Annotated in this window: 113 protein-coding genes (2 of these 113 running past the window's edge); 20 read left to right on the top strand and 93 right to left on the bottom strand. The window is 56.8% G+C overall.

Annotated elements, in window-relative coordinates; genetic code table 11:
• Positions 1-1009, top strand: partial view of an SNF2-related protein gene (locus tag VGH19_06775; protein HEY1171060.1) — the final stretch only. 2711 nt of this gene lie to the left of the window's left edge; only the last 1009 of its 3720 coding nucleotides appear in the window; its start codon lies off the left edge, out of view; it ends in the stop codon at positions 1007-1009.
• Positions 1010-1065: 56 nt separating this feature from the next.
• Here the strand turns inward: VGH19_06775 and VGH19_06770 are convergent, their stop codons facing one another.
• The 64 genes from VGH19_06770 to VGH19_06455 form a co-directional block, all read right to left on the bottom strand.
• Positions 1066-1623, bottom strand: coding sequence for a hypothetical protein (locus VGH19_06770; GenBank protein HEY1171059.1), 558 nt, complete (start codon positions 1621-1623; stop codon positions 1066-1068).
• Positions 1624-1634: 11 nt separating this feature from the next.
• Entirely contained in the window at positions 1635-1781 is a 147-nt protein-coding gene (locus VGH19_06765) for a hypothetical protein (protein ID HEY1171058.1), read from the bottom strand.
• A gap of 399 nt (positions 1782-2180) precedes the next feature.
• Positions 2181-3224, bottom strand: a complete 1044-nt coding sequence (locus VGH19_06760; GenBank protein ID HEY1171057.1) for an agmatine deiminase family protein — start codon at positions 3222-3224, stop codon at positions 2181-2183.
• Between the two features lie 98 nt (positions 3225-3322).
• On the bottom strand, positions 3323-4612 hold the full coding sequence (locus VGH19_06755) for a hypothetical protein (GenBank protein HEY1171056.1): 1290 nt from the start codon (positions 4610-4612) through the stop codon (positions 3323-3325).
• Between the two features lie 6 nt (positions 4613-4618).
• Positions 4619-5326, bottom strand: coding sequence for a hypothetical protein (locus tag VGH19_06750; protein ID HEY1171055.1), 708 nt, complete (start codon positions 5324-5326; stop codon positions 4619-4621).
• Positions 5327-5338: 12 nt separating this feature from the next.
• Positions 5339-6652 carry a glycosyltransferase family 4 protein gene (locus VGH19_06745; protein ID HEY1171054.1) on the bottom strand — a complete coding sequence of 438 codons (1314 nt, stop codon included), beginning with the start codon at positions 6650-6652 and terminating at the stop codon, positions 5339-5341.
• A 152-nt stretch (positions 6653-6804) separates the two neighbouring features.
• Positions 6805-10968, bottom strand: a complete 4164-nt coding sequence (locus tag VGH19_06740; protein HEY1171053.1) for a hypothetical protein — start codon at positions 10966-10968, stop codon at positions 6805-6807.
• Positions 10969-11001: 33 nt separating this feature from the next.
• Positions 11002-15702 (bottom strand): phage tail tape measure protein, encoded by a 4701-nt coding sequence (locus tag VGH19_06735; protein ID HEY1171052.1) that lies wholly within the window; start codon positions 15700-15702, stop codon positions 11002-11004.
• A gap of 35 nt (positions 15703-15737) precedes the next feature.
• A complete protein-coding gene (locus VGH19_06730; protein ID HEY1171051.1) occupies positions 15738-15971 on the bottom strand; it encodes a hypothetical protein in 234 nt (77 codons plus the stop codon).
• 62 nt (positions 15972-16033) lie between these two features.
• Positions 16034-16504, bottom strand: a complete 471-nt coding sequence (locus tag VGH19_06725) for a hypothetical protein (protein ID HEY1171050.1) — start codon at positions 16502-16504, stop codon at positions 16034-16036.
• A gap of 29 nt (positions 16505-16533) precedes the next feature.
• Complete coding sequence (locus tag VGH19_06720) at positions 16534-17034, bottom strand: hypothetical protein (protein HEY1171049.1); 501 nt, start codon at positions 17032-17034, stop codon at positions 16534-16536.
• A 6-nt stretch (positions 17035-17040) separates the two neighbouring features.
• Positions 17041-17778, bottom strand: coding sequence for a hypothetical protein (locus tag VGH19_06715; protein ID HEY1171048.1), 738 nt, complete (start codon positions 17776-17778; stop codon positions 17041-17043).
• Entirely contained in the window at positions 17775-18182 is a 408-nt protein-coding gene (locus tag VGH19_06710; GenBank protein HEY1171047.1) for a hypothetical protein, read from the bottom strand. Before VGH19_06710 ends, VGH19_06715 begins: the two co-directional genes overlap by 4 nt.
• The gene (locus VGH19_06705; protein HEY1171046.1) at positions 18179-18523 is read right to left on the bottom strand and encodes a septal ring lytic transglycosylase RlpA family protein; all 345 of its coding nucleotides are present in this window, start codon (positions 18521-18523) and stop codon (positions 18179-18181) included. Before VGH19_06705 ends, VGH19_06710 begins: the two co-directional genes overlap by 4 nt.
• A 66-nt stretch (positions 18524-18589) precedes the next feature.
• A complete protein-coding gene (locus tag VGH19_06700) occupies positions 18590-19504 on the bottom strand; it encodes a hypothetical protein (protein HEY1171045.1) in 915 nt (304 codons plus the stop codon).
• A 4-nt stretch (positions 19505-19508) separates the two neighbouring features.
• The gene (locus tag VGH19_06695; protein ID HEY1171044.1) at positions 19509-20351 is read right to left on the bottom strand and encodes a hypothetical protein; all 843 of its coding nucleotides are present in this window, start codon (positions 20349-20351) and stop codon (positions 19509-19511) included.
• A gap of 31 nt (positions 20352-20382) precedes the next feature.
• Complete coding sequence (locus tag VGH19_06690) at positions 20383-21123, bottom strand: hypothetical protein (GenBank protein ID HEY1171043.1); 741 nt, start codon at positions 21121-21123, stop codon at positions 20383-20385.
• On the bottom strand, positions 21120-21644 hold the full coding sequence (locus VGH19_06685; GenBank protein HEY1171042.1) for a DUF4376 domain-containing protein: 525 nt from the start codon (positions 21642-21644) through the stop codon (positions 21120-21122). Before VGH19_06685 ends, VGH19_06690 begins: the two co-directional genes overlap by 4 nt.
• Positions 21641-22405: a hypothetical protein gene (locus VGH19_06680; GenBank protein ID HEY1171041.1), complete on the bottom strand. Its 765-nt coding sequence runs from the start codon at positions 22403-22405 to the stop codon at positions 21641-21643. The genes VGH19_06685 and VGH19_06680 overlap by 4 nt, the downstream gene beginning before the upstream one ends.
• Positions 22406-22485: 80 nt before the next feature.
• The gene (locus VGH19_06675) at positions 22486-23025 is read right to left on the bottom strand and encodes a hypothetical protein (GenBank protein HEY1171040.1); all 540 of its coding nucleotides are present in this window, start codon (positions 23023-23025) and stop codon (positions 22486-22488) included.
• A 111-nt stretch (positions 23026-23136) separates the two neighbouring features.
• On the bottom strand, positions 23137-23967 hold the full coding sequence (locus tag VGH19_06670; protein ID HEY1171039.1) for a hypothetical protein: 831 nt from the start codon (positions 23965-23967) through the stop codon (positions 23137-23139).
• 83 nt (positions 23968-24050) lie between these two features.
• Positions 24051-25172, bottom strand: a complete 1122-nt coding sequence (locus VGH19_06665) for a hypothetical protein (GenBank protein HEY1171038.1) — start codon at positions 25170-25172, stop codon at positions 24051-24053.
• A gap of 64 nt (positions 25173-25236) precedes the next feature.
• Positions 25237-25728, bottom strand: a complete 492-nt coding sequence (locus VGH19_06660) for a hypothetical protein (GenBank protein HEY1171037.1) — start codon at positions 25726-25728, stop codon at positions 25237-25239.
• 36 nt (positions 25729-25764) lie between these two features.
• Positions 25765-26460 (bottom strand): hypothetical protein, encoded by a 696-nt coding sequence (locus VGH19_06655; protein HEY1171036.1) that lies wholly within the window; start codon positions 26458-26460, stop codon positions 25765-25767.
• A gap of 93 nt (positions 26461-26553) precedes the next feature.
• Positions 26554-27399, bottom strand: a complete 846-nt coding sequence (locus VGH19_06650) for a hypothetical protein (GenBank protein ID HEY1171035.1) — start codon at positions 27397-27399, stop codon at positions 26554-26556.
• A 6-nt stretch (positions 27400-27405) separates the two neighbouring features.
• On the bottom strand, positions 27406-28110 hold the full coding sequence (locus tag VGH19_06645; protein HEY1171034.1) for a hypothetical protein: 705 nt from the start codon (positions 28108-28110) through the stop codon (positions 27406-27408).
• A gap of 82 nt (positions 28111-28192) precedes the next feature.
• Positions 28193-28588 (bottom strand): hypothetical protein, encoded by a 396-nt coding sequence (locus VGH19_06640; GenBank protein ID HEY1171033.1) that lies wholly within the window; start codon positions 28586-28588, stop codon positions 28193-28195.
• Entirely contained in the window at positions 28585-30066 is a 1482-nt protein-coding gene (locus VGH19_06635; protein ID HEY1171032.1) for a glycosyltransferase, read from the bottom strand. The genes VGH19_06640 and VGH19_06635 overlap by 4 nt, the downstream gene beginning before the upstream one ends.
• 1 nt (position 30067) lies before the next feature.
• The gene (locus tag VGH19_06630; protein ID HEY1171031.1) at positions 30068-34582 is read right to left on the bottom strand and encodes a hypothetical protein; all 4515 of its coding nucleotides are present in this window, start codon (positions 34580-34582) and stop codon (positions 30068-30070) included.
• Positions 34583-34624: 42 nt separating this feature from the next.
• Positions 34625-36019, bottom strand: a complete 1395-nt coding sequence (locus VGH19_06625) for a hypothetical protein (protein HEY1171030.1) — start codon at positions 36017-36019, stop codon at positions 34625-34627.
• A gap of 85 nt (positions 36020-36104) precedes the next feature.
• Positions 36105-37955: a hypothetical protein gene (locus tag VGH19_06620; protein HEY1171029.1), complete on the bottom strand. Its 1851-nt coding sequence runs from the start codon at positions 37953-37955 to the stop codon at positions 36105-36107.
• A 29-nt stretch (positions 37956-37984) separates the two neighbouring features.
• The gene (locus tag VGH19_06615) at positions 37985-39205 is read right to left on the bottom strand and encodes a hypothetical protein (GenBank protein HEY1171028.1); all 1221 of its coding nucleotides are present in this window, start codon (positions 39203-39205) and stop codon (positions 37985-37987) included.
• Between the two features lie 60 nt (positions 39206-39265).
• Complete coding sequence (locus tag VGH19_06610; protein ID HEY1171027.1) at positions 39266-39508, bottom strand: hypothetical protein; 243 nt, start codon at positions 39506-39508, stop codon at positions 39266-39268.
• Positions 39509-39556: 48 nt separating this feature from the next.
• Positions 39557-39832: a hypothetical protein gene (locus VGH19_06605; protein HEY1171026.1), complete on the bottom strand. Its 276-nt coding sequence runs from the start codon at positions 39830-39832 to the stop codon at positions 39557-39559.
• 63 nt (positions 39833-39895) lie between these two features.
• Positions 39896-40636, bottom strand: a complete 741-nt coding sequence (locus tag VGH19_06600) for a glycosyltransferase (protein ID HEY1171025.1) — start codon at positions 40634-40636, stop codon at positions 39896-39898.
• Positions 40637-40646: 10 nt separating this feature from the next.
• Complete coding sequence (locus tag VGH19_06595; GenBank protein ID HEY1171024.1) at positions 40647-41423, bottom strand: site-specific DNA-methyltransferase; 777 nt, start codon at positions 41421-41423, stop codon at positions 40647-40649.
• Positions 41424-41673: 250 nt separating this feature from the next.
• On the bottom strand, positions 41674-42144 hold the full coding sequence (locus VGH19_06590) for a hypothetical protein (GenBank protein ID HEY1171023.1): 471 nt from the start codon (positions 42142-42144) through the stop codon (positions 41674-41676).
• Positions 42141-42575, bottom strand: a complete 435-nt coding sequence (locus VGH19_06585) for a hypothetical protein (protein HEY1171022.1) — start codon at positions 42573-42575, stop codon at positions 42141-42143. The genes VGH19_06590 and VGH19_06585 overlap by 4 nt, the downstream gene beginning before the upstream one ends.
• A gap of 25 nt (positions 42576-42600) precedes the next feature.
• Positions 42601-42927: a hypothetical protein gene (locus VGH19_06580; GenBank protein ID HEY1171021.1), complete on the bottom strand. Its 327-nt coding sequence runs from the start codon at positions 42925-42927 to the stop codon at positions 42601-42603.
• 49 nt (positions 42928-42976) lie between these two features.
• Complete coding sequence (locus VGH19_06575) at positions 42977-43324, bottom strand: hypothetical protein (GenBank protein ID HEY1171020.1); 348 nt, start codon at positions 43322-43324, stop codon at positions 42977-42979.
• Between the two features lie 62 nt (positions 43325-43386).
• Complete coding sequence (locus tag VGH19_06570; protein HEY1171019.1) at positions 43387-44262, bottom strand: hypothetical protein; 876 nt, start codon at positions 44260-44262, stop codon at positions 43387-43389.
• A 52-nt stretch (positions 44263-44314) separates the two neighbouring features.
• The gene (locus tag VGH19_06565) at positions 44315-44491 is read right to left on the bottom strand and encodes a hypothetical protein (protein ID HEY1171018.1); all 177 of its coding nucleotides are present in this window, start codon (positions 44489-44491) and stop codon (positions 44315-44317) included.
• Positions 44492-44507: 16 nt separating this feature from the next.
• On the bottom strand, positions 44508-45356 hold the full coding sequence (locus tag VGH19_06560) for a hypothetical protein (GenBank protein ID HEY1171017.1): 849 nt from the start codon (positions 45354-45356) through the stop codon (positions 44508-44510).
• Positions 45353-45793, bottom strand: a complete 441-nt coding sequence (locus tag VGH19_06555) for a hypothetical protein (GenBank protein ID HEY1171016.1) — start codon at positions 45791-45793, stop codon at positions 45353-45355. The genes VGH19_06560 and VGH19_06555 overlap by 4 nt, the downstream gene beginning before the upstream one ends.
• Complete coding sequence (locus VGH19_06550) at positions 45790-46008, bottom strand: ImmA/IrrE family metallo-endopeptidase (GenBank protein ID HEY1171015.1); 219 nt, start codon at positions 46006-46008, stop codon at positions 45790-45792. Before VGH19_06550 ends, VGH19_06555 begins: the two co-directional genes overlap by 4 nt.
• Before the next feature lie 2 nt (positions 46009-46010).
• Positions 46011-46517: a hypothetical protein gene (locus tag VGH19_06545; GenBank protein HEY1171014.1), complete on the bottom strand. Its 507-nt coding sequence runs from the start codon at positions 46515-46517 to the stop codon at positions 46011-46013.
• A 56-nt stretch (positions 46518-46573) separates the two neighbouring features.
• The gene (locus VGH19_06540) at positions 46574-46852 is read right to left on the bottom strand and encodes a hypothetical protein (GenBank protein ID HEY1171013.1); all 279 of its coding nucleotides are present in this window, start codon (positions 46850-46852) and stop codon (positions 46574-46576) included.
• A gap of 22 nt (positions 46853-46874) precedes the next feature.
• Positions 46875-47570: a hypothetical protein gene (locus tag VGH19_06535; protein HEY1171012.1), complete on the bottom strand. Its 696-nt coding sequence runs from the start codon at positions 47568-47570 to the stop codon at positions 46875-46877.
• Positions 47571-47667: 97 nt separating this feature from the next.
• On the bottom strand, positions 47668-50709 hold the full coding sequence (locus VGH19_06530; protein HEY1171011.1) for a hypothetical protein: 3042 nt from the start codon (positions 50707-50709) through the stop codon (positions 47668-47670).
• 14 nt (positions 50710-50723) lie between these two features.
• Complete coding sequence (locus VGH19_06525; GenBank protein HEY1171010.1) at positions 50724-50942, bottom strand: hypothetical protein; 219 nt, start codon at positions 50940-50942, stop codon at positions 50724-50726.
• Between the two features lie 2 nt (positions 50943-50944).
• Positions 50945-51370 (bottom strand): hypothetical protein, encoded by a 426-nt coding sequence (locus VGH19_06520; protein ID HEY1171009.1) that lies wholly within the window; start codon positions 51368-51370, stop codon positions 50945-50947.
• Positions 51371-51401: 31 nt separating this feature from the next.
• Positions 51402-51812, bottom strand: a complete 411-nt coding sequence (locus tag VGH19_06515; GenBank protein ID HEY1171008.1) for a hypothetical protein — start codon at positions 51810-51812, stop codon at positions 51402-51404.
• 72 nt (positions 51813-51884) lie between these two features.
• Positions 51885-52958, bottom strand: a complete 1074-nt coding sequence (locus VGH19_06510; GenBank protein ID HEY1171007.1) for a DUF5131 family protein — start codon at positions 52956-52958, stop codon at positions 51885-51887.
• Positions 52959-53003: 45 nt separating this feature from the next.
• The gene (locus tag VGH19_06505; protein HEY1171006.1) at positions 53004-53243 is read right to left on the bottom strand and encodes a hypothetical protein; all 240 of its coding nucleotides are present in this window, start codon (positions 53241-53243) and stop codon (positions 53004-53006) included.
• Between the two features lie 2 nt (positions 53244-53245).
• Complete coding sequence (locus tag VGH19_06500) at positions 53246-53620, bottom strand: hypothetical protein (GenBank protein ID HEY1171005.1); 375 nt, start codon at positions 53618-53620, stop codon at positions 53246-53248.
• Between the two features lie 39 nt (positions 53621-53659).
• The gene (locus VGH19_06495; GenBank protein HEY1171004.1) at positions 53660-54103 is read right to left on the bottom strand and encodes an ASCH domain-containing protein; all 444 of its coding nucleotides are present in this window, start codon (positions 54101-54103) and stop codon (positions 53660-53662) included.
• Complete coding sequence (locus VGH19_06490; GenBank protein HEY1171003.1) at positions 54100-54354, bottom strand: hypothetical protein; 255 nt, start codon at positions 54352-54354, stop codon at positions 54100-54102. Before VGH19_06490 ends, VGH19_06495 begins: the two co-directional genes overlap by 4 nt.
• 69 nt (positions 54355-54423) lie before the next feature.
• A complete protein-coding gene (locus VGH19_06485; GenBank protein HEY1171002.1) occupies positions 54424-54870 on the bottom strand; it encodes a hypothetical protein in 447 nt (148 codons plus the stop codon).
• 44 nt (positions 54871-54914) lie between these two features.
• The gene (locus tag VGH19_06480; GenBank protein ID HEY1171001.1) at positions 54915-56681 is read right to left on the bottom strand and encodes a hypothetical protein; all 1767 of its coding nucleotides are present in this window, start codon (positions 56679-56681) and stop codon (positions 54915-54917) included.
• A 12-nt stretch (positions 56682-56693) separates the two neighbouring features.
• Positions 56694-56963, bottom strand: a complete 270-nt coding sequence (locus VGH19_06475) for a hypothetical protein (protein ID HEY1171000.1) — start codon at positions 56961-56963, stop codon at positions 56694-56696.
• Between the two features lie 6 nt (positions 56964-56969).
• Entirely contained in the window at positions 56970-57434 is a 465-nt protein-coding gene (locus VGH19_06470) for a DUF4031 domain-containing protein (protein ID HEY1170999.1), read from the bottom strand.
• A complete protein-coding gene (locus tag VGH19_06465; GenBank protein HEY1170998.1) occupies positions 57431-57637 on the bottom strand; it encodes a hypothetical protein in 207 nt (68 codons plus the stop codon). Before VGH19_06465 ends, VGH19_06470 begins: the two co-directional genes overlap by 4 nt.
• Positions 57638-57671: 34 nt before the next feature.
• Positions 57672-61556, bottom strand: a complete 3885-nt coding sequence (locus tag VGH19_06460) for a DNA translocase FtsK (GenBank protein ID HEY1170997.1) — start codon at positions 61554-61556, stop codon at positions 57672-57674.
• 274 nt (positions 61557-61830) lie between these two features.
• Positions 61831-64374 carry a c-type cytochrome gene (locus VGH19_06455; GenBank protein HEY1170996.1) on the bottom strand — a complete coding sequence of 848 codons (2544 nt, stop codon included), beginning with the start codon at positions 64372-64374 and terminating at the stop codon, positions 61831-61833.
• Between VGH19_06455 and VGH19_06450 the strand changes: the two genes are divergently transcribed.
• Positions 64373-64654 carry a hypothetical protein gene (locus tag VGH19_06450; protein ID HEY1170995.1) on the top strand — a complete coding sequence of 94 codons (282 nt, stop codon included), beginning with the start codon at positions 64373-64375 and terminating at the stop codon, positions 64652-64654. The genes VGH19_06455 and VGH19_06450 overlap by 2 nt on opposite strands.
• Before the next feature lie 16 nt (positions 64655-64670).
• The gene (locus tag VGH19_06445) at positions 64671-65213 is read left to right on the top strand and encodes a helix-turn-helix transcriptional regulator (protein ID HEY1170994.1); all 543 of its coding nucleotides are present in this window, start codon (positions 64671-64673) and stop codon (positions 65211-65213) included.
• A gap of 85 nt (positions 65214-65298) precedes the next feature.
• Here the strand turns inward: VGH19_06445 and VGH19_06440 are convergent, their stop codons facing one another.
• The 5 genes from VGH19_06440 to VGH19_06420 form a co-directional block, all read right to left on the bottom strand.
• The gene (locus VGH19_06440) at positions 65299-65652 is read right to left on the bottom strand and encodes a hypothetical protein (GenBank protein HEY1170993.1); all 354 of its coding nucleotides are present in this window, start codon (positions 65650-65652) and stop codon (positions 65299-65301) included.
• Positions 65653-65934: 282 nt separating this feature from the next.
• Positions 65935-66699: a nuclear transport factor 2 family protein gene (locus VGH19_06435; protein HEY1170992.1), complete on the bottom strand. Its 765-nt coding sequence runs from the start codon at positions 66697-66699 to the stop codon at positions 65935-65937.
• Positions 66700-66927: 228 nt separating this feature from the next.
• A complete protein-coding gene (locus tag VGH19_06430) occupies positions 66928-68025 on the bottom strand; it encodes a hypothetical protein (protein ID HEY1170991.1) in 1098 nt (365 codons plus the stop codon).
• A 294-nt stretch (positions 68026-68319) separates the two neighbouring features.
• Positions 68320-69267, bottom strand: a complete 948-nt coding sequence (locus VGH19_06425) for a hypothetical protein (protein ID HEY1170990.1) — start codon at positions 69265-69267, stop codon at positions 68320-68322.
• A 390-nt stretch (positions 69268-69657) separates the two neighbouring features.
• A complete protein-coding gene (locus VGH19_06420) occupies positions 69658-70641 on the bottom strand; it encodes an SMI1/KNR4 family protein (protein HEY1170989.1) in 984 nt (327 codons plus the stop codon).
• Between the two features lie 442 nt (positions 70642-71083).
• Here VGH19_06420 and VGH19_06415 point away from each other — a divergent pair, with 442 nt between their 5' ends.
• Together VGH19_06415 and VGH19_06410 are read left to right on the top strand one after the other, a co-directional pair.
• Positions 71084-72457 (top strand): Gfo/Idh/MocA family oxidoreductase, encoded by a 1374-nt coding sequence (locus VGH19_06415; GenBank protein HEY1170988.1) that lies wholly within the window; start codon positions 71084-71086, stop codon positions 72455-72457.
• Between the two features lie 150 nt (positions 72458-72607).
• Complete coding sequence (locus VGH19_06410) at positions 72608-73729, top strand: SGNH/GDSL hydrolase family protein (GenBank protein HEY1170987.1); 1122 nt, start codon at positions 72608-72610, stop codon at positions 73727-73729.
• On the opposite strand, the gene VGH19_06405 is transcribed toward VGH19_06410, so the two are convergent.
• Positions 73724-74092 carry a hypothetical protein gene (locus VGH19_06405; protein ID HEY1170986.1) on the bottom strand — a complete coding sequence of 123 codons (369 nt, stop codon included), beginning with the start codon at positions 74090-74092 and terminating at the stop codon, positions 73724-73726. The genes VGH19_06410 and VGH19_06405 overlap by 6 nt on opposite strands.
• A gap of 36 nt (positions 74093-74128) precedes the next feature.
• Here VGH19_06405 and VGH19_06400 point away from each other — a divergent pair, with 36 nt between their 5' ends.
• Complete coding sequence (locus VGH19_06400; GenBank protein ID HEY1170985.1) at positions 74129-74629, top strand: hypothetical protein; 501 nt, start codon at positions 74129-74131, stop codon at positions 74627-74629.
• 298 nt (positions 74630-74927) lie between these two features.
• Here the strand turns inward: VGH19_06400 and pgsA are convergent, their stop codons facing one another.
• The 4 genes from pgsA to rimO are packed head-to-tail and all read right to left on the bottom strand — an operon-like array spanning position 74928 to position 77810.
• The gene (gene pgsA / locus VGH19_06395; protein HEY1170984.1) at positions 74928-75518 is read right to left on the bottom strand and encodes a CDP-diacylglycerol--glycerol-3-phosphate 3-phosphatidyltransferase; all 591 of its coding nucleotides are present in this window, start codon (positions 75516-75518) and stop codon (positions 74928-74930) included.
• A gap of 45 nt (positions 75519-75563) precedes the next feature.
• On the bottom strand, positions 75564-75857 hold the full coding sequence (locus tag VGH19_06390) for a type II toxin-antitoxin system RelE/ParE family toxin (protein ID HEY1170983.1): 294 nt from the start codon (positions 75855-75857) through the stop codon (positions 75564-75566).
• Positions 75854-76075, bottom strand: coding sequence for a hypothetical protein (locus VGH19_06385; protein ID HEY1170982.1), 222 nt, complete (start codon positions 76073-76075; stop codon positions 75854-75856). Before VGH19_06385 ends, VGH19_06390 begins: the two co-directional genes overlap by 4 nt.
• 37 nt (positions 76076-76112) lie before the next feature.
• Positions 76113-77810 (bottom strand): 30S ribosomal protein S12 methylthiotransferase RimO, encoded by a 1698-nt coding sequence (gene rimO, locus VGH19_06380; GenBank protein HEY1170981.1) that lies wholly within the window; start codon positions 77808-77810, stop codon positions 76113-76115.
• A 347-nt stretch (positions 77811-78157) separates the two neighbouring features.
• Between rimO and dnaE the strand changes: the two genes are divergently transcribed.
• Positions 78158-81823, top strand: coding sequence for a DNA polymerase III subunit alpha (dnaE, locus tag VGH19_06375; GenBank protein ID HEY1170980.1), 3666 nt, complete (start codon positions 78158-78160; stop codon positions 81821-81823).
• A gap of 1 nt (position 81824) precedes the next feature.
• Positions 81825-82523, top strand: a complete 699-nt coding sequence (locus VGH19_06370) for a metallophosphoesterase (protein HEY1170979.1) — start codon at positions 81825-81827, stop codon at positions 82521-82523.
• A 239-nt stretch (positions 82524-82762) separates the two neighbouring features.
• Here the strand turns inward: VGH19_06370 and lepB are convergent, their stop codons facing one another.
• The gene (gene lepB / locus VGH19_06365) at positions 82763-83461 is read right to left on the bottom strand and encodes a signal peptidase I (GenBank protein HEY1170978.1); all 699 of its coding nucleotides are present in this window, start codon (positions 83459-83461) and stop codon (positions 82763-82765) included.
• Between the two features lie 89 nt (positions 83462-83550).
• Between lepB and VGH19_06360 the strand changes: the two genes are divergently transcribed.
• The 3 genes from VGH19_06360 (at position 83551) to VGH19_06350 (ending at position 86186) form a co-directional block, all read left to right on the top strand.
• Positions 83551-84093, top strand: coding sequence for a sigma-70 family RNA polymerase sigma factor (locus tag VGH19_06360; protein HEY1170977.1), 543 nt, complete (start codon positions 83551-83553; stop codon positions 84091-84093).
• Entirely contained in the window at positions 84074-85582 is a 1509-nt protein-coding gene (locus tag VGH19_06355; GenBank protein ID HEY1170976.1) for a DNRLRE domain-containing protein, read from the top strand. Before VGH19_06360 ends, VGH19_06355 begins: the two co-directional genes overlap by 20 nt.
• A gap of 88 nt (positions 85583-85670) precedes the next feature.
• Entirely contained in the window at positions 85671-86186 is a 516-nt protein-coding gene (locus VGH19_06350; protein ID HEY1170975.1) for an SRPBCC domain-containing protein, read from the top strand.
• Here VGH19_06350 and VGH19_06345 read toward each other — a convergent pair.
• From VGH19_06345 to VGH19_06335, 3 genes are read right to left on the bottom strand one after another with little or no spacing between them, the layout of a single operon-like run.
• Entirely contained in the window at positions 86163-87227 is a 1065-nt protein-coding gene (locus VGH19_06345) for a DUF3106 domain-containing protein (GenBank protein HEY1170974.1), read from the bottom strand. The genes VGH19_06350 and VGH19_06345 overlap by 24 nt on opposite strands.
• Before the next feature lie 22 nt (positions 87228-87249).
• Positions 87250-87789 carry a hypothetical protein gene (locus VGH19_06340; GenBank protein HEY1170973.1) on the bottom strand — a complete coding sequence of 180 codons (540 nt, stop codon included), beginning with the start codon at positions 87787-87789 and terminating at the stop codon, positions 87250-87252.
• A 48-nt stretch (positions 87790-87837) separates the two neighbouring features.
• A complete protein-coding gene (locus tag VGH19_06335; protein ID HEY1170972.1) occupies positions 87838-88728 on the bottom strand; it encodes a sigma-70 family RNA polymerase sigma factor in 891 nt (296 codons plus the stop codon).
• A 69-nt stretch (positions 88729-88797) separates the two neighbouring features.
• On the opposite strand from VGH19_06335, the gene VGH19_06330 reads away from it, so the two are divergent.
• The 7 genes from VGH19_06330 to argH all read left to right on the top strand — a co-directional run bounded on the left by VGH19_06330 (position 88798) and on the right by argH (position 93696).
• Positions 88798-89172: a nuclear transport factor 2 family protein gene (locus tag VGH19_06330; GenBank protein ID HEY1170971.1), complete on the top strand. Its 375-nt coding sequence runs from the start codon at positions 88798-88800 to the stop codon at positions 89170-89172.
• Positions 89173-89415: 243 nt separating this feature from the next.
• Positions 89416-89613, top strand: coding sequence for a hypothetical protein (locus tag VGH19_06325; protein ID HEY1170970.1), 198 nt, complete (start codon positions 89416-89418; stop codon positions 89611-89613).
• On the top strand, positions 89586-89894 hold the full coding sequence (locus VGH19_06320) for a type II toxin-antitoxin system RelE/ParE family toxin (GenBank protein ID HEY1170969.1): 309 nt from the start codon (positions 89586-89588) through the stop codon (positions 89892-89894). Before VGH19_06325 ends, VGH19_06320 begins: the two co-directional genes overlap by 28 nt.
• 3 nt (positions 89895-89897) lie before the next feature.
• Positions 89898-90500, top strand: a complete 603-nt coding sequence (locus tag VGH19_06315; protein HEY1170968.1) for an ACP phosphodiesterase — start codon at positions 89898-89900, stop codon at positions 90498-90500.
• 156 nt (positions 90501-90656) lie between these two features.
• A complete protein-coding gene (locus tag VGH19_06310) occupies positions 90657-91004 on the top strand; it encodes a DUF805 domain-containing protein (protein ID HEY1170967.1) in 348 nt (115 codons plus the stop codon).
• Between the two features lie 73 nt (positions 91005-91077).
• Positions 91078-92109 (top strand): DNA polymerase III subunit, encoded by a 1032-nt coding sequence (locus VGH19_06305; protein ID HEY1170966.1) that lies wholly within the window; start codon positions 91078-91080, stop codon positions 92107-92109.
• Between the two features lie 183 nt (positions 92110-92292).
• The gene (gene argH / locus VGH19_06300; protein ID HEY1170965.1) at positions 92293-93696 is read left to right on the top strand and encodes an argininosuccinate lyase; all 1404 of its coding nucleotides are present in this window, start codon (positions 92293-92295) and stop codon (positions 93694-93696) included.
• 154 nt (positions 93697-93850) lie between these two features.
• On the opposite strand, the gene VGH19_06295 is transcribed toward argH, so the two are convergent.
• The 4 genes from VGH19_06295 to VGH19_06280 all read right to left on the bottom strand — a co-directional run bounded on the left by VGH19_06295 (position 93851) and on the right by VGH19_06280 (position 99354).
• Positions 93851-94945: an alpha/beta hydrolase gene (locus tag VGH19_06295; protein HEY1170964.1), complete on the bottom strand. Its 1095-nt coding sequence runs from the start codon at positions 94943-94945 to the stop codon at positions 93851-93853.
• 16 nt (positions 94946-94961) lie between these two features.
• A complete protein-coding gene (locus VGH19_06290; GenBank protein ID HEY1170963.1) occupies positions 94962-95591 on the bottom strand; it encodes a hypothetical protein in 630 nt (209 codons plus the stop codon).
• 17 nt (positions 95592-95608) lie between these two features.
• Positions 95609-97588 carry a sulfatase gene (locus VGH19_06285; protein ID HEY1170962.1) on the bottom strand — a complete coding sequence of 660 codons (1980 nt, stop codon included), beginning with the start codon at positions 97586-97588 and terminating at the stop codon, positions 95609-95611.
• A 215-nt stretch (positions 97589-97803) separates the two neighbouring features.
• Entirely contained in the window at positions 97804-99354 is a 1551-nt protein-coding gene (locus VGH19_06280) for a sulfatase (GenBank protein ID HEY1170961.1), read from the bottom strand.
• Between the two features lie 1081 nt (positions 99355-100435).
• On the opposite strand from VGH19_06280, the gene VGH19_06275 reads away from it, so the two are divergent.
• Complete coding sequence (locus tag VGH19_06275; protein ID HEY1170960.1) at positions 100436-101860, top strand: neutral/alkaline non-lysosomal ceramidase N-terminal domain-containing protein; 1425 nt, start codon at positions 100436-100438, stop codon at positions 101858-101860.
• A 243-nt stretch (positions 101861-102103) separates the two neighbouring features.
• Here VGH19_06275 and VGH19_06270 read toward each other — a convergent pair whose 3' ends face one another.
• Positions 102104-102853, bottom strand: a complete 750-nt coding sequence (locus VGH19_06270) for a TerC family protein (GenBank protein HEY1170959.1) — start codon at positions 102851-102853, stop codon at positions 102104-102106.
• A 120-nt stretch (positions 102854-102973) separates the two neighbouring features.
• On the opposite strand from VGH19_06270, the gene VGH19_06265 reads away from it, so the two are divergent.
• Entirely contained in the window at positions 102974-103411 is a 438-nt protein-coding gene (locus tag VGH19_06265) for a gamma-glutamylcyclotransferase family protein (protein ID HEY1170958.1), read from the top strand.
• A gap of 2 nt (positions 103412-103413) precedes the next feature.
• Here VGH19_06265 and VGH19_06260 read toward each other — a convergent pair whose 3' ends face one another.
• The 10 genes from VGH19_06260 to VGH19_06215 all read right to left on the bottom strand — a co-directional run.
• On the bottom strand, positions 103414-103890 hold the full coding sequence (locus VGH19_06260; GenBank protein ID HEY1170957.1) for an ankyrin repeat domain-containing protein: 477 nt from the start codon (positions 103888-103890) through the stop codon (positions 103414-103416).
• A 121-nt stretch (positions 103891-104011) separates the two neighbouring features.
• Complete coding sequence (locus VGH19_06255) at positions 104012-105844, bottom strand: chloride channel protein (protein ID HEY1170956.1); 1833 nt, start codon at positions 105842-105844, stop codon at positions 104012-104014.
• A gap of 114 nt (positions 105845-105958) precedes the next feature.
• The gene (locus VGH19_06250) at positions 105959-106834 is read right to left on the bottom strand and encodes an alpha/beta hydrolase (protein HEY1170955.1); all 876 of its coding nucleotides are present in this window, start codon (positions 106832-106834) and stop codon (positions 105959-105961) included.
• A 14-nt stretch (positions 106835-106848) separates the two neighbouring features.
• Positions 106849-107628, bottom strand: coding sequence for a prolyl oligopeptidase family serine peptidase (locus VGH19_06245; GenBank protein ID HEY1170954.1), 780 nt, complete (start codon positions 107626-107628; stop codon positions 106849-106851).
• Positions 107629-107795: 167 nt separating this feature from the next.
• Entirely contained in the window at positions 107796-108767 is a 972-nt protein-coding gene (locus VGH19_06240) for a KpsF/GutQ family sugar-phosphate isomerase (GenBank protein ID HEY1170953.1), read from the bottom strand.
• Positions 108768-108954: 187 nt separating this feature from the next.
• A complete protein-coding gene (gene pseG, locus VGH19_06235; protein ID HEY1170952.1) occupies positions 108955-110532 on the bottom strand; it encodes a UDP-2,4-diacetamido-2,4,6-trideoxy-beta-L-altropyranose hydrolase in 1578 nt (525 codons plus the stop codon).
• 233 nt (positions 110533-110765) lie between these two features.
• Positions 110766-111929 carry a UDP-4-amino-4,6-dideoxy-N-acetyl-beta-L-altrosamine transaminase gene (gene pseC / locus VGH19_06230; GenBank protein HEY1170951.1) on the bottom strand — a complete coding sequence of 388 codons (1164 nt, stop codon included), beginning with the start codon at positions 111927-111929 and terminating at the stop codon, positions 110766-110768.
• Positions 111926-112915 carry a UDP-N-acetylglucosamine 4,6-dehydratase (inverting) gene (gene pseB / locus VGH19_06225; protein ID HEY1170950.1) on the bottom strand — a complete coding sequence of 330 codons (990 nt, stop codon included), beginning with the start codon at positions 112913-112915 and terminating at the stop codon, positions 111926-111928. The genes pseC and pseB overlap by 4 nt, the downstream gene beginning before the upstream one ends.
• A gap of 67 nt (positions 112916-112982) precedes the next feature.
• On the bottom strand, positions 112983-113972 hold the full coding sequence (locus tag VGH19_06220; protein ID HEY1170949.1) for an SGNH/GDSL hydrolase family protein: 990 nt from the start codon (positions 113970-113972) through the stop codon (positions 112983-112985).
• A gap of 4 nt (positions 113973-113976) precedes the next feature.
• Positions 113977-115343 carry the 3' portion of an MBOAT family O-acyltransferase gene (locus tag VGH19_06215; protein HEY1170948.1) on the bottom strand. The gene runs 208 nt beyond the window's last position, so the window shows 1367 of its 1575 coding nt (coding positions 209-1575); the start codon falls outside the window, past its right edge; it ends in the stop codon at positions 113977-113979.

The following is a 115343-nucleotide window of genomic DNA, read 5'->3' as shown; positions in this document are numbered from 1 at the left end:
CGGCGAGGACATGGTGAAGAAACACGAGAGCATCATCCGCGTTCCCTTCGGCTCCATGCAAAAGGAGGTTTACGAATACCACCTCGGCGCACGCTACCTGAATTCCAATGGCCGTGCCGATCCCGGTGGTCGCATGAGTGCCTTGCGAATGGCCGCAGCCGCTCCGACCAGCGAGAAACTTCGCTTCGTTGAAAACGACAAAGGTGGAAAACTCTATCGCTCCACCAATGAGTTCACTCCCAAGATTGGCTGCGCTCTCAATCTCATCCAGCAGATCATCTCCCGCGGCGAACAGGTGGTGGTGGCCAGCTTCTTCAAGGAACCCCTGCTCACTCTCGCCCGGTTGCTGAAAGAGGCAGGCGTGCCCTTCTGCCTCCTCGATGGCGACAAGTCACCAGCCAAACGCAAACCCATCAGCCAGCAGTTCAAGCAGGGTGTCTCGAGCGGCATCGCCGTGAATCTCTCCAGCTTTGCCTTGGCTGAAGGTCACAACTGGTTCCTTTGCCCGAACATGATCATCCTCACCTACACTTGGGAGTCGGACAAGATGAAGCAGATGCCCGATCGCATCTGGCGTCTGCCCTCACCGAAGGACGTGAACATCTGGAAGATCATCTGTGACGGCTCGATCGAACTGCGGGCGGATGAATTGTCCAATGAGAAGAACGATGCCTCCAGCTTGGTGCTGGACGGTCAACTGCTTCCCACCCATCCGCGGGAAGTCAGCCTTTGGGAGATCGCGCAGGAAGCGATCGAGAATTATGACCAGCATTCCCGCGCCATCCCCGAGGAATCCATTCAGGCCCAATGGCCACGGCTCAAGGCCGCGCTGGAAGAGGCTGCCAAGCTCTTCAAACAAGGCACCCCGCTCCTTGCACCGCTCACCTCGGAAACCATCGCAGCGTTGCCTTACGCCGCCAGCACCGAACGCGTGATGCCGCGCTTCCAACGCGGCGCTACCTCCCAGATCCCCGATTGGAAACGCAAACTCTGGACCGCCCAACGGTAGCAGCAAACAAAAAAGCCCGGCAGGGATTCCCTGCCGGGCTCTCGTTCCTTAAAATCTTAAATGATTTCCGGGTAGGCTGCCTGCGGATTAACCTTGTAACAGAGCTGTTCAAACAACAACGACACGACTTTGAAATGTTGCTGCGGGTTGGCCGCTGAAAAGGCTTCCACAAAATCACCAAAAAAGTGGCGCGATACCTTGATCTTGTTCGAGAGGGTGATCTCAACCTCTTCTCCGTTTTCCTTACGGTAAAGTTTTGCCCCATGCAGACAGTCGATGGCCATCTGATAGGCAAATATCACGTTCTGGTAATTGGAAATGCTCTTGATGTCAGCCCCTATCACATCATCAGGCAGTTCATCTACGATAGGCTTCTCAGCCACAAACCATACAAAGAAATTTGCAGCTTTCTTAAAGGGGCTGGCCTTGTCCAGACCATCCGCATGAGGAAAATCTGGACGGGTCAAAGCAGCAGCAACCGCATTCATCCCTCGAGGATCAATGCGAAGCTCCTTCATACCAAGCCCTTCCGCGAATGCATCAACGTAGACAGCGATGCTGACCAGATTGGACATAGCACCACCCTCCTCGTTGTAGAGGATCTTGAATGACATAGAGTTGCGTATCAGCCCCGGATATTAGCCTTGAAGCTGACAGCACTCGCACCGGCCATACGGCGGATATCGCCGACGTGGTCCACATCTTTCAGATCACCCTTCGCATTACTAAATCTGCAAGGCACCACCTCTAACGGCTTCGTCTGCCCAAGCACTTCGGTTGATGCAACCCTAAGCACCTTGAGCTCAATTCGTTCTGATGATGGCGACGGCATACGTGTCTCTCTATTCGTTCGTTTCGTTTCGTTTTATCGCAATCGCGTACGTAAAAATCGACTACAACTTACGCGAGCTGTAGTCATAATCCCTTTACGAACTCCCCCGACTGCGCTCGCACTTATGATACAGCATTGACAAATAGTCAAATGCAATCTTTCCACTGCATTTCGACCTTTTTCAGGTCATTTCGTTCATAATAAAGCATGAATCTCGCCAGTCTCAAATACTTGATAACTGGTATTTTTCAGCTCATCGGCAGCTTAGATTGCAAACTTGAGCAGTTTATTCATTGCATTACGCAAAAAGCAAAATTGATAGAAATACAGTCTAAAAAGTTAAACCGGCTCCTGCTGGCTGATGCAATGAAACGAACCCAATCCCCAGATCAACTCTGTCGAATCCACCCCGATCACTTTCCGGCCTGGGAAATTCTCCTGCAAAATCCTCAACGCCTTCCGGTCATTTGCCGAGCGATACGTCGGCACCAGCACAATGCCATTGGCGATATAGAAGTTCGCATAGCTGGCCGGCAGCCGCTGCCCTTCATGCTCAATCCGGCCCGGCATCGGCAGCTCTACCACCCGTAACAACTCTCCATCCTGATCCCGCATCGTGCGCAGGCGCTTCAGATTCTCCTGCAGCAGGTGATAGTTCTCATCCCGTGGATCTTCTTCCACGATCGTCACCACCGTGTTCGCATTCACGAAACGTGTCAGGTCATCCACATGCCCGTCCGTATCATCGCCCACGATCCCGTCACCCAGCCACAGGATGTTCGTCACCCCAAGATAATCTTTCAGGTATTGCTCTATCTGTTCCTTGGTCAGGTCAGGATTGCGATTCGGATTTAAAAGGCACGCTTCCGTCGTCAATAACGTCCCCTTGCCATTCACATCCAACGCGCCACCCTCCATCACGATACCCGGCGAGAAGAGCGGCAAACTGCGTAACTTCGCCACCTGCTGGGGCACGGCATCATCCAGATCAAACGGCGGATACTTGCCACCCCACGCATTATAAGCCCAGTCCACCACGGCACGCTCATGTTTGCCACCCTGCTCCCGCACAAGGAAGATCGGCCCATGATCCCGGCACCATGGCTCGTAGGCCGGGAAATGATGGAAGTGAACCCGCTCCAACGGCACCGCATTCTTGCCCAGCAACTCACGCACCCATCCCTCCATCTCGGCGTGCCACACATTGATATGCACATCTTCCACCAACACCAACTGCCGGATCAAAGCCGCATACACCGGCGGCACCGTATCATATTTGTCAGGAAAACTGATACCCTCTGGCCGCGGCCAGGTAAACCATGTCCCCGCGTGAGGTTCCCATTCCGCGGGCATGCGATAACCAAGTTGTGACGGTAACAACATATACCGCAGCCTACCCAGCTTCCACACTTTCGCACCATTTAAAAAGGAAACGGCAGGCGGTGTCTCTTCCGCCTGCCGCCCTTGGATAATCCAGATTCTTAGACCTTCGTGAACACGTAGAGGCTCTGCGCGAACCACTTCACCTGCGCGCCCGCCACCTTGCGCAGCTCCAACGCCTCGCCCCGCTGATACACGAAGCCATGCTTGCGCATCGTCGGCAGCACATGGTCCCAGTTCTGCTCGTTCACATGGCGACGGCCACCCTGTCCCTTCACCGCCCATGAGAGGACCAGCTTGCCGCCCGGGACACAGAACTCCGCCACGTTTTTCAAGAACACGTCCGCCCGTTCCGCCGGGATATGTTCCGCCACCTCAAGACACAGGACCGAACCGACCAGGTTGCCGTAGTTACCCGGATGCATCGGCGAAGAAAGCTCCGCCCAGTTCACCGGCACCACCGCATGCGCGCTGATACCCGGCGTGCCTTCATAACCATGCGCATCCAGCCCGCCCTCACGCAACGCCTTCACGTAATGGCCCAGCGAACACCCGAGATCATGCACCGGCTTGTCCTTCGGGAAAGATTGCACCAGTGCCTTCGCCAGCGCATCAGAGAACGGACGCGACTGTTGCTCCTCCACCGTGAACATCGAATTGCCCGCGGCTTCCCGCAGGAAACTCCAATCCTGCCCCGGCCATGATGGATAGTCATGGAAGCGGCCCAGATGCAGTGAGGACTGCTTGCCGATATGCTGGATGAAGTTCGGCGCTGCCGCCACAAACCGCGCCTTCTTGCCCGCCCATTCCTTGAGCAGCATATCGTGCCCCTTGTCTTTGCCCTTCCACTTCGGCTTCTTCGACAGGAACTCCGCTAGATCCACCGCCACGTCATGCCGCAACAGGTAGGCTTGCGTGCCGTAGAAATCCTTCACCGGATATTCCCACACCACCTGCGCCAGACGCACCCCCTCATAGGCGGCGCACAGCGAATACAGTTTGATGTCCGGATGCTCCACCCTGCGCCGCCACACATCCACGCTCTCCAAGAAATCAGCGCAGAAGTCCACGTCATCCTCGAGGAATAACACCCACTGGGCAGGTTGGATGGACGCATGATGCAGAGCCCATGCCGCATTCTGATTGGGCGTCAAGCGCTTGTCCGATTTCTCCACGGTGATCAGGTCGGGATATTTTAACCGCCAGTCGGCTAATTCTGCTTGAAATGCACCCCCCGCTTCCCTGTCAGAGAAAATCACGAGTTGGAATGGGATGCTGGACCGGAACAAGCCCGCACGCTCAAGGTTGGCAAGCGTTTTGAACAGATAGTTCTCTGCTTCCGGCGCACGATCCACCGTACGCAACACGATGATGTATTTGACTGGCTTCATAAAAAATCAAAAGGCCGTGATGTGCTTGTTACGGAACACCGCGTGATCGCGATGCGGGGAGGGAGCGGTCATCCGCGCTGTCAAATGATTCGTAGACTTCGGTGCAATCTCCACGATGCAATTGAAGCGCATACCGGCAGCAGCATGATCATCCACCACCGCTTTCCGGGACAACAAACGCACGACACTGCCATTGGCCAGCTTGTAGGTGACGGAAAACTTTTCTACCTTTGGCGGCGGAACAACTTTCTCCGCACCCACGAGCAGTTTATCCAGCACCTTCTCCCATTTCTTCCCTTGCCATCCTTTGACCGGAAGCACGATGCAAACTTGCTGCCCCTTGATCAGCGAAGCTCTCGCCGCTGCAAAGACTGCGAGCGGCTTGACCATCAAGGAAACTCCACGGAAAGACTCCATCCAGATATTCCCCAGTAAACCCACTTCATCCTTCGTCAGCTTCACCTTGGGCTTGGCCCATAATTCCGGGAACAGTAGATGCTCGGGATTTACCTGCACCACATCCTCATCGTTCACTTCGATATTGATCGCCCGCTGAAGCACACCGGGAGCATTCCTCGCATACTTCAACTCCTTGCCGTTCTCCCGCAGGTTTACCTGATGCCCGTAAGCCTGCAAAACTTCGGCCAATGCCATTTGCAGATGCGTGCGACCGGAACCTTTCGCCCCCGAAATCTTGACCACTAATTCACTCATAGTGTGCTTCGGTTATTTTGCCACTGGCTGTCCCCCATCAAGGGCCTCTTCTTTCTTCACCGGGGCGGGAACTGGAGCAGGCGGCGCGCTCATCAACAGATCACGGAACTCCGGCACCACCCGGTCCCAGCTCAACCAGGCAGCCGCCTTCTTGCTGAGACGCTGACGCTTCTTGTATTCCCCGCTTCGGATCATCTCTTGGATCACCAAGGCCGCACCCTTCACATCCGCTCGGCGGCGCATCCGCGCATTGTCCCATGGCAACATCACCGTATGTTCTTCCGTTGGGAACAGACACGCTTGCGCACTGGCCGGATCTTGGACCGTGCCCATTCCTGCCAGCGTATTCACGATCTCCGTGCAGGCCGTATGGTTCGGGAGTGCCACTGGCATCCCGGTCGCCAAGGCTTCGATCGTCGTCAGGCCAAACCCCTCACCCAGCGTGCTGCTGATAAGGATGTCGCCCATGTTGTAGATCTTGTTCAACTCCTCCTCCGTCCCGGTCCGCATCGTCCCCTTGAAAAGCATGTCCGTCACCAGCCAGTCCTCCCCGTAACGCAATCCGAGTTGCGCCCCGGCACACGGCAGGTCCAGCTCGTCATGCCCCACAGGTGGCATGTGCATCACCAGACGCACACGCTCACCCATGCGCAACAGTTCCGCCAAAATCTCCAGTGAACGCACCGGGTCTTTCCGGCGCTGGTTCGCGTTCACATTCATCAGCACCACATCCCCCTCCGGCAGGTTCGGCAGCACTTGCTTGCGGATCTTCTCCCGGTCCGGCAACGGGAAATAGATGGAGCGGTCCACACCATGCGGCAACACCTTCAACCGTTGCTCCAGTGTCTGATACTCCCACGGCTCCATCGCCATCGCCGCCGCCTTCAATATCTCCATGCGCCCGTAGTGCGTGTATGCCACCGGCCAGTCCACCACCCGTGCCAGCTCCAGCCAGTTCGGATCCAGCGAGGCATCCACCGGGATGTAATACAAGCTGCGGATCTTGCGGTGCCCACAGATTTGTGCGAAGGCATCGGCAAACCATTTGGGAAAAGCGAACGAATCCTGCACCACCAAGACGTGCGTGAAATCACCACCCGCCAGCACGTTCAGCAAACCCTTGAGGTTGGGTTCCGAATACCAGACCGGCCCGTTCAATGTCGCTGGCCAGATGCGATAAGGAAAATCGTGCGGAACCCCCTGATGATTGATGCCCCAGATGTCGATGCTTTTGGCGGTGACTTTTAAACGCTTGGCGATGTTCTCCACTACCCGGCTGAAACCTGTTTGCTTGGTCGGGGAATCTCCAACGATAAGTAACTTCATGGTCATAATCTCAGGGCAGAAAAACAATCAGAGGCCGGGAGGCGATGGGGAGGTTTCCGCCCCCCGGCACATCACTGATTAGTAACGCAAGTAGGTTATCTATCCATATTTTATGGTCAACTATTTTTTATAGAATATTTGCAATAATTTCGTTAATTGCCGGGATAATCGAAATCCGGCAGGGTTTCCGTGAAGGTGAAGCTCTTCGCCACCCAGCACCAGTTCTGCCCTTCGCCCGTCACCACTCCCGCCGATCCCGGCAGGAAGTCGTAGTCCGTCCCGATCTCCGGCGGATCTTCATACGCCCCGTTCAACAACACCCGCTGCTCTCCGATCCACGCATCTGCTGCCGCTTCGCTCGTGGCCACCACTTCACCCGTCACGGTGCGACGCCCCTCGGCGATGCCGCACTCTTGCATGATGGATCTCCCGTCCGGGATGCCATGCGCTATCCACCGCTTGCCCGAATGACGGTTGCGCACGCTCACCCGGCAGAACAGCACCTTGGCTTCCGCCGTCATCACCTTCTCATAGGTCGCCGAAAACGTGGTGCGGATGCTCTTTTCGATCACGCCGGAAGGGCTGGCCGGATTGCCGATGAATCGTTCCTTCTCTTCTTTCAGTTCAAGGCCCTGCCTGGTGCCCAGCATGGCTGCCATGGCATTGAGAAAATCATGGATGGCCTTCTCACCCGTCGTCTTCTTTCCATTCGCCCGCAACACTCCGCCCGCCGCACTGGTCTGCGTCCCCGGAGCGACCACCGATCCGCTCACCGTGTAGGTGCGTCGGTTGCGGTTGTCGTCATCGCGCACTTGGATCTCATATTTCATCGCCACCTCACCGATCGCTTTTTCGCGATGGACCGTGAAGGAAAAATCGAAACGTGTGAACTGGCTCTCGAACTCGTTCGGCACCAGTTCCTCACCGTTCTTCTTTTGCAGCTTCTCGTTCCGCTTGGACAGGCGTTCCGATTTGACGAGCTTGCCCTCGAAGGCCGCTTTCACATTGGCATTGTAACATTCAACCGCCGCCTCTTCCGTCTCGGCCACCACAAAACCATTCACGCTGTCCGTGTTCTCTCCGAAGGTGTCCAGTGAGGTTTCCGAAGTCAGCTCAAGATACATGCGGGCCAGCCGCACGCGGTAATCGAAGGAGAATTGCACCGTCACCAGCCGCTCGCCACCCGTGGTGGTGAGTTGGTCTTCCGGCGTCAGTTCCTCATCCAGTTTGAACGGATGTTTCTCATCACCCAACGCACGCGCCTTGCTGAAGGCCGCGGTCTTTGCCTTCTCGAAATCATCACCACGCGCCGTCACAGTGCCGGAGTAGCTGAGTCTCCGCATGCCCGAACCCAGTTCCTCCCGCGTGCGCAGGCTCATCCGCCAACGCACGATGTCTGACTGCCCCACCACATATTCTTCCGAGAACGTCAGTTCCGTGAAGGCTGCACCATCCGTATCCGCTTCGATCTGGCTGGGGGTGGCTTCCGATCGCAACAGCACATGATCCAGCTTCCCGTCCAGCACCGCCGTTCGCAACGTGTTCAGCTTGCCCTCGGCGGCTGCTTTCGTCTGCGCACCGATGCGGCCATTGAACACGAACACGGTCTGACCGCTCTCCTTTTCCTTCCGCGTCGTCAGCGTATATTCCACCAGGGCATAACCGGCTTCGTTCGGGAACAGGCTGAACTCGCCGTTGAGCGACCAGTTCAACGCCTTCACCGCATGATCGATCTGTGCATCAAAGTTTGTCACCCGCACCACTTGTGTCAGGCTTCCATGCACCAACGTCCCCTGCGCTTTGTTCACCTTGGCGATCCATGCCTTTTGCAGGTTGATCAACTGTTCGTTGCGGCTCTCGAGCGGCTGCGTCGCATCCGCCAGAAACACTCCGCTCAAGCGGATCACACCTCCGGCATACGAACGGTTCTTGCGCAGCTTGGAATATCTCTCCGACTGGTAGACGTAACTCATCCCCGTGACTTTTCCCAACACGATCTGGTCGGCTGTCTCGCCGCCTTCCGGCGTGAACTTCGCTTCATTGTCCAGTTGCTTCCGGTACTCACAGGTGAACGTCAGTTCAAGGAAGGTCGTCGCCTCACCGCTGCCCACCCCGAAGGACGGTTCCACTTCCTCCTGCACGATCCGGCTGCTTTCGTAACTGCGCGCCTGCAAGGTCGCCGTCTTCAACTCGCCGAAGCGCGTCCGCGCCTTCGCCTCATCGTTCGCCTCGATACGGCCACGCAATGTCAGCATCTTGTCCGCCCCGTCATCCCGCTCCGTGACGCGATACTCCACCGTCGTGAAGTTCGCTTCATTAGGAAATCGGCAATACTCGGCGTTCAAGCTCCACGTCAGCACCTTGTTCGCATGGTCTATCTCCGGACGGAAATCCAGACAGCGCACGATGCGGTCGAAGCTGCCGTTCACCAGCCTGCCGTTCTTCGCCTCGAATGCCGCCAGCCAGGCATCTTTCTTCGCCTGCAAATCCGCCCGCCGCACCGTCAGGGATTGTGTGGCATCCGTGAAGTATTGCCCCGTCACCTGCACCCCCACCATCACACTGCGCCGCTCGTCCTTGTGGCTGGCGAATCTCTCGGTCGTCAACCCCTCGCTCCAGCCCGTGATCTGCCCCAGCGTCACCGCCTGTCCGTTCAACGGTGTCCACGCCAGCGTATGCGCCAGCGGCTTGCGAAACTCTTGCGTGAAGTTCAGGTCGATGAAGTCTGTGCCCGTGGTGGAATTGCCAAAGGACACTTCATCCTCCTCGGTATCGACCAGTCCGGCACTGTAGGAACGCGAGGACAGCACACTGCTGCGGATCTGCGCGAGCCGCGTACGCGCTTTCGCTTCACTGTTCGCTTGGATGCGTCCCGTCAGGCTCAACAGCTTGTCTGCTCCGCCATCCCGTTCACGCACACGGTATTCCACCAGTGCGTAATCTGTCTCATCGGGGGCGAGGGCGAATTCAAAGCTCATCTCCCAGGTGAGAAAACGCGCCTCGGCTCCGATGTCCGCGGTGAAATCCAAGGGCCGAACTTCTCGCTCAAAGTCACCATGCTTCAATGTCACTTTGGGCCGGTTGAACTCCGTCTGCATGGAGGTCTTCACCGCCTGCAAGGCCGCCCGTCTGACTTCCAGCCCGTTGCCCGTGTCGGTATATCTCACACCCCGCGCTGACACTTTGATCATCGTGCGCTGGATGTTGTCCTTCTGCACCCCGAAGCGCTCATGCGCCATCACTTCCCGCCAGCCCGTCACGTCACCGAACGATACCGCATCCTGATCTGGCCGCTTCAAACTGAGCGTGTTTGCCAGTGGCAGGCGATACTCACGCATGAAACTGATTCCCGCGAACGTCTCCCCGTCCACATCGGCAAAGATTGTGGACGGTGCATCTTCCCGTCTCACCTCCCGTTGCAAAGAAAAACCATTCCCCGGTACCGCCGCATTCACGATCTGCGTGATTCTTGTCTGCGCCGCCTCGAGGGAATGCGACTGCACCTTGCCCGTCACCACCAGTATTTTGTCCGCCCCTTCGTCACGGATCATCAACTGATAATCAGCCAGCACGTAGTCCGCTTCATTCGGAAAGATCGTGCAATCCGCCGCTAGGCTCCACTCGATGTGGTTCACCGCCTGGTTCACATCCGCACTGAACTCCGTGACTCGCACCACCCGGTCGAATCCGCCATAGACCAACCGCCCTTCCTTGTTGTTGCACCGGGCGATCAAAGTATTCTTCAAGGCCAGCATCGCCGTCCTGCGTGCCTCCACTCCCAACGTCGTGTCACCCGCGATGAATCCCCGCACACGTACGCTGATGCTGGTTCTTTCCCGGGTGGAGCGCATGTTGTTGCGCCGCTCCGTCGTCAGTGCTTCTTGCCAGTCCGTGATCTTGCCGAGGGAGGAATTCAATTCACCCACCGTCAGCGTGGCCGTCATCACACTGCCCGCCACATCATGCCGGATGTAAAAGCAATCGAACTGCAACGTCTGCATCCGCACACCGTTCGCGTTCGGATCTTCCGGCAGGTTGTGCTTCGTCACCGTCACCGTCCGGTTCAACGTCTCTTTCCCGTTCTCATTCTTCCACAGGAAAACTGCGTTGGCCGTCCGCAATGCCTCACGCACCCGGCTGATCATCGCGTAATTGTCGGCATACGAAGCCTCCTGAATATTGATGCGCACCGTCAGGTCCACCCGCTCGCGTTGCGGCGCATCGTCTGGAGTATAGGCCGTGCGCTGCTCGAGCAAGGTCACCAGCCCCAGTTCGTGCAGCGCGATTCCGTTGTAATAAAACTCGTGGCTCGCCATGTATTTGCCTGTCCCGCTCCCCCGCTAAAAAATTTATCCGACCACTCCTCCCATTGCCTGACGCGGACGGTTCAACCCACCTCCGCCTCCCGGCTTCATGCCGGCGATGGCCGCGTCTATCTTCGCTACCGCGTTGCTCACCGTTTCCGCGAAAGCCGAGACGCCTTTGCCGAGGTTCCTGAATTCCAATGCCAGCCGGTTCGTTTCGTCCGGCAGGTTCGGTGCTGGATCTCCATCTTTGGGCTTCAGTCGCCCCAGCCAACGGCGGCGGTCTTTGTCGAGGGCGTCGATGTCTTTCTCCAGTTCACCCGCGGGCTTCGGTCCACCCAATGCCTGCCTCGCTTTGCGCATCTCCCGGAACTCGAACGAGAATTGCGGGAACATTTGCTGGATGGTTTCGCGCATCTTCGGATCCAGTGAGAACCACTTGCCCGCATCCATCCCGCCGCGCACCAGTTGCGATGCCCCCAACCGGCGCAACATGTCCTCCGGTCCCGCCATCGCCAAAGCCCTCTGCGCCTCTTTGTTCCGCTCCTTCAAAAACTGCGCTTCATCCCGGGTGAGCTGATGCTTCATCCGTTCTTTCTCGATGAGCAATTCCTGAAGGTCCAACTGGTGCTGCAACAATCCCGCGATGTTCCGTTCCTGCTCCTCGATCGGACGCATCGCCTCAAAAGTTTTTTCCTTTTGCTGGATCAGCCGCCGCAAGCCAGCCTCTCGCGCCCGCAACTTCTCCGCTTCATTGTCGCCCACATCGAACTGGGACGCCTCCGCCTTGGCTCCTTGCGTGGCGAGGTTCAGCCGCGTCCGCTGACGGGCCTGTTCTTCCTGCGCTTTCACTCCCTCCAGTTCCGTGCGCTTGGCTTTCAGGTCGTCTTCCACCTGCCGCTGCAGCTTCAAGAGTTGCTGATAACCCGCATTGCCCGCGATGCCACGATTCGTCGGGGCCTCGAGGTTGAATGCCTCACGTTCAAGCTGGCTGATTCTCTGCGACATGTAGGCGGGCATGCCGTACGGAACCCGCATGCCTTCTTCCCGGATGCGCATCGCCTCGTTGCGTTTCTCCTCGGCCTCCTTGTTGTTCTGCTCACGCCGCTTCCGTTGCAGATCCTCGATGAGCCCCGCCCGTTGGCTCTCCAGCTTCGGCGCCAGTCTCTCGAGATAGCCCACCTGCGACTCCAGGCTCTGGACATCGAGCATATGCTTGCCCATCGGCGTCATCGAACCGATCTCGCGATAGATCTCCGCGATGCCTTGCAAGATCATCTTGTGCCGTTCCAAGTTCGCCTGGCTCTGCGCATCGTTCGCGTGATACTGCTCGAGCGAATCATCCAGCCCGCGGCTGATGTCCAAAGCCGCCTTCACTCCCTTGTTGCGCATCTCCTCGAGACGCGATTCCCATTCTTTGATCAGGTTCGCATCCGGCAAAAAGCTGCCCCTTAAACGGTCCACTTCCTCTTCCGCCAACTGGATGTTCTTCTGGATGGCCTCATACTCTTTCTGCCTTTCTTCCACCGCCCGCTCGATCCATTCCACCCGTTCCTTCTCCAGCACGGCATTGGCCGCAGGCGTGTCACCCGAACGTAACGAATCCATGACTTTGATTTGGTCCGACTTGGATAAACCCACATCCCCGAGTTGCTTCACCAGCCGGATCTGTTCTTTCTCGGAACGCATCGCCGGCAGTGCCCGTTGCGCCGTGTCATAGAGTCGCGCCGCTTGTGCAGCCGCCGCGGCCGCACTGGCCGCCCGCTCTGCCTCGGCATTGAAGCCCGCCAGCTTGCGCTCTGCCGCCTCGCTGCTTCTGCCGATCGCATCCATCCCCCGGTTCCACGCCCACAATCCCGCCGCGAATACCGCCATCTGCGGCAGCATCGTGATGAATCCCACCAGTGCCACCTGCAATGATTTCCACATGAACAAAAACGCACCTTTGATCGCTCCGATCGCCGACAGTGCGGAGGCTTTCATCCGCCCCCACAACCCCGGCGAGGCGTGCAACCGGGCGATGGTCAGGTCCATCACGGCATTCAATTGCTGATACGCTCCCGCGAGTTGGCGCGCCGTGGTGGCCATATAACCCGTGGCCGTCCCTGCTCTCATCATGTTCACCGCCGTCAGGATCAAACGCGCCGTGATGACCGCCAGCAGCACGGCGATGGCCGTCAATGCCTTGCTGCCGAAATCACTGTTCAGAACGGAAAGCACATTGCTGAAGGCTTGCGCCATCTCGCTCATCATCCGCACCGCTCCGTTCTCGCCCTGCTTGGAGATGAGCCGGTCCCATTCCGTCGAGATGTTTTTCAACTGCGCCGCCAATGTGGATTTGATCTTGGCGTTTTCCTCCTCGGCGCTGTTCAGGTTCAACTGCGCGTTGATCGCCAGCGTCTGCGCCCGGATGTAGGAATCCAGCATGGACGCCATGCGGCTGGACTGGTGACGGCCCGCCACTTTTACCAGCAGCCATTGCCGCTCGATGTCCGTCATCTTCTGGTAGGACACGAACAGGTCGGCCAGCACCTTGCTCATGTTCTTCAGTTCCGACCCGCCGCTCTCCGTCGTCTCCAGTTTGAATTCATGACGCAGGAATTTCTGGATGTCCGGATTGGAGAGCTGGGTGATGATGGACTTCACCGCGTTACCGATGTTCGCACCGCTCTGCCCCGTGGAACCCGCCGTCGCACCCACGATGCCGATAAGTTCACTCAGTCCGAGTCCCGCCTGTTTCGCCACACCCACCGTCTTCGAGATACCATCGAGGAGATCACGGTTGGTGACGTTGAACGTATTGGAAACTTCGTTCAACTGGCCCAGCACACCGGCCAACTGTCCGACCGTCAGGCCATACGCCATGTAGATCGCCTGCAACCGGTTCGTCGCCTCCGCCGCATCCAGTTCCGCCACGTTCGCCGCGATCAGGGAAACACGCACCGCTTCATTCACCTGTGCCCGCGTCAATCCTAGACGGCTCCACGATATCGCGCTCTGGATGGCTTCTTCCGAAGATCTTCCCTCCGCTGCCGCCAGTCGCAGCACATCATCCCGCAACTGCCGGGCCGAACCACCCACGCCTTGGAACACCTGGTCGAGTCGCGCCGTCTGCAATCCGATATCGATCACACTGCTGAGGCTGGTCTTCAGCAGATTCAGTGAACCGTACAGCGTGGCCACGCTCGCCGCCCACAACGTCACGTTCGCTGTGTTCTGCACAAACCCACGGCCCGCCGCACTGGCCGAGTCGTGCACATCCTTCAACGCCTTCGTGGTGTCGGTGAGACTGGTCTTCAGCAGCTTGCCCGCTTGGTCGTATTCCTGCACCAGCGTCTTCGTCAGCTTCTTCCCGCCCTCCTCCTTCTCCATCACGGTGGAAACCACATTGATCGGATTTCCTTTGTTCGAAACCCGCGTCCTTTGTGTCTGCGATTTCTGCGTATATCCGTAAGTCAGCGCCCCATCCATCAACGCCTGCGACGTCGCCCCATGCAGCACCGTGTTCTGCTGGTTGCGCAAAGCTTCCTTCGCCTTCTCATCCGCGGCCTCGGTTTTCAGCCGGTCCTTTTCGATCTGCTTGCGCGTACGTTCACCTGCCCGGTAGACCGGAGCCATCGCCTTCGCTGCCGTGGTCGCCTCGGCCAATGCCGCTTGGGCCGACTGCTCTTGCGCCTTCGCCGCCTGCGCTTTCAAGCTGCCCACCCGGTTCTCTAGCTGCCGCACCACCCGCTTCTGCTTGATGGCCTCGAGATCTTTCTTGCTGTCATTGAGGATGGCTTCGACATCCGCCGCCGCCTTGGTCAGCAGATCCGCCCGCCTCTTGAGATCCGCCGAACGCCTGCCGGTGAAACCAGAATCCATTTCCTGCCCCATCCGCGATCGCGTTTCCGCCAGCCGGTCGTTCACGCCCTGCACCAGTTCCTTACCGCGTTGCTGCCGCCGGATGACTGTCTCTCCTCCCTTCGGATTTGTGACGACTGTTTCCGTATCAAACGGATTCAACGCCTTGGTGATGGCGGTCGTCGTGCCCTTCTTGTTCGTCGTGGTGAAGCGTTCGATCTCCGCAGCAGACGGGCTGTTGCTCTTGCCCGCTTTCGGAACCTTTCCGCCGGTCGCCGTCACACCTGCACCTGAAGCAGCCGCTCCTGCGGTGCCACCCTTCGCCACGCCCTGCACCGCACTGGCGGGAATGGTCAATGTCACCGCCCCTTCCAGCACCGCTTTGACCTGGCTGGCAGGCACGATCAACGGCACGATTCCGTTCACCTGCGCCGTCTTGATTTCAGCGACTGCCGCGACCGGTATCTGGCCCGCCACCCGCCCAGTGCCACCGTTCAAAAAACTGGCGAAGGCTTGGGCCGTGACATCCGCATTCTTGCTCGCTTCCTTGCTCAGCTTGGCGAACTCACCCGCCGCCGCCCGTGAATTCTTGAAGTAACCCGCCCGCGCCACCTCCGCCTTGCCAAAGAAATTCTTAAGGGTCTGATCATCGAAGCCCAGATACTTGCCGATGTCCTGCGGAGAAGATTTCGAGATCGTCTGCTGGAATGCCTTCAGTTCCTTTTCGATCTGACGGGCGCTCTTGCGGAAGAATCCCGGCTGGGACAGTCCGCTAAAACGCATCTGGAGACTTGCAAGGGCCGTGTCGATCGCCCGCAATTCTTCCAGTAAACCTTTGAACCCTCCCGTGGTCCTCGGTAACTCGACCTCAAATGTCAGCTTTTCCAGTAACTGCGCACCCACATATCCTCAGAATCCCCTCCCACCATCACCACACACTACCAGCCGAACCTCTCACGCATGGAGCGGTAACTGTCATTGTCCCCGTCCTTCTGCCCGTCCTGCTTCTCCTTCTGCTTCTCGTAACGATACCATTCTCGCTTGGATGCTTCGATCTCATGGGCCAGCATCCTCGCCCGGTCATGCACCGGCAGTGTTTTCCATTCCGTCCACGAAATGCCGAATGCCTTCGCCGTCTCCATCTCGGAGTATTCCCAGTCCGGCGCAGGCAATCCGTCCGACCACTCTTCTTTAGCAGGCTGCCAGTCCTTGAGTATTTTCGGCAGGCGGCCGTCTAAAAAAAATTCGCCATCCTCGGCACCAGTCCATTCTCCGAGGATACCGTGTTGGCGATAAGCCGCAGCACTTCTTCCGTCAGCAGGCTGTTCACCTTCTCCGCGATTTCCTGCGGCGATTTCAACCCCGGAAACTTTGCCTGATATAATGGGCACGCGAGATAGACCGTCAGCGCCCGCGCTTCGTTCTGCGCCTTTGCCTTCCTGTCCAGGTATTCAGGATCGGTGATGTCGTAGTGGCTCTTCCCATCGCCATCATCCACCAACGGCGGCAACGCTCCGTTCAAGATGCGCTCGATCTGCTGCGCTTCCACCGGCCTCAACCGGAAGCATTCGATGTCCACCAGCCCGCCGCCCAAAGGAAACTTCACATGGATCGGCTCGCGCAACATTTTGTCCAGATCATCGATGCTCGCGATGCTGATCACTTTTAACTCTGGCTCTTTTGTATTCGGCGCTTTCTTCTTCATAAAATCCCGCTCGCTTCTCCCCTGAAATTCTAGGTGCGGAACACCACCTCATACTGCAAACACATCTTCGCCTGCACCATGTATTGGTAATGATCCGTGCTGGCCAGCGGCTCTGCCTTCATCGGGTCGATATCGAAGATGCCCTTCTCCGCCAGATCCACCGTGGCCGAGGGGTTGTTCAACAACCAGTGCAGCAATTCCCCGACCTTCTGCGAACGCTCCCGCGCTTTTTCACCCGATGCTTTCGCCACGAAGATCATCCGCACATGATCATGCTTCACCCGCCCCTGCTCGCTGTCCATGGACTCATCCCACAGACTCACTGCCCGCACCCGGATCAATGTCTTGCTGCTCGGGGGCGATTGCGAAGGCCCTTGGTCGAACTCCACTTCCGCCAGCGGAAACTGGATTTCCTTGCCACTCAACACCTGGCTCTGCCCGGTGAACCAACGGCTCAACCATTCCGCCAGAATGGTTTTGCTCGAGCTTTCCACCTGCTCCGCACTGATGCTGTTCGCGTTTAATGACATGTCCGCTTATAAAAGTGTTTCGCCCGCATCTTTCCACAACTTCCGCAGTTCCTGCCGCAATCTCACCGGTAACGCATCCAGATAGAACTGCCGCCATACCAGTGCCACCGCCTGAAACAGCACCTTCGCCCGGTCCGGCGTCAACCCTTCCCCGCCATACTGCTCCATCATCCACCGCTCCACCGCCGCTTGCAGGCTGTCACCTGCCGATTCCATCTTGTCCGTCCGATGCTTTGCCTTCTGCCCCGGATGGATGCCCATGATCCATTCCAGCCGGTCGGCCAGTTCTTCATCCGTCAACCCCGCGTCGATCGCCTTGCGCCGTTTGCCGCCTTCACTCTCCGGCGCTGCCACAAACTCCCGCACCGCCAGCCGCACCCGTTCCACCTGCTGGCTTCTCCGTTGCATCTCCGCCGCCTGCGCCCGGTTGCCCTTGCGGAAATGCCCGCCCTTCACCAATGACCGTGCCTCTTCCAGATCCGGCACTGTCCCGCCCGCGGGATCTGGATTCGATAACTGCCAGACCACACCCTTCGCCACCGACTTGCCCACCAGCGTGCTTTCTATCCCCGGCAAAAATCGCATCTCATGCGGCAAAGCCACGGCTTCCATCGCCATCCTCGCATGCCGTCCCAGCGCCTGCTGCCACGCCTTCGGATTGATCGTCCGCTCCACCGCCGCCGGAAACCCGCTCTGAAAATTCTCCAGCCGGCGGATCACCGCTTTGACGTTGCTCTTGATCATGTCTCGCGCCTGAGCAAATAGGTGCGATACCCTTTCCCATCACCCCGCAACGTATCCCACATCGCCGCCGCTTTGTTCGAAAGCTCCTTCATCACCCAGATCTCGCCGTCGATCGTCAGCTTGATCTCTTGATGCCCCTCACACGCCAGCTTGCCCCAAGTATCCAAGATGATGTCTCCGCCTTGGATCTCTTCAAACTGCCGCAAGACCGAACGTGCCGTCACAAAATGGACCAACCCTTTCACATTCGCCCGCTTAGGCGCCCCTTCACCCGTGTATCCGCCCGTTCCCGGATTGTAACTCAACCCCGTGTTATCCGTCCACGTCACCACGATCTCCACACCCTTCTGCTCGACGTGCATAGGCTGACGCGCTTGGATGAATCCGATCCGGCTGGGTATCATGGCAGTCTCTCCACGTTCACTTGGGTCAAGCCTCGGCTCAACGGAGCCAGTCGGGCAAAGGACGCCCGGCTCAGATCGATGATGCGTTTCTTGAAACGCCTGTTCGGCCCGCGATCGGTCACCGTCACGATGACCTGTCGCGTTCCCGACCTCACTTTCAGTCGCGTTCCCAAAGGATAATGCCAGCTCGCACAGGTCATCGCATCCGGGTTGAACGGACGACCGTTCGCCATCAGCTTGCCGCGATGATCCTCACCATACCACGAGGCCAGACCCACAGACGGAACTGCCCCATTTAGGCAGCCAGCCAGCAACAGCATGATGGTGAAAATCAATTTCACTTTTATATAGGCTACTATTTTTTATGGAATCAACAAGAGGAAACCGTCTGCTAAAACGGCGGCGTGTCAGATTTCTGCGATGGAATTCGCCGTCAAGCCTTCCTCGCCCAGCGTCGCCGCCAGCGTCGAGCCTGCCGCAAGGAATTGGAACTTGCTCGCGCTGGCTGAAGGCGTCGCCTCCGTCAGCTCGAATACCCGCACCAAGCCCGCCTTGCCCACGGTCGCCAGTCTTCGCGTTCCACGCCAGAACTCCAGCCGTGGCTTCTCGCTGGGCGCGATACCCGCATCCTCCACCAGATCGTGACAGGTCAGCACCCCGTCTGCCACCCACCACGCTTGCGTGCTTTGGATCTGTACGTTGAACGGCGCATTGCCGATGCTCGCCCGGCCCGTCGCCAGTCCGGTCTGGCTTTCGCTGAATGTCTTCGTCGTCGGATTGTACTCGAACAGCCGCAGGCTCTCTGACCCATTGACCCACTGCACATACAATGGCGGCAGCGTCGGCTCGGGAAAATTGAAGATGCCTGCCCCACCGTTCGGCACCATGGATTCTGCCCGGAAATGAAAACCGTTGTCCGGCTTCAATGCACCCCGCTCTGCTCGTTGGTCTATCTCCCGGCGCTTCTCCGTCACCCCATAGTACGTCTTCGAGTGCCACACCGGTCGCTTGCCCTCCTCCGTCCAACCGATCACCAGCACGTAGCGGCCGTCCAGATCCAGCGGCAGATCCAATGGCTGGCTCCGGTTCAGTTCCCACACTCGCCCGATATCGATGTCATGCCGCATCCCCGTCAGACGCACATGCGGATTCTCCCGGCCGGTCGGCCACGTCTCGACCTCGATCGGCGTTTGCACCATCTGCAATCGTTCCGCAGAGGAAAGCCTCCAGACCGGATAGGCCAGTAACGGCTGGCCTTCCGCATCCAACCGGTAGAGCGCGACTTTCGCTTCCAGCAAGGTGAATACAACGCTGTTACTCATAGCTTTAGTTCCACAACCCGTCTCTCATGCAGCAGTGGCAGCAACTGGAGAATACTGTCGTCGTGGCCGGGATGCTCAGCTTCGGCATCTCCACCAACCCTGCGCTATATACATCCATGCCGCACACCGTCACCAGCCAGGTGCCGAGGTTCTGTTTGCTCCCGCCGAACATGGAGCCGTTTTCCATCTTGTGCAGGATCTCCTTCAGTTCCCGGATGAACGTGCGCCGACCGCCGAAACTTTCCGACATCGAGCGCATCCGGTAGGAGTAGGCATCAAACTCGGGATCCACAAAACTCTTCACCGTGTGGTAAAGCAACCGGCCCAGATGATCGCCATTCTCTATCTTCGGCGTGATGGCCGTGCGGTCAGCAGTCAGGGAATAACCTTTCAGTTTGTTGATGCTGATCATCGTTTGCACCGCCGTTCGCAAGGCGATGTCCTTATACATGAACGGCGGGAACAGGTCGCCTGCGAGGTGACGGATCATGTCATAGAGACTGTCGATCGGCGTCACATTCGCTTCCACCGCCACTCCTCTCAAGACGGCGAAACGGATGAATTGGTCGCCCTCTGGCCCGTTGCGGAACGTCATCACGCGATCATCATTGAACTTCACTTTCCACTCGCCCTGATATTCTCCCACACCGCCCGGCTCGTTCACCTTCCATTCATAACGCACCTTCAGCGGATTCTCCTGCAGCTTGTCCGCCGTCCCTTCCATCAGGGTTTCATGACCCTGACGCCGCCAGACGAATTTCACTTCCTGCACCATGCCGCCGTTCACCCCGCTCTCATTGATGGCGAGCTCGGCTTCGACTGCCGGCAGGCGGTCGCCAACCTTCATGGTAAAGTCTAGTGTGCTGTTTGAGTCCATATTAAATCGTTGCCTTTCCCGTCATGCCCGACACCCGGGCACTGGCTCTCCCGCCTGAAATCTTCACTCCACCACTCGCCTTCCCCATCACCACCACGGCGCGCACCGTGGCGGCACCAGCCTGGCTGCTCTGCCCTTTCTGGTTCCCGATCAGGATGACTACCGGCGGATCTCCCGCCATGACATCGCACAGGATCACCCGGTCGATCCCGACCAACTTTCTCACCGCCACCACGATCTCACGATTCAGCGTCACCGCGCCTCGCGTCATCACCAGCACCACCCGCTCTTGCTGCACCGTGGATCTCACCGCCACTAACACCTCACGTTCCACCGCGACTGCCGAGCGCACATCGCAGTGCACCGCCACGTCACGCCCCACCAAACTCCTCACTCCAACTAACAAATCTCGCTCCTGACTCACTAACGCCAGCACCGTACAAACGATCTCCCGCTCAATCGCCACAACCTGCCGCACACTGGTAACAATCTCTCGCTCCACTCCAACCTCTGCCCTCACCCCACAAACGATTTCCTTCTCCGCCGGTACCACCACCCGCACATCACTAACTATCTCCCGCTCCTGACTGATCAACGCACGCACTCCCGCCACCACCTCACGCTCCATCTCCACTGCCTGCCTCACCGCACAAACGATTTGCACATCCTTGCTGATGCGGACCTTCGCCCCAAGGACACCACCCAACGCCACACTCCCTAGACTGGACGCACCTAAGATCATTCTTCCTCCGCCTCCGGCCAGAACGCCTCGATCATTGCTTCAACCGCTTCCGTCTCTTCCCCCGCCGCCGCGATGGCCATCTGCAATTCGCCTTCACGCGCAAAACAGTTCTGCACGTAAGCGTGTGTCTGCTGGATGACTTGGCGGAACTCATCAAGGTTCATCAGCGCCCACCCATCCAGCATCTTCCAATACGTGGCCGCTTTCACCAGTTCATCCCGCGCCGCCGTGTAATGGCTCATCATGTTGCTCCGGTTCTCCCGCGAGGTATCCATCATCATCACCCTCGTATCTGCCAACGTGATGACACACCCCCGCGTCTCCTCCTCCCAGCGACGTTCCGCCAGCCGCTGAAAGAGATCTTCCATAGACTTCACCGGCGACCGCCACTCCCCGCCCTCTTCCAATGGCTGACGCCAGCCATCCATCACATGGTCCGGCGCGGTGATCGGACATTGCGTGTCTGGTTGGCTGCACCACAGATCCACCACCCCACCCGCAGTTAATCTCACATACTTCACGGCAACACCTCCCGCACAATGAATTGAAGTTTGTTACTTCCCCAAAGACCGGGATTGATGTTCAGCGTTCCGGAATTATCCGGACCTGCCCGCAACTTCCACACCTGGGCGCTTAACGATGTAACCGGCACTCTCCAAAAGATAGAAATTAGACTGATGTAGTTGGCGGAAGGATTTGAGTTTAAAGAACGCGCATCCGAAGCCCCCGCATCAGAATCTTTGAACAAGGAAAAACTTGGAGTTCCAATGGTTGTCATGGAGCAGTTTCCATTGACGGTAAACTCAAGAAAGTTAGACAGGCTTTTAGGCTGGAAAGATGGCGTGGCTGCAATTTGAACTCCTTCATTCGACTGAGGCTGAGACCCATCGGTTACGATTCTGTTTGCGGTCGTGGATCCCGCGATCGAGAAACTCGAAGTCGTACTTCCATCCACCGTCTGCACCACCTTGATATCCTCGTTCAACGATTTCGCCGTCAAAGGCGCGATGAGTTCATATGTCTTGCCCGACAAGTTTTTTGCACTCGCCAATGTCCCCTCTTGCGCTCGCGTGATCGTAAGCGTGTTTCCAACAATGGCCGTCACCCGCACAATTTCCTTATACGGATCAGTCCTCACTCCCGGAAAATCAGTCCGGTTATACCACACCGCGTTGAACGGCACCGCAGGCAAGTCCCACCCCGGCACCAGATCAATACTGGTATCAGATGCACCGTAACTAGATGCAACTTCACCCCAAGCAAAATTCTTAAACGCATCCATATCTTATCATGCGCTGGTAAGGACCGGTTCCACCCGGTCCCTAACTTTTCCCTTATCTGGACGATGTTTCCCAACCCTTATCATTCCGCCGTATCCCCAAGAAATCCCAGCGTCACCCCATCCGCATTCACCGGCGCCGAATCCGTCGCCGTCAACCGCACCCAGATCGCGCGACAATAGTTCGGCGCGAGATCCCCGATCGCCAGTCCGTTGGTGTCATCCGCTGGCACGCTGAAGGTCACCCCTGCCGGAGCATCGTTCTCCGTCGCGATCTGCGCCGCCTGCGCACTGCTCGCGCCATGCGCCACCACCCCCGCTGGATCCAGCCCGATGGCAAAGTCCACCCCGTTCGGCACTGCGTCTTTCAGATGCACCCGCAGATCCGTCAGTGTCAAAGTCGCGTGCGTGTTCTTCACAAAGATGCAGCGATACTTCACCACCTCCGCCGCATTCTGCCGCCCCGTCACCACCGGAAACAGATCATGCAGGACCGCACCCGCCCACTCCGACGTGGAGATATACTTGCCCCGTGAATTGTTGGGATTCGCTTGCGCCGTGGAATTGCCCGCACTCCCCGTTAATACCGAAAGAAATGTTTTGATGTCGCTGCTGCTGATCATATTTCAACCTTCCCTAATCTGTGTTCATCTTTGGCTAAACGAAAAAAACGGCGGCAAACTTCCGCTTGCCGCCGTTCCCATCCTCAGCGGCTCTAGCCGCAGCCCACTTCGTTATGACGCGAAGAATGCCAAAAACAGTTCATACTTGCCCGCCGCCTGCTTCGTGGCATGGTCGTTACCATCGCCCGCGCTCGGCTTCGTGGTCGGCACCCAGTTGCCGAAGACCAGACGCTCCGTGGTGACCTTGCCTTCCTTCTCCACCTCGAGCATCGCCGTCACCGAACGACCAGCGATGCGACCCAATCCATCGGCGTAGCTGACATACTTCTGGCTCACCGTCAGTTCACCTGGCTCGGAGCGACCGCGCTTCACATGCTTGGAACCATCCTCCTCACCAGGGATATGCTCTGAGCTGCGGGCCTTCGTAGTGAAATCACGTTCCGTGCAGGAACCCACCACCCGGAAGCTCTCCAAGTCCGGCAGCATTGCGATGGCAAGCTTGCTGCCCGTGTCACCGCCCGTCACGGAAGCGAAGCCCGTGATGGACTTCACCTTCTTGCCGTTGTTGGTGACGAAATCCACCGCATAACCTTCGGGGAAATCTTTGCTCTGGTCGTTCACCCAAGACGGCGGCGCAAAGGTCGCCGTGGCCGTGGTATTGCCGTTGTCGGCATCCACCACATTCAGCACTACCACCGTGTTCACCAGCGATTCAAGCTGGCCACGCACGAAGCACTGAAGGTCGGCAGGCGTTTCCGCCAGCGTCGCCACACCCGCGGCTTCTGTCTCCATCACGCCGCTGTTCGTCACCGGGAAGTGGATCTCGGCAACCTTCTGCACCGGCAGGGACGAAACCTTGACCCGGAATTCCAAGGCCAGCGTGGCCTTGGCGGCGATGCCACGGCGCTTGGCCGCGACCGCTGTTAAAGCATATTTACTCATGGCAGTTTATTTGGTTTGCCGGTATCAGGGGCTGCCGTTGCACCACGGCAGCCCCGTCACACCCGCAGTTGACTGACGACTCCTTAGCTCTTGTAGGTGACTCGCAAAGCGTGCAGACGGTTGACTTCCGGGATGTAGCTGCCATGCGGGAACCGCTCCCAGCGCTCTTCCCAGTTGTTCTCCAGATCCGTCTTCATGAACTCATGCTCCAAGGCGGGCTTGGAATAGATCTTGCCCACCTTCTTGTTCAATTCCGGGTAGCACTTGCCGCTCGGGATCGTGTTGTCCGGGATGAGCGTCCAGTCCACGTTACCGTGGGACACCTGCAAATAATTCTGACGGACCGATTCCGGCAGGCGGTTGTTCGCATTGCCCGTGTAGGACACCTGCTTGAGCAGATGCGTCGTATCCGTGGACGGCACTCGGATATTGCCGGTCGGGCGGAGATCACCGTCCTTGAACGCGCCCGCCAGGCGGTCGCAGTATTCAAGGATGGAATCGAACACTTCGAAGCGGAACTTCGTGCTGTTTGTGGTGTCGGGCACCGTGATGTCGTTCGATGTCGGCAAAGCACTTTGATGGATGCCGCTGTGCGCCAGATACGTGCGCAGCGACTTCTTGCCCGTCGTGACGAAGTCGCCGTAAACCTGCGTCAAGTTCGCGAACGCCAGCGAATCGATCTTGCGGCGGCGGTCATAGGCCACATCGAGCGTGGCCAGTGCGGCGTCGCGGATGATGCCGTTGTTGATGTCTTCGATCTGGTAGCCCACGCGCTCCGTTGTCAGGAAGCGCATCGGCACCGCGAATTCATCCTGCACCGGGATGACCTCGCTCTTGCGGGGCTTGCCACCATTTGCGATGTAGTAAACCGCCGTTTCCTGCTTGGTGTTGTTCTGGAAATAGGCCCGGTCAGAAGGTCCCAATTCCTCCAGCCCGTAGAACATGCTCGCCCAACCCAGCGTGGCATAGACGTAGTTCTGCGTTTGCTCGAGGCGGATGCCGCAAAGCTGCTCGCGGACAGTCTCGCTTTTCCACGCACCGCGGATCATTTCGAGCTGTTGTGCTTCCGTGACATTGGAAGCGAGCATGGCGGCGAACTTCGCATCCACAGAGGTATGCAAATCGCTGCCATCTACCCGTGTGCCGCAAAGCAAAATCGGGCGTTTCTGGAGACTGGTGAGGATGTTTTTCAGTTGAGCGTTCATACCCTTGCTTATTCAACCTCCCCAGATTGATTAAATTGGTGTGTCTAGTCGGAACAGGTTTGGCTTAGCGGATGGCGGTCGCCCGGATGCGGAAACTGTTTTCGGAATCCAGCGACGTCAGGACCGCCTGCACCACGAAGAACGGCACTTCGCCGCTTTGCGTCTCGCGCCATTTGCCCTGATAGGGCGTGATCTTCTTGCCCACAGCGCTGACCGCCGCGAGCGCACCAGTGCCGGATTCCACGATGTAGTCCTCGCCTTCCATCTCGACTTCATCGGCGAGCACCACTTGCGCCTCATGCCCCATGGTAAAAGGCAATGGCCCGCGGCCCGGAAACACGATGTCCGACAAGGCGGGCGCGCCATCCACCACGGGACGGGTGAGGAAGCCTTCGAAACGGCCGCTCGCCACGATACCCTTCGTCGGATCGGTGGCATCCGCCATCACCGCCTGGCCGATAATCGCCGCGATCTCCATACGCAGGGAGCGGGGATTACCGTGATACTCACGGGTGATTTGAAAACCTTGGGTCGCTTTATTTTCGTTCGCTGGCATAAAATCTCAGTATTGTTTTTTGCTCCCCTGAAATTTTTACATCGGCGGATAAGCACCCTTGTCGCCTTCGCCGGGCTTCGGTGCGGGGAAAGGATTCCCCGGTTTGCCCGCCGCACACTTGATGAGTTCGAACTGCGAACCCCATGCCTCCTCTGTGCCCCACAACAGACGGGACATCTGCGCCACCGGCAGCTCCACCTTCAGCGCCTTGATCTCGCCATGGCGCTTCTTGGCCGTATCCACCGCCGTCTGAAAACCTTCTTTCGGCAGGCCCAAGATCGCGAGGTCTTCGGTCCCGGCGATGCCCGCCAGCACGATGGCTTGGCGATTTTTGCCGTAGATCTCCTGCTTGCCCGCTTCCTCGGCAGCTCCCGATTTCTTCGCGGCTTCGATCAGGCTCTCGTGCGTGGCCTTCTCGATCAGTTCACCCTTGTCGATGCGACCGGCCAGCACTACCTTCACGCGGTTATCCACTTCACCGTCGAACCCGAGCAGCGTGGCGTTCTGTTGCTCCAGCAACTCCGCCATGCCGCCGCAGATCACCAAGGCGATTTCCCCGGTCATGCTTTCGGTTTTGTCATCCGCCGGCATGCCAGCCAGCACCGTGGCCATCTGGCCGCTCTGCTTGTTCAAAGCTTCCTTGAGCTTTGCGGAGATCGTGGTGGGAGCAGAAGCGATGAGGTCTTGCTGCTTCTTGAAAAACTTTTTAAGCCAGGAGATGTCGTGGTTCATAACCCTTTTCTTCCGAAGCCTCCCCTGCTTCTTTTGAACGTCGCTATGTTTGCTATATCTATTTTATATAGTCAACTATTTTTTATAGAATTTTTACGCAGCGAGATTTTCCTTCACCAGGTCCAGCATGGAATCCATCTGCGCTTCAAATATATCCGCCGGATCTGCCTCCTCGGAACCGGCCAGCATCGCCTTCACACAAGCCTCTTTTTCAAAGCCTTTGTCCACCAGTCCCAACCCGGCGAAATGCACCGAGTTGTCGATGCCACCGCACAGCAGGCGCACTTCCTGATTCTTCCAGCGCCCCTTGATGCGCTTGCCCGTCCACAGCTTCTGCAACTCTTCCGGCGCTTTCGCCCATGGGATATACACCATGTTCTGCGCCCAGATGTCCTGCGGTGTGTCCTGCCGCAAGTTGGCGGGCACGTCCACCCCCATCACCACAAAGCCGCTCTCCAGTTCATCGAACAGCATCTCGATGCTGACCGTACGTTCCTTCTTTCCGGTCTTGTGTTCCCCCACGATCTTGTCCACCCCATGCGCGATCAGGCTCATGCTCGCCACTCCGCGGATGCCTGGCGCTTCCTCCTTGGTCTTCGCAATCTTCCACCCGCCCTCCGGCATCGACGGAAAGTCCACCGCCACGATCGTGCCCAGCATCCGGTCGTTCGTGATGTTTTCCTTGTCCCAGAAACGCATCTGGTGGTTCAGATTGAACTGCTGGTGCAGCATGGTCTGATAAGACCGGGCGATCACCGCCGGATGCAGCATGCAGCCGAACTCATTCACGACCGGCATCGTGTGCGCACACGCGAACTCCACATACCCACGCGTGGCATTGGGCTCGAAGGTCTGGCCATTGAAATAGATGACCGACCACGAACCCGCCAATACGACCGAGCCGAATAAGAAGGCTGTTTTCCCTGTCTTCTTGTTCATGACAACTTAGGGTTTTAACTTGGTCTTTTCCGTCAGCAGCTTGCCGCGGGCCGATTCCATGTCCACCATCTCCGCGTTCAAACGGTTCATCTCCGCTGGATCTCCGGTAGTCTGTGCCCGCTCTCTCGCCTGTTTGATCCAGTTGCCGATGATTCCGTCCGAGGCCAGATACAACTGGTTGAACGCCGCACTCGTATTCCTCAACCGGTTGAACACAAACAGCAGCAGACAGGCACCGATACCAAGAAGGATGAGGTTCCAACCTAGGGGGATGCTCCACTTCTGATACTCGCTCGACTCCTTGTTGCTGGTGGCACCGGCACCTGAATTCGATTGGTAACTGACCTCCTCCCGGTACGTTCCCATCCCGGCGCTCTTGTATCGCTCGAACTCCTCGCGGATCCGCTTGCGCTCCAGAAACTCCTCATAGATCTCGTCCGTGCTTCTCTCCGGCGCACGATTCTCCGGCGCAAGGTAGATGTTGCCATCACCACGGAGCGTGACATTCGCCTGGGGCATCGGCACCACCGGACGCACCGGCGTCTTCTCCCCCGTGATGACCCGGTTCAATTTCTCCGCCGCCGTCGATTGCACATCCTCCACCGCCTTCTGGTTGGTCTGCTCGATCTTCTGCTTCGGTCCGAAAAGACTGCCCGCAAAAGCTGAAGACGCCACCACGGTCGAGAGGGATGCCACCAGAAGAACCCGCATGAATTTCATAACCTGTCTGCTCTCCTCCCCCGTCGCCACGATGCCACGCCATATTCTGTGGTCAACTATTTTGTATGGATTCTCATTCCCCTTCACCCTTACGGTGGCGGGTTTCGTAAAGCTGCTTCCGCATGAGGTCATTATACTCTCGGATCAGGATGTTAGATTCTGCTAACACGGTGGCACAGGTCTGCAACACTTGGTTGCTTTGCTCCTGCATCTTGAGTTGGGCTGTGATCTGGTTGGCCTGCTTCTCATTGATCGTAATCAGCGTCATCTCATATCGCTCCCGATCCTTCCGCATATCCGCGATCAGCCCCGCCCGGTCGCTGATGAAGTAGCGCACCATAAAAGAGATCAAAACTGCCAGCACGATGAACAGCATCACTGCCCCATAGATAAGCATATACTTCGTATCCTTATCCACCAGATGCTCCGCTGTTTTACCCGCTATCCCAACTGCTGCTGTCTCATTCATATCACGCCTATCTGCTTCCCCTTGTTCACCACCAGTTCGCCCCGCTCCAGCCGGGCGATGAAATACTTGTGCCACCGCTTGTTGTTCGCGTGCTTGTTCTTCACATCCATGTGCTTCAGCCGCTCCTCATCGTCATGATCGATGTAGCTGAGGACGTGCGGATCTAACAGGCGCAGTGCTCGGCGCGACATCCGTTGCGCCCTCTGCACCAGATCCCAGTCTTCCGCCCCCCACCCGCTGTGTTCCTCATCGTAACCGCCCACCGCCCGGAACAGATCGGCCCGGACCGCCACCCGGCCAAAGCCCCCACCCCACGCTCGGTCGTCACTCGGGAAGTGGATCACTTCTCCACCCGCCGCGATCTCCGATCGCAACGCCTGCACATACTCTGGCGTGAGGAAATTGTCTGCATCCACGTTCACCAGAAACATTCCCGTCCCTAGGACATGGGCCATGTTTTTCGCCACTCCCATCTTGAACTGCTTCGGCTTCATGGTATGCACATAACGCAGACGACCGCTCTTGAGCTGTTCGCCCAGTTCCGTCTTCACCCATGCATCCATGCCATCTTGGGAATTATAGTTCACCAGGCAGAACTCCACATCTGGCATATCACGGCACACTTCCATGTTGGCCAGCAGCGTCTGCTTGAGATGATGCAAACGCCCCATGCACGTCGTGCAAAAGCTGATCAGCTTCCTCTTTTCCAGTTGCGCTTTGAACCCCTCGAGCTTTTCCGCCCGGCGCGTGATCTGCGTTTCCGTCAGGTTGTTGCTGACCGAGAGCGGATGATAGACATGAATGTTGGTGATCAACCCGTCCACCAGCCGCGTAAAGATTCCCCGCGAACGCCACTCCGCCTGCTGTGCCCAATCCCCATGGTTGTGAAACGTCTCATCGAAGAGCGTTCCATCCCACGGCAGCAACGCCTCATGGAACAACGTCATCGGCGGTCCATAAGTCAGGGCCGCCGCCTTGTGCAAGATCCGCTCACCCCCTCGCTCGCGCAGGAAATCCCCGGCCAAGGAAAGACTGCCTTCCCTCAACGCGATCTCGAGCAAACCGCTGATCCGCTGCTCGCCCACCTCGTCGTCCGCATCACAGAGCGCGATGGCTGGATATTTTTCCCGGTACGGAAAGCCCATCCGCACGACACGATTCTTGGCCACGCTGACATTCGCCGCTTTTTTGAACCGCTGCAGCTTGTGTTCATCCGCCGTGCATTGCGTCTTCACATACGCTTTCAACACTGCGTACGTCTCATCCGCGCTTCCGTCATCTGCCGCCAGAAACACCCAGCGAAATCCCCGCATCGCCCGCTCGAGCGATTGCAAAAACCTCGGCAGCATCGGCGCACAGTTATACGCGGAGACGATGACCTGCACACCCGGGGGATTCTCGATCGTGTATGGCTCCCACAGCTTGCGGCTTGTGTTGGCCACCTTTTGCACCAGCCTCCCTTTTAGGACTTTCAACATCTCAATATCTCCAGTGCTTCAGGATCTGGATGACACCCGCCCACGAGATGTCCGTCGCTGCCGCACCCGTGACGGTGATTTCCAGTTCGCCCGTGGTGCCTTTGATCGTCAGCCCGACTTCCCAGTCTTCCGAACCGGCCTCCTCCACCATGGGCGTGACCGTCGGCGTGCCCAGCATCACGGTTCCCGCGATGCTCCCGGCGCATTTCATCGCGAACGACAGTTCCCATATCTTCACAATGTCCGCCGTGCGGGCGATGATCTCCCCTCTCATTTTCCAGACGCTGGCCGGACGGCGGAAGATGATGGCTTGGCGGGCACGATACTCATGCGGCCCGATCTGGGTCGGGGTGGCATCCGCGGTTTTCCCTGTTATCGTGATGCTGGAGTTCTGCGCACTGATTCCCTGCCACCACAAAGCCCCTTCGTTCAGCACATTGGCCGAGGTGATCTCGCCGAATTGGTCAGCCCATGCACCCACCCCGCCCAGCACCACACCGCATCTCGAGTCGCTGGAGAACGCAAAGTTGTAGATGCCACCGATGATCGCCCCTTGCGGGGCCGCTAGGGTGTTTCCAAGGCCACCCACCATGCCGCTGTTCTGGCCGTAATTCGCATTCCCGTTCCCGCCCAGCACCACGCAGTTGCTGCCCAGCGACTGGTTCGTGAATCCACCCAGCGCCACCGAGTTGATGCCCGAGGCGGTCAGGCTGCTGCCCGCTCCGGCAAAACTCCTTGCTCCAGTGGCCCCGTTCGCCGCCATATACAGGTTGGAACCGAACACGATCGACGCCTCACCCGTCGCCTGTCCATACGCACCTAACGCGACCGAGTTCGCCCCCAGCGCATACAGTTCAGCTCCCGCACCGTTTTCCTTGTAAAGGGCATAGGCGGCGGTGGAGAGGGCGAAGTTCTGCCAGACGCTGCCGTTCCAGACTTCCATCCGCCCGTTGGTCGAGTTCCAGATCGTGCAACCCACCGGCTTGACTGCCAGCGCATCCCGTTCCGCCAAGGTCAGGTTCACCAACGCGAGGCCGCCATGCGTGGTGCCGCTGAAGGTCAACGGACCGCTCAATGTCCCGCCGGTCAGCGCGAGTTTCAGATCGGCATACTGCTTCGGCACCGCATGCAATCCGCTCACCGGGTTGCCGCTCAACGTCAGATGCCCGGACATCGTGTCGCCGGCCTTCGCCACATAATCACCACCGGCGTCGGCCAGATAACCCAGGGACATCAGCCGCCAGGTCTTGGTATCGGGCTCGAAACGGATCTCACAGAACAACGGCACCGCTCCGGACTTGCCCGCGAAACTGAGCAACGGCAGACCGCTGATCACGTTGTCGTAGATCTCGATCGTCACCTCCGTGCTGCCGGGCATGTCGAACTGCATCAGCACGCTCTCCCCATCGCTGACATGGTCGCGGCTGACGACCACCTTGTGGATGTAGGGTGCATACACCGGCGCAGCCACGTCGAACTCGACCGCCAGAAACCGTTTGCCGCAGACCATCTCCAGTTCCGTGGGCGCACTGGCTGCCGTGATGCTCCGCTTCTCGAACTTCGTCGGCTTGCACACCGGGATGCAGGGCGTGGCCCGCCCATCCGCATCCATGAACAATACACGGGCTGCCGGCAGGATGCCGTATTGGGTGAAGGCACCCGCCACGACCAGATGATCATCGCCCACCAGCTTGGCGTCATGCACCTGCCCGTTGAATCCAGCGAACTCAACGAGGCCGCCACCGTTCGCATTCACGCGATACAACCGCCATGGCGTGACCGCAGTTCCATTGATGGACGTGATGTCGCCCGTGAAATACACCCTCCCATGGCTGTCCACTGCCAACGGACGCGGCCAGTCCGTCTGCACCACCATGTCTATGTTCCAGTCTGGAGCTTCACTGCCGTCCTTGCGGATCTTGTAAAGCCCCGTGTGCTTCGTCGGACTCCCGCCGTTCCACGCATAACTGCTGCCGCCGCCGTTCTCCGAGGTCAACGAGTTGGCGGCGATGAGGAAATCACCCTTGGGCGACAGGATCGCATAGGCCGCATTGGCTTCACCCCCCACACCCGCCCCCGTGGTCCAGCCGCTGAAGACCGCCCCGCTCCCGGCAGAATAATCCAGCTTCTTGATCGCCCGCGGATTGGTGACACTGTTGAACACGGAGGCCCGGCGGCTCATCAGATAGACGGCGGTACCGTCCGCGACCGCGTGATGCACGTTCGCCGTACCGTTCTTTGTCGTCATCGTGGCACCCATCGCCGTCATGTGCCGCACCGTTTCCCAGCTCTGGGCGATGATCGTGCCGTCACTCAAGGGCGCAAGGGAAAGCATCTGGTCGCCCCCGGAAAAGGCGATGGTCGGCGGTGAGGCAAACCCGCTCACCGGGTTCGCTTTGCGGTCCAACCGGTGCAACCATTGCGCCGAGCCGCCGCGATAGGAGATCTTTCCGGTCGCGCCACCCACCAAGATGTCGCCGCTGCTGTGCAGCTTGATATGGCCCGGTCGCGATCCGAAACTGTCTGCGGGCGCGAACAGCGGATCCAGCATGCCGTTGAATTTCACCGCCGCGATGCGCGTGATCCCCACATTCCCATACTTGGTGAAGTCACCGATGAAGTAGATCAGCTCCCGCTGGCAGTCGATCTCGATGCCGGTCACCGCTCCATTGAATCCGCCGATGTGGCTGAAATCCCAACGGCGTTTGTCTTCCATGTCTTGGAAGCCATGCGCCGCACTGGTGGCCAGTCCCGGCAGACCGGGTTTCGCATCGGCCCGCATCGCCCGCGTGGAAACTCCCACCGCGGGCACTTGGCCCACCACCAATGTCGGCGGGGCCGTATCCGCCAGTTGCAGATTGGACGACGTGATATAGGCCGGATTCACTTGCAACCCGCTCTCTCCGATCATCAGGCCCGCACCGAAGAGGATTTCTGCCTTCAGCTTGTTCGTCTGGTACCTCAACCTCACCGTGGAGGAATCTTCCAGTCCCGGCGACCACACCAGCCCCGCCTCGGTGATGTCCAGTCCTGCACCATGCCGCACCACCCCGTTCAACACCCCGCTCTCATAGACGAGCTGCAAAGAGGCCGTGTCCTGCACTTCCAGATTGCTGAGGCTGTCCAGTTTCGCCTTGTCGGCTGCCGACATGAAACCGCCCAGCACATCCGAAGCCGAACTGTGCGTATGGTCACCTCGCGCCGCCTGTGTGCCGCTCTCACCCAGCACCACTACCAAACCCGACGAGGTGGAACGTAGCAGCCCCTCACCCGGACTCGGTGAATTGCTGAGCCGCACAGCACCCGTCAACGCCTGCACATTCAGGCTCAAGGTCAGCGAGTTGCTGTTCGCCACCGTCACCGCCGCATGCAACCCTTCATGCGTGTGGTCGCCTCTGGCCGCCTCATCATGGCCCGTTCCGAAAATCACCCCGACACCGCTCTCACCCACCGCCAAGGCACCATCCGCCGCGATCTTCAATCCCGCCGTCAACTGCTGCCCCGTCAGGCTCATCGACAGAGACGCACTGGGAGCCAGCGTCAAGGCCGCGTGCAACTGCGCATGGGTATGATTTCCTCGCGCCACGGCATTCGCCCCGGTACCGAACAGCACGGACAGTCCGTAATTGTTCAGCGACAAGCCACTGCCTTCCGGCAGCATCACGCGCACCCCGCTTTCATTCGCACCCAGCCCACCACCTGAAGCAAGCCGCACACTCGCCGTCAGTTCCTGCCCTGCCAGGCTCATCGCCAGCGTCTGGCTCGCCGCCAGCGTCAACGGCGCATGAACTTGATCCAACCCCGCATGGGTATGATCACCTCGCGCCACCTGATAATGGCCCGTGCCAAAGGCGACACTCACACCGCTTTCAGCGATCAGCAATGCCCCGTTCGCAGCCACCCGCAAAGCGGCGGAAAGTTCCTGCCCGCTCAGACTCATCGTCAGCGATTGACTCGCCGTCAGCGTCAAGGCCGCATGCAGACCTTCATGCGTGTGGTCGCCTCGTGCCACTTCGTTGTGGCCACCACCAAAGACCAGCCGCACACCGCTGTCACTGACGCTCAAACCTTCCGCTACAAAACGCAGGTCGGCGGTCAGTTCCTGCCCGTTAAGGCTCATCGCCAGCGTCTGGCTCGCTGCCAAGGTGAGAGCCGCATGCAACTGCGCATGGGTATGATTCCCTCGCGCCACGTCATTGGCTCCCGTACCGAAAACGACCGCCAGCCCCGCTTCCGATACACTTAACCCGCCTTCATCCGCCACGCGCACGGACGCCCGCCGAACCCCCAAAGTTTCCGACCAGGTGACCGTTGCGGAATCTTGGACGTAATTAGGGAAGACATTCTTGATGCCCGATTCGAAATCATAGATGTCCAGATAGCTCCAGTCCTGTTCGGCTGAAGCTTTGCCCGCCAACAACTCATCCACCTCCACCCGCCTCATGAGGTCGTTTGGATTCTGCGCCGCCTGTGCAGAGGTGAACTTTGTTCCTGTTGTCGCTTTTAAACTGGCCATCTAACCCTGTCTCCTCCTCCCCCTTTTCCGCCTAAATCAAAATCACTTGCCGGAATTGCGATCCGCATCTGCTGTCCCCGCCGGACGTCCTTCCGGATCGCCATGTGCCGCATCATAGACCGGACGCCAGATGTCCTTCTCCTCATGGTCCTTCTTTTTGCGCAGACGTTCCTTGTCCGTATCCACGCCCATATACTCATGATAGGTCGGGATGGAAACCGCTCCGCTCGAGACACCGAACTTCATCAGCTCCGCCGCGATTCGCGCATCCCGGAAACACTGGCTGTTCCAAGTGATCTTGCACGGCGGCGCTTTGAACCCCTCCTGCAGCACGCGCATCAGGATCCACCGCAGTTTTTCCCGCTCGAGGACGGCCAGCGGTTCTGCCATCGCGATCATGTTCGAGGACAACGTATCCTTGAACATCGCCCAGCCTATCGGTCCGGCCCAGTCCAGCATGCGCCGGATGATGCCCTTCCACTTGTCCTCTTTGTAATACTCGGTCGGTGCCGTGATGAATTCGATCTTGTGATCATGGTTGCCGCTCGTCTCCACCACTCCGAACAGGTTTTTGAAAAATTTCTCGATGTCCTGCCACCGCTTCAGATCCCAATGCTGGTTGCTGGTACCGGCATACACACCATTGGTGATCTCATAACCCAGCCGGTGATGCCGTTGCACCAGGCGGTGCAGCAATCCCAACAGATTCTCCCCCTTCTCCAGACTGTCATAGGTCGCGCACGCATCGAACAGCCCGTGCAGACGCGGCTTGCCAAAGCCTTCACCCTTGCGCTGCCGTTTCCAGACTTCGAATCCCTCTTCGGCGGTGTTCCTCAGTTCCACCTTGCCACCCTCAAAACGCCGCTTGTCCGCCTTCAATTCGCGGATCTGTTTCTCGGACAGGCCATGCCGGAACTTCAGCTTGGGCTTGCCGAACGCATCCGAGTATTCGCACTGCTCCGCCCGCAACGTCAGCGGTCCCCAGTCTTCCTCCGTGTTCCAGAACATCACCCCCGTATCCACCCGCATCCAGTCCTCCCACACCTCGTCTTTGAACTCGCAGACGCGACGGCCATTCGCCCGCCACCATTTGTCCCAATCCTCACCCGGCGTCTCCGGCACCACCGCAAAACCATAATCCCAGAAGGAGATCTTCGTCTCCACGATCAGGTTGAGCAACGGCACGCGTTCACTCCAGTCACGCGCCAGCACGATGCTTTCCTCCACACTGTTCGGGGAAAACTTGCGGTCCAGCCCCTTGAAAGTGATCGTCTTGTCCCCCGCTCCTACCCCGCACAGCGTTCGGTTGCGGCCATGCGCGATCGGCATCACCGGCATCGGACGATTGCCCCCTGCTTGGATCAGGACCGAGATTGCATCCAACATCCGGCTCTCACTGAATGGAGATGGTTCGGGGCCGGTTTTCTTGGGAGCCATAAATGCGTTGCCGTCTCCCCTCTACCAAAGCACCACAAATCCCCCGCACCGTCAACCATTTCTAATGGAACTCCATATTTTATGGTCAAGTCCGCTTGGCTCCCCCAAATCCACCGCCCCGGCCACCGTTGTTTCCGTTGAATTGCAGACCGGCCAGCCAGATGGAAAACCCTCCCAGTGCCATGTAAAGCGCGCTGACAAAATCCTTCTTGTCCTTGGTGGAATACTGCTTGGCCCCGCGGGACGTGGTGATGTAATTGCCCTCCTCATCGGTCGCCACCACCACCAGCCCGAACTCGTCCAGCAGGATGCCCAGCGTCTCCAACAATTCCAATTGGGGTGGCGTCAGCTTCTTCAACTCCGACTCATCCCATTCCTTTTTTTCTGCGATTAAAGGCAGCTGTTCCAGCAGCATCGCGTCCCGCAATTGTCCATGCAGCACATCCACCAGATTATCGTCACCGGACAATTCCGGCCACTTGCGACGCAACTCCACATCCCCTCGATAGCACATCAACAGCACCAAGTCTGCGATGCTGCTTTGCACATCATGGTCATACACGGTCGCTATGGGACGGCATTCCACCTTCTGCCCGTCGATCAACTGGTCGATCGCCTTGAGATGCGGCCACACCCACTGGCCACCGCCGCCATAATCCATCATGATCTTTGTGAACCGCCATGATTTGTGTTCTTTGTGGATGATCCCGCTCCACTCATCCGCCCGCGCCGAACGCACTTTCTTCGCCCAGATCGGCGCGATATCCCAACCGCTGATTTCCCGAGGATAAACCACTTCTTCCCCTAGGCGTGTCGGCGGTGCCAGTCGCACCTGCTTTGGCCTGGCTCGCAAGATCATCATCGCCCCGTCATCGCTCTTCTGTCCCTGTGCCGGAGCTGGATCTACGCCGAGAAAATAAAACGTATGCGCTGAATCCCATGTATCGCTCGACCGGCTCACCACGGGCATCAACCCCAGTGCCGTCCCCGCTTTGATGCAGGGATTGATCACTTCATCGGAATACCAGCCGCGGCCGTCGATGTCCCGCACGCCCAGACCTTCACCCAAGAATTCCACCACCGGCAGATTGGCCTTCATGTGGTTGATGGCCTTCATGTCGCAGAACTCCTCCCGGAAACTCTTGCCCGTGTGGCAGGGCCGATGGCTCCAGTCCTTGTAGTTCATGCGCAACACGGCGTAATCCGTATTGCCCTGCTCGACCTTCTTCTCATGCACGCGCACGCGCTTGGTCGAGATGTGCGAGGATGGCTTGGCCGGAGCCGTGAACGTACGGTGATTGCACCAGATCGGATGCTCCTTGTTGTAATTCTCCCGCGTGCTGCGGCCAATGAGCTGTCGGTCGATACCATCGCTCATCGCGTCGATGTGTGGCCACTCTTCCACCAGCAAGGTATTGATGCGCAAGCTCGCCTGTCCTTTCGCATCACCCTTGAAATCAGGTGCCGGCAGCAACGCCTTCGCCCCGCACATATAGTAAGCGGTGAAACAGTCCGCCCCCTCGCTTGTCTTTTTCTCCCGCTTGTTGCTGCTCAATCCGTCATCCAGTTTGCCCAGTTGCGCCCGGAAGATCGGGGAAGTCGTGCTGGAGTAGTATTCCCAGAAAGACCGCTTGCCGGTACCGAAGTTGGGATAATAGATGGACGCCCAGTGCGTCTTGCCGCTGAAGTGCGTGATCAGGATGCAACGCAACTGGATGTAGATCCAGTCCACCAGCGTCTTGCCCGTGCTGAAGCCGGACTCGTCGATGACGTCCGCCACCCACCAGTAATAGCGTAGGCGCACGCGCTGGAATACATCCAGATCATATCCCAGCAGCACCTTGGCCGCCATCACCGGGTCACACAAAAAATCTTCCACCATTCCCTGCGTCAACTTCAGTCGCGCTGGAATGGCGGGCACATAAATATCAGGCACTCATCCTCTGGATCTCCTCCCCCTACCGGCTAGTCCTTCACTTCTTTCTTCGGCGCTTCACCCATGGCGAGGTCATGATACTCACCCGCCTTCGGATCATCGCTCAACAGGTCCGGAATCTCATCGCCCTTGGCGAGCATCTTGTAAGTTTCCCGCCAGGCTTCCTGCACCCGTTTCAACGAACGATGCGATATGGTCGATGTCCATTTCGGATTGAACAGTCCCGCCCGTGCCGAGTTCACCATCACCACGATGTCCGCCCGATAACGCGGATCTGGCATCTGCTGGCTCATGCGCAACAAACACTCGATCTCCATCCCCGTGTTCATGCCATCGAGGATCGTGTTTTCACCATCGGCATAGTATTGCTGGCAGCCCTGTATGATCAGGTTGAGGATGCTCCGCTGGTCCTGCGAGTGCGCCACCATCTTGGCGAACGGCATCAGGTTGTTCAGTGACTCCACCAATTTGTTATACTGCTCCAGCAAGCGGGTCTTTTCGTTCTTCGCCTTGTCGTATTCGAGCGTCAAAGGCTCCGCCTCATACATCTTCTCTTCCACCCGCTTTTGCAGGAGCAGGCACTGCAACGCCTCCCGGGCGATCTCACCCGCCACCGGATGCTCCAACATCGGTCGCCATGGCGAAACCTTTCCCGCAAACCAAATCTTCTCCGTCCTATTCTCCTCCGGCTTGCGGTCCTTCACCGTGAACATGCGGTCGGGAAAACCATGCCTCTCGAGCATCTGTTCTTCCGCCAGCAGCGTATTCACCGGCTGATCCGGCGGCTTGGCTTCCACCACCACCGGCGCGGTCGCCTGCACCTTGAACTTCTTCCAAAGCTGCACTCCCGCCAAAATTTCCTGCCTTAACTGGTCCTGTGAGATACCTAACTCCTCCCGCAATTCTGCCATGGTGGAGAGCTTGTAATCCCCCGCACTCGCATTCATCGGCAGCAACACCGGCTGCACGCCATAAAGACGGCGCACGATCAACCACGTACGCGCGAACGTGTGAATGACTTCGTGCCAGGACGGCACCTCCCCCTCCTCCAGTTCAAACTCAGCGGCCAGCAGATCAAACCGCTCCACCCGCCATGGCTCGCGCACACCCGGAGGAAAATACTCCGCCAGTCGCTTGTCGCCGACCGGCGCAGATGCAGCCACAACCGGCAGCGGCACCGCCGCTACTGGCTTCTTTACTTTCGCATCAAAAAGATTTTCTGTCCTGTCTCCATCATTCTTGCCCGCCACAATTCCTGCTCTCTCCTCCCGCCATCAATCTCGTCCTCGTCCTCGCTTCAGTCCATCTCGTCAATCCTGTCCATCCTGTCTCAACTTACCTATCACCACCTCACCCGTCCCGCTCACCACCATAAAACCGTCTTTCGGCATATAGGGATTTCTCTCGATCTTCAACCCGCCCACATCAACGACCGGCAACGCCTCCTCCAACGGCCCAAAATGCAGATCAAAAAACGTCTTCGTCTTACCCGAGGTAAACCCCGACGTATCCACCATATCCACCGAATCAAAAATCTTTTTTCCTCTGCCCATACTCGTTCGCGTAGTTAGTGTTGGCCTCTGGTGCAACCAGTTCGCGGTTCAACTCTCCGCTTTCATCTCCATCGGAAACCGATGGCTCTCATCATACACCCCGTCTTCAACTGACACACAGGCCCAGTCCTTATCTTTGTCCACACCCTCTTTTAATAACCGCTCCACTGACTCCCTGCAATCCATTGAATTATGCGTCACTAGCGGGCCTTTCTCATAAGGCATTCCATTCTCAGGATCGAGGTATTCAATCTTCGGATCACACCAGCAACTCACCGCCGAATGCTGCCGGTCATCGTTATTTGGCACCACATGCACACTCATCGCTTATCCTTATCCATTTCCATCCGTGTTTCTCTGTGTCCATCTGTGGTTAAATAAAAAAGGTTATCTCAGCGGCTGGATCTTATACTTCATCGCGAACCACTGCCGCACATCCATGCCTCGCGTCGTGCGACACCGCTCCTTTTCCTTCTGCTCCCGCTCCTCTTTGTGGATGCAGTAATAGCCTATGGGCACCGGGAACGATTGCACCACGCCCAATCCCCACGTCTGCCAGACCCGCAGCCACAGATCCCAGTCCTCTTCAAATTCGATTTCACCATCAAACCGCCCCACCTCCTCAAACGCATCACGACGGATGAACGTCGGGCACACCAGCAACGGATTGCGCCGCTCGATCACCGTCATATCAGACAGGCGCACTTCCATCGGCACGTTGTCCCTCACCATCACCTGCTGGCCATAGAACACCCGCGTCGCCTCCTGCAGCTTCACCGCCCTGAAAAAGTTCAACGCCAGCGGCGCAAGAAAATCGTCCGCATCCAAAAACTTCAACCATGGCGCCTTGGCCTCTCTCGCCCCCAAGTCGCGCATCAGGGAAACCCCCATCCGATACGGACTCTCCACCAGCTTGACCTTCGCCGGACTCAACTCACGGGCCGTCTCGAGCAACCGGTTCACCTTCTGCCGGTCTTCTGGATCTCCCAACGTCTCGTCCGCACTGTCGATGCAGAGAAACAGTTCATCCCCTTCCCCGAGCTGGGGAATCACGGAAGCAAGGCACCTTTTCAGATGATGCACTTGCTGATAACACGGGATGATCACCGCTACATTCTTTTCGTTCATATCAAATTCCTTACGCCGCCGGAGCCAGATTCAGTTCCTGTTCTTCCCGCAATCGCTTCACTGCTTTTTCGCACTGGCTCTCGCGCTTCTCGATGCCGATCGAGCGGATGCCCAGTTGCCTGGCTGCCACCAGATGCGAACCACTGCCGCTGAAGCAGTCGATCATCAGCCCCCCCACCGGACACGAATACTCGATGAGCGGACGCACCAACCCCACTGGCTTCTCCGTCTCATTGATGGCAGCGCCATGACAATTCTTCATGTACACCACCGACCGTGCTAGCCGGGTTCCATTGTCATCGCTCTGATACAAGGCCGGTCCATAGCCGTTGAAATGCTTGGGTTTGTGCTGGCGATAGATCCGCTTCCTCACTCCACCAGACTCTTTCAAAGACTTGTCGTTGTGGAACACTTCTTCCCACTTCACATTCCGATGCCGGAAATGGACCATGAACTCATGCACCCGACGAAAGCGGTCCGTCATGAACGAACTCCCGTTCTGCTTTTCCCACACCCGGTCCTGCACCTGGTCGAAAGCTTTCTCGAATTCCGCCCAGTGCGACGTGAACATGCGGAAAGAACCGAAACACCACATGCTCCCGGTACGCTTCAGGTTGCGCGCCACGATCGAGGGCCAATCATCCACCCACCTGTCCCATTCCAGTGCCGTCTCGCCGTACGTGCTGTCCGTCACGATGCAATCCGCCATCGGCAACTGCGGCAGCACCTCTTCCATGTTCCCATGGTAAAGCGTCACCTGCTCGTCACTGTAATACGGCCGCAACATTTATAATTTGTCCGCCGTGAATGGATTCACACAGGCGCAAGGAACTTGCTTATATCCGATCGCACCTCGGCGACCCGACTGCTTCACCAGTCGGCGCGTTGAACCGGTGCCAAGACACTTCTTGCATGTTGGATCCGGACGGTTCGCAATCTTAACCCATGGCCCTTTGGGTTCTTCGCCCGCCGGAAACTCTTTAATCTCTCCCGTTTCAACATTCATATTATCTGTGTTAATCTGCGGCCATCTGTGGTTAAACCTTCGGCTCATACACCGCCGCCAAAAATCCCGTCAGCAAAATCAACCCCGTCTCATCATGTTCCACCGGACGCACCTTCGGACACTGATGCGTGATTTGGGAATGCAATCCGTATGGACGATCACACAACCGGCACAACGGCCGACTGCTATCCACCGTCAGGTTTTTATAGGCGGTCGGCGTGAACGGCACCGGCTCGTTCAACTCGCAAGCCTTCATCCCTTCCAATTGCGGCGATGAGTCTTTGTCCAGCACCTGCACCTCATGCAGCGGAAAGCTGGTCCCCGTATGAAGCGAGATGGCGAGACGGCCCGAGCGCACCAGCCGCGAAAGCTCCGCCTCATTCAACCGGTAAACCACCGTGCAAACGAAGCGATTCGTGTGTGCCGGCACCTGCACCTCGAGGCCCCCATGCTCGACCGTCTTCAAAGTCAGATTCGCCTCCGCAAATTTCTCTGGCGTCATAACTCCACCTCCGCCGCCTCAAACGCCCGGGGTCCAAATCCCGTCAACGTCCCCTTGCCATAGATCGGACACTGCATCGTGGGCCGCAGATGAAACGCCCGGATCGAGCGGCAATGTTTGCACTGCACCGTCATGGACGGCGGCAAGGAATTCAGATCCTCCTGCGACATCTGCACTTGAGAATCTGGCTCCACGCTTATCTCCTCCAGCGGCGGCAGCCACGGCGACTCTGCCGCATCCAGCGCCTGCAAATGCACCGCTGGTTGGCTCACTCCGGAATACACTCCCAGTGCGATCCGACGCCCACGCACGATCTTCTCCACCTCTTCATCCGTCAGTTCCCACACCGAGATGCACGCTCGGAAATTCGTATAGACTGCCAGTGGCGAGCAATTATGCATCCCCTCCGGCGCACCCAACACATGATTCATTCCCTCAAACTTCACCGGCAACATACTATTCCCCCTCCTTCTTCTCTTGCGGCGGCAGATACGGCTTCAACTTCGCTTCCTGTGCCGCGATATAGTCCACCTGCTTCGCGACCATGGCCTTCATCTGCTCTATCCCTACCTGCATCAAAGTCACCGGATCACGGAAGATGATGGAATGATGGATAAACCCCACCGCGCCAGAATCCTTACAATACAGTTTGGAAGAACATCCACCACCGGCATCCACCACGATGGCCTCCGAATATTTCAGATCACAAAGCAACCCGCCCTCACCCGGGCGCACGCATCGCATCACATACACTTTCTCCCCAAGCTGAAAATTCTTCTCCATATTATCTGTGTAAATCTGTGTTCATCTGTGGCTAAAAAATTCCCAACTTCTACGCCTCCGCTATTGTCATCGGCTTGCCGCCATCCAAATACTCCCGCATTTTCTCCCGATCATAAAACGCCAGGCACTCCACTTCCTGCCCCCGCATCTCGTGGATCTCCATTCCCATTAACAAAGGCGCATCAACCCTCGCGCCACCCAATCGAAGCAACTCGATACTCGTCGGCTTCATCGCCTGAAAATCCTCAGTGATTTTCCGAAACCCCACCGGCGAACACACCACGCCCACAATCTGCGGTTCCACCGGCGCGAAACCTTTCACCGCCCCAATAATCTTCCCCAGTTCGAACTCCCTGAAGTTCGCCCCCTCCGTGCATCCGTGTGTTTCTGTGTTCATCTATGGCTAACCTTTCCCCTCTCTGGACGTTCGATGTTGGACGTTGGATGTTCGATGTTTCCCTATGCGATAAACCCACACGCCCGCTCATGCCCTCCCCCACCAAACGCCTCCGCGATCGGCAGACAATCAAACCCCTCCCGCGACCGCAGGCTCCACTTCGTCTTGCCATTCGCCCGCTGCTGATACACCCCCACGAACGGAGCCCACTCATACTGCCGGATCAGTTCTTCCGCCACCTCATCCACGTAGGCAGTCGCGTTCACCACCGGCACGAAATGAATCCCAAAACTCTTCGCCACCAGCGACGGGCAAGCCGGTGTGACCGCCATCAGCTCGATCTTTTTCTCACCCGGCGCAAACCTCGCCACATGCACAGAACTCTGTCCACACTGCCGCTTCACCGCCTGCTCGATCATCCGCCACGCAACTTCCCCCTCTCCTTCAAGCTTCCTGGAACTGAAATGCATACCAGTCAACAGGCTGTGCCACACGGGAAACTCCATCGGATAAGTCCCCAACACCGCATTGACCCCGCGACTGTTCGGCAGCTTCCACGCCCAAAGATCACGGTCCTCGATGTATTGGATCAGCAAAGGAATCGGATGATATTTATGGAAATGCCTCCACGCCATCACCGCTCCGCTGTTCTCTTTACTGAACCACGCAAAATCCAAACCCTGTAACGCCTCACGCGCCGTCTTATGATGATCCAACACCAGCAACGACTTCATCCGAAAAGCCAAATCCAGTAGCACCTGACGCGAGAAAGAAAAATCCAAGATATAAACCTCGCTCCCGTCCTCCATCTCCGGCAGCACCTTGTCATCATTACTGCACGGGATATACGTCGCCTCATCCCCGAACTTGAGCCAGGCACACAACGCCGCCCCAAACCCATCCATGCACCCCTTGTGATACAAAACGTATTTTTTCATATAATTCGTAGCAGCCGACGTGAGGAGGCTCTAACCCCTCCTCGGTGATCGTCTATTTGCTATTGGCTATCACTGCATAGAGGCATACCAATGGGGCGCCAACCAAAGCACCCAACAGCAGAAAAAAGGACACCGCCAGACATCCGCCCTTAATACCACCGGGCTCCAGCAACTTCTCATACTCTGGCACTTGGACGTCCTTGTCCGGCTTGATTTCCTCTTCATTCATAGCCTATTCACGTGGTTCACTCTCCCCACCGGGACAACTCCTCATCCGCAATGTCCTCCGGGCTTTCCTCCAGCGCAGACGGATCACTTTCCAGATTCGATTCAGCAATCCCCATCGCATCAGCAGCATTCAACGCAGCACGCTCCATCAATCTGGCCGCACACCGCTTTAACCACTCCTCTCTGCTGAGCTTCAACAGGGGCATAGCTGATAAAGCCAACGGAAAATCCACCTCGTAATTTAAAGCTTTCAACACAGCAACCGCTCGCTCCTCACTAAAGGAATCGTTCGCATCACGGAGTTTGGACTCCATATCCAACCAGCAACCTATACGGGCAAGGGGACGGATTTTAGCCCATTCATCACAGATATTTTCCGCGCCCAGACCACCCGCATATCCCGTCTTCTTATACGTCTCCAGCTTAGTCCATTCAGCCGGCCTGATTCCTCTTCCACCGCTGGCATCCACCAGAATGGAATGGTTAGGCAAAGGCACCTTTAACAACGCGTCATTACCCTTGTGCTGGGTGATGATCTCAGTGAGCGGATAAGCCGCACAGATCCGCTTCAACTCTTCCTCACTCACCTGGCCGTTGACCTGAATTCTCTGAAACCGCTGGAAGAGCATGGAACAGTTGTCCGGTGGATCCACCAGCATTTGGCGCGCTTCACGCCCGCAGACGTGCAAAGCCACCCATGTTGCGTTCATCGCATTTTCACGGATCCAGTCCAACGAGGGATACCGCTTGCGCCCTTCCGGATTGAGTGTGAACAGAAATCCAATCTCCGCATGCGCCGCTAACCGGAACAAGGTGTCCGCAGAGGTGCTCTCATCCACCCCCGTCAACGTGATTCTCGGTTTCATCGTTCATCCTCCAGCAGTTGCACCAACGTCTCGATCGGAGAAAGCCCCTGATCATAGGCCCATTGGAAATCCCGCACATCCGCTTCGTTCGCATCCCCAAACGGAATGCGAAACATCGGTTGCAATTCCTTCCACCACGCCTCCAAATCCAGCTTAACCTTTTCCGGCACCGAGATAATTTTAACCGATCCGATGCCGTAATAACCCACATGCACATCACGGCGTTTCTCAGTCTTTAAATTACGGATAATCACATCCGTCCCGTTGAACTGATAACCGATCACTTCACCTCGTACGGTAGCCCTGCCTAATTTCGCCTCAATCACAGAACCGCAAGGGAGCAGCATCTTGACAGTCGCTTCAAATAGCAGGTTGTCGTAATTCTTCCGCTCTGCCGCTTTGAACAGCTTGCCGTAATTTTCTTCTGCTTGGTTCATGGGAATTCAAATATCTGCGCAATCCGCAAGGCCATCATCGTTTCCGACACTTCAAAAATCTTCGCCAGCTTCTTCATCTTCCTGTCATCGTTCACATCGAACACACCAAGCTTGGCGATCTCTTCTTTCACCATCTCTTCCGGCATCAGCAGGCACATCGCGAACAGGTTCGCCTCATCATCTTCCCGCTCCTGCCTGCTCTTCTTTCGCCCCATCTCTATTCCTTCACCCCTAAGAATTTCTTCGCTCGCGACAACTCATCACCCACCGGCAGCCGCCACGCCTTCACCGGATGATTCCCCGGAAACAGATACGGCCAGCATCCATCTGGCTGGGGAAATTGCGCTGTGATCGCCAAGGTTGCGCGAGGTGGAGCGGTCAAAGGATTATCCTTCTCCAATCTCATTTGCTCCACCGAAGGCAAATCGTCTTTCAACTCCATCGCTTGCATCGGCATCCAGCCGATACCACCATCGATGTAACCCATCCAGATACCGCCCGCAGTCGGCCAAGGAAAAATCCCCTCAATCTCTTCTATTACATGACTGCCAGCCGGATCAATCATCTGGCTGACATCCGGCTTGTGCGCCTCGCAATAAGCCATCGGCTTCGGCTCGCCTTTAAAAACGTGCCCCCACTTCGGAGCGCCCGCACATACCTGCCCCGTCAGCTTGCCGAACTGACACTCCAACACCCGCCACATTTCATGTTTATCTGCACTCATTGCTCTCAGAAAAATACCGGCTTATACGCCGCCTTATCCCCTCTTGTTCCTTTGGTTCAGACAGCCCCCACGGGCGTTTCTTCAGGCCATTGCACTTCATGAAACAATGGAGCCGGTCCAAACCATTCCTCACGCTTGGTGGGTGTATGAAAAAGACGGAAGCAAATATCCTTCCGAGGCTTGGAAGACTTCTTACCAGCCGGATAAACCGGACGTCGCGCACCCGTCACCCACTTCCAACTTCCCTCATGAAGCACACGGCAACCCAACAGATCATGCGAAAGCAGTTCCCACTTTGCCCGACACGAGGCTGGTTTCTTAGTTACGCTCTTCATGTCTCCCCTTAATGATTCTTTATCAGAGTTTCTCGCTCAGGATCTTCGCCTCCGGCAAAAGCTGCTCCGCCGTCTTGGGCATCGCCGGATGGTCCCGGTGATTGAAGACCAGCATCACCAACTGGTTCAACTGATCGTCCGTCAGGTCGGCTTGCAGGTCATACGCATCCGCGATCATCCCTTCCGTGTATTCGTGGTTCAGCCGCTGCTGCACCCGGCCCAAGGCATTGTCCAGCGACCGCACCAACAACATGACCCGCTGGATCTCCTCCGGCGTCAGCGCCTGCCCATCCCGCCGCCGGAACATATCCGCCGGCATCAGCAGGCTCTGCATCGCCACCTCACCGCGGATCTGCCTCTGGCGCGAATGAAACGCCTTGCCGTGCCCACCCTTCGAATGCTGCGTCTTGAACCCCGGCTTGAGATGCGTGTTCAGCATACCGAAGCGCAGGCAGTTCCAACCACCCTGCCCCACCACCAGCCATTTAGACCCGAGCAACACCTTCACCAGATCTTCCGCCTGCACCCCCAGACTCTTCGCCAGCAAAGGAGCGGTTTCCTCCGGCATGAACCCCACGTTACCCGTGGTCGGTGCGCTATACCCCAGATGCACCCAGAGCCGCAGAAAGTAGCGGGCCGCCTTCTCCTCGCCCACCAGTGCCTCCAGCAACTGGTATTCATGCGTCCGCTCGACATCGGTTGGAAACCTCAGTTCCATATTTTATAGTGTTCTACGTGGAACAATTCTCAGACTGCTTGCACACTTGCAACCATATTTTATAGAAAACTATATTTTGTGGAATTTCCCAAAATAATTAGGAATTCACCACTTCTTCGTGGGAGAATTCCCAGCGCCGGTCGTGTGCGTTGGCATCCACCAGGTTCACCGGATGATATGTTCCACGTCCACCCACCCCTTCCAGTGATTTGTACCACCAGTCGTCGATGTCGTCGCCGTGATACCCTGCCGGAACCGCCTCCGAGTTGTTCACCTCATCGCGGCGTTGCACCAAGATCAGCGTCTGGATGAACACCCCTTCCTCGATGGTCAGATAGGGCGGATGGATGATCTGCTTCCGCTCCGCGCTCGCGGGCGGGAATGTCACCATGCGCGTCTGCTTGCCGGTATACTCGGCCAGCATGGTGTCCAGTGCTTCGGAATACGCCAGATTCGTTTCCGTGGTCCACAATGCGGGCGGTTTCATCACCACATATTCCTTGTTGTCCCACACCGCCTGCACCCGCATGAACACCTCGCCCAGTTCTACCAGCTTGGCCCAGAAGCACGGCACCTTTCTCGGCGCTTCCAGCCACACCCGCACCAGTTTGGTCTCGCCATACTCCGGCACCAGCGCCACGTCTTCCATCAGTCGACCGATGATCCAATCCTCCTGACTGATCGATCCCTGCTCCCAAAGCGTCACCATACCACCGCCGTCCACCGTCTCGCTCGGTGGCACATAATGCGCGAACACCGGAGCGCCGGAAGCGATCATCCGTCCCGGCTCTCCCTGCGGCACCATCAACCGCACCAATGCCTCGCCGCCGGTCTGCACCCGCAATTCCCGGTTCGTCTTTTCCCCTTCCCGCAAGACCACACCGAAAGGGATCTGCGTCTCCCGCACATCACGAATCGCCCCCGCCGTCGAGTTCGCCCGGTCCTCGGCCTTCTCCTCCACCCAGGCCAGTTCGCCCGCGGGCAGTGTCTCCTCATGGTTGCCCGCCACGTAGACCGAGGAGGTCGTGGTCGTCGTGCCCAGATTGCCCGGTGCATTCCCCGGATAACTCTTCTTCATCTCGCTCCGCATGAAGGGATCGAGCCGCAACGCCGCCGCGATCTTCTCATACTTGCGCGCCGTCTCCATGAGTTCACCTTGCCCCGGGAGCAGACTCTTCTCCATCGAGCGCCGGTCAAAGTCGCTTTCGAGTTCGTAGTTCTGCGGCTCGCGCTGGTTCGTGTAATCCACCGTCTCTTTCAGGCCGGACATATCCAGCGTGATCGTGATGCGGTCATACATCGGGTTCAGCGGCAAGGTCGTCACTCCCGTCACCAAGGGCCGTTCAAATCCGCCCGAGCGAAATATCGCATCCTGATTCAACAGGCTTTCCGCGATCAGGCTTGCTTTCTGGCTGGCCGTGCGACCATCGGCATACGCGAGTTCTGTCACCGCTCCATTCATCACCACACACTCCCGGAACAGGCCCGGCTCCGAATGGTTCACTTGCGCATCGCCATCCCCTTCCTCCCAGAAGAACCGTTCCGCTTCAAAGCACAAGGTCGCCCGGATCTCCGCCACCGTGATCGTCGGATTGGCCTTGTAAACGATATGCCCGTTCTTCGCCTGCACCAGGTCGACCGATCGGATGACCGGTGAATCGAGCAGGATGAAATCACCATCTTCACCCGACGAATCCACCTGCATCCCCACCGGCTGCCACACGTCCTGCGTCTCGCGCCAGCGCGTCAGGTCGAACCGTTCCGGCCTGACCGCCTCAAACAGATCCGCTCCCACTTGATACCCTCGGGCCAGCACATAGCCGTTGCCTTCAAGCGGCTTTTCATGATCCGGTTCCATTCGTCCCGTCGCCGGATCATACGCCACCGCTACCAGCATCTTGCCCGCCATGGTCAAGGATGTCAGCGGCCTCGAGATGCCACCCCACGTCATCGTCGCGGGGGGACGATACGCCCGGAACACGAGCTGCGAGACATACAGCGCCACCGGCATCGTCATACGCGAACGCCCGGAGAAAAGCCGGTAGTCACTGAAATCCACATCTTCGCGCAAGGCCGCATACTCCCCCACAGTCATCACCAGCGCACGCGCACGCGCCAACTGCCGACCAACCAGCCGTTGGTTCGTCGTCGGGCGGGACGGATCATCGAGGATGTCCCTATACCGCGTGCCCTTCCCCACAAAAGTCGCGCCCGCTCCGAAATCCGTTTCCGTCGCCAGTCGCAGATACACATCGTCCACGAAGTTATCAAAATCCGCGAACCCCTGCCATTGCACATTCCAGTCAGGTTGCATCGCCACGTTGAACACCTGGTAGATGTTCCTCCCGCCCACGATGCGCGCCAGTGTGGGATTGTCCGTCAACGCGAAACCATCACGCCGCGGCGAACTGTCCGGCGGATAGATCTTGCCATTGGGAAAAACCGGAAAAAGCCCTTCACCCTTCCTCACAAAGAAAAGCTGATACGGATTGAGGTCGGAACTCGTCACCGTGAACGTCATGCCCTGCTTGCGGCAGATCTCCGCCAGCACCGAACCCAAGGTCTTGCCGCTCTCGCAGTTGATCCCGAACACCGGTTGCGTGATCTGGTCCGTGTGATACACCACCGGCGAAACTCCATTATACCAAGGACTGTTCACCGTGGGCGCAGTGAGCAGCAGGTAGATGATTTGCGCCGCCGACTTCGGCTGTGTCGTGAAGGTCTTGATGCCGGTCTTGATGTCTGCCGGCAGGATATGCCAGTAGCGCTTCACGCGCACATCACCCACCATGCGGATGTCCGTCATGTTGAACATGCCGAACACCGTGTCCTTCTCCAAGAAATGGCGCATGTCCACGAACTGCACCGTGCGCTCGCGCCCATTCGTCCCCTCTACCGCATTGTCCGTGCGGCAGATGCCCCAGTAGATCCTCCCCGCCAACTGGATCCGCATCAACGCACCCGCTGTCACCGGCGCAGGCACACCGCTGGTTCCGACATACGTGATGCGGGCCTCGGCAGGATTCACCCCCCATGATGTCGTGAGGCTCATCGACTTCGCCGCGAAGGTCACCGCCGCCTGCACACCACTGCCCCGCGGGGGCGTGGACACCTGCACCAATACTGAAGAACTGCTCATATCTTTTTCCTTGGTTACATCCCCTGATAAAATGTGATCGAATAATCCCGCGTCGTCAGCGGCCTCCACTTCGCCAGCTCCATCTTCCATGCATCCGCCCGCATCTTCCTCATCCCCACCAGCTCCCGCTTCACCTTGTCGCGCCGGTACGCCTCGGCGAGCCGATGACAACGATGACACCTGCCCTGCCCCGGACGGTTCTCACCCCCACAAACTGGACAGAATCCGTTCATCCTCAAACTCCGGTAGGGCGAGAGTCCCCTCGAGCCGTTGCATTTTCCGTTGGTTTGATCTCCTCCCAAATCAATTCGCCACGATCATCCTTTACGATCTTCACCACGACACGCTCGGCTTTGTAATTTGCTTTGGGAAATTTTTTGCCTGCCAAGGCTTCACGAAATCTCCTCTTCAACACTGGCAGCTTAAAACCTCTCCATCCCCACGTCTCTTCGAAATTCTCATCCTTGATAGCTCCTTTCACGATTCCATTGATTAGAACTTCCTCGCGTATGGACTCATGATGCCGGCCATCTTCAAAACATCGGATCACCGGCGAGATCATCATCGAGGGACAGTCAAACTCCCACCCTTCATCCCACCGCAACGTGTCACACACCAACTCCATCCCTTCCTTAATTTCAAATGTCTTCAACTTCAACATATCATCCTCCTTCATCCGTGTGAATCTGTGGCTAAGCCTTTACCTCCAGCAACGAAGCTTCTTTGGTCATCGCCTCACAACATTCTTTACACACATCCCACTCTTGATCTTCCACCGGCACAGTCTCCAATTTGCTCTCCGGCAATTTCTCCGATTCGAACTTACCGCACTTGTCACAACTGTCCGACTCAAAGAGTTGCCATTCCAACTCGCGATAGATCCTCAAACCTGCCGCATCATTCCAATCCACCACACAATGCGGATACGTCGCTGCATACTTGTCCGCCTCGGGACAGCGGGTAGCGCGGATCTGTCCAAACTCACAATCAAAACCATCCGTCCGATGCACAGCACCTTTGGCTTTACCTCGACTCTCCACGAACACGATTGCCGCGTTTTCCTCGTAGCCTCCTTCATTCACTACCTTCCATGCTTTGATCATAATTTCTGTGTATTCTGTGGTTTAAAAAATCTGTGTTTATCTGTGTTTGCCACCGGTGCTACCGGTCTGTGGTTAAAAACCCGGCATCTCCTGCACCTGCAACTCCTCCGGCCACTCGTTGATATCGCCTCCCTTTGGATGCTTGTAACGCACCCGATGATTGCGCCGGTTGAACTCCCATCTCGCGATGTCCGCTGGATCCACCACATCCTCACTCGCCTCCGGTATAACAGCCGAATCATCGCGCACCGCGTAGCTCCCCATCTGCTTGACGAACACTTTCACGCACGCCGCAAATGCCCCCGCCACAGCCCAACGCAACCAATCCTCATGACACATACGCGGATCTTCATTCTCATCACCCGATTCTCCACCCAATATCAACAACTCCACCTGGTAGATTTTCTCTAGCCACTTCATCTGCTCATGCTCGATTTGTGCCGCACTCAACCCCTTGCGCGCCTCACCCATCGGTTCACCTAACGGCCCCAGCAAAGGCTCGGCGCTTACAAACCGCACCTTTGCCTTCACCGCCAGCAGATCATCAATCTCCGCCGGGAAATCCGGCTGCCAGCTCCACCCGATCCACAAGTGACCCGGCACCGGACCGCCTTCATAGCGATACGTCAGGTACTCGCGCATCACCTTCCCTCGCTTGGTCAGCAGCATGAACCGCAGGTGGGTGCATTTCTCCATCACCTCAAACCACGCGTCCCTTTCCTCGGTCGTATAGACCTCTTCCGCCCAATCGAACATCGAACCCACGAACACCCGACGCGGACTGCTATCGAGTGACGAGTGGCACTTGGGGCACACGTAGTCAAACTTCAGCGCATCATCTCCCGTGTAACCAAACATCTCATCCTTCTCCTCACTGCACCCCGAACAAGTCCACGGATGTGTCTCCGCATACGCATTCCACCGGTAAACTTCCTTCGTCGTCTGCGCGCTCACCACATGGCGTGGAGCATTCGCGCCCCAATGCGATATCGGTTTCTCCTTGCTGCAACCCGGCAACGTCTTGCTGAAGCGGCGACGGTCCATCAACGCCGCATAACACCTCGCGCAACAGATAGACTTCTTCGCGCAACCGATGCGGAAGTTCAACGTGTAGTGACACCACTGGATCTTCGTATATTTCGCCATAAAATTATTTCTCAATGTCCATCCCGTCCATCCCGTCTATTTCAGTTAAAGCCCGGCCATGACCCGCATTGAACGGAGGCGGAAAATATCATTGTTGAGACTCACTCTCTCCCTGTGTCCGGTCGGCAGGCTGTCATACATCGCCAACAGCTCCGCCTCCAACGCGTCCAATTCCCGGATGGCACGCTGCCGTTCCTGTTGACGCCGCACCGCCCGCAACGCCCTCAAGCGGACACGACGCCGTCCTACAAACCCATCCCACCATTTCTTGAGTTTTCGTTTCATTGTCACCACCTCGATAGCGCACACAAAAACATCGCGATACAGAAGCCCACCATCAGAGCGATCATCACCGCACACCCGCCCGTCGCCTCCAGTTTGATCGGCTCATCACCCATTCCCTCTTGCCACTGCTTGGATTCCTCCTCGGCAACTGCTGCCTCTACGGGTTGCGCCGCACTGGCCTCCATTATCCAATCCTCACCATACCCATCCGTCCGCATCCCATCGTCTTCCTCCACCGTGTAATCCAGATGCCCATGCCGGTCTGCATGCACCCCACAGATCACCGCCTCGAAGTAAGGCGGAAAACCCATCTCCACCTGCTTCACCCAAACCCTTTGCCCCACCTGATATTGCGCCTTCGGTATCGTCGTTTTCATCTGTGTTTATCAGTGTGAATCTGTGGTTAAAAAATCCAGTTACGCCGCCTTCTTCAAAAATTTCAGATCACTCGCCGTCACATAACTTCCGCCCTCATGACACGGACGGAAGAATCCCTTCTCCCCCTTGCACGGGATGAATTCACACGGCTGCTGGTCCTCCATCAAAAAACCGTAATCACCCACGAACCATTTTGAGTTCGATCGGGTGACACAATCAGTGATGCTGGCGATGCCCACGATCCCACCCAACGGCAGGTCCTGCGCCCGCGGCAGCCGGATATGCGGGAAGTGTTCTTCCAAGAAGAAATAGCAGTCGTTGTATTCCTCCTCCTTCATCACCTTCCCGGTGTGGATGAAACGCGGCCCGCGCATGAACGTCTGCCACAGCCGATTCTCGACATCCTTGAAACCGTTCACGATCAACCACGCCCAAGGCTGCCGCACGCTCAAAGCAAAACGTATTTCCAATATCTCGCTCATGGCGTCGCCTTCTTGTTCGATTTCCTCTCCGGACAACGCCCCGGACAGCTCGGCGGTTCCGCACTGATCCCCATCCACGCCACCTCCACATCAGGATGCAGGCATTCGTAGTTCCACTCCGCCTCCTCATCCTTGCGCGCCGGACGCTCCAGACGGATCTTCAAATGCACACATCCCGTGCAAACCATCTCCGTCTCCACCAAAGACGTCCGCGGCCCCACCTGCACCTTCTGTTCAATGGTCTTTTTCATCTGTGTGAATCTGTGTCCATCTGTGGTTGAAAAACTGCGCGTATCCCGTCGCGCCCCGGCCTGGTGCGCTCAGAACTTCGCGATGCGTTCCCCTAATGCCTTGGAATACGCCACCATTGTTTTCTTCTGCTTAAACAACAGCGACTTTTCCTCCTCACCCAACTTCTCAAACGCCGGACTGTCCATATACTTGTCCAGCGCCAGTCGGCGCTCATCCAATGCCAACTGCTCTTCAATCACCCGCTCCTGCCACTCCTCCAGCTTCTTGATGGCGGTGAAGTCCAGATAATATTCCTGGCCCTCTTTTACCCGGCCAAACAATGCGGGGTTCATCACCACCAAACGCAGATCACCCGACGGACTAAACTTCGCGTAAGTGTTGTTCTCATCGCTGCCATCAGGCGGATACGGCCCCTTCGGCCCAACCGGAATCATCTTCAGCTCTTCACTGACAGTTTCCTTCGCCTCGTTTTGTGTCACCACCACACTCGTCACCAGCAGTTTTGCTCTCATCATACCGTTCTTCCTTTTTGTTGTTAATTGGCCTTCATCGGCCAAATTCAAAACCCCTTGAAATCCGGCAGGTTTTCAAACACCTCACGGTGCATCTTCTCCGGCGTGATCGTCAGCGGCATTTCTCCCTCCTCCATCTTGGCGATCTCTTCCGCCTGGGACTTCGTGCCCACATAATGCGTCGGCACTCCCTCACCCGTGATCTTCCACACATCCATCAATGAGTCGAAGTAGCGCAGGCAGTTCGGATGATGCTTGGTGATATACTTCGGGTTCAGATCCATTCTCACCCACAGCGCACACTCACATGACTCCTGCACTGGCGACTTGGTCGCCACCGGATGAAACACCCCGTCCACAAGGCAGCCATTGCAGGCCGGGCAAACGTAGTGTGCCGGAGAGACACCGTCCGATAACTCCATATGAATCGCTTCACAGTGCGGGCAAGACGGCGTTACCGGTCCTTCATTGAGATTCAGATAAGGCCGCGTGGCCGTCCCATCCGGCGCTTGCTTGTTTTCGATCAACTCCACCCCGTGCGACTCTCCCTGTATCGCCACCAGCGGTTCTACCTTGTGTTCATGGCACCAGACCAATTTCGTCCGCTTGCCTTCAAACGTCGCCACCCACACCGCGGGCTTCGCGCAACGATGCTGTGAACCCAGGCCACTGCCGAAGCAGCAACGTGCCATCCGCGTTTCCTGTCGCGTCACCACCACGCCGTTCACCAGCCGCACAACCTCCTCCACGATCTCATCCTCCGCAGCCGTAGGCATACGAAGAAACCCTTCATCATTGGGCCGCTTCGGCGCGACCGGCGCGCAGATCTGACCACCCTTTTCCAAGAGGAAACAACAAGCCACCGTCACGTCATGAAACTCATCTTCGGTGATCACTTCACGATGCGCGTTCACCAGTTTGCGCACCGCCTTCTGGATCTCGAACACTCGCGACTTCTGGTACCACACCTCGCGACACGCCTCCTCTTCTGTCTGCAATGCCTTGAGAACGATGCGCGCCTGCTCACTCACTGCGTCACCCATCTCGACCTTCTCTGGTTCGATGATGTGCCCGATCGCATCCAGCAGCAGCCCGCAGTCCCTTGCCGTCGCCTCATACCAGTCGCCGTGCAATTGACGGGCATACGTCACCAACAACCGTTTCACCGCCACCTGCGCCCGATACCGCTCCACCTCCATCATCCGCACCACCGACTTCAACGCCTCATTTTCTTTCTCCACTTCATCCAACACCGTTGTCACGAAATCAGTCCCAGCAGGATTATCCACCGGCACAAGCAGTGCCCTCCCTAACTCAGCAAACCTCTGCTGCGTGATCTCCATTGCACCATCAATCTTCTTCAACTCCTCCAAAAGTTTCGCTTTAGTCCTTGGCGCTTCCTTCCCCAAGCGATACGTCGCCACCATCGCGCTCAACACGCGGCTAAACGGGATCTTCACACTCGTAGCCTCAGCGGCCATTTGAGCGGCGATCATGGAATCACGCACCGCCTCCTCCACTTGTTCGGGCGGCAGTATTTTCGCCCACGTCTCCCGCGCCAGTTTCTCCGCTTCCAAATCAATGGTTCTAATTTCTGGATCCAGCGTAATACTACTGCCCGTACTCACCTCAGCCAGCAGTCCGGCCAGTTCTCTTTCACCATTCTGAAAGGGTTCCACACGGGCATCGGGATCCAACTTCACCTCAACACCACTTTCTTCCTTCCGCCGCGGCCACATCCAAGTGGCCAGCGCAGTTCCAGAAACTAACAGCAGAATGCCTACAGTCAGTGCGATCTTATGTTCTTCACTCATAATTTTTGTGTGTTAACCGAGTTCCCCATCATCCCAACTTTGAAATCCTTTTAACGTCAGCCACTCCTTGCTCTGCTTCCTGAAATCGAGCGGCAAGGTCGTGTTCGCCGTGATGCCCTTATGCACCGCACCCCAGAACGCCGTCTGATGCTTCGGCATCTCCACCCCGTTCCACTTCCGCACCACGCCGCGGATCCTTTCCTCATCGAGCGACAACAGTGCCTCGTTCATCTCCAGCCTGAACGCCGCATCCTGCTCTAATCTGTGGTTGTCTGTGTTCATCTGTGGCTAATCTAAAAACCTCTTCCCATCATTCAGCGGCTCCATGTTCACGCGGATGATCTCCCCCTCCAGTCCCACTTCCACCGCCACGAACACCATGCCCGCTGGTGCTGTCGGCGCGCCCAACACTTCGCCGATGCGCCAGGCACGCCCTTTCCATTCCGTTGCGATCTGTCGGCGCAGGTTCGGAGCCATCACCGTGCGCACCCCGAGCTTCACCGCTGCCTCTCGACGCGGCGGCACCAGGTCGTAATGCGGGTGAAAAGGTTTGTTCTGGAACCACGCGGACTTCATGCCGATCGCCTGCGCGACTTCATGCAAGGCTTCCTCATGCCCCGGCAGACACCAGAGATGGCACCACATGTCTCCATGCTTCGCGCCCACTCTCGCGGTGTGCGGATCTCGGTAGTGGGGCCAGCGGAAAAGTTCATCCACGAAGACACCCGCTGCATTGATCTGGTTCGCTTTCATTCCTTTGCCTCCCTCGCTTCATCACGGATCATTTCACAAAAGCCCCGCCGCAGATTGGTCTTATACATGCGGCCGTCCGGGCGGCGCAGATGCGTCGGCGTGCCGCCGGGCAGTCCCACCCAGATCCAGCCACGCTCGCCGACCAGCTCGAAAACTTTGCCGACCTTCAGCTTCAACCATCTATGTCGGGGCTTTGAACTCATTTTACATAGTCTCTATATTTTATGGATAATCAGATCAGGCCAAAGTCTGCTGGTCGTTTGACAACTCCTCCACGATCGAGAAGAGCGAGCCCTTGCGTGGATCTACCCAGTCATCCGACACCACGCGCATAGGCCCGTGGGCCGAATCTCGCCAACGGCTGGCCTCCAGTTCCTCCTCATCGACAAACTTGTAACCCAGATCCGGGAACCGGTCTAAGTCGATCTCCCAGCACTTGGAGTTTTTCCCGGCAAACCGCTGGGTGGAAGGCCCCACCCAGAATTCATTCTGCGCGAGCTGGTCGCGCAAGTCGCTGATCTCCAGCGGCACTGTCCGGCCCGATCGGCGCAGATGCTCCGACAACGTATCCACCACCAGCAGATGATTCAGATACAGGTGATAGTTCATCCACGCCCCTTGTTTCGGTGCATTGGGCGGATGCGCCACCGGCGTCGTCTTCACCTTGAAGTAACGCTTCTTGTCATTCTCCGTTTCCCCGAACACCCCCCGCTGATAGGCACTGATGATATGCTGCATGAACACATTGATGTTCACCCGGCTCTGCACATCCTCGGTGGCCGTCACTGAATGGCCGAACAGGAAGTTGCGGAAGTCCATCATCTCATCCGGCGCATGGCTTTGGAACATGGCCACTGCTGCCCGGAATCCGGCATGCGCCACACCATGCACCAAGCGTGGACGGTCCTTTAGCGATTTCAGATCCGGCAACGCCATCCAGCTTTTCATCTCGCGCAAGACCGAGGCCGCAAACTCTTTCCGGTTTCGCAGGACCTCCCGGAAGAACAGCACCAGCCGGTCGCGGTTGCGTTCAAACCATTCGCGATGCTGGCCCTTGCGCCGCGGCTCACTCACGAACACATGCGCGTAACGATCACGCGTAGCCGCATCCGAGCAGGTGGATTCACCCGTCACCAGAAATGACGACCGGATCTGACGCTGCCGGCCGTCAGCCGTTTTCTTCGATTGCCGGTCGCGGTTGAATGACGCATGCAGCACACCTTCTCGCCCGCTGTCCACCGTTCCATTGCGAAATTCTTCAAACCACACGCCAAGGTTGGAGTATTGCTGGGCCGCGATGAGCATGCCCACTTGCGTACAAGCCGTGCGCAGGTTCAACCCTTCCTTGAGCGAGAAGCCATGCATGTCCATCAGCCAGCGCGTGATGCTCGTCTTGCCCTGCCCCATCTGGCCGTGAACCCACAAACCGGGGAACCCGCCATACTGCCGGAAGATTTCCGGTGCCGCCGCATACGCGAGCATCATGCCCACCGCCATGTAAGATTCATAACCACCCAGCGTCTCGCGCATCCGTTCCGTAAATTCCCGGAAGTAGCGGCCCAGCTTCTGTGTAGCTGGCCAGTCACCAAGGCTGTCTGGATCTTCTCCCGGAAACAGGCTCAATCCCGAGTATTCGAATTTCATCTCGGCGATGTTCAACTCCGGTCGCCATGTCGGAGCCTTCTGTCGGAAGGTTTCATTTTCCTCGTCCTTGTCCGGGACGAGATAACCCAGCCCGTCATACCAGAACACACCGTCATTATCAGGCCGCAGGAAATCACCTTCGGGCGTCACCGCACAATCACCCGCGAACCAGACACCGCTGGCCTCGTGGAACCCGTAGAACGGAACCTCATGCACTTCCAGATCCAACGCCGCATGGTTCAGATCACGTTGCAACGCCTGCAGCTCTCGTTCGCCCGCCATCCATGTCAGGTTCTTCGTGTTGCCCAGCCACTCGCGGAATTCCGAAGGACGCACCATGCTCCTCGCATCGAGCGCCGCCCGGCGCACTTTCTCCCCCTGCGCATTACGGATGTCCAAGATACGATCGCGCTTGCCGTTCGACCTCACCAACACATGCCGCAGGTCCATGCGGAAATCCGCCACTTGGGCCGGGATGCCCTCGAGCTGGAGATCCAGAAACCAAACCTCATCCCACCGCTCTTCCTTGCGTGCCTTGACCAGTTCCTTTTGCAACGAGATACGTCGCTTCTCCGGCACATCCTTGAGCGTGTAATACCAGCCCACCACTTCATGATACTTCTCCGCCAGCCACTCTACTCCCGGTGTGTATTTCAACGTGGTGTTCGCCAGCCGTTTCAGCTTTTGCGCCAGTCGTCTTTCCCGGTCGCCCGCATGAGGCAGCGCCGGTTTATACCAGAGCTGCATCAACCCGTTGCGGATGATGCGCTCATCTTCATTGTCGAACAGGCCACGCTGCCGGAAATCCGCCGCCCGTGGCGACACGCGCAAAAGACCGGACCACTCGTGGCGGATCTGTTCCAGCGGCTTCTCCTCTTTCAGCCAGCGGGCAAGCACACCGTCCCAGTCCGCCTTGCCCTTCTCATCGCGCCACTCTTTCGGCAGCAGACACACGCGCCCGTCCCAACCGTCACGCGCCAGCTTCTCCGCCAGATAACGCGCCCAGATGATCGCATCGTAACGCTTCTTCTTGTCCGGCTTGAAACTCGCCAGTGCCGGATCTCCCTTCTCTTCCGAGTCGAACCCCACGATGACATGCTTGGGATTCACCTCACGGATATACGCGATCAACGCACTCCACACCGCCGGGTTCTTCGACTGCGATATCCCCGGCAACGCACACCAACCCACCTTGCTCCCGCTGAAAACAAAATCACCGGCATCGGCCTTGAACTCACCCTCACAGATGACGAGCGTTTCAAACCGGCGGTTGTCCATCACACCGCCCGCTCGCGCCACATACAGGCGCGAACCAAAACCTTTGACGCCGCCCTTGTGCGGTCGCAGATAGATTAGACGACCACTGGCATCCCAATAAGGTATCAGGATTGGATTGTTCCATTCCCACACCTCATTGCCCTGCGCATCCTTGCCCGCCATTCCGTAACCGTAGAATTGCGAGTTGGGCTTGAGATCATACTGCCGTTCATCAGCAAGGAACAGCCCGCTCGCTATCAAAGCTTCTTCCGGGAACTCACCCCGCAAACCGTGCAGGATGTCCAGATTGCTCTGCCCGTTGCTGCGGAATCCGTAGGACACACACGCGCTCTCCGAGAGTCCGCGCTTGGCCATGATCGATTCCAGATCCTCTGGTCGCAATACAAGCTGGCTGTAGAACCGCCGCAACACCACCAAGCCCTGATCATCTCCCTCGCCGCCTTCCGCATCCGGCACCACATCCTCCGGCGGCACACTGCCCGCATCCACCACATCCAACGGACGCGGCATGCTGCTTTGCAACGGTGCCTTGTCCTCTTTTCTCACGCCAGATGAGGCAGCGTCGCCACTACCAGACGACGCTGCCTCTGGCGGAACCGGAGTAGGCGCAGGAACACCTTCCGGCAAATTGTCTTTGATGACTGGATTCTCGAGCAGGATGTCACGCGGCTCCGAACCCTTCGACGGGCCGACCACATGCCGCCGTTCCAGTTCATCCATGATCATCGCACAGAGCGTGTAACCTAGCTTCATCCTGCGCTGCAGCAACGACACGCTCGCCTTCTGCTCCGAACGGATGATCTCGAGCGCTTCCGTCACCTGCTCTTCGGTGAACTTCGCGGCACCTGGCTTGGCCGTCTTGGCCTTCGGCTCCTCCCATAACCCCGCCAGCTCAAGATAACGCTTGTAGGCCGGTGCGGCCTCGCCCTTCGCCGCCTCGGCACTGAGGCTTTCTTTGATCGCGACATAACCGATTTCAGAGACGGCATTGTTCTCACCCGCCGTACCGGAAGGACAATCCGTCTTGAAGCATTTGAAGAACTCCGTGCCCTTGGACTCAAAAACCCCGGCACTTCCCTTCTTCCCGCAGAAGGGACAACGCGGCATGGAAGCCCAGCTTCCATTCCCCGGAGCATCGCCATACTGCTCCATCAATTTGCGAAGTGGTAGCTTCGCTTTTGCCTGCTGATATTTGTTCATTTCCTGCGTCCCTGACCGGCCGGTGAACCGCCAAGATCACCGTCCCGCCTCAATTCCACATTTTATGGTCAACTATCTTTTATAACAATTTGAATGCAAAGGAGTTCCGTCCATGTGTCCAAATCAGCATGAAAAGGCACAACCCCTAGGCACAACCAAACCCGGAAAACTCACCCCAATAATCTGTCAACCAACCACTTAGAAAGCCATTCGATTTACTTCGGAAATAATTTTTATAATTATTTTTAAATATTATTATGATCTTATTGTCTGATCACTTCTGAAACGAGGGATAGTTCTGACTGCCAGCACTCTCGATGTAGGCAAGCAGATCGAGAATTTCTTCGCGCGTGAGGACGTTGATGAGTCCTTCCGGCATCGGTGAAAGTTTTGAGCGTTCCTGTTTCGTGATGTTCGTTTTGAGGATTTCAATTTTTCCCGGAGTGAGTGGATTCGGTTGCAACACGACTTTGTTCGCATCTTCAGAAAGAATACGGCCTGTGTGATCTTCACCATCGCGCGTGAATACGGTGACGTTCTGGAACATATCGGGAACTACTTTCGAAGGATTCACAATCGCTTCCAGCAGATCGTAGCGCGTGTAACGGCTGCCTGCCGCAGTGATGTCTGGTCCCACTGCCCCACCGATGCTTCCGAGGCGATGACACATGACGCATTGCGAGGCGAGATACGCGGCTTTCCCTTTTTCAAATGAGCGTCCACGCGAAACCGCATCGAGATGCGGTACGAGCTCTTCGAGCTTCCATTCTTTCACAAAATCTTTTGTGGGAATATTGACGGGAATTGAAGCAGTGACGAGTGGTGCTTCCACTAATGCTTTCAGGGAAACTTGTTCGACATCGCTCAAGGTCTTCACGGCATCGGTGCGGATGTCGGCGAGGAAGCTGAGGACTTTGCTGCTGCCGTGATAGTTCGCAGCGGCTTGCGGGAACCAGGCGAAGTATTGTTTGCGTAGCGCGTCATTCCAACCCGGCTTCATCAAGCGCAGCGCGAAGGCGTAGTGAATCTGTTCTTCTTGTGATTTAGAGGAGAGTAGCAGCTTCACGGTTTTCTCCACCACATCGGGTGCTTCGAGATAAACGAGCAGGCTGCAGAGTTCACGATTATAAGCATCGCTGGCGGAAGGATATTGGCGACCGAGTTTTTCGATGGCGAGATTGCGCAGTGCTTCAGCGGGTTTGCCCTGGCGGATGAAACTCACTTCGATGACGCGTAGTTTATCCAGCTTCTGTTCTTCGCTGAGCGTATCGAGCGGCCACTTGGCGAGGGCTTTCAGCAAATCGGGTTGAATGTCTTTCGTCGTAGTGCGGGCGAGTGCGAGCAAGGCGGCGAGACCGGCGTTCGCATTGGTTTCACTCAGCGCACGCGATTGCCATAGTTTCGGATCCTGCCATTCGAGGGCGATGCGGGCGGCGTAGCGGATGGTGCGATCACCGCTATCCAGATGCGGCCAGAGGGTCTCAATGCATTTCGGATCAGCCTTACCATGGAGGGCTTCGAGCTCGCGACGGAGCGCGCGTTGTTTGCTGCCATCTTGTTCGGGCATGCCCCACTTGGGCAGGACTTTCGGAACGGGCTCCGTATAAGTCACACGATAGAGACCGGATTGTGTGCCGCGTCCGCCAGTGATGAAATACATCGCGCCATCTTTGCCGAATTCCATATCCGTGACGTTCAGTGGACGGCCGGTGACGAAGGGTTCAGCTTTCGCCTTGTAGCTCGCGCCGCTCGGCGTGAATTGCACGGCGTAGATGGTGCCGAAGGCCCAATCGCAGAGATAGAGCGCCATGCGGTAATTGCGCGGGAAGGCGGCATCGTAGCCGAACTTCACGCCAGTGGGTGAACTGCGGCCGATGTCCAAGGTGGAGCGCACACTATCGGGATAATGATCGGGCCATTTGCCGGAGCCTTTGCGCCAGCCGTATTCGCCGCCGGAGACAAGATGATTCACGCGCGTGGGGCGATACCACGGCGCGCCATCGTCCCAATCCATGTCGCTATCAAAGGTGAACATCTCGCCATCGCGATTGAAGGCGAGGTCGTAGGCATTGCGTAAGCCACCGGCAATGAGTGTCCACTCTTTGCCGTCTTTATCCGTGCGCACCACATAGCCACCAGACGCTGGGCCATTCGCCCAGGTATAATTCGCGGGCCAGACCAACTGCGGTAACAATTGATCTTCATCATAGTTCTTATGCGGAGACGTGAGGCTAAGCGGTGATGGTGGTTTCACTTCGTTGCCATTGATGATGTAGAGGTGATTATCCAGGCCGAGCACGATGGCGTGCGGGCCATGTTCACCATTGGCATTGGGGCGGAAGGTGCCTTCGAAGCGTTTCAGGAATTCGACCTTGTCGTATTTATCATCCTGATTCGTATCGGTGAGACGATAGAGGCCGGTGCCGTCGGCGCCTTCACCGCTGACGTAGAGGCTATTGAAGGCGTAGAGCAGGCCCATCGCGCTGCCAACGGGGAGTTCGATGCGTTCGACGAGGGTGACGTTGCCATCGCTACCCAACGTCATGCGCAGCAGCCCGCCTTCCCCCACCTTCCCTGCTCCATCGCGGCGCAGAACGTCTTGCGGTGAGATGATGAGGCGGCTTTTGTCATCAATGGTCATGCAAACCCATGAGCCTTCCACGGGCAAGGCGGAGCGGACGAGTTCGGCTTTGAAGCCAGCAGGCACTGTTAGATTGGAAGCGGGCGTGGCGGCTTTGCCGGTGGCGACGTTGGCGCGGGTGGACAAGGCGCAGCACAAGAACGTCAGCGACAGGATGAGAGACTTAAGGATACGCATGGAAATGTCTGATGATTTTCAACCGTTTGAGGAAGGCGGCAAGGAGATTTGCTTAAATCCCAAATCCAAAGATCCAAGCTCCAGAGAAACTTCAATGAGTAAAACATCAAATTGGCTGCCGCTGATAATTGTTCGTTTTGAAGTTTGGCGATTATCTGGTGTTTGGAGCTTGGGATTTGAAGTTTATTTCCGCCAGTTCCGCCTCGTTATCCCGCATGCGGGACGGCTATGTTGGCTAGGACCATTTCCGGCATTGCATTTGCGAGGATATGACCGTTAGCTAATGTTTTATTCGTATGCCGTCAGTTGCTGAACAGTTACGCACCGCTCGCGAAGCCCGTGGCCTTTCCGTCACGGAAGTAGCCGATATCACCAAGCTCAAGGGCGATCATGTGCGCGCCTTGGAAGAGGGAAATTACGATTACTTCGCCGCGCCGGTGTATATCCGTGGATTTGTGCGGACATTGGGCAAGTTGCTGAAGCTGGATGAGACGGCTCTGATGAACCAGCTCAATGCGGAACTGGCAGGCACGCAGAATTTCAATGCGCCACCGAAGCTGACCGGTCAGGCGAATGGACCGGTGGACAAGGTGCTCTTCCTGCTCTCTCGTTTGCCGTGGAAGCTTATCTTGCCGATCGTGGTCCTCGCCGTGCTGGTGGGCGTAGGCATCTGGGCGATCCGGCGGAACGCGGAGAAGAAGCAGGACCCGCTGCAAGATCTGGGACCGGGATTGTATCAGGGGCCGAAGAAATCGCCAGGACCGACACTGCCGTTGCCGCCTCCGCCGACACATCAGCAGCAACCGCAACCGCCTACGCAGCAGCCGAAGAAGAAGTGACGGTTACAACAGGTGGAGGTTCAGACCAATAAGAAAGGTCAGCGCCGACTAATGTCGGCGGCTACGAAGCAACTTAAACCTCACCTCACGCCACGGGTCTTTGCTCAAAGCAGGTGTTGATGGATCGGCTTAGTTTTTCGTTGATCTGGGTGACGAGGCGTTCATCTAGCTGCACCTTGCTCCATTCACAGTGACGGCGCGGCGGGCGCGCGAGCCAGCGGTGATGGGCGGCGTGGCCGTGAAAATCTTCCCCGCTGCTTTCTGCCGTGATGATGATCTCGGGGAATTGATCAGGGTTACCAGATACGAGGTCCAGCCATGGAATGACATCCAAGCGGGCGTGTTGGCCGTTATTGAGAAACAGGTCCACGGCGAGGACCGAACCGTTCAAGGTCGGCTGGGCGAATAGCCAGTCTTCAGTCACGAGTCGCGCTGCCATACGAGTCCTTTCTTTTGACTGCGTTTACGGCTGCGTCTGGAGGAGACGGGAAGGAACTACAGGCACGTCATCCCATCCCAAGAGACGTTTTGACTTCGCCTTATCTGGTGGCGGAGCTAGTGAGTGAAACACCGCCGTGCAGCAAAGGTTTTGAAGCCATTTACAGAATAAGCCTTCCCGCCCAAAACGCGCAAGGGAAATGGACGCTGATAAATGTAGTCGCGGAACGTCAAGGAGCTGAGGCGGTTGCGGAGAAATGTAGAGGTGATGAAGCGTTTTGGATCAGGAATTGGGCTTCAGATCGACAGCGGCTTTGTAGCTGCCATCCATGTAAAAAGGAACAGATTCGTGCGCGTGGATGATGCGCCATTTGCCTTTGATTTTACGGAGGCAGAGGGTTTCGCGGAACCAGACATCTGGTTTTTGGCCATCGGTCTTGGTACCGGTGAGGTGATTGAGACTGTAGCAACACGCGAGGTCGCCACTGGTCACGATCTTGAGATCGCGGATCTCATAACCGATGGGGCCGGTAAAGGTGGCGAACCAGTCAGCGAGATTTTGGCGTATGGGTTCATCGGCTACTAAAGGTGGAGCAAGGTAGAAGGCGACGTGGTCAGGCGCGAAGTGGATCGCGACGGCTTCGACGTTTTTCTGGCGGATGCCTTCGGCCCAAGCTTCGACTACGGAACGGATTTCTTCCTCGGCAGCAGACTCCGCGGTCTCGGAACCGAAGTAGACGTCCACGTGTTTGATCTTATCGCCTTCGAGGGTGAAGAACTCGGTGTTCTGGAATTTGGGCTGACCTTTGGGCTGGCATTCGTAGCGGACGAACGCATACGGGCCTTGAGTGAAGAGCTGCAGAATGTGAAATTTGTCCAAGTGCTCGCTGTTCGGCCAACAGCGCTTGAAATAGGTCTGGCGATCAATGTTGTCATCGAGTGGGCTGCTGAAGGTAAAGTCATCGGTGAGGAGCGCTTCGATAGCGGCGCGGTCTTTGTTCTCGTAGGCGGCGTAGCAGGCGCGGATCTGTTCGTCAGCGGTTTTCATACGGATGAAGAAACCTAGAAGGCGCTAGAACGATTCGCAAATGGGGGGAAGGCTCTACTTCTTTACCGAGGGATTTATCAACCGAATGGGGCAGGCGAATGGAGGGGGGAAAGAAAGAGCACCGCTGGCAGTTGTGGCGTGTTAAATTATTTCCGCCAGCGGTGCTAAGGGGAGTTGCTGCGGCTCGGAGAGCCGCGCTCCAATGCCGGGCCGGAGGCCGGCGCTCCATCACATGTTATGGCCGTAGGTGCCGTTGCCGTGGGAGTTTTTGTAGAACTCGTTGAACCACTTATTCGGGAACGGGAAGACCTGGCGTGCGGGGAGTTTGGTCCAGTGGATGCCGTAGGCTTCAAGGACTTGATAGGTGTGGTCGAGGCAGTTGTTGGAGATGCCTTGGAAGCCTTTCATCTGGATCTCTTCGGTGCGGAGTTTGGCCTTGAGGACCGTAGGGTTATCCACCAGCAGCATCTTATACTGGGTATAGCCGAGGGATTTCATTTTCTTGTACATCTGGTCGTTGGTATCGAATTTCTCGGCCCAGAAATCATTGTCATCACCGGCGTTGACCCAGTAGGTGCGGAAGTCGCCCTTGGCGTAATTCTCGGTGGCACCGCCGTAGAAGGAGCCATCGGAGAGTTGGAATCCCCAGCCGATGTGACCAGCGGTGCCGAGGCCGAAGTTCACGTTCTCGGGTTTGATGAAGACATAGGCAACGCCTTTGTCACATGCGCCGGTGTATTTGTTGCGGATGAAGCTGGTGAGCTGGTCTTTGCTGGACCAGTTGCCGTTATTCCAGAGCTTGATGTTGCAGGCATCGTTCTGTCCCCCAGTGAGTGAAGCAGGCACGCCCCAGATCTTGTAATAGACTTCGCCCACCCAGGCATCGGCGCAGGGCGCGCAATCGCGAGAATAGTTTTTCTCGAAGTTGTCTTTGTGCGGTTTGTTCGCCTGCTGGGATTGCTTGGATTTAAGATCCCGCAGGGTTTTCTGCAGCTCGGCGCTGGTGGTGCCTTGGCGCACGGTGGCGAGGTGCATGGAAATCTCCGTGGGCGTGGCACTGCGATTGAAGACGTGGATGTAAGAGAACGTGATCGCTTCTTTCGCAGCGGCTTCATTGCTCTTCAGATATTGGCGGTGCATGTCCACGAGGACGGTCTTGTTCTGCCAGTCGGTGCGGCCAGTCCAGTATTTGCGTTCGCCATCAGAAGGGGCTTTGCCGAAGGCTTCGAGGTAAGAATCTATGACCATTTGATCACGCGGGGTGACCTGCTGGGCAAAAGCGGTGGAGACGGAGAACAGGACAACAAGGAGGAGTGAACGGAGCATAGTTTTGTGTCTTTGAAAAAAGGTGGCGATCAAACCTTCGGCACAACGGCGTTTTAGATACGCGTGATATCTCTAGAGGTCAAGTTGACGGGGTGGCACAAAGTGGAACAAAGGATGTTAGCCATAGATGGAACACGGAAAGACACGGATAGGGAAATTTTGAAGTGGGAAAAATAACAATCTAAAGCTCCAAACATCAGAAAAGCTTCAACTGTGGATGGGGAAGAAGATCGGTTAACCGCGAAATACGCGGAATACGCGAACGGGGAGACACAAAATCGTTACCTATTGAGGCTATGGATTTCGGGCATACCATGTTTCGTCTATCAATGGAAGGGGGTGCCATTTCGGGCCGATGATAACGCCGTTATATGTGCCTACGGCGAGACCATCGGAGAAGGCACAGACACAGCGAAGAGTGCACCGGTTTCCATCAATCTTGATGCGTTGAGATGTCCAGGCGGATTGTCCGGCAGGCAGATGGTGTAGCTGATTTGCATTAAGAGCATAGAGCCCTTCCTGGAGATCATCCGCCAGTTCGCTCACGCCTTCCAGCGGAGAGAGCGGTTGCAACTTGGCTTCCTTGGACCAGAGAGCTTTGGCGTTTGCGTGGAAGATTGGGCCTTTAGAAATAGAGACGTAGAGTTCTCCGTTGGAGTGGTTGAGCAGAATGTTGATACCGCCTTCACTCTTGGGGATGGAAATCTTCTTTTTGGTTTCGCCATCGAAGCCGATCAATAGCGGGCTTTCCGCTCCATCACCGATACGGGAGAACAAGGAGCGGCTGTTGCCACCTGCCCAAAAGCGGCCAGAATCATCTGCACTGAGGACGGTCAGGTCTCCGATGGAAGAGAGCGTGGTGGTAGATTGGGAATTGCCGTCGATGGTGAGAAGTTTGTTAGAGCTATGGAGTATGCTCCATGTGTCCCCTGCCCCTTCGGCCAGACCATCCGCACGGATGGGTTCACGCAAAGGGTAAGCGAGTTTCCGCCCGCCATCCGGTGTGTAGCAGATGAGTTCATCACCGTTGCAGATCCAAAGGCGGTTATCCCGATCAGCATGCATCTTGGCATGAAGAAATCCAGGCACGCGGGTGATGAAATGCCAACCGCCCTGATGCCAACGGGCAATGACGGTGGGCTCAGTGTTTTGCGCGGCATCGCGCGGGAAGGCGGCGTAGAAGTCATCAATGCTGCGACCGGCGATCTGTGTGCAGACGTGAGGAAATTGCGGGGCGAGCATGGGCTTTCTCCAATCGTTCGGATAATCAGGATCTTAAGAGAGGTTATTTAACGGCGCGATGATGGCCAGTTTGAAATGAGGTTTTCAACCGAATGGGGTCAGGCGAATGGAGACGGAGAAGCTTGGGACGTGAAGCGTTTTAGCGTGTTTATATCAACGGTGGTTAGGGGAGTTGCTGCGGGTCGGAGTTCCGCGCTCCGCAGTGTATTGGCGAATAGAAGGCCACTCTTGCTTTTGAACGTTCTGCCGACTGACAGCGGCGACATCACCGCAATCGCAGGACATGCGGCAGGTCGACGACCTGCGCGACGGGGAACGCGCTCCTTCGCCAAAGCTTTACCACAACCCAAAAAGCTTCGTTCCACACAGCTACATCATTTAAAAAACGCTCTAGTTTTCCTCTTGCACCAAAAGCGTCTGCCATTTCTTCATCAGATCAATCGAAGCGTGGGCCGCCAATCTTGCCAGCTCAGAGTTGCCAACTAACAGGCCGCTTTGAAGTCGATGCTGCCACCAGTCTTGCAAGAAGCCGGGAGCATAACCGTTCAGACCAAAGGATTCATCGTCCTCCTGCCACCAACTTTTGATGAGCGTGGCCATTTCAGTCCATTGAGTCGCCCGCTCTTCAGGGCGTGCATTTTCGTATAGCCAGAAGGCCAGATCGAGCAGGGCAAAGGAATGCTCGTCATCATGGATGGCAAAGTAACCTTTGGCATCGAATATTCGCAGAGTCAGAACCCTGATCCATGAACGGATCGCCGGGGCTTTGCGACTCACGGCAGCACATTGCTTTTCTAATTTGGCGGGAAACCTGCCTTCCGCCAACGCTAGACGTACCGCCAAGGCTTCCGCTTTTTTCAGAGCCTCTTCCTCCGCTACTGGCCTGATACGCAATAGCAGATCCAAAAAATTATCAGCCACAATTCGGTGATGCTCATAGGGCTCTTCCAAATGTTCATGGCAGACGAAACGGACACAGTAAGATTTCGGCCCAAGTTCCAAGACGAAGCAATTGCCTCCATCATCTTCTGCAATCGGCAAAGCATAAGGGGGAAGATTTAAGCAATCGCTCGCTTCGACTTTTAAATGATATTCAGGGACCGCTTCCCGAGAATTCGACAACTGAAGAAAGATGCTTACGGCATCTCCATAAGCATAGGGTGTATGGGGATCGTCATCCCGCCCATTCACCACACCAACGACAGGTTGACCACCATTGTAACGCAACAAAAATTCCCGATAGTCAGGCGGAAGCGTAAAGCGAAGCGCCGCCTCGAATTGAACGATATCGGTTTCCGACATGATTGGTCCGCGAGAAGAAAGAACGAGAGGCGTGTGATGACCAGCAATAGTGACTGAAATCTGGTCCTTCATTGGGATAGCTTGGCTGAATGAGATTGCTCAGCGTTGGTGGTGAGGAGCAACAGCAAAAGTGTTTACTATCAGGCTGTCGACCACCAGTCGGTAACACGACTGACTGCCAACCTGCACTTAGACGTTCATTTATTGGGGATTGAGCCCAAGAGGGCGGTGCATAACTATAATCCGGGAGTGTTTGCACCACAGATACATACGCATTTATTGCGCTTTAAATATCAAAAATTACATTTTTATTTCAAATATTTATTGACGACTTGAATAGATTGGAGTAAAAGAAAATCAATAGCGCGAAGTGCGCACTAAAGGAGATAAGGTTTTAATGAGGGAGTTGCGGGACATAAAAGAGGGCTTCGTGGAGGAATTTTCGCTTGGGAAATTTTATCCGAATCCACATGCTGGCGGGAACGTCCCTTTTTCAGCGCATAGCACACACACTATGAATCATCATCTGACATCTCGTCGTCGTTTTCTCAAAGGTTTGGCGGTCACTTCTGCTGCCGTGAGCACGCTGGGTTTTCCGGCGATCACGCGGGCGGCTTCACCGATGAAGCGGTTGAACCTGGCAGGCGTGGGCGTGGGCGGGAAAGGCGCGGGTGATATCCGCGAGACGAGTGTGAACAATAATGTGGTGGCGATCTGTGATGTGGATGATCGCACGCTGCAAAGCGCGGCGAAGTCTTATCCCGGTGCGAAGACGTATCACGACTGGCGGAAGTTGCTGGAGCAAAAAGATATCGAGGGTGTGACGATCTCCACGCCGGATCATATGCATGCGCCGGTGGCTCTGGCTGCGATGGAGCTGGGCAAGCATGTGTATGTGCAGAAACCGCTCTCGCACACGATCTATGAATCTCGCGTACTCACGGAGGCGGCGCGGAAATACAAGATCGTCTCCCAGATGGGGAATCAGAATCACAGTCACACAGGGTATCGCTCACTCGTCAAAGCAGTGCAGACGGGTGTAATTGGCAAGGTGAAGGAGGCGCATGCGTGGTCGAACCGGCCGATCTGGCCACAGGGTGGCGAGCGGCCGACGGGTTCCGATCCGGTGCCGGATTATCTGAAGTGGGATCTGTGGCTGGGCGTGGCGAAGGATCGTCCATATGTGGGAGCGCGGGAGATCGAGAAGGATGGGAAGAAGCAGGCAGTGAAGGCGCCGTATCACTCTTTCAACTGGCGCGGGTTTGTGGATTTCGGCGTGGGGGCATTGGGTGACATGGGGTGCCATATCATCGATCCGGTATTCTGGAGTCTTGATCTCGATGCGCCGACGCTCGTGTGGTATGAGGGCGAGAAGTGCAATGGCGAGATGTTCCCGAGCAGCGAGGTGATCCATTATAAATTTAAGAAAACGAAGTTCACAAAGGGTGATATCACGATGACGTGGTATGATGGCGGGAAGAAGCCCGCGCTGGAACTGGCACCATTGCCAGAGGGTGAGAAGCTGACAGATAACGGCTGTTTGTTAATCGGCGAGAAAGGCACCCTGCTCTGCCCGCATGGCGGCAAGCCGCGTCTGCTGGGCAAGGATGCGCAGGACGTGAAGCTGGAGGAGGTGCCGGGTGATAATCATTATCAGCAGTGGACGGAGGCGTGCAAAGGTGAAGGGATGGCGACGGGGAGTTTTGATTATTCTGGTCCGCTGACGGAGACAGTTCTGCTCGGGACGGTGGCGATCTATTTCCCGAACCAGAAGCTGGAGTGGAACTCGAAGAAGATGGAGTTCAAGAAGAACAAGGAAGCGGATGCACATGTGCATCATAAGTATCGTGCGGGTTGGGAGATGAAGGGGCTGACGAGGAAGGGATGAAACTTTTGAAAGCCGGGCACCCCTCACCCCGGCCCTCTCCCCTGCCGAAGTTCGGCTTCTCATGGGCGAGGGTGGTGAGGCGTTGCGGTGTAGTTTTACCCGCTGGGTAGTTCGTGGCGGGTTGGCAGGATTAAAAGAATAGGAAGATGTATGAATCGGAGAGAATTTATTGCGGGTGGGATTGTTTCACTGGCGACGGCGCGGTGGCTGGGTGGCGAGGCGATGGCGCAGGCCACTCATCTGACGCCGAAGGTGGAAGAAGGGGTGCATTGGTATAATGCGAAGGATTGGGGTATTGAAGGCAAAGGGTGGAAGGATACGGAGAAGTATTACGACCGATTGCCTGCGAAGGCGAAGGGTGTGGTGCGCGATGTGGTGTGGAACTTGAGCCGCAATTCCTCGGGCATGGTGGTGCGTTTCGCGACGGACAGCCCGACGATCAAGGTGCGTTATAAGCTCTCCAATGCGAAGATCGCCATCTCGAACATGTCCGCGATGGGTGTGAGCGGTGTGGATCTTTACGGGCAATTGCCGGATGGGCGCTGGAGCTGGGTGGCTTGCACGCGGCCGGAAAAGCAGGATGTAGATGTGGTGTTGGTGGGTGGATTGAAGCCAGGGTATCGCGGCTACATGGCGTATCTGCCGCTCTACAACGGTGTGGAATCGCTGGAGTTCGGCGTGAACGCGGGGAATTGGTTCGTGGCGCAGCCGCCGCGGACGGAGAAGCCGGTAGTGTTTTACGGGACATCCATCGTGCATGGCGCGAGCGCATCACGACCGGGCATGACGCATCCGGCGATCATCGCGCGGCGATTGAACAAGCCGTTCATCAACCTGGGGTTCTCAGGGAATGCGTTGATGGAGCCGGAAATCGCATCATTGCTTACCGAGCTTGATCCATCGGTGTATGTGATCGATGCGTTACCGAACATGGTGCCGACGTTGGTAAAAGAGCGCGCGGAGAATTTCATCCGCAAGTTGCGCGAGGCGAAACCGAAGGTGCCGATGGTGCTCATCGAGGATCGTACTTACGGAGATGCGCCGTTCTTGCAGAGTCGACGGGATCGCAATGACGGAAGCCGCGTTGAGTTCAAGAAGGCTTACGAGAAATTGGTGAAGGAAGGGATGACGGGCCTGAGCTACATCGAGGGTGAGCAGTTGTTGGGTAGTGATTCCGAAGCGACGGCGGATGGGTCGCATCCATCGGACTTGGGATTCTGGCGGCAGGCGGAAGTGATCGAGCCAGTGGTGCGGAAGGCTCTGGGATTATAGCGCGGTGAACAACAGGAGCAGCAACGTGGTGACGATGGTCAGTGCGATGAGGCTGCCGAGAAACAGGTAGAAGCTTTTCTCGCCCCACTTGTCGAGTTCATCGGTGTGGTCCTTAGTGAGGCGGGAGCTGAGATCGAAATTGTAGAGGAACAGTTTGGTGCGGATCTGTTTGTTCCACTTGTAGACGTAGATGACGGCGAGGATGGGAAAGATCAATTCCCACCATGCCCGGTGAAAAGCGAACGGGAACAGGGAGACAAGGAGGATGGCCAGCGGTGCGATGCCGGAGGTCCAAACAGCCGGTATCAGGACCTCGTAAATGAGGCCCTCGCGCTTGGAGATGATGGCATCTTCCTGATCCATGGCATCTAATAACGGCGTAACAGGAGGCTTACTGAAGTGAAAGCGACGGAAAAAGACGAAGGCATGGAAGGAATGTCCAATCCAGCCGGTCCTTTGCGCCAAGGTGTGTCTTCCGGTGGCACCATGGGCGCAATATTAGCTTCATTTATAGAGATTGAAAGGGAAAAACCGGGCGAATCAACAAAAGGCAAGAAATGTTGCCACAATCAAGGCCGTAGCGATTCCGGCAAGGACGTCATCCGCAGTCACGCCAAGGCCACCTTTGAGATTTTGGATCTTGCCGATAGGGCCGGGTTTCCAAATATCAAACAGACGGAACAGGCCGAAGATGGCGAGGACGCCGAGCCAGTTGTTGCCCGTGAAGAAATCGCTGATGGCGGGCATCGTTTGAGCAGGTTTCCACAAAAAGATCACCCACGGCAGGAAGCAGATGGGCAAAGCGATGATCTCATCCAGGACCACGGAGGAAGGATCGTGCTGATTCAGGATTTTCTCGGCGCGTTCGCAGATCCAGATGGAGGCCGGAATGCCCAATAACGTGCCTAACAGGAAAATGTCCAGCCGTGCGGGAAAGATAAGCACCATCGTCCAAAGAACACCCACGATCGATCCCCAAGTCCCCGGGCCTTTTGGTAGCAATCCAGAATTAAACCCGCGGGCGAGCCAAATTATGAAACCATTGAGAAATCTGCCATATGCAGAGTTCCCTTTTTGGATGGCATTAAAAGTACAAAGTAGATGGATAAACGAGCAGATCAAGAGGACGGCGGACATTTCTACCAACGTTCCTGAAATGGATGACATGGCGAGCAAGCAAGCCATCGTATTCGCCTCCTTACATGTCCTTCAACAACAACTCACGGTTTTTCCACAGATACACGCTGCCGGAGTAGAACGTGAGGATCACGGCGACCCACTTGGCCAAGGTGCTGAACCATTGAATCCAAGGGCCGAAGCCGAGCAGGTTGAAGCTGAAGAATTCACCGATCACGCCCCAGCTATCATGGGCGTGAAAGATCAAAATGGCGATCACCGCCACGATCTGCGAGATGGTCTTGTGCTTGCCGTAACGTTCAGCGGCCATCACGACATTCTTCGAGGCGGCAAGCAGGCGCAGGCCGGTGATGGTGAGTTCACGGGCGACGACCACGACGACCATCCACGCAGCCATCCATTGCAATTCCACGAAAGCGATGAACGCGGAGCAGACAAGTATCTTGTCCGCCAGCGGGTCCATGAGGATACCGAAATTCGTGATGAGTTTCTTCTCACGCGCGATCTTGCCATCGAAGTAATCCGTGAGGCTGGCGATGCTGAAGATGACCAAGGCGATGGTCTGATACCAACGCATGTGCGAAAACACCACGATCAGGAAGGCGAGGGTCATCACCATCCGGGAGAGCGTGAGTTTGTTCGGTAAATTCATTAAGCGTCGCCAGTCTAGACCTGATATGGCGGAGGTTCAATGGCGCTATTCAAGTAAATGACGAGAATGGTCCTGTTTTGCATGAAGAACGCGGAAGACAACGACGGCTTCACCATCGAAAAGAAAGAATATTTTATAAGGAAACCGTTTCACGAGCAACTGTCGGAATTCGCCGTAGTATCTGGGCCGTATGTCACCGAATTCAGAAAGATAATAGAACCCGTGAAGAACTTCGGCGGCAAAATCATCACCAAGGCCGGGTACACGCTCGTCATACCACTCTCTTGCCGAAGCAATGTCATCCAAAGCTCGCGAGCGAAGGCTGACTTGCCACTTCATTTTCCACGTCCCCGACGCAAGAGAGCCTCCACCTCGTGCAAAGGAGTTCCTTTGTCACCATCTCTTTTAAAATCTTCCCATTCTTTATCCAAGATGGCGCGTTCTTCCGCAGTGGGAACCGAAGTGGATTCTTCGAGCTCGCAAAGTCTGGCGAAAATTTCAGCCCGCTCCCGCACATCCAGTTTGGGCAGCTCGCTCAAAATTTCAGCTTTGCTCATAGTCGTCAAGATAGCCAAGCCGGTAACACTTGGCAAGTTACGCCGGTTCCGCAATCAGGTCGTAATCCGTATGCCCGATCACCTTCACCTTCGCGAATTCACCGATCGGCAGCTTGCCGCGCACATACACGCGACCGTCGATGTCCGGCGCGTCCGCTTCACCGCGCGCGATGAGGTAACGGCCCTTCGGCAATGCGTTTTGCTCGTCATCGCTGCGGATCAAGCCGTGTTCCCACGAACTGATCTTCGCGCCTTGAAGCTCCTTCGCACTCGCTTCGCCTTCGATGAGCACCTTGATGGTCTTGCCGACGAAACTCTCGGAGACGGCTCGCGCCACTTCGAGTTGGGCGGCCATCGAGCGTTCACGACGTTTCTGCTTCACCTTCTCCGTGATCTGGCCCGCCATCTTACCGGCGATGGTTCCCTCTTCTTGCGAATAAGTGAACACACCCATGCGCTCGAACTTCGTCTCGTGGATGAACTCGAGCAAACGGTCGAAATAAGCTTCCGTCTCACCGGGGAACGCCACGATGAACGTCGTGCGGATGGCGATGCCCGGGATGCCTTTACGGATCTTCGCGATGAGATCCACGATGTACTGCTCGGACGTTTCGCGGCGCATGCGCTCCAGCATGTTCTGCTGGATGTGCTGCAAGGGCATGTCCACGTAGCGCACCACTTTCTTGCACTCCGCGATGGTTTGGATGAGTTCATCCGTCCAATGCGCCGGATGCGTGTAGAGCAGGCGGATCCAGAAATCACCCTTGATCGAATTCAATTCGCGCAACAGCGAGCAAAGCGTGGTCGCATCAGCGGGCAATGCCTTCGCAGCCGCGTTAAATTTTTCCGGAGAAGAGATTGCACGCGAATGATTCGCCCGCAGGTCCAAGCCGTAGTAAGTGGAATCCTGCGAGATGAGGTTGATCTCCTTCACGCCCTCTTTGACGAGCTCTTTCACCTCAGCCACGACGTCTGCTTGCGTGCGGCTGCGATGCGAACCGCGCATGCGCGGGATGATGCAGAAGCTGCACGGATGATTGCACCCCTCGGCGATCTTCACATACGCGAAATGTTTCGGCGTGAGGCGAAAACGTGGCGTGCCGAAATCAGGGATGTAAACCGGACGCGCTGTGACATCCATCAAAGGGCCTGCCGGAACCGCGGGTGCTGTTGGCGTGAGCGCGATGACTTGCTTCGATTTACCGAACTTGTCCGTGCCACGCGTCACGGCTTCATCCGCGTGATGATCGTGCGGCTTCTTGGCATCGAGTTCCGCGAGCTTGGAGGAAACTTTCTTTTTGGAAGCGCGCTTGAGCGGTTGGCCCGTGGCGATCTTCTCTTCGCGACGGCTCAGCGCGGTCTTCACGATGTCCGTCACCTGCGCCACTTGATCGATGCCCATGAAGGCGTCCACTTCCGGGAACAGCTTCGGCAGATCATCGCGGAAACGTTGGGAGAGACAGCCGGAAACGATGAGCGCCTGGCCGCGATTGTTCGCTTCTCGGACTTCCACGGATTCGAGGATGGTATCGACGCTCTCCTCCTGCGCAGCATCGATGAAGGAGCACGTGTTCACCACCACCACATCGGCCGACTCGGCCTGATTGGTGATCTCCACGCCGTCTTTCATCAGGGTGCCGAGCATGATCTCGGCATCCACCAAGTTCTTCGCGCAACCGAGCGAGATGAGGCCCACCCGGATCGGCTGCTGCTGTTTTGTTTCCGCGTTTTTCACAGAGCCGCGCAAGGTATCAGAGAAGTTTCCGATGTAAACAGTGGAAAATGGGTGGCTTTAATCAAGATCATGACAGTTTTATACAATGCTGTTCGCGCGGACATAAAGCCCGTGCTGCCGGATTCCAGCCGGCAGGATATTGGCGCCCGACGAAACACGCTGCTCGAAATCCTGACGGATAGTCATATCCGGCTTAATCATTCAAATGCCGCCTTGTTTACAATGCCCCTTTACTGCCGGCTGGAATCCGGCAGCACTTTGCTGGCGCATTACTCATCTCTCATTGTGAATAACATCCCTGCCCCTTCACTTGCGCAGGGCCCTCACCCGCCCTTACATTCCCGGGCATGTCGCATGCGGAATATGTCCATCTCCATCTGCACACCGAGTACTCCTTGCTCGATGGTGCCTGCCGGCTAGACCGGCTGATGGACCGTGCCCACGAGTTGAAGTTCTCCTCTCTCGCCATCACCGATCACGGGAACATGTTCGGTGCGATCGATTTTTATCAGGCCGCGAGGAAGAAAGGCATCAAGCCCATCATCGGGTGCGAGGTGTATGTGGCTCCCGGCAAGCGCACGGAGAAAAAAGCGAGTGGCGGCGGCAAGGAAGTCTATAACCATCTCGTGCTGCTGGCGAAGGATCAGCAAGGCTACAAGAATCTCGTCAAGATGGTGAGCCTCGCTTACATCGACGGGTTCTACTACAAGCCGCGCATCGACAAGGATCTGCTCGCGGAGCACAAGGAAGGCATCATCGCCCTTTCCGGCTGTCTCGCCAGCGAGATCTGCCAGCACATCATCCACGATCAGCCGGACAAGGCCCGCGCTTCCATCGACTGGTTCAAGCAGACGCTTGGGCCGGAGAATTTCTATCTCGAACTCCAGAACCACGGCATCTCCGAACAGGCCAAAGTGAACCGCCTGCTGATCCCGTGGGCCAAGGAATTCGACCTGAAGCTCGTCGCGACGAATGACGTGCATTACGTGAAGAAGGAACATTCTCACGCGCATGACTGCCTCATCTGCATCGGCAATCAAAACCTGCTCAGCGATACGAAGCGCATGCAGTATGTGCAGGAGCAATTCTTCCTGCGCTCCGCCGAGGAGATGCATGCACGCTTCACCGAAACTCCGGAAGCGGTAAAGAACACGCTGGAAGTCGCCGAGAAGTGCAATCTCGACATCAAGTTCGGCGACCTGCACTACCCCGTCTTCAACCCGCCGGAGCATTACACGCGCGAAGGTTATCTGCGTCTGCTGCTCGCCAACGGCCTGAACCGCCGTTACACGTTGCAGGCCCGTGCTGAGGGGTCTGATTTCATCATCGAATCCATCCAGGAGCCGAAACGTCTGCCCACGCTGGATTTCGCGAAGTTCGAAGCGGAGAAGAGCGCATCACCTGATACCAGCTTGCATCAATTGCCTTCCGTGGCCGCGGCCATCAAGGACGTGATTGACCGCGTGCAGATCGAGATGGCGGTGATCTTGAAGACCGGTTTCGTGGATTACTTTCTCATCGTGGCTGATTTCGTTTTGGAAGGCCGCAAGATGGGTGTCGCGTGCGTGGCGCGTGGTAGTGCCGCAGGTTCCATGGTCACGTATCTGTTGGACATCGCGAACGTCGATCCCATCCGTTACGGCCTGCTGTTCGAGCGCTTCCTGAATCCCGAACGCGTGAACCCGCCGGATATCGATATCGATTTCGCGGATGACCGTCGTGCGGACGTGATCGAATACGTGCGCCAGAAGTATGGTCGTGATTGCGTGGCGCAGATCATCACCTTCGGTACGATGGGTGCGAAGTCCGTGGTGCGCGATGTCGGTCGCGTCATGGGTCTGAGCTACGGCGAGTGCGATCGCCTCGCCAAGATGATCCCGAACGAGCTCAAGATGGACCTGAAGAAGGCGTTGGAGCAATCCGCCGATCTGAAGCAGGCATACGAGTCCGAAGAGGTAACGCGTGAATTGATCGATACGGGTTTCGTGCTGGAAGATATCACGCGCAATTCCTCCATTCACGCCGCCGCTGTCGTGATCGGCCCCGAGCCGCTCATCAATCTCCTGCCCGTCAAACAGGATGATGACGGAACGATGGTCACGCAGTACGCGATGAACCCGGTAGGCGACCTCGGCCTGCTGAAGATGGACTTCCTCGGTCTAAAAACGCTCACCGTCATTCGCAATACGTGCGACATGGTGAAGCAGACCAAGGGCATCACCATCGACGTGGACACGCTCCATCTCGATGATGCGAAGGCTTACGACCTGTTGAACAAGGCGAATACGCTCGGCGTGTTCCAGCTTGAGTCTGGTGGCATGCGCGATCTGTGCCGTCGCTTCCAGATCGCTTCCGTGGAGCACATCACGGCACTCGTGGCGCTCTATCGCCCCGGCCCCATGGACCTGATCCCGGACTTCATTGAGCGCCGTCACGGGCGCAAGGAAGTCGAGTATCCACACGCGCTGCTGGAAGGCATCTCGAAGGAAACCTACGGTGTGCTCATCTACCAGGAGCAGGTGATGCAAGCCGCGCAGATCCTCGCCGGTTACACACTCGGCGGCGCTGACTTGCTGCGTCGCGCGATGGGCAAGAAGAAGATCGAGGAGATGCAGAAGCATCGCGCGCTGTTCGTCAATGGTGCGAAGGAAAAGAACGGCATCGCGGCGGACAAGGCGAACCAGGTGTTCGACTTGCTGGAGAAGTTTGCCGGTTACGGCTTCAACAAATCACACGCGGCCGCCTACGCCGTCGTGGCGTATCAGACGGCGTATCTGAAGGCGAATTATCCGGTCGAGTTCTTCTGCGCCATGATGACAAACGACATGAGCGATACGGCGAAGCTCAGTCAGTTCATCGCCGAGGCCCGCAGCATGGGCATCGAGGTGCTCGCGCCGGATGTGAACGAGAGCAGCCTCTACTTCGCGCCTGCACGCGGAGGCACCGTCATCCGCTTCGGTCTCGCGGCGATCAAAGGCGTCGGCGAAGTGGCGGTGCAAAGCATCCTCAAGGCGCGTGCCGAAGGAGATAAATTCAAGACGCTCGGCGAGATGTGCCAGCGCGTGGATACGCGCACGGTGAACCGCAAGGTGCTGGAAGCGCTGATCAAGTGCGGCGGTTGCGATTGTTTCGGTGAAACGCGCGCGACGCTGTTCTCACAGATTGAATTCAGTCTCACCCGCGCGGCCAGCGCAGCTTCAGACAAAGCCAAGGGTCAAGTCTCCCTCTTCGGCATGATGGCGGAGGACACGACGACGGCCATGCCGGAGTCTCTTGCCAAATTGCCGGAATGGCCGCAGAGCGAACTCTTGCAAGCGGAGAAGGATTTGCTCGGTTTCTATGTCACCGGCCATCCGCTCACGCCGTATGCGAAGATGCTGGAGCGTTACACGCTCTGCACGCTTACTGAGGCCACCCAATTGCCCGCCAAGAGCATGAGCCGTCTCGGCGGCATGATCACCGCGGTGCAACAGGGCTTCTCGAAGAAATCCGGCAAGCCTTACGCGATGGTCACCTTGGAGGATACTGCCAGCAGCGCGCAGATCCTCTGCATGAATGACAATTACGACAAGTTCCGCGATCACCTGAAGCAGAACGCCGTCATTCTCGTCATCGGTGAAGTGAACAACGGCGAGGACAAGCCGAAGATTTTCCCAACGGAGATCATGCCCATCGAAGTGGCTCCGCGTAAGTACACGAAGCAGGTTCACCTGCGCTTGCAGATGGCGCATCTCACGTTAGAGAAATTGGATGATGTGCGGCGACTGGTGGAAGCGAACAAAGGTCGCACTCCCCTCTTCCTCTGCTTCCGCGATCCGAGCGGAGCGGTGATCTTCATCGAGACACATGACCGCTATTTCGTCGCGCCCTCGAATGAATTCGAGCAAGCCGTGAACGACATGCTGGGCGAAGAGTCTTACTACGTGAAGGTGGACACCAAGCTGCCTGAGCGCGAGAAGAAGCCGTGGGAGAAGAAGAGTTACGCCAATGCGGGTGGCGGTGATGACGAGTAAGATGCAATCGCTCCCCCTCTCGCCTTCGATCACTGCGGATAGCCGTCGTGCGCTTTGGCTGCCTGAACACAAGCTGTTAGCGGTTGCCGACCTGCATCTCGGTTATGTGTGGGCACATCGCAGTCGCGGTCAATTGCTGCCGGTGAGCCGCGAGGAAGACACTGTGGAGCGGCTGCTGGAATTGCAGGAGGATTATCAACCGGAACGTGTCGTCATACTAGGTGACATCGTGCATGGCACTGTGTCTTTACCAGAAGTGCGCACGGAGTTGGATCGCTTGATCAATGAGCTGTCCCAGCGTTCTCAGCTCACTTTACTGCTGGGTAATCACGATCATCTGCTGGAACGCAATCTCACGAGTTTGCCTACATCGGTTTCAGTTCAGAGGAAATTACAGGTGGGAAAATTTCTTCTGCTGCATGGTGATGATTCACGCGCTGTAGATGGCACCGATGAGTCACTCACACTTATCATGGGACATGAGCATCCGACGTTGTCCTTGGGCGATGGCGTCACCTCGGAAGCGCGTTGTCCTTGCTTTCTGTTCAGTGATCGAGCGGTCGTGCTGCCTGCGTTTTCATATTGGGCGAATGGTTGCACTGTAGGGAAGCAGCCGTTTCTTTCGCCACTGTTGGAAGGCATAAGCTTCACTCACGCGTGCGCGATCTTTGGGCAGAGGATTTTGAGGGTGCCACTGTGAAGGAGTGTGATGGCCTGCTCCGTACCGACAGATGCTGGATATTTCAAAATTGTTGAATGGATTAGAATACCCTGTGTTGCGACTCACCCCTCACCCCTGCCCTCTCCCCGTTGAGGGGTGAGAGAGAACATATGGACGCGTCTCTTGGTGGTTCACGCACCAAAGTTCATGACAGGCTTTATGCCCGTTGCTGTGGCCGAGGACCCCGACCTAGCGGCACGGGGCGGGCGGCCACGCTCCTATGGCAGTTCTGAAAAGAACCGGCTCCAGCGTGCTTTGAACCACGCGTCTTTTTCAAAGGAGATCGCAATACCAACCGCCTCGCCCATGATTTCTTTGCGCGGCACGTAGCCGAAGTAGCGCGAGTCTTTGCTGTTATCACGATTATCACCCATCATGAAATACTGACCGGCGGGCACGGTTTGCTCCGGGAAAGAATTGTGCGACTGAACCGCAGGAATGAACATCACGGGATGCGATCGTCCGGCCACTGTTTCTTCTGCGAACTGGTAATGTAGCACCTCCTGTGTGGGCATATCCTTGATTACGTCTGACTCCAACGGCCCGTATTCAGCCGCTACGCCATTCACAAATAAACGATTGCCGGTCAGCTCAATGCGATCACCCGGCACAGCAACCACGCGCTTCACCAATCGTATCCCGTCTTCTGGCGAGAAACACACCACGATGTCGCCACGTTTCGGATTGCCCCACTCGGCCAGATGCCATTTGGTGAACGGCACTTTCAGATCATACGCCGTCTTGTGGACGAACACGCGGTCGCCTTCGAGGATGGTCGGTTTCATGGAGCCCGTCGGCACATCATACCAATCTGCCACCGCCGAGCGGAAGGCGAACAGCACCAAGGCCATGATGAGCAAGGGCAGCAGTTCCTTCTTCCAAAAAGAGATCATCCCGGCCTTAGTCGGTTTTTTCATACAGAACATTGGAGCAGTAACGGGCAAAAACGTTCATTCCGAGCTGTCCAAAACCCGCCTTTTCGGACTTAATCTCCTGAATAGCCACCATGTCGGCACCTGATAAAACCGAATTGTTCATCGTCCAGCTCTCCAGCATCGAGCGGTCGCTGGCGTTGTATGTGATGACGCTGGTGCCGCGCCCGCAGGACGCCGAGGATATCCTCCAGCAGAGCAAGCTGGTGATGTGGCGGTGTTTCGACCAGTTCCAGCCGGGCACGAACTTCGGTGCGTGGGCGCGCAAGATCGCTTTTCATCAGGTGCTCACCTATCGCAAGCGCCAGAAGAAGAACCAGTTGCAGGTGTCAGATGAGTTTCTGGAAATCATCGCCTCCGAGGTGGAGAGCAATGATGAGGCGCTGGAAGTGCAGCGGCAGTTGCTCACCCAATGCATGGGCAAGCTGGATGCCGAACATCGCCAGATATTGAATTTGCGCTATCACGAAGGCGCGGAGATCGATGACATCGCCGAGCAGACCCAGAAGACCGAAGGTGCCGTTTACCGCCTGCTCAGCCGTATCCGCAAGAATTTGCACGAGTGTGTGACCCGTTCCCTGAAGAAAGCCGATGACTATGAACCCGAAGCAACCTGAGGAACTGCACGAGCTGTGTGAACGGCTGGTGGAACAGCAGTTGACGCCGGACCAATCCGCGCGGCTGGAAGTGCTCGTGCGGGAATCAGCTACCGCGCGCCGTTACGTGGTGGAGCATCTGCAATTGCACGCTGGCCTGCATTGGGAGAGCGGTCGCATCGGTCAACAAACTTTGCCGGATCAACTTGCCGCTTCCTTGGCTGGATTGGAGTCTCCTACTGAGAGCAAGGTCGTTCCCCTGCCCTCGCCCTGGAAAAAGAACGCTGTCTGGTTGGCGGCTGCGGCAAGCATCGCGGTATTGGCCACCGGTATCGGCTTGGGCATCAGCCTGGCCAAACACGAACACCCCGCCCCTCAAGCTGCCATCGTCACACCGCCCGTCGTCGCGACCCTGACGCAGACCCGCGGTTGCCGTTGGGAAAGTTCTGCTTTGCCCACAGCGGAAGGAGCCCGGCTCACAGCGGGGAAACTTTCGCTCACCTATGGGCTGGCCACATTGCGCTTTGAATCTGGCGCTACCATCACGCTTGAGGCCCCTGCTGTTCTGGAGATCGTGAACAAGGATCTCTGCATACTTCATCGTGGTATGCTCACCGCGCATGTGCCGAAACAAGCGGTGGGCTTCACCGTGGAAACGGCCAATGCCAAAATCATCGATCACGGCACGGAATTCGGCATCAGCGCGGGTGCAGACGGCAAGGCCCACGTGCAAGTCTTCGATGGCGAAGTGGAGGTGCGTCATCGCCAGAGCGGCGAGAACCTGCGCCTGACCACTGGTGAAAACGCCGTGTTGAACCGGCAAGCAGTGGCAGCACGGAACACTTCCTTCGTAGAAGCCGATCGGGCCACGCGTGAAAACACAGCGGCCAATCAGCCGGCAGGCACAGTCACACTTACCACGGCTTCAGGTCGTGGTCGTACCTCATACGTCTTCTCCCAAGGCACAGAGAATCATCATTCGGATTCCCTGATGCTGGTGAAGAACACGCACACACCCGGTTACCGGCGGAAGGCTTACTTCAGCTTCGACCTCAGCACCATCAAAGGGCAAAAGGTGGAGAATGCCGCACTGGCCTTGACATTTGAGCCGACCGGTTATGGCTTCGCTTCACGCCTGCCCACCTGCGTCTTCACTGTGTATGGCTTGAAGGACGGAGCGCAGGATGAGTGGTCCGAACATGAGATCATCTGGGATAACGCGCCGGCGAATCGAAATGGAGGAAACGAGATCGATTCGGCGGCCGCGGTTCCCTTGGGCACGTTCAGCATCGAGCCAGAAGAGACGAGCGGCTTGCGGGTGATCAGCACACCTGCCCTGACTGAATTCATCAACAGTGATCACAACGGCCAGGCGACCCTGATCATCGTGCGCGAAACCTCCGAGACTGTCTTGAAGGGACTTGCGAGCGGCCTGGTGCATGGCTTTGCTGGAAATTATCATCCCACCGCCCCACCGCCGACCTTGCGCCTGAACATGGCGGCACGCTAATGGTTTTCCCGCCATCCATGAATCGAAAGAACAGGCCGGTATTTTTTGAAATTGCTTTTTTCCATCCGATAGGTGAGATTGTTAGGCGATGACTGTTAAGGAAGAAGGCATCATTCACCGCTTGCCATCCTTCGTCTGGCAATACGTTGCCAGCACTGAGATGCTGCCGCGGTGGAATCCGGCGATCCGTCGCATCTTCCCGAAGTCCCAAGGGCCATTTCGCCCACACTTCGAGTTCGATGTCACTCTGGCGGGTCAGAACGGTGGCGAACATGAATACAACGCCGAGGTGGCGGAATTCGTGGAGCACCGCCGTATTGTTTTCAAGATGAGGTCAAAGACCGACCCATCAATCCCTGAATCAACCGAGATCATCACCCTGTCCCCGATCGTCAAAGGGACGAAGATCGAGCGTTTCACGGAGATTTACGCCAAAGAAAAAACGATTTCCTGGTGGGCAAAACTGCTGATGCGAATCTTCGGACGTTTCCGGAAGCAACAGGCCGAGGTCAAAAGCGGAGAAACGTTGAAACGGCTCGCTCAACTGGTGGAGCAGAACAGCAAACCCTCAGGGTTAACTCTACGGAGCCGGACTAGGCGGTGAGGGAAGATGTGACGGCGGATTCAATGCAGGCTTTGCCATGGGCAGCGCTGGCGGTCGGTTGTTCAGGCCCGGCGGAAGCGGCGGCATTTGCTTGACAAGATTGCGCCAAGTGTTGCGCTCATCCTCACTCATCTTCTCCCAACGCTCGGCACCTTCCATAAAACGGGCCTGATCCTCCGAGCTTAAATTGGTGAAGCGCCGTGCGGAATCCATGCATCTCTTGCGCTCATCCGGCGAAAGTTTCTCATATTCAGCGATGCGTTGCTGAACCTTTGCACGTTCAGTCTGGTTCAGCTTCTCGAGGATGGCTTTCTTTTCCTTGTCGGACAGGTCGTACATCCGATGAAAATTATCCAGCATCCGCTCACGCTTTTCCTTGGGCAAAGCCTGTATCTTTTGGATATCCGCCTCCACCCGCTGGCGGTGCTCAGGGGACATGGCCGCAAAGACATCTGCTTTGGTTCCAGCAGGAGCCGCCTCCACGCGGACCACATAGCGCAATGTGCTCTGGTGCTCTACCACCTCCTGCTGCAATTCAGGTGACAGTTTGTCCCATTGCTCCAAACGGCCCTGTACCAACACCCGTCGTTCTTCCGGCATGCGCTGCAATTTTTCCGCACGTTTCTCCGGCGGTGCCGCGAACAGGAACATCATGTCGAAGAACAATTCCGTGGACCGGATGCGCAGTTCCTGCTCCTCCAGTGAAAGCGCGTCATACTCCTTGAGTTTGGCCAGCAGCTTGGCACGTGTAGACTCAGACTTGTTCGCCAGCTCCGCTTCGCGCTCCTCGGCAGTCATCGCCAACAACCAGCGAAAATCATCCATCGACCACCGGAACTCATCTGCAGGATTCCGGGGACCACGCCCCCCCCTCCCCGGTTCTCCCGGAGGACGACCTTTTTCACCAACTGGCGAAAAACGCCGCTCCTCCTTGGGCTGATTCTCTTTATCTTGGCCAGCCGCAGGTTCCGTCTGCGCCCAAAGCACCCCTTGGCCGACACTCAGTGCGGCGAACGAAAGGATGCGGAGAAGACGGGACATAATATTTTCTTACCGTAAAAGCCTACTCGGCGATGGCGAACAAAGCACCCAATTCTATATCCGGCCCGGTGGCCACCTGAGTTTGGCTCATGCGCCGGATGGCTTCATAATCCTTCAATACATCCACCGGGGGTACGGGGGTGACAGCCGCCATGGCTTTGATCTGCTCGGCCATCTCCTGACTGGAATCACTCAGCGGCGAAGTGGCATGCGGCACTTTGAGTGCGAGCACTGCGGCCACCGTCACTACAACCATGGAAACCGCCAGTTGTGCAAAATGCTTCCGCAACCACACAAAAAAGCCTTCATGGGCAGCCATTTCAATGCGTTGCGCATGCCGGGCTTCCGCCGCCACCGCTTGCATCACGAGCGAGGTGAAATTCGATGACACCGGCGCATCCGGCATCTCCCGGACGGCTTGGAAAACGGCCATCTCCTCTTCCCACTGTACGCGCAAATCGGGGCGCTCAGCCAAATGAGCCTCAAGCCGCCCCTTTTCTTCCGGCGTCAGTTGGCTCCGCAGGCTTTTTTCCCACAGTTCATTTTGTTCGTGTTCGCTCATCGACTTACCTTTCTATCAAAAACCGCTGCTAACTCAAAGTTGCGCTGCTCACAGGGTTTCTTTCCATGAACCCGTCTTCAAGTAAGGCTTTAACCGCTGCTTCAGTGTCTCACGTGCCCGATGTATCAGCGATTTGGTCGCCGACAGCGAACACCCCAGCACTTTAGCGATATCGTCATACGATAAATCGTCCTGACGACACAAAAGCATCGCCGTCCGCTGATTCTCCGGCAGACTCGCAATCGCCTCTTCCACCTTATCGGTCAATTCTCCCTGCAACATCGTATCCGGCGGAGCAAACTGCTTCACATCCTCGATCTGCCGCAAAGGCTGGTCCTCATTCTCCGGATGCGTCACATCCATGGACTCCGCGGGATGGCGTGAGCGACGGCGTATCTCGTTGAGGCAGAGGTTCCTAGCAATGGTGAAAAGCCAAGTGGAAAACCGGGCAGAAGCTTCGTAGCGATGAGCGGATTTATAAACTTGGATAAAGACATTTTGCGCCAAGTCTTCCGCCTCGGTGGCATCAGGCAACGTTCGGTATAAGAGGTTAATAAGAGGCTGTTTATAACGCTCCACCAGCGTCTCAAAAGCCACCATATCCCCATCCTTCACCCTGAGCATCAGGATGGCATCGGGATCCTGCTGATCAGTCGCCTTATCAGGGGCATAGACCATCGCTTTCTGCACTGGGGGTGCAGAAACGGCGACCGGACTTAACGCCCCTGAAACGGATGCCATAAGCGGCTTCATCAAACACCTGAACTCAGCCAAAGTTCCTCTCCGGATAGAATTTTCATCGTCTTCATATGAAGACACGAACTCATCGCAAAAGACGGAACTCGGCTGACTGAGATGACCATAACCGATGACAGATGTTTTGCCCATACCTATTGATACGAATTTCCGGGGCGAATAGTTGAAGTTTTCCACCGCCATCGGCACTCACTCATCGAAGAACTTGCCATTCAGAACGCGCTCAGTAACTTGCCCGCAAAAGGAAAAGTGATGTCCACCAGTTCCGACTCAAGCCCCGAATCCGTCGTCCAACGCCAGCTCGACGCCTACAACGCCCACGACATCGAAGCCCTGCTCGCGACCTACGCCGAAGACGCGCAACAATTCGAGTATCCGAACAAACTCCTCGTCAGCGGCCACGACCAGTTACGCGAGCGCTTCACCATCCGCTTCTCTGAGCCCAATCTCCACGCCAAGCTCCTCAACCGCATCGTGATGGGCCACACCGTCATCGACCACGAACTCATCACCCGCACCTTCCCCGAAGGCCCAGGCACACTGGAGATCGTCGCCATCTATGAAGTGCAGAATGGGAAGATCACGAAGGCAACGTTCATAACGGGTGCCAAAACGATTAACTCATAGGATGACATAGTGGCATTCATTCAAATGATTCTTAATCGCACAGAAAACTGAGGTGATGAACAAGCCTATAGTAGGTAGGGCGTGCTGTCCTCAGCGCGCCGCTGCCGAAGCAACTGAGCAACCGAACAACAACAGCACTTGATGACGACAACTGCTCACAAATGCTCCGCCACTTCTTTACATATCAGCACCATATCCCTTGCTCACTTGCCCATAAGCATCCCGCAGGCTATAAGTAATCTTATGACGGATAAACAAACCGTTGCTGAAGTTCTGAACCGGATGCCAGAGAACGCCACTCTGGATGAGATCACGGAAGAACTGCAGATTCTCGCCGCCATACGCCAAGGCCGCGAAGACATCGCTGCGGGACGGAAGAAAGATCATCAAGAGGTGGAGAATCTGTTCGAATCATGGGCAGCGCGCTGGAATTCAAAGTAATCTGGTCTGCACGAGCTGTTTCCGATTTAGAGGAACTGTGCAACTACATCGCCGCTGACAATCCTGATGCTGCCTATAAAACCGGCCGGGAAATAATGGCTAGAGCTCAAATGCTGGCTACTTTTCCCTTAGCTGGTCCCACCTACCCGCGTGGCACTGACGGCAATATTCGCGAAGCTATCCAGCGTCCGTATCGTATCTTCTACGAAGTAACTGAGGCAACCAAGACTGTGGATATCCTGCATGTGCGTCACGGTGCGCGCCAAGAACCTAAGTTTTGACCCGTGAACTGGCTCGCCCACCTCTACCTCTCGGAACCGGACACCGAGTTCCGCTTGGGCAACCTGCTCGCTGATCAGGTGAAGGGCGCTGACCGCCAACGGATGAGCCCCGCCTTCCTTCGCGGCGTCACCTGCCACCAAGCCATCGACGCCTTCACGGAAAATCATCCCCTCGTAAAACACAGTCGCACGTTCATCTCACCCGAACAACGTCGCTTCAGCGGTATTTTGATCGATGTCTTCTACGACCATTTCCTCGCACGCAACTGGAGCCAGTTTTCTGACACACCACTGGAACAGTTCACCCACAGCGCTTACGCCGAGTTCCAACCCCTCATCCCAACACTGCCCGAAGAAGCGCGCATCACCCTCGAACGCATCATCGAGCACGATTGGCTCTCCTCCTATCGCGAGATTGCTGGAATTGAGGATGTCCTTGAACGGCTCTCAGGCCGGTTGAGTGAACGGCTGAAACGCCCCATGTCTCTTCATGCTTCAGTTAAAGATCTGAGGACAAGCTATGGTGCGCTAGAATCTGACTTCATGAAATTTATGCCCGAGTTACAAGAGAGAATCATGCGTGATGTCCGGGGTGATTCGCCGTAGCACGTTGCCTCGTGCTGCCGGATTCCAGCCGGCAGTCCGCGACGTCCGCCGTAGCCCACTACGTTTCCCTCACCCCGCTTGAAATCACACCCGGCCTTCTGCCGATGACAGAAAGGGAGTTGCTTCAGCAAACAAGCTTTGAAAGAATTCCACGACATGGATTGGAAGTCGTATTTCTCACTGAAAGGGCGGATGCGCCGGATACACTTTTGCATCATCTATTTGATCTTCGTTTTGATCACCGTCGGCTTCAGCTCTCTTCAACTGCATCCAGTTTACAATCTGTCTGTTTTAATTCTTCTGCTGAAAGCAGCCATCATACCGCCGAGCGTACGTCGCATTCATGACATGGGCTACTCAGGCTGGTTCGTCATCGGTGTCCTCGCCGTTCCTTACGCCGTTCTATTGCTTCTTTTCATCCCGCCTGATGCCAGTAATGAATTCGGCCCCGATCCGCGCATAGCGCCGAACACAGCCCCGACCGAAATCGACAAAGCCCCTTGATGGCAAAATAACCTCACTCAATCGACACGCTTCGTTGCTGGACGTTTCCTCCTCTATCCCCTAAACCTTTCCCATGGCATTCGCGTCGTTTGGCGGACAGCAGCAAGTCGTCACCCTGCTCCAGCGCAGTCTGGAGCGCGGACGGCTCGCCCATGCCTATCTTTTCACCGGCGATCAACTGGAAGAACTCGAAGCCGTCGCCCGTACCCTCGCCAAAACGCTCAATTGCCAGAACCCTCCCGCTCGCGCTGCTAACGGCCTGCCGCTGGATTGCTGCGAGCAATGCGTGAACTGCCGCAAAGTGCAGGAAGGTAATCACGCGGATGTGCAATGGCTGCGCCCGGAATCCAAGACGCGCATCATCTCCGTGGATCAGGTGCGCGAGCTCATCCAGACGGTGAACCTCAAACCCACCGAGGCCGAATACAAGATCGGCGTGCTGGTAGCCGCGGACCGCCTGAACGTGCAGGCCGCGAACGCGTTCCTGAAAACTCTGGAAGAGCCACCCAAGAAATCCGTCATCATCTTGCTCTCCACCGAACCCGGCCGCCTGCTAGATACGATTCTCTCTCGTTGTATCCGTCTCACCTTTGCTACCGGTGGACAGAAATTCTCCGAAGCGCAACTCGGCTGGCTGGATGCCTTCGCCACCACCGTTTCCGAAGCGCAAGGTGGCCTGCTTGCCCGTTACCGCTTGCTCGGCACTTTGCTCGGCCAATTGAACGCGTCAAAAGAAGTCATTGAAGAACAGCTCACCGCCCGCTCTCCGCTGAACCGCTACGCAGACGTGGAATCCGATCTCAAAGAAAAGTGGGAAGATGAACTGAAAGCCTCCATCGAGGCCGAGTATCGCCGTCAACGCTCTGAGATGCTGAACGCGCTGCAATGGTGGCTCCGCGATGTCTGGCTGCAAACCGTGAACGTAGGCGATGACCTGCTCACCTTCCCGCAACACCAAGCCGTCACCGCCGCCATCGCCCAAAAACTGCAACCCACCGACGCCCTCGCGAACCTGACACACTTGGAACGCCTCCAACGCCTCCTCTTCACCAACGTGCAAGAAGCGCTGGCTCTCGAAGTAGGTTTGTTGAAGCTGAAACTGTAGCACCTGTCAGCCGCCCCCGGCTGACAAAGCACATTGTAGTGGGACAGGCGCCTCGCCTGTCCAGTCTCCCCACCATCCCTTTTTCGCGTATTTAGCGTATTTCGCGGTTCACCTCCCTCCCCTTTCCGTCGTGACATTCCGCAAGTTGGAACGCACATTCTCTCTCACGTTTTTGTTACGAACATGAGCAGCAAGCAAAGTCCCGTTTCCCGTTCCGGCCGGTTTGGCAGCGGTCCCGCCGCCGAGGTCGCCAAGTTCTCGGAGTCCATCTCCTTTGACTGGCGGCTCTGGCGTCACGACATCATGGGCTCCATCGCCCACGCCACCATGCTGCGCAAGATCGGCGTGCTCACAGAGCTGGAACTCGCCTCCATCAAGATGGGTCTGGAAGAGATCGGGCGCGAGATTGATGACGGCCGTTTCGAGTGGAAGGAAGAACTCGAAGACGTGCACATGAACATCGAGGCCGAGCTGACCAAGCGCGTGCCCGCCGGTGCCAAGCTGCACACCTCCCGCTCACGCAACGACCAGGTGGCCCTCGACGTCCGCATGTGGGTGCGCGATGAGATCGCCGAATTGTGCCAAGAGATCCGCGGCTTACAAAAAGCGCTCGTGGAACTTGGTGCGAAGAACAGCGATGTCGTCATTCCCGGCTACACGCATCTGCAACGCGCCCAGCCCGTTTACTTCGCGCATCACCTGCTCGCCTACGCGGAAATGTTGGAGCGCGATCATAGCCGTTTGGTAGATTGCTTCCAGCGCGTGAACGTCTGCCCGCTCGGCAGCGGCGCGATCGCTGGTTCCACCTTGCCTCTCGACCGCGAATTCGTCGCGCAACAACTCGGCTTCGTGGATGCGAATGATAAACCCATCGTCACCCAGAACAGCATGGATGGCGTGAGTGATCGCGATTTCATGGTGGAGTTCTGTTCCACTGCCGCCCTCATCGCCGTGCATCTCTCGCGTCTGTCGGAAGACATCATCATCTGGTTCAGCACCGAGTTCAGCTACATCAAGATCGCCGATGCCTACACCACGGGATCGTCCCTGATGCCGCAGAAGAAGAACCCCGACGTGGCCGAACTCACGCGTGGCAAATCCGGCCGCGTCGTAGGGAATCTCATGTCCCTGCTCACTCTGCTGAAAGGTCTGCCTATGACCTACAATCGCGATCTGCAAGAGGACAAGGAACGTCTCTTCGACACCTCGGACACCGTCCACGCCTGCGTGCGTCTCACCGCCGCGATGATCGCGAACACCACCGTGAACAAAGCCGCCTGCGCGAAAGCAGCGAGCGATCCCCTGCTCCTTGCCACCGATCTCGCGGATTATCTCGTGAAGAAAGGCATGGCCTTCCGCCAGGCCCATCATGTCGTCGGTGCCGTTGTCGCGCATAGCGAGAAGACCGGCAAACCGCTCGACAAACTCACTGTGAAAGAATTCCAAGCCATCGACAAGACGTTCACGAAAGACGTCGCCGATGTCTTCAACCTCCAGAAAGCCATGGACCGCCGCGCCATCACCGGTGCCCCCGGCACCAGCGAAGTGAAGAAACAATTGGCGCGCTGGAAAAAGCAACTGGCATAGGCGGAGCGCCGATTTCCGAATCGGCGTACCCCTCCCGTTATGTAGCAGCCGAGGTAACGAGGCTCTAACATCTCCACTGAAAATCCGCGTTACCAACGCGGATTTTTCATATCTCCATCTTTGCGCCTCTTGTGCCTTTTGCGGCCAACCTTCCCTACTCCCCCTTCGCCACCTTCGTCTCCACCCCCAGATGCTTGAAGAAAAACTTCCGCATCGCCTCGCTGTAATTACCCGTCGTCTTCGGCTCCGCCTTGATCAAGAACATCTCCGCCGACACGCCCGCCTTGTCACAATACTCCTTAAGCACCGTCGCGTGCTTCGGATGATGCAGCAGATGATTGCGGTCCTTCGGCTCACCGCCCTCATTCGCGCAATAGATGAACACCGGCGCATCACCCTTGCTCACCAGCTTCAGCATACTCACGTCCGCCCGGATCTTCTGGCCCTTCTCGCCATCCACTTCCTCGCGCGATTTCAGATGATAAAACGCCTGCGCCTCCAGATCGCTTGACCAATCCGCCTTGAACTTCCCGATCTTCTCCTCCCACTCGATCAAGTCATACGTCGCCTGTCCGTTCAGCGAACCCGCCGCCGTCAAACGCGACGACTCGCGCAACACCGGATCCTCGCTCTTTGGATCCGCCAGATCATCATGCACCGCCAGCCACACCGATGTCCCCGCGCCCGCCGAACTGCCATACGACGCGATCCGTTTCGGATCGATGCTGTATTCCTTCGCCTTGTAACGCACGAACTGGATCGCCCGCGCGCAGTCCCTCATGATGTCCTGCACCGGCGCATCCGGCAGGAAGCGATAGCTGATGGACATGTAGGACACGCCGTTTTCATGGCACGCCTTGATCATGTCCGCACTCGCACCGGACTTATCGCCGCCGCGAAATCCACCACCATGGATGAATACCACCAGCGGCGTCGGCTTGTCCGATTTCGCCTGCCAGATATCCAGCACATTCCGCGCGTGCGGCCCATACTTTACGTTCGCGAAATCCGCCTTCGGCAACTTGCTGTTCGTTGTCGGTGAACTCTTCTTCGTCCGCTGCGTGTAATACGCCATTCCCTCCTCCACCGTCAGCTTGCCGTCCTTGTTCAAATCCGCTTCCGGATAACGCTTCCGCAATTCCTCCAACCGCTCCGGTGTCAACGCCCCCAAATCCGCCGCAATCGCCTGCCCTGCGGAAAACAGCGCCAATACCAACGCCACACCACCATTCACGATCAATGATTTCATAAGGGATTTCCCTCTTCTACTGTATCGCCGCCGTCTTGGCTACCGTTTCGATTTTCACGTCCTTCACCGACAAGGTCCCAAAAGCAAACCCCAATCCCATCTTCGTCTTCTCCTTCGCGATCGCCTCATGCTCGAACGTCTGTTTGAAATCTCCCAACGTCAGTTCGCACTTCTTCCCGTCGAACTTCACCACCGCCTCCACCCATTTACCTTCCGGCAACGTCGGTGTCTTCGTCCCCTTCGCGATCAATTCCACCGGCTTCCCCTCCTTGCCCTGCACCAGCCACGTCCGCACCGAAAGACCGTTCGTGCTCTGGATGAACCGGAACACATGCCCCTTGTCATCGTTCAGCGTGAACACGAACTGCTTCGCTTTCTCCGCCTTATAAGCGAACCGGATCGTCGCGTCCTTGAACTTCGCGTCATACCACATGATCGGCCCATGATTCTTGTTCTTCTCGTAGAGCTTGTCGTCCTGCGTCACCGTCGCAACCCCCTTCTCGATCTTCCAGTCGCCGCGATTCGCCGCCAGATCGCGCCCCTCCTTCTTCGGCGAATCGAATTGATCCTCCACCAACGTCGCCGCATTCACGTTCACTGCGGCGAACACCACCGCTACCACCGCCATCTTGAATAGATTTCTCATATTATCTTCGGTTATATTCATTTCACCACTCCACCGAAATCCCACGTCATCCCTTTCCCCTTCTCTACGGGCGCAAGCTGTATCCAGTCCACGTCCACAGGTCCATTCTGCGCGGGCAGATAGACTCGCATATGAGCGATCGACCCACTTACCGGCAAAGCCACCGGCACTTCATTCCAGCCCGCACCACCTGGCACCTTAAACGTCACGACCTGCCCATCCGCCGGAAACGTCTCCTGCTCCGTCGTGCGCCATTGCACCTTCCCCTCGCCCCCTTGGACGCTGCGTAAACGCAGATTCAACTTCACCGCCCCTTCATACTTCAACGCCGCCAACCGTGCTGTTGCAATGAACGGATTACGCCCATCCGCTTCGATATGCAATGCCCCGTCCTTGAACGATGTCTTCACCGCCTTCGGCACCCACCCTTGCAGATCATCCGCCGCCACTGGTTTCGCAGGCACCGCAGGCTTCGCCGCATAAGCCGGATTCGGCCTCGGATATGTCGCTCCCGTGTGCTTCAAAAAACCATCGATCAACGCGCTCAACTCCTTCACCTTCTCCGGCATCGCCTCCGCCAAGTTTTTCGCCTCACTGATATCCTCGCGCAGATTGTAGAGTTCATGCGTATTCGGATTTCCAAACCACCGCAGCAGTTTGAAATCCCCGCTCCGCACCCACACACCGCCTGCACGATTCGCTCCCGCATGTGGGTGATAATTGAAATACGCTTTGCGCTCCAAGTTGCCCTCGCCCTTCAACACCTTCGCATAACTCACCCCGTCCATCACTTGTTGAGCCGGCTTCTTGATGCCCAGCAGATCAATCACCGTCGGATACACGTCAATCGGCCCCACGATGGCCTCACTCATCGTGCCCGGCTTGATTTTCCCCGCCCACGCCCACATCAGCGGCACTCGCGTGCCGCCCTCATAGAGCGTGCCTTTCCCATCGCGCAACGGCGTGTTCATAGTCGGCGGTTTGTCTCCCGCCCATTTGCGCCAGTCCGTCAGCAGCTCGCTCTTGCTCTTCTCCGCCTTGGCGGTCTTCGCCGTGGCGGGCACATTGCTGTGCACATTCCCGCCATTGTCCGAGTAGAAGATGATGACCGTGTTGTCCGCCACACCCTGCTTCTCCAATTCATCCACGATCCGCCCGAAGCATTCGTCCACACTTTTCAGCATGGATGCCATGATCGGATTTCCCTGCCGCCCCGTCGGGTCTTTCTTCGTCGCAAAATACTTCGTGTATTCCTCCTTATGCCCCCAAGGCCCGTGTACACCGTAGCACCAGAGGTTCAAGTAAAACGGCCCGCCCTTGCTGCCCTGGATGAATTTCACCGCCTCCGTCGCCTGCCGGTCCACGATGTATTCGCCCTCCGGCCCGTCCGTGATATTGCCCACTTTATTGCGCCCGCCTGGAACGCCCACCGGCTTCACTCCATAAGGCGAGAAATACTCACCCGGCGGGCCTGGGTCAGGATGACAATGAAACGTGACATCAAATCCCTGCTGCTCCGGCCAATGCGGTTGCGTCAGTCCCAAATGCCACTTCCCGATATGCGCTGTGCGATACCCCGCTGTTTTCAATGTCTCCGCCAGCGTGACCTGTGACGGCTCAAAAAAGTTTTTGCTCTCCGGCAACAGCATCGCCTGATTTGCCGGTCCCGCCTCCGCGATGAACTTATGCCCCGCCGGTTGCGGTGGCTGATGCCCCGTGGCGCTGGTGATGCCATGACGCGCCGAATACTGCCCCGTCAAAATACTCGCCCGCGTGGGCGAACATAGCGGCTGCGAATACGCGTTCGTGAACCTCATCGCTCGCTTCGCGAATTTATCAATGTTCGGCGTCTCGTAATACTTGCTCCCGTAAGCCCCCGAATCCATCCACCCCATATCATCCACCAGGAACAAAACCACATTCGGCTGTTCACCTGTCGCAGCTTGTGCATTCACGGCCCCGAGCATCAAAGTGAACACCGCAATCGCCGCCAGCATCCGCAAGCCAACAAGGTAGGGCCGGCTGTCCTCAGTCGGCCGCCGCCGAAGCACCTGCACGCACAAATCGCCGCAGGTCTCAATGACGGCTTCGGCAGACCTCCCTCGCCCCTCAACGGGGAGAGGGACCGACGGTGAGGGGTGAGAAAACATCACAGATCTCAACATCGTTCGCTGCTTTCGATTGCCAGGAGTGTTCATCTTCTTCTTTTATCTCACTGCTTCTTTTTCTTCCCCTTCGGCTCCTCCGCCGCCTTCGCCTTCATCATCTCCTCCAGCTTCGGCTCCTGCGCTTTCAGCCACGTATCATACGCCTTCTGCCGACCCGCCGTGTACTTGTACGCATCAAAGATCGCCCCATTCCCCAACGCCCGTGGATCCTGCTCCGCCAGCAACATGTTCCGCATGCGATACTGCATATCCTCCATGACCGGTTGGAACGCCGTGTCATTCGCCAGATTCCGCACGCACTCCGGATCATCCGTCAACCGATACAACTCATCCGGCAACCGCTTGCCGAAACACAGCTCGTAATAATATCCGCCCAACATCTTGATCACTTCCTTGCTCGGACCCGGATCGCAATTCCCGAAATCCGTCTCCGGATTCCCCACCGGCCAGCGCTCCGGATGATAGTTATGCACATACAGATACTCCTTCGTGCGCAAGGCTCGCACCGGATAACCCCAATCATTCGGCCGCCCCAGATCATGCCGTTCCTTCCCCACCAGCATCACACTCCGCTCCGCCTCGATCTGCCCTGATTTCTCCGAGCGCAGAATCTTAGTAAGACTTTTGCCCGTCATCTGCGGATGCACCTTCACCCCCGCCAACTCCAGATATGTCGGCGCAAAATCCCGCACATTGATGAAATCCTCCACCACGCGCCCCGGCTTGATCCCCTTGCCCCAGCGCATCGCCAGCGGCAGATGAAACCCATCCTCATGGATCTGCCCCTTCACATACGGAAACGGCATCCCATGATCCGACGTCACGATGATCAGCGTATTCTCCAGCTCACCCACCGCTTCGAGCGCCTGCAACGCCTTGCCGATATGCGCGTCCGCATACTCCACCTCGATCGCGTAATCTGCCAGATCCCCCCGCACCACCGGCGTATCCGGCAGATAAGCGGGCACCTTCACCTCCTCCAACTTCTTCCCCAACCGCACACCCGAGTTCAGTTCATACGCCCGATGCGGCTCCTGAAATCCCATCCAGAAACTGAACGGCTTGTCCTTGGGCCGCTGCGCCAGGAACGCCTCAAAGTTCTTCGAGTAATCATTCCGACCGATCGCACTCGCCGGCACCTCCGCCATCTTGTGCGTATCAAACGACGGTCCCGCCGGATTCCGCTTGAACCCCGTGCTCTTGAAATCACCCGGCCCCCAACCCTTCCCTGTCAACCCCACCGTATAGCCCGCCGCCTCCAGCAGATCCGGATACACCGCGAACTTGGACGGAAACAACCCATTATGACTCACCGCCTCCTCCAGTTGCCAAGTATTGCGCCCCGTCAGAATGCTCGCGCGACACGGACTGCACTTCGGATTCGACGTGAACGCATTCTTGAACAAGATCCCTTCCTTCGCGATCCGATCAAAATTCGGCGTCTTCACCCAATCACAACCATACGCCCCCGCATGCTGCCACCCCCAATCATCAAAGATGATGAACAGCACATTCGGCCGCGTCTCCGCCGCCTGCACCTTGCCCGACAGCCCCATCAGAAAAGCCAGCAATACTGCAAAACACCAAAAACGCACATGATTGACCGCAGACGCCAAATATCCTCCTTCTCCCCTTGTGGGAAGCCGAACTTCGGCAGGGGAGAAGGATTGAGGATGAGGGGTGCCCCCATCTTTGGAAGTTGGATGTTGAACGTAGGATGTTCGATGTTTCCCCCCACCGCTTTGGGCCGGGGTGAGGGGTGAGAATGCCTGACGTACCCCAAACAGGCTGACACTCACACCCGCCCATCTCAGACCGTCTCTCATTTGATTTCGTTGATTCCCCATATTCATGACTTGGCTCCTGAGTAATGACGCCGGGCACGGCCTAAAGGTTTCGGTGAACTGCCGCATCATGCCCCTCCGCCCCGCCACCGTCAGCAACATTCCATGGCCCCAGCCACCCTCCGTTCCCTCTGCTTTCTCCTGTTCCATCTCGTTGTTCATACCTCCACTCATACCACTCCAAACCGACTCCCGTTATCACTACATCGGCTATATCGACTATATCGGCACAAAATCGCGCCTTTCTCATGCCGTCATCCTGTCACACCTCAATCCTCGCCGTGAGGCCTATATGCGCTACCTGCGCTATATGGAGACAAAATTCTCCCTATCACGCCAGTAACCCTGACAGAACCGTTCGTCCGCCGCTAACCTTGCGTTCCACTACGTTCCAATGCGTTCACACAAAAAGTTTTCCGTTCGCCCTTTTCTTCATTCTCGGGAGGCCGAACTTCGGCTTCTTCATTCTGAATTCCTCCTCACGCGCCCACCCTGCCCTTTCCTGTGAACCACCGTTATCCTTAACCTCACTATTCCCCGCTATTCTCGAACAAAATTTCAATTTCATGGCTGCATCCTGCCAGATTATTTGATCCTCCGTTAGTCTTCGGTGCGCTCGGTGCGCTCGGTGCGCTCCATGGAGACAAAATTGTCGCATTTCTTACGAACCAGAGCGATGAAACCAGACGCCCCGTGCTGCCGGATTCTAGCCGGCAGTCCGAGAACGTCCGACGTAGCAAAACCATTTCATGGGTCATTCGTCATTGCTCATTCCTTCGTCATTCGGATTTCGTCATTAGACATTTCTCCATCAGTTCCCTAAACTCCCTCCATGAAACGCCTTTCCTTCATCCTACTGTCCATCTGCGTCTTCATCACCACCGCACTCGCCCAACCCGCTGTATCACCCAAACGCCAGTTCCGCGCCGGAGCCGCCACCAGCAACATCACGCCGCACCTCGGCGTCTCCATCAACGGCAACATGCAGGATGGCAAGGCCACGCACATCCACGATGAACTCCACGCCCGTTGCCTCGCCTTGGATGACGGCCAGACCAAGCTCGTCCTCGTCGTGTGCGATAGCTGCATGATCCCCCGTGAAATCTTCGATGCCGCCAAGAAGATGGTGAATGAAGCCACCGGTCTGCCACTGGAGAACATGATGATGTCCGCCACCCACACCCATTCCGCGCCCACGAGCGGCAGCGTGTTTCAGAGCGATGCTGATGCTGAGTATGGAAAATTCCTCGCGCAACGCATCGCCGATGGCATTCGCCGCGCCTTGAACAATCTCGAACCCGCCCGCATCGGCTGGGCCTCTGCCGAGGAACCCAACCAAGTCTTCAACCGTCGTTGGTTCCTGAAGAACGAAGCCCTCTACAAAAATCCCTTCGGTGGTGTGGACAAAGTGAAGATGAATCCCCCGCGTGCCAGCAAAGACCTCATCGAACCCTCCGGCCCCATTGATCCCGTCGTCTCCATCATCTCCCTCGTCAGCACCAACGGCAAACCCATCGCCCTGTATGCGAACTACTCCCTCCACTACGTCGGCGGCACCGGTGGCGGCCATATCTCGGCGGATTACTACGGCGCCTTCTGCAAGCGCGTGAAGAAACTCATCACCGCCGAAAACCCTTCACCCGATTTCGTCGCCCTCCTCTCCAACGGCACCAGCGGCAATATCAACAACGTGAACTTTCGCGAACCCGCTCCCAAGCGCGCTGCTTACGAACAGATCGGCCTCGTCGCCGACGCCGTCGCGCAAGCCTCACTGACCGCCCTGAAGAAAATCCAATACCAAGACTGGGTTCCCCTCAGCGTGAAACAAAAAGAACTCATCCTCGACGTGCGCCGTCCCAATGCTGAAGAAGTCACCCGTGCGAAAGAAATCATGTCCCGCTCCCGCAGCCTCCCGCGCATGGACACCATGGAAGAGATCTACGCCCGCGAAACCGTCCAGATGGCCGATTACCCTGCCGAAGTGAAATCGATCTTGCAGGCCATGCGCATCGGGGACCTCGGCATCACCGCCATCCCTTGCGAAGTCTTCGTGGAGATCGGCCTCGAACTGCGCGAAAAAAGCCCCGCGAAGCAAACCTTCACCGTCTCCCTCGCCAATGGTTACAACGGCTACCTCCCCACCGTGAAACACCACGAACTCGGCGGCTACGAAACCTGGCGCGCCAAATCCAGCTACCTCGAAGTCCAAGCCGCCCCCAAGATCACTGAGACTCTGTTGGACCTGCTCAAACAGTAGCAGCCGACGTGAGGAGGCTCTTACCTGCTTTGGAGTGCGGAGGCTTGCCTCCGCTTTCCGCCCGAGGCGGCTTGACGCCTCGCCTTCCCTTCTCTCGATGTTCGATGTTTCCCCTCAAAGGCCCGCCGGTGTAACCGGCTAGCCCCAAAGTGCTGCCGGAATCTTGCCGGCAGTCCCACCATCGGCGGACACTTCCGCCGCTAACTTTTTCCCCACTGAAAACTGAACACTGAAAACTTGAAACTATTTGTACGGCTGATGTAGCGCCACCTTCTCCGACTTCTTCTTCATCTTCATGTTCAGCAGTTCCACCACCACGGAGAACGCCATGGCAAAGTAGATGTAGCCCTTCGGGAAGTGTTGACCTGCGCCTTCCGCCACCAGCATCACACCGATAAGGATGAGGAAACTCAATGCCAGCATCTTGATCGCCGGATGCTTCTCCACGAAATCACTGATCTGGTTCACGAACATCAGCATCACCACCATGGCGATCACCACCGCCGCGATCATCACGCCGATCTGCTTCACCATGCCCACCGCCGTGATCACGGAATCCAGTGAGAATACGATATCCAACATCATGATCTGGAAAATGACGCTGTTGAACGAAGCCTTGCCCTTGGGGTTGTGCCCACCATCTTCCCCTTCCAGCTTCTCATGGATCTCATACGTGCTCTTGCCGATGAGGAAGAGACCGCCCACCAGCAGGATCATATCCTTCCATGTGGGAGCGAACTCTCCGCCCGGAAACGCGAACGAAAAGATCGGATCCTTGTCCAGCTTCATGACCAGGGCCAGACTGCACAGCAGCAAAACACGCGTGATCAAGGCCGCGCCCAAGCCCACCTGCCGCGCCTTCTTTTGCTGATCCGCCGGCAGTTTGCCGCTCAGGATGGAGATGAAGATGATGTTATCCACGCCCAAAACCACTTCGAGCAAGGTCAACGTCAACAAACTGATCCAGATTTCCGGTTGTGTGAGCCATTCCATAGAATTTATCCTTAGCTAAACTAACTAGACGCCGAAGCATCCAAATCCGCCCAAGATAGCGCAAGGAATTACGATTACAAAATTGGCTTCAAAATCGAATAGCCTTATCTTCCACCCCGGATGCATCAGCCGCTGCCCCTGCCCTACTTCGCTTACGGGTCCAATATGGACCCCGTCCAGATGCGCGTCCGCTGTCCCGGCGCCCGCATCACTGGCACGGCGATCTTGCCCGGATATCGTTGGATCATCAACTCCGCCGGCTACGCCACCGTCATTCCCTCACCTGCTCATACCGTTTACGGCGTCCTCTGGGAACTCACCCAAGAACATCTGGTGACACTGGATGAATACGAGGGACTGCAAGAAGACATCTATTGGCGCACTGATGTCACCATCCAATCACTCACGGAGAAAAAGCCAGTCCGCGCCATCATTTACTTCGCCCGCTCCGAGATCGAAGGCCGCCCCGTCCCAGACTACACCGAACACATCCTCCGCACCGCCCGCGATTTTGTTTTCCCCGAAAGTTACATCCGCGAACTCGCCAAGTTCGGCTGAGTTCACGCCAGCAAAGCGATCACCGCCTGATGCCGCATATCTTCCGCATACTGTCTGGGAATTCTACCCGCATTGTCCGCCACGTTTTTATCCGCTCCTCGCGAGAGCAACAATTTCACAATCTCCACATGCCCCTCACGCGCTGCCTGTCGTAACGGCGTTCCTCCCTCCGTCCCCCGCGCATTGATGTCCGCTCCCTTGTCGAGCAGCAGGGCCACCATCTCCTTCCTACCCTCCCTCGCCGCATTGTGGATCGGCATGTCCGCAAACCGGTTCACCGCATGCACATCCGCACCATGGGATAACAGCAGCTCGAAAACCCCCTGCGACCCGCTCTCCACCACATAGTGTAACGGCGTGCAACCCCACTTATCCGTGGCATTCACGTCGGGTGCAGACCGCCACCACTTCTTTTCCAGCAACGCACGTACCGAGGAGACATCTCCTTCTCTCGCCGCTTCATGTAACGTCTTGCCCATGGATTTAGTGATTTCGTTCTCTCGCCCCAATGCTGATAAAAACCCTCTCCTCCATCAATGAAACTTTATTAAAGCACCCGCTTTGCCTTCTTAGTCATTCGGATTTCGTCATTGGTCATTTTCACGCTAGGCCGCTGCTGCTCCCCGGCGATATCGCCTCAGACAACCGCCCCAGCGCCTCCGCCTTCGGCACCGCCCCGATGAGCTTCTTCTCACTCATATTATTCACCACCGGAATATTCCGTTGCTCACTCGCCAGCAACACCGGCAACGCCTCCGGTAATTTCTGGCTCGGCGTCAAACACCGTGGTGAAGGCCGCATCACATCATACGCGATGATGAGTGATAGCTCCGGTCCACCCGCGAGATACTCCTTCAGATCTTGCAATGCCACGACACCTACCAAACCGCCCTGTTCATCCACCACTGGCAGAAAATTATACGCGCTCGTGAGAAACCGTTCGGCGATCTGCGGCATCGGCGTGTTCTCCCGGATGGGCGGCACCGGGGCATGCATCAGATCCCCCACCGTCAGGTCCGTCGCCATGCCAGCATGCGAACTCTCGCGCGCTACTTCCAATTCACGCAAACGTAACGACTCCGCATACACCGAATCCGGATGCAACCGCCGTGCCACCACGGATGCCAAGGCGCACCCCAGCATCAACGGCGGCATCAGCGAATAGTTCAGCGAAATCTCGAACACCAAGATCATCGCCAGCAACGGCGAATGCAACGTCGCCGCCAGCACACTCGCCATGCCCACCAGCGCGAATGCCCCCGTCGGCAGCACCAGCGCGCAACCCATCGCGTGTAACGCCATCCCGAACAAACTCCCTAACGCCGCACCAAGCAACAATGTCGGCGTCATCAATCCACCGATCGTTCCCACCCCCACCGCGATCGCACTCGCCACCAGCTTCGCCACCAGCAACAGCATCACCGCATCCCACGCCATGTTGCCGTGAAGAATCCGATTCGCTGCACCGTAACCATTACCCCAAATCAGCGGATAACCCATCGCGATGAACCCCATCAATGCTCCGCCTAAGGCCAGTTTCGCGTGGATGGGCCATTGCAGCTTTTGGAATCTCTGCCGACTGATCGCGATGACCTTCAGAAAAAAAGCCCCCAAACAACCCGCCGCCACACTCAGCACCAAGAACCACGGCAACTGTGACAAGTTCGTGAAATCAAACCGCGGCACATCATACCATGGCTCGATGCCAAAGAACGTCCGCGAAACCATCGTCGCCACCACCGAGGCAAAGATCAGCGGCACGAACAGATGCATGGAGAACGACCCTAACACGATGAGCGCCGCAAACACCGCACCCGCGATCGGCGCATTGTATGCCGCCGAGAGCCCCGCTGCCGCACCACACCCTACCAACAATCGTAACCGATACGGCTCCCACAAAGCCGATTGCCCAAAGCGCGACGCCAGCGTGGCCGTCAATTGCGTGATCGCCCCCTCACGCCCAATCGATGCCCCCGTGCCGATGCTGATAAGCGAGGAGACTGACTTGATGATCGTAGGTCGCAAACGCAATCGCCCATCCCCCGCGCCTACCGCCTCCAAAAGATTCGTCGAATGCGCCACACGGCCGATCAGTTGCAACCCCCAATGCAGTACTAACCCCGCCGCCAAAGCGCCTGCTGCCGGAATGAGAAATCGCACCCAAGGGTCCCACGCCTCCACCACCTCCATCACATCATCACCATGTCCGAGCGTCAGCCGCTTGACCTGTTTGAGCAAAAATTCGATGCAGAGATAGAAGACCAGGTTGATAAGACCACCGAGGACACCGATACAACCCGCGAGGATAAGGTGAAACGTCTCCTCACTGACGCGCACGCGCTGACGGATACGCAAGGCACGCAGCCAATTGGCCCGCAACCACTGCCTGGCATCCCGCAGCGCACTCTCCACCCGCCCTATCAGCGCGTTCACGGGAGCAAGGTAGACTCACTTTGCCGCCCTGACGAGGCCGAATGTGACGTATAGTGGGGCAGGCGCCTCGCCTGCCATTAGTCGAACAGGCGCCCTCGCCTGTTGGTTTCACGTTCACGGCTTCAGATATTTCGCCAAATAATCCAGCATCGCCGCCTCCGCCTTCTCCGCATCCGCCCCTTTGAAACCATGCCCCGCTCCCTCCAACGTCAACAATTCAACCGGCACACCGCACGCCTTCAACCGATCCCGCATCCAGATGGCCTGTTCATAGCCCACGTATTTATCCTCCGTACCATGGATGATCAACGTCGGCGCCGAACGCGGGTTCACCCAGTTCAACGGACTGCCAAGGATATGCTTGAACCGCTCCTGCTCCAGATTACCACCGAACCACAACGGCAATACCTCATGCGCATCCACGCTTTTACCGTAGGACTGCGTGAAATCACTCGGCCCGTAATAATTCACCACACACGTCACTGCGCTGGAAAAGCCGGGATTGCTGTCGCCTTCAAACTCCGCCACACCCGCCGTCACGCCCAAAAACTGCACCAGATGTCCGCCTGCGGAAGAACCCGTCACCCCGATGCGCGTCGGGTCCACCTGATACTTCGCCGCATTCGCCCGCATCCAGCGCACCGCCGCTTTCGTATCATGCACTGCCGCAGGAAACTGATTCGTCGGCGCGAGGCGATAACTGATCGTCGCCGCCACATAACCTTTCTCCGCCAGTTTCAGGACCAGCTTGTTATAACTCTCCCGGCTCCCCGCCCGAAACCCGCCGCCATGGATGCAGATCACCGCCGGACGCGGACTCGTGACATTCTTGGGCCGCGCCAGATTCAACATCACCGGCATCCCGTTGGGCTTCGTGTATTCGATGTCCCGCTCGAAGATGACGTTTTCGGGAACTTGCAGATCAGCCGCTTGGACCAATGGCGCAAAAACTCCGAACAAACAGATAAGGGCAAAGACGGGAAATTTCATATCGGAATACTTTCTCACCGATCGCGCTTATGCTGCAAAAACCACTCGAACAGCTCCGGGTTATCATAAGTCGCCGTCCAAGAATCATGCTGTGCTTCAGGATAAACCGTCAGCTTCACGTTCTGGTTTCCGCCCTTCTTTAGCATCTCCACCATGCGCTCGGATTCCGCCAGCGGCACCACCGGGTCTTTCGCACCGTGGAAGGCCCAGATCGGCATATTTTTGATCATCGGTCCACGCACCTTGTCCCGTGAACCGAGCAGATACGTGATGCTCTCACCGCCTCCACAGATCGGCGCCATCGCCGCAAAGCGTTCCGGGAAACCGATGCCCAATGCCCACGTCCCGTAACCGCCCATGCTCAACCCCGTGAGATACACACGCGACTTGTCCACGCGATACGTCTTCTCCACATCATCCAGCAGCGCATTCAGCGTCTCCACGGACCACACCTTCCCCTCCGGGCATTGCGGCGAGACGATGATGAACGGAAAATCCTTCCCCGCTTTCACCAACTTCGGCGGCCCATGCACCGCCACCTTGTTCACATTCGTGCCACGCTCACCCGCGCCATGCAGGAACAGGATCATCGGATGCAGCTTCTTGGTATCCTTCGTATAATCCTTCGGCAGATACAGGAGATAATCCGCCGTCAACGTCTTCGTGACCTTCTCCTCAAAATGAACTTTGCGTTGCAACAGCGTCATATCCATATCCCGCGGTAAATCTTGTGCGCTCGACGTCATCGTCATAGCCAGACCGAGCCCAAGAACCAATCGCTTAAGAGTTTTCATGGTGTGATATCCCAAGTGTGAAACGAAACCACTCTGCTGACAAGCGCTAGAAAACCTGCTGATCCGTAGCCGCGGACGTCAGTCCGCGCAAACTAGATTTATCAAAGCCCTCTGAAACCCCATCTCCCTTTTTGTGCCTTCTGCGCCTTCTTGCGGCCACCCCCTCCTCACATCAACTTCAGCTTCGGCAAATCCTGCAGATCCACCAAACCCACCGGCTCCTTCTTCGCGTTCACCACGATGAGATCGTCGATATTCCGCTCATTGAAAATCTTCAATGCCTCCACCGCCAACGCCTCCTCACTCACACAGATCGGATTCTTCGTCATCACCTCAGCCAGCGTAAGCCCCAGCACATTATCATCCGTGCCCATGTGCCGACGCAGATCGCCATCCGTGAAAACGCCCGCCAGCTTGCCCTTCTTATCCACCACACTCACACTGCCCGCCTTCGCCCGCGTCATTACCAGCAACGCTTCCTTCACTGTCAGAGTCTGCGCCGCCACCGCATTGCGCGCACCAGAACGCATGATGTCCTTCACCTTGAAAAGCAATGCGCGCCCAATCGCGCCGGAAGGATGACGTTGTGCAAAATCCGCCTGTTTGAATCCGCGCGCATCTAGGACCGCCATGGCCAGAGCGTCACCCATCACCAGAGTCGCTGTCGTGCTGGCAGTAGGAGCGAGATTAAACGGACACGCCTCCTTCGGCACCTTCACGTTCAACACCACATCACTGTGCTTCGCCAACGTGGACTTCGCCGCCCCTGTCAGCGCGATGACCTTCACCGAAAAACGTTTCAAGGCAGGGATAAGATTCAACAACTCCTCCGTCTCGCCCGAGTAACTGATCATCAGCACCACATCGCCATCGATGAGGATGCCCAAGTCTCCGTGCAACGCATCCACGCTATCCAGCAACACACTCGTGGAACCGGTGCTGGTAAGTGTCGCCGCGATCTTACGTCCGATATTGCCGGACTTGCCAATGCCCACCACCACGATCTTCCGCCGTTGCGTCAGGCACTGCACGATCACCTCCACCGCGCGCTCGAACGATTCATCCAATTGCGCACGCACCGCCTTAAGGGCGGCCATTTCGATATCGAACACTTCACGGGCACGGGCCTGATGGTTCATCCGCCCAAAGGTGCCTCGCCGGAGCCGGAGATTCAATCACGAAGCCACTTCTCCTTGGACCGCGGCTGTGTCGTCAGACCAGCCGCAGCGGAAACGCAGCAAATGTAAGCTGCAAAAATATTTTGTGACTGATCCGTTCTGTTTCATCTGCTGCGGCTGGTCTGACGACACAGCCGCGCCCCCCCAATCAGTCCCCCATCCCCTCACGCGTCACCGAATACACCAACGCCCTCAATCCCTTCACCGTCGCCTCCTCTTTCGGCTGAAACTCCACCTTCTCAAACGCCCGCACAGACGCCTGATTATCCGGCTTGATATACGCCAACACCTCTTTCACATCCGTCTCTGCGAACAGCTTCTTGCACGCCGTCCAGATCAGCAACGAACCTCGGTTCTTCCCCCGCTGTGCCGCATCGAGACTGATAGAAATCGTGGCTGTCCCACCTTCGATCTGAAACCGCACCTGCCCGATCGCCGCACCCGTTGAATCCTCCGCCACCCAAATGCGATAATTCGCATCACTCAACTTCCCCTCAAACCACGTCAAGTGATTCTCCCAAGCGATGGGCTCGGAAGCAAACGACACTGCCCTCACACCCGCATCATTCGCCCAATCAAAGATCAACTTCGCATCACTGCCCGTAGCCGCACGCAACCGGATCGCCTCTTCATTCAACCTCAACCACACCCGCATCGACCCTAGCCCATCCACCAACTTGCGTGCTTTAGCCGACATCTCGGCTAGCCAAGGGTTATTCCCCCCTCGCCCATCGGAGGGGAGAGGGCCGGGGTGAGGGGTGCCCCCGTCCCTCACCTCTGCATCATTCCCTATCAACGCTACAATCCGTTCCGCCAAACCTTTCGCCGTCAAATCCTCATGCCAACCCAAATTCAAGGACACACCCGCCGCCTCCAACTGCTCACCATTGGACCGTTGATTATCCGCTAGCACGATCGTCATCATCGGCACACCCATGTAGGCGAACTCCCATGCCGTCGTGCCACCCGCTGCAATCGCCAAATCCGTCTGCGCCATCAGCTCCGGCATATTGCTCGCATTACGGACAAGGCGGATGCGTCCATCACCACCCTGTGCACTCTTCTGCAAATCTTCCCAATGCGGATTGCTGCCACCGACCACCACAGTCGCTTCCACTCCAGCAACCGTTTGCAATGCAGCAATCACCTTCGCCGTCACATTATCCGGATCACTTCCACCTAACGTGACCAAGATCCGTTTGGAGTCGTTGGTATTCGCACCAACGCTCTTGTTTTGCTTTAGGAACTCTCCACGCAATTGCACATACCGCGTCCCCAGCAGCAAGCGTGTTGCCTTCTCCCGTTGCGGATACCAATCCTCCGCTGCTCCGAGATTCTGGTTCAGCACGAAATCTGTTTCGTAATGCGTCAACCCGCCGAAATCATCTATTTGCAAGACCTTCACACCCGCTTGCTTCAAGACGCCGAAATATCCCTCACCGAACTGATACCCATCCACCACCAACCATGAGTCAGGATCTCGCTCTGCTAGATCCACTGTTTCCCAAGCATCTTCAATCCCACCCGCCTGACCACGGACACCGTAAGCTCGGACACCGGCTTGCAACGCCCGCTGCCCCAAAGCCTCCGGCATCAACTGCGCTGCGAGAATGACCTGACTCCCCGCCGCCAGCCACGGCTCCGCCAACGCCAGACACCGCATCACATGCCCCGTGCCCATATGAGCACTGGCATCGGCACGGATGATGAGTGTCGGCAAATTCATTTTAACCTAAACCGGTAGGGCGAGAGTCCTCTCGAGCCCTAACTTAACCTTAAAACATTCGCAAATCAGGATGGTTACAATGGAAACCCAACCGCGGCAGAACTTTATTTTTGGAGCGCGGCATTTATGCCGCTTCAACGTACAAATCGCAGGCGATCAGAAAACATTTCACGCCCATACCATGCGAACCCTGAAGCGGGCTAAAGCCCGCGCTCCTGTCCGCAAATTTTCGCTCACCCTAAAATTCGCTTCAACGTCTCCACCACCCGATCTTGGTCGTCATCCGTCATCGCGGCGAACATCGGCAGGCTGATCACTTCTCCGTAATATCTTTCCGCCTCCGGGCAATACCCCGCTTTGAAACCCAGCTCCTGGTAGTACGGCTGCGTATGCACCGGGATGTAATGCAATTGCACGCCGATACCATTCGCGCGCAATTCCTCAAACACTTGCCGGTGCGTCTTGCTGATGCGGTCCAGTTGCAACCGGATCACATACAGGTGCCAGCTCGAATTCGTATCCGCATGCTGATGCGGCAACGTCAGCGGGAAATCTTTCAGCAAGGCATTATAACGCGCTGCCAACACCCGACGCCGGTTCACGAACTCTTCCAAGCGCGTCATCTGGCTAGCGCCGAGTGCCGCTTGGATATCCGTCATGCGATAGTTGTAGCCCAGTTCCAACTGCTCGTAATACCACCCGCCATGCGACGGCTGCGTCAGAAACTTCGGATCACGCGTGATACCATGCGTGCGCAGACGCAGAAGCTTTTCGTAAAGGTCCGTGCGATTCGTCACGATCATACCGCCTTCACCCGTCGTGATGATCTTCACCGGATGAAAGCTGAATACCGTCAGATCACTGAAGCGACCATCTCCCGTCGGCAATCCCTGATACTTCGCGCCGATCGCGTGCGACGCATCCTGCATGATGGCAAAACCATACTTCTTCGAAAGCGCCTGAAATTTATCCAGCTCACAAGATTGTCCCGCGAAATCCACGGGAACGACGACCTTAGGCAGTTTCCCTTCCTTCGCTGCTTGCTCCAGCTTTGCCGTCAGCTTCTCCACGCTAATATTGTAAGTGCGCGGATCGATATCCACGAAGTCCACTTCCGCACCGCAATAGCGTGCGCAATTCGCTGAAGCCACGAATGTGTTAGGAGAAGTCCAGAGGCGGTCACCCGGACCTAAACCCAGAGCGAGCGCACCGATGTGCAAGGCAGCCGTGGCGCTGGAAAGGGCGAGTGCGTGTTTCGCGCCGCAATAATCCGCCACCGCCCTCTCGAATCGTTCAATGGCCGGCCCTTGCGTGAGCCAGTCAGATTTAAGGACGTCCGTGACGGCCTGGATGTCCGCTTCGGTGATCCATTGGCGGCCGTACGGCAGCAGGCTCATGTCTCCTCGAGGTTGAGAAATTCCTTCTTCGTGAGAAACACCGGATTGGTGCCGGAATTATACTCGAAGTCTTGCGGCACCGGTGTTCCTTTTTCTCCCAGATTGTTCACCGAGTAATCCACTTGGTGCGCGATGTTCGTCGTCGGCTTGATGACGAAATGATCCGGGAATTCGAGCGTCAGATGGGAATCATCTTCCGGGCACATCACTTCGTGCAGCTTCTCGCCTGGACGGATGCCTACGATCTTCGTCGGCACACCGGGAGCCAATGCTTCGGCCAGATCGGTGATGCGCATGGAAGGGATCTTCGGCACGAAGATCTCGCCGCCCTTCATGCGGATGAAATTGTTCAGCACGAAATCCACGCCTTGATTCAGCGTGATCCAGAAACGCGTCATGCGCTCGTCCGTGATGGGGATTTCCTTCACACCATCTGCGAGCAATTTCTTGAAGAACGGCACCACGGAACCGCGTGAGCCGACCACATTACCATAACGCACCACCGCGAAGCGTGTGCGATGACCACCGGATATGTTGTTCGCGGCTACGAAGAGCTTATCGGAGCAGAGCTTCGTCGCGCCGTAGAGATTGATCGGCTTGGCCGCCTTGTCCGTGGAGAGGGCGATGACTTTTTCCACCTCGTTCTCGATCGCCGCCTGGATGACGTTCTCCGCGCCATGCACGTTCGTCTTGATGCATTCGAGCGGATTATACTCTGCCGCTGGCACTTGCTTCAGGGCGGCTGCGTGGATGACGTAATCCACCCCGCGCATCGCCTGAGTGAGCCGCTGGGCATCGCGCACATCCCCGATGAAATAGCGCATCTTGTCGCCGCTGAACTCCTGCTGCATCTCGAACTGTTTCAGTTCGTCGCGGGAATAGACGATGATCTTCTTGGGCTTGAACCGCTCCAGAAGGATCTTCACACACCGTTTGCCGAAGGAGCCTGTGCCCCCCGTGATCAAAATCGCTTTGTCGTTAAACATGGCAGAAATTCGCGTGCCTCCACGCTAACCGAGAGGCGGCACTTGTGAAAAGGTGAAAGATGCGAGGTCAGCTTCCCGGCTTTACCACGCCATTTGTAGTCATAAACCGCGCCAACGCCTCCGCAACGGTCCGGTGACCATCCGGCCTCATATGAGAGCCATCTGAATAAAGTGTGGCATAATCCCCGCCCGTCAGGACCTCTTTCATGGAGAGATGGTAGACGCTTACACCCCGGAAAGACTCCGCCACGGCATCCAGGCCTTGATCGTCCAGCGGTTGAGTCCGGTCTTTCATATTTTCGCAAACCGCTTGGGAGACGAGCAAGATGGGCACTTTCTTGTCCTGAGCCGTTTGCACACTGGTCGCCGTCCATTGTTTCACCTGTTCCAGCCAGCGTTTGCGCGTGGCTTCATTTTGACCGGCGGCTATCTCGGCATCCGCATCATTGATGGCTCCTTGCTGGCGGACCTCTGTGGGCAAAAGATGCCAGAACGCTTTTTCCGTCTTGGCTTCATGCAGGCGGCGGATGATCAGGCTCTTCATCAACCAGTTCTTCGGATGCCAGCCATCGAATTCCTTGCTGCGTTTATACTCGCGCTCATCCTCGTATTCATTGGAGGCGTTAAGATGCAAAATCACCAAGTCGGGTTGGTATTCCAGAGCCTTGCTTAGCACGATCTGTTTGCGTTGGGCTCCATAACCCGGCACGCAAAGATTATAGGCTTCCGCCTTTACGCCGTTTGTCTTGAGTATCTCTTGAAGCTGATAGGCATAAGCTTTCTCCAAGCCCGGCCCACGCGGCACGGAATCACCGATGACGAAGATACGAAACGTGCCGGCCTCCGGCTTCAGTTTCATTTCTTGCGGAAAGAAGCGACGTCCACCTGCACGAACGAGCTTCAGCTTGTCGCCTTCCTCCACAAATCCCGCATCGGGATGATACCCGTAATCGAACCGCCCCGCCATGTTCCGCGCAAAGAACACGCGCACCACCACCTCTGCTCCTACCAAAAGGAAGAGCATCAGCAGAAATGCGGCTGTGAGTTTGCGTTTCATCTCGTCAGAACTGGAAGTAGATGAATTCCTGTTCCCCGGCGGAGGAACTGGCGATGGCGAGGAACATCACCCCATACACGATCGCTCGCACCGGCCACGGCCAGTGCTGGTTCTCGATCTCATCCCGCGCCCGCCAAGTAGCCAGTTGCAAAAGGATCAAAGGGATGACATGCAAAGCCAGCCAACCCAACGGCTTCACCCAATCCACCCCCGTACTGTTCCAAAGCGTCAGCGCGGCGAACCATTCCGCCACCTGCCCCATGCTGTTCGCACGGAATATGACCCAACCTATCAATGTGAATACTCCCATCAACAACATCGCGATGAGCTTGTTAGAACGGCACTGAGCCGTCTCCAATTCACTCAACGGCTTGATTGACCGGTAAAGCACCAGCAACACGCCATGATAGAGCCCCCACACCACAAACGTCCAGGCCGCCCCATGCCACAAACCCGCCAACCCCATCGTGATAAGCAGATTGCGCGTAGTCAGGAGCGTGCCCTGCCGATTGCCACCCAAGGGGATGTAAACGTAATCCCGAAACCACGAAGAAAGAGTGATGTGCCAGCGCTGCCAGAAATCTGACGGCCCGGTGGCGAAATAAGGGAAATGGAAATTGTGGTTCAACTGGATGCCCAGCATCCGCCCTGAGCCACGCGCTATATCCGTGTAACCGGAGAAGTCACCATAGATCTGGAAGGCAAACGCCAGCGCGCCAACGATCGCCCATCCGGCGTTCAGTTGGGTGTCATTGGCAAATGCATAACTTGCCAGCAGCGCACAGTTATCCCCCACGAACACTTTTTTGAACAAGCCGATGAGGATGAGCCGCGCGCCGCGATGAAAATTTTCATCCGACCATGTGACCGGCTTTTGGAATTGAACCAGAAGATCTTTCGCACGCTCAATCGGACCAGCCACCAACTGAGGAAAGAAGGAAAGATAAGCACCAAACGTTAGGAAATCCGTCTCCGGCACCGCTTTCTTGCGATAGATATCCACCGCATAGGCGATGCTCTGAAAAGTGTAGAACGAAATGCCTACGGGCAGGATGATCTCAAGCACGGTCCAACTCGGATGCATACCCACTGATTGCAGCAGATGCACCGCTGAATCCGCGAAGAAATTGAAATATTTGAAGAAGAGCAACTGCCCCAGATTCAGCGCGATACTGAGAATCATAAACGCCTTGGGCCGTCGCGCTTCCGGCAAGGACCATAGGCTAGTATAAAGCACCGTCAAAACCACCGGCAAAGCCCCCGCCATGATGAGCATGGAGGGTTTCACGAGCTTCCCTTCCAATCCCGTCACCGCACAAAAGCCCAACCACGCTACCGGAATACAAGCCAGACAGATGACCTTGCCCGTGC

This window comes from Verrucomicrobiia bacterium (genome assembly GCA_036405135.1).
Taxonomy (GTDB): Bacteria; Verrucomicrobiota; Verrucomicrobiia; order Limisphaerales; family JAEYXS01; genus JAEYXS01.
The sequence above is the reverse complement of the archived record's forward strand: the minus strand, read 5'-3'. Positions and strand labels throughout refer to the sequence as shown.

Excerpts from the sequence above, each read along its gene's own strand:
- VGH19_06770 (HEY1171059.1), bottom strand. The coding sequence starts at position 1,623 with ATGTCATTCAAGATCCTCTACAACGAGGAGGGTGGTGCTATGTCCAAT.
- VGH19_06760 (HEY1171057.1), bottom strand. The coding sequence starts at position 3,224 with ATGTTGTTACCGTCACAACTTGGTTATCGCATGCCCGCGGAATGGGAA.
- VGH19_06755 (HEY1171056.1), bottom strand. The coding sequence starts at position 4,612 with ATGAAGCCAGTCAAATACATCATCGTGTTGCGTACGGTGGATCGTGCG.
- VGH19_06750 (HEY1171055.1), bottom strand. The coding sequence starts at position 5,326 with ATGAGTGAATTAGTGGTCAAGATTTCGGGGGCGAAAGGTTCCGGTCGC.
- VGH19_06745 (HEY1171054.1), bottom strand. The coding sequence starts at position 6,652 with ATGAAGTTACTTATCGTTGGAGATTCCCCGACCAAGCAAACAGGTTTC.
- VGH19_06740 (HEY1171053.1), bottom strand. The coding sequence starts at position 10,968 with ATGGCGAGCCACGAGTTTTATTACAACGGAATCGCGCTGCACGAACTG.
- VGH19_06725 (HEY1171050.1), bottom strand. The coding sequence starts at position 16,504 with ATGAAGAAGAAAGCGCCGAATACAAAAGAGCCAGAGTTAAAAGTGATC.
- VGH19_06720 (HEY1171049.1), bottom strand. The coding sequence starts at position 17,034 with ATGTCATTAAACGCGAACAGCATCAGTGCGGAGCAGGTGGAAAGCTCG.
- VGH19_06715 (HEY1171048.1), bottom strand. The coding sequence starts at position 17,778 with ATGATCAAGAGCAACGTCAAAGCGGTGATCCGCCGGCTGGAGAATTTT.
- VGH19_06710 (HEY1171047.1), bottom strand. The coding sequence starts at position 18,182 with ATGATACCCAGCCGGATCGGATTCATCCAAGCGCGTCAGCCTATGCAC.
- VGH19_06700 (HEY1171045.1), bottom strand. The coding sequence starts at position 19,504 with ATGAGTAACAGCGTTGTATTCACCTTGCTGGAAGCGAAAGTCGCGCTC.
- VGH19_06695 (HEY1171044.1), bottom strand. The coding sequence starts at position 20,351 with ATGAAGGTTGGCGACCGCCTGCCGGCAGTCGAAGCCGAGCTCGCCATC.
- VGH19_06690 (HEY1171043.1), bottom strand. The coding sequence starts at position 21,123 with ATGATCTTAGGTGCGTCCAGTCTAGGGAGTGTGGCGTTGGGTGGTGTC.
- VGH19_06680 (HEY1171041.1), bottom strand. The coding sequence starts at position 22,405 with ATGGATGCGTTTAAGAATTTTGCTTGGGGTGAAGTTGCATCTAGTTAC.
- VGH19_06675 (HEY1171040.1), bottom strand. The coding sequence starts at position 23,025 with ATGATCAGCAGCAGCGACATCAAAACATTTCTTTCGGTATTAACGGGG.
- VGH19_06670 (HEY1171039.1), bottom strand. The coding sequence starts at position 23,967 with ATGAGTAAATATGCTTTAACAGCGGTCGCGGCCAAGCGCCGTGGCATC.
- VGH19_06665 (HEY1171038.1), bottom strand. The coding sequence starts at position 25,172 with ATGAACGCTCAACTGAAAAACATCCTCACCAGTCTCCAGAAACGCCCG.
- VGH19_06660 (HEY1171037.1), bottom strand. The coding sequence starts at position 25,728 with ATGCCAGCGAACGAAAATAAAGCGACCCAAGGTTTTCAAATCACCCGT.
- VGH19_06655 (HEY1171036.1), bottom strand. The coding sequence starts at position 26,460 with ATGAACCACGACATCTCCTGGCTTAAAAAGTTTTTCAAGAAGCAGCAA.
- VGH19_06650 (HEY1171035.1), bottom strand. The coding sequence starts at position 27,399 with ATGAACAAGAAGACAGGGAAAACAGCCTTCTTATTCGGCTCGGTCGTA.
- VGH19_06645 (HEY1171034.1), bottom strand. The coding sequence starts at position 28,110 with ATGCGGGTTCTTCTGGTGGCATCCCTCTCGACCGTGGTGGCGTCTTCA.
- VGH19_06640 (HEY1171033.1), bottom strand. The coding sequence starts at position 28,588 with ATGAATGAGACAGCAGCAGTTGGGATAGCGGGTAAAACAGCGGAGCAT.
- VGH19_06635 (HEY1171032.1), bottom strand. The coding sequence starts at position 30,066 with ATGTTGAAAGTCCTAAAAGGGAGGCTGGTGCAAAAGGTGGCCAACACA.
- VGH19_06630 (HEY1171031.1), bottom strand. The coding sequence starts at position 34,582 with ATGGCCAGTTTAAAAGCGACAACAGGAACAAAGTTCACCTCTGCACAG.
- VGH19_06625 (HEY1171030.1), bottom strand. The coding sequence starts at position 36,019 with ATGGCTCCCAAGAAAACCGGCCCCGAACCATCTCCATTCAGTGAGAGC.
- VGH19_06610 (HEY1171027.1), bottom strand. The coding sequence starts at position 39,508 with ATGGGCAGAGGAAAAAAGATTTTTGATTCGGTGGATATGGTGGATACG.
- VGH19_06605 (HEY1171026.1), bottom strand. The coding sequence starts at position 39,832 with ATGAGTGTGCATGTGGTGCCAAATAACGATGACCGGCAGCATTCGGCG.
- VGH19_06600 (HEY1171025.1), bottom strand. The coding sequence starts at position 40,636 with ATGAACGAAAAGAATGTAGCGGTGATCATCCCGTGTTATCAGCAAGTG.
- VGH19_06595 (HEY1171024.1), bottom strand. The coding sequence starts at position 41,423 with ATGTTGCGGCCGTATTACAGTGACGAGCAGGTGACGCTTTACCATGGG.
- VGH19_06590 (HEY1171023.1), bottom strand. The coding sequence starts at position 42,144 with ATGACGCCAGAGAAATTTGCGGAGGCGAATCTGACTTTGAAGACGGTC.
- VGH19_06585 (HEY1171022.1), bottom strand. The coding sequence starts at position 42,575 with ATGAATCATGTGTTGGGTGCGCCGGAGGGGATGCATAATTGCTCGCCA.
- VGH19_06580 (HEY1171021.1), bottom strand. The coding sequence starts at position 42,927 with ATGGAGAAGAATTTTCAGCTTGGGGAGAAAGTGTATGTGATGCGATGC.
- VGH19_06575 (HEY1171020.1), bottom strand. The coding sequence starts at position 43,324 with ATGAACACAGAAACACACGGATGCACGGAGGGGGCGAACTTCAGGGAG.
- VGH19_06570 (HEY1171019.1), bottom strand. The coding sequence starts at position 44,262 with ATGAAAAAATACGTTTTGTATCACAAGGGGTGCATGGATGGGTTTGGG.
- VGH19_06565 (HEY1171018.1), bottom strand. The coding sequence starts at position 44,491 with ATGAATGAAGAGGAAATCAAGCCGGACAAGGACGTCCAAGTGCCAGAG.
- VGH19_06560 (HEY1171017.1), bottom strand. The coding sequence starts at position 45,356 with ATGAAACCGAGAATCACGTTGACGGGGGTGGATGAGAGCACCTCTGCG.
- VGH19_06555 (HEY1171016.1), bottom strand. The coding sequence starts at position 45,793 with ATGAACCAAGCAGAAGAAAATTACGGCAAGCTGTTCAAAGCGGCAGAG.
- VGH19_06550 (HEY1171015.1), bottom strand. The coding sequence starts at position 46,008 with ATGGGGCGAAAGAAGAGCAGGCAGGAGCGGGAAGATGATGAGGCGAAC.
- VGH19_06545 (HEY1171014.1), bottom strand. The coding sequence starts at position 46,517 with ATGAGTGCAGATAAACATGAAATGTGGCGGGTGTTGGAGTGTCAGTTC.
- VGH19_06540 (HEY1171013.1), bottom strand. The coding sequence starts at position 46,852 with ATGAAGAGCGTAACTAAGAAACCAGCCTCGTGTCGGGCAAAGTGGGAA.
- VGH19_06535 (HEY1171012.1), bottom strand. The coding sequence starts at position 47,570 with ATGGAACTGAGGTTTCCAACCGATGTCGAGCGGACGCATGAATACCAG.
- VGH19_06530 (HEY1171011.1), bottom strand. The coding sequence starts at position 50,709 with ATGAGCAGTTCTTCAGTATTGGTGCAGGTGTCCACGCCCCCGCGGGGC.
- VGH19_06525 (HEY1171010.1), bottom strand. The coding sequence starts at position 50,942 with ATGAACGGATTCTGTCCAGTTTGTGGGGGTGAGAACCGTCCGGGGCAG.
- VGH19_06520 (HEY1171009.1), bottom strand. The coding sequence starts at position 51,370 with ATGTTGAAGTTGAAGACATTTGAAATTAAGGAAGGGATGGAGTTGGTG.
- VGH19_06515 (HEY1171008.1), bottom strand. The coding sequence starts at position 51,812 with ATGATCAAAGCATGGAAGGTAGTGAATGAAGGAGGCTACGAGGAAAAC.
- VGH19_06510 (HEY1171007.1), bottom strand. The coding sequence starts at position 52,958 with ATGGCGAAATATACGAAGATCCAGTGGTGTCACTACACGTTGAACTTC.
- VGH19_06505 (HEY1171006.1), bottom strand. The coding sequence starts at position 53,243 with ATGAAACGAAAACTCAAGAAATGGTGGGATGGGTTTGTAGGACGGCGT.
- VGH19_06500 (HEY1171005.1), bottom strand. The coding sequence starts at position 53,620 with ATGAAAACGACGATACCGAAGGCGCAATATCAGGTGGGGCAAAGGGTT.
- VGH19_06495 (HEY1171004.1), bottom strand. The coding sequence starts at position 54,103 with ATGAGCGAGATATTGGAAATACGTTTTGCTTTGAGCGTGCGGCAGCCT.
- VGH19_06490 (HEY1171003.1), bottom strand. The coding sequence starts at position 54,354 with ATGAAAAAGACCATTGAACAGAAGGTGCAGGTGGGGCCGCGGACGTCT.
- VGH19_06485 (HEY1171002.1), bottom strand. The coding sequence starts at position 54,870 with ATGATGAGAGCAAAACTGCTGGTGACGAGTGTGGTGGTGACACAAAAC.
- VGH19_06480 (HEY1171001.1), bottom strand. The coding sequence starts at position 56,681 with ATGAGTGAAGAACATAAGATCGCACTGACTGTAGGCATTCTGCTGTTA.
- VGH19_06475 (HEY1171000.1), bottom strand. The coding sequence starts at position 56,963 with ATGAACACAGACAACCACAGATTAGAGCAGGATGCGGCGTTCAGGCTG.
- VGH19_06470 (HEY1170999.1), bottom strand. The coding sequence starts at position 57,434 with ATGAAAGCGAACCAGATCAATGCAGCGGGTGTCTTCGTGGATGAACTT.
- VGH19_06465 (HEY1170998.1), bottom strand. The coding sequence starts at position 57,637 with ATGAGTTCAAAGCCCCGACATAGATGGTTGAAGCTGAAGGTCGGCAAA.
- VGH19_06460 (HEY1170997.1), bottom strand. The coding sequence starts at position 61,556 with ATGAACAAATATCAGCAGGCAAAAGCGAAGCTACCACTTCGCAAATTG.
- VGH19_06450 (HEY1170995.1), top strand. The coding sequence starts at position 64,373 with ATGGAAATGTCTGATGATTTTCAACCGTTTGAGGAAGGCGGCAAGGAG.
- VGH19_06455 (HEY1170996.1), bottom strand. The coding sequence starts at position 64,374 with ATGCGTATCCTTAAGTCTCTCATCCTGTCGCTGACGTTCTTGTGCTGC.
- VGH19_06445 (HEY1170994.1), top strand. The coding sequence starts at position 64,671 with ATGCCGTCAGTTGCTGAACAGTTACGCACCGCTCGCGAAGCCCGTGGC.
- VGH19_06440 (HEY1170993.1), bottom strand. The coding sequence starts at position 65,652 with ATGGCAGCGCGACTCGTGACTGAAGACTGGCTATTCGCCCAGCCGACC.
- VGH19_06435 (HEY1170992.1), bottom strand. The coding sequence starts at position 66,699 with ATGAAAACCGCTGACGAACAGATCCGCGCCTGCTACGCCGCCTACGAG.
- VGH19_06430 (HEY1170991.1), bottom strand. The coding sequence starts at position 68,025 with ATGCTCCGTTCACTCCTCCTTGTTGTCCTGTTCTCCGTCTCCACCGCT.
- VGH19_06425 (HEY1170990.1), bottom strand. The coding sequence starts at position 69,267 with ATGCTCGCCCCGCAATTTCCTCACGTCTGCACACAGATCGCCGGTCGC.
- VGH19_06420 (HEY1170989.1), bottom strand. The coding sequence starts at position 70,641 with ATGAAGGACCAGATTTCAGTCACTATTGCTGGTCATCACACGCCTCTC.
- VGH19_06415 (HEY1170988.1), top strand. The coding sequence starts at position 71,084 with ATGAATCATCATCTGACATCTCGTCGTCGTTTTCTCAAAGGTTTGGCG.
- VGH19_06410 (HEY1170987.1), top strand. The coding sequence starts at position 72,608 with ATGAATCGGAGAGAATTTATTGCGGGTGGGATTGTTTCACTGGCGACG.
- VGH19_06405 (HEY1170986.1), bottom strand. The coding sequence starts at position 74,092 with ATGGATCAGGAAGATGCCATCATCTCCAAGCGCGAGGGCCTCATTTAC.
- pgsA (HEY1170984.1), bottom strand. The coding sequence starts at position 75,518 with ATGAATTTACCGAACAAACTCACGCTCTCCCGGATGGTGATGACCCTC.
- VGH19_06390 (HEY1170983.1), bottom strand. The coding sequence starts at position 75,857 with ATGAAGTGGCAAGTCAGCCTTCGCTCGCGAGCTTTGGATGACATTGCT.
- VGH19_06385 (HEY1170982.1), bottom strand. The coding sequence starts at position 76,075 with ATGAGCAAAGCTGAAATTTTGAGCGAGCTGCCCAAACTGGATGTGCGG.
- dnaE (HEY1170980.1), top strand. The coding sequence starts at position 78,158 with ATGTCGCATGCGGAATATGTCCATCTCCATCTGCACACCGAGTACTCC.
- VGH19_06370 (HEY1170979.1), top strand. The coding sequence starts at position 81,825 with ATGCAATCGCTCCCCCTCTCGCCTTCGATCACTGCGGATAGCCGTCGT.
- lepB (HEY1170978.1), bottom strand. The coding sequence starts at position 83,461 with ATGAAAAAACCGACTAAGGCCGGGATGATCTCTTTTTGGAAGAAGGAA.
- VGH19_06360 (HEY1170977.1), top strand. The coding sequence starts at position 83,551 with ATGTCGGCACCTGATAAAACCGAATTGTTCATCGTCCAGCTCTCCAGC.
- VGH19_06355 (HEY1170976.1), top strand. The coding sequence starts at position 84,074 with ATGAACCCGAAGCAACCTGAGGAACTGCACGAGCTGTGTGAACGGCTG.
- VGH19_06350 (HEY1170975.1), top strand. The coding sequence starts at position 85,671 with ATGACTGTTAAGGAAGAAGGCATCATTCACCGCTTGCCATCCTTCGTC.
- VGH19_06345 (HEY1170974.1), bottom strand. The coding sequence starts at position 87,227 with ATGTCCCGTCTTCTCCGCATCCTTTCGTTCGCCGCACTGAGTGTCGGC.
- VGH19_06340 (HEY1170973.1), bottom strand. The coding sequence starts at position 87,789 with ATGAGCGAACACGAACAAAATGAACTGTGGGAAAAAAGCCTGCGGAGC.
- VGH19_06335 (HEY1170972.1), bottom strand. The coding sequence starts at position 88,728 with ATGGCGGTGGAAAACTTCAACTATTCGCCCCGGAAATTCGTATCAATA.
- VGH19_06330 (HEY1170971.1), top strand. The coding sequence starts at position 88,798 with ATGTCCACCAGTTCCGACTCAAGCCCCGAATCCGTCGTCCAACGCCAG.
- VGH19_06325 (HEY1170970.1), top strand. The coding sequence starts at position 89,416 with ATGACGGATAAACAAACCGTTGCTGAAGTTCTGAACCGGATGCCAGAG.
- VGH19_06320 (HEY1170969.1), top strand. The coding sequence starts at position 89,586 with ATGGGCAGCGCGCTGGAATTCAAAGTAATCTGGTCTGCACGAGCTGTT.
- VGH19_06310 (HEY1170967.1), top strand. The coding sequence starts at position 90,657 with ATGGATTGGAAGTCGTATTTCTCACTGAAAGGGCGGATGCGCCGGATA.
- VGH19_06305 (HEY1170966.1), top strand. The coding sequence starts at position 91,078 with ATGGCATTCGCGTCGTTTGGCGGACAGCAGCAAGTCGTCACCCTGCTC.
- argH (HEY1170965.1), top strand. The coding sequence starts at position 92,293 with ATGAGCAGCAAGCAAAGTCCCGTTTCCCGTTCCGGCCGGTTTGGCAGC.
- VGH19_06295 (HEY1170964.1), bottom strand. The coding sequence starts at position 94,945 with ATGAAATCATTGATCGTGAATGGTGGTGTGGCGTTGGTATTGGCGCTG.
- VGH19_06290 (HEY1170963.1), bottom strand. The coding sequence starts at position 95,591 with ATGAGAAATCTATTCAAGATGGCGGTGGTAGCGGTGGTGTTCGCCGCA.
- VGH19_06285 (HEY1170962.1), bottom strand. The coding sequence starts at position 97,588 with ATGCTGGCGGCGATTGCGGTGTTCACTTTGATGCTCGGGGCCGTGAAT.
- VGH19_06275 (HEY1170960.1), top strand. The coding sequence starts at position 100,436 with ATGAAACGCCTTTCCTTCATCCTACTGTCCATCTGCGTCTTCATCACC.
- VGH19_06270 (HEY1170959.1), bottom strand. The coding sequence starts at position 102,853 with ATGGAATGGCTCACACAACCGGAAATCTGGATCAGTTTGTTGACGTTG.
- VGH19_06265 (HEY1170958.1), top strand. The coding sequence starts at position 102,974 with ATGCATCAGCCGCTGCCCCTGCCCTACTTCGCTTACGGGTCCAATATG.
- VGH19_06260 (HEY1170957.1), bottom strand. The coding sequence starts at position 103,890 with ATGGGCAAGACGTTACATGAAGCGGCGAGAGAAGGAGATGTCTCCTCG.
- VGH19_06250 (HEY1170955.1), bottom strand. The coding sequence starts at position 106,834 with ATGAAATTTCCCGTCTTTGCCCTTATCTGTTTGTTCGGAGTTTTTGCG.
- VGH19_06245 (HEY1170954.1), bottom strand. The coding sequence starts at position 107,628 with ATGAAAACTCTTAAGCGATTGGTTCTTGGGCTCGGTCTGGCTATGACG.
- VGH19_06240 (HEY1170953.1), bottom strand. The coding sequence starts at position 108,767 with ATGAACCATCAGGCCCGTGCCCGTGAAGTGTTCGATATCGAAATGGCC.
- pseG (HEY1170952.1), bottom strand. The coding sequence starts at position 110,532 with ATGAATTTGCCGACACTCATCATCCGTGCCGATGCCAGTGCTCATATG.
- pseC (HEY1170951.1), bottom strand. The coding sequence starts at position 111,929 with ATGAGCCTGCTGCCGTACGGCCGCCAATGGATCACCGAAGCGGACATC.
- pseB (HEY1170950.1), bottom strand. The coding sequence starts at position 112,915 with ATGTTTAACGACAAAGCGATTTTGATCACGGGGGGCACAGGCTCCTTC.
- VGH19_06220 (HEY1170949.1), bottom strand. The coding sequence starts at position 113,972 with ATGAAACGCAAACTCACAGCCGCATTTCTGCTGATGCTCTTCCTTTTG.